General features: G+C 58.6%; 105 protein-coding genes, 2 tRNA genes and 1 riboswitch (1 of these 108 running past the window's edge). Of the genes, 83 read left to right on the forward strand and 24 right to left on the reverse strand.

What is annotated here, in order from left to right:
* The coding region (locus tag OU26_RS00005; protein WP_033498747.1) for an AMP-dependent synthetase/ligase at positions 1–1649 on the reverse strand (1649 nt) is incomplete at its 3' end.
* A gap of 236 nt (positions 1650–1885) precedes the next feature.
* Between OU26_RS00005 and OU26_RS00010 the strand changes: the two genes are divergently transcribed.
* The 6 genes from OU26_RS00010 (at position 1886) to OU26_RS00035 (ending at position 8716) form a co-directional block, all read left to right on the forward strand.
* Positions 1886–3031 carry an NAD(P) transhydrogenase subunit alpha gene (locus tag OU26_RS00010; protein WP_026645867.1) on the forward strand — a complete coding sequence of 382 codons (1146 nt, stop codon included), beginning with the start codon at positions 1886–1888 and terminating at the stop codon, positions 3029–3031.
* 2 nt (positions 3032–3033) lie between these two features.
* Complete coding sequence (locus tag OU26_RS00015) at positions 3034–3339, forward strand: NAD(P) transhydrogenase subunit alpha part 2 (RefSeq protein WP_026645868.1); 306 nt, start codon at positions 3034–3036, stop codon at positions 3337–3339.
* Positions 3340–4785, forward strand: coding sequence for an NAD(P)(+) transhydrogenase (Re/Si-specific) subunit beta (locus OU26_RS00020; RefSeq protein WP_033498750.1), 1446 nt, complete (start codon positions 3340–3342; stop codon positions 4783–4785).
* Between the two features lie 206 nt (positions 4786–4991).
* The gene (locus OU26_RS00025) at positions 4992–6359 is read left to right on the forward strand and encodes a hypothetical protein (protein WP_033498751.1); all 1368 of its coding nucleotides are present in this window, start codon (positions 4992–4994) and stop codon (positions 6357–6359) included.
* Between the two features lie 177 nt (positions 6360–6536).
* Positions 6537–7859 (forward strand): MATE family efflux transporter, encoded by a 1323-nt coding sequence (locus OU26_RS00030; protein WP_237743770.1) that lies wholly within the window; start codon positions 6537–6539, stop codon positions 7857–7859.
* Entirely contained in the window at positions 7856–8716 is an 861-nt protein-coding gene (locus OU26_RS00035; protein WP_033498753.1) for a MerR family transcriptional regulator, read from the forward strand. The genes OU26_RS00030 and OU26_RS00035 overlap by 4 nt, the downstream gene beginning before the upstream one ends.
* A 23-nt stretch (positions 8717–8739) precedes the next feature.
* On the opposite strand, the gene OU26_RS00040 is transcribed toward OU26_RS00035, so the two are convergent.
* Entirely contained in the window at positions 8740–9138 is a 399-nt protein-coding gene (locus tag OU26_RS00040; RefSeq protein ID WP_026645873.1) for an aldo/keto reductase, read from the reverse strand.
* 365 nt (positions 9139–9503) lie between these two features.
* Between OU26_RS00040 and OU26_RS00045 the strand changes: the two genes are divergently transcribed.
* The 10 genes from OU26_RS00045 (at position 9504) to OU26_RS00080 (ending at position 15073) form a co-directional block, all read left to right on the forward strand.
* Positions 9504–9911, forward strand: a complete 408-nt coding sequence (locus tag OU26_RS00045) for a cupin domain-containing protein (RefSeq protein WP_026645874.1) — start codon at positions 9504–9506, stop codon at positions 9909–9911.
* Between the two features lie 16 nt (positions 9912–9927).
* Positions 9928–10227 (forward strand): helix-turn-helix domain-containing protein, encoded by a 300-nt coding sequence (locus OU26_RS00050; protein WP_236836204.1) that lies wholly within the window; start codon positions 9928–9930, stop codon positions 10225–10227.
* Positions 10224–10838 (forward strand): MFS transporter, encoded by a 615-nt coding sequence (locus tag OU26_RS10665; protein ID WP_288267834.1) that lies wholly within the window; start codon positions 10224–10226, stop codon positions 10836–10838. The genes OU26_RS00050 and OU26_RS10665 overlap by 4 nt, the downstream gene beginning before the upstream one ends.
* Positions 10766–11599, forward strand: coding sequence for an MFS transporter (locus tag OU26_RS10670; protein WP_337588534.1), 834 nt, complete (start codon positions 10766–10768; stop codon positions 11597–11599). The genes OU26_RS10665 and OU26_RS10670 overlap by 73 nt, the downstream gene beginning before the upstream one ends.
* 59 nt (positions 11600–11658) lie before the next feature.
* Positions 11659–11736, forward strand: a riboswitch (Fluoride riboswitch).
* A 94-nt stretch (positions 11737–11830) separates the two neighbouring features.
* A complete protein-coding gene (locus OU26_RS00060) occupies positions 11831–12286 on the forward strand; it encodes a FluC/FEX family fluoride channel (RefSeq protein ID WP_033498793.1) in 456 nt (151 codons plus the stop codon).
* Complete coding sequence (locus tag OU26_RS00065; protein ID WP_026645876.1) at positions 12286–12660, forward strand: fluoride efflux transporter FluC; 375 nt, start codon at positions 12286–12288, stop codon at positions 12658–12660. Before OU26_RS00060 ends, OU26_RS00065 begins: the two co-directional genes overlap by 1 nt.
* Before the next feature lie 180 nt (positions 12661–12840).
* Positions 12841–13458 carry an MptD family putative ECF transporter S component gene (locus OU26_RS00070; RefSeq protein WP_026645877.1) on the forward strand — a complete coding sequence of 206 codons (618 nt, stop codon included), beginning with the start codon at positions 12841–12843 and terminating at the stop codon, positions 13456–13458.
* Positions 13459–13490: 32 nt separating this feature from the next.
* Positions 13491–14144 (forward strand): energy-coupling factor transporter transmembrane component T, encoded by a 654-nt coding sequence (locus OU26_RS00075; protein WP_237743771.1) that lies wholly within the window; start codon positions 13491–13493, stop codon positions 14142–14144.
* Between the two features lie 93 nt (positions 14145–14237).
* Positions 14238–14420 carry a hypothetical protein gene (locus OU26_RS10265; RefSeq protein WP_162164118.1) on the forward strand — a complete coding sequence of 61 codons (183 nt, stop codon included), beginning with the start codon at positions 14238–14240 and terminating at the stop codon, positions 14418–14420.
* Positions 14405–15073, forward strand: a complete 669-nt coding sequence (locus tag OU26_RS00080) for a hypothetical protein (RefSeq protein WP_026645879.1) — start codon at positions 14405–14407, stop codon at positions 15071–15073. The genes OU26_RS10265 and OU26_RS00080 overlap by 16 nt, the downstream gene beginning before the upstream one ends.
* Before the next feature lie 27 nt (positions 15074–15100).
* Here OU26_RS00080 and OU26_RS00085 read toward each other — a convergent pair whose 3' ends face one another.
* On the reverse strand, positions 15101–17653 hold the full coding sequence (locus OU26_RS00085; RefSeq protein ID WP_420312259.1) for an excinuclease ABC subunit UvrA: 2553 nt from the start codon (positions 17651–17653) through the stop codon (positions 15101–15103).
* Positions 17654–17676: 23 nt separating this feature from the next.
* Here OU26_RS00085 and OU26_RS00090 point away from each other — a divergent pair, with 23 nt between their 5' ends.
* Entirely contained in the window at positions 17677–18090 is a 414-nt protein-coding gene (locus OU26_RS00090) for a GNAT family N-acetyltransferase (RefSeq protein WP_003809404.1), read from the forward strand.
* A gap of 103 nt (positions 18091–18193) precedes the next feature.
* On the opposite strand, the gene OU26_RS00095 is transcribed toward OU26_RS00090, so the two are convergent.
* Positions 18194–19195: an alpha/beta hydrolase gene (locus OU26_RS00095; RefSeq protein ID WP_026645881.1), complete on the reverse strand. Its 1002-nt coding sequence runs from the start codon at positions 19193–19195 to the stop codon at positions 18194–18196.
* A gap of 260 nt (positions 19196–19455) precedes the next feature.
* Here OU26_RS00095 and OU26_RS00100 point away from each other — a divergent pair, with 260 nt between their 5' ends.
* From OU26_RS00100 to OU26_RS00110, 3 genes are all read left to right on the forward strand, one after another.
* Positions 19456–20061: a 50S ribosomal protein L25/general stress protein Ctc gene (locus OU26_RS00100; protein ID WP_026645882.1), complete on the forward strand. Its 606-nt coding sequence runs from the start codon at positions 19456–19458 to the stop codon at positions 20059–20061.
* A gap of 233 nt (positions 20062–20294) precedes the next feature.
* Positions 20295–21422, forward strand: coding sequence for a branched-chain amino acid aminotransferase (locus tag OU26_RS00105; RefSeq protein ID WP_026645883.1), 1128 nt, complete (start codon positions 20295–20297; stop codon positions 21420–21422).
* A 218-nt stretch (positions 21423–21640) separates the two neighbouring features.
* Entirely contained in the window at positions 21641–22390 is a 750-nt protein-coding gene (locus OU26_RS00110) for a trimeric intracellular cation channel family protein (RefSeq protein WP_026645884.1), read from the forward strand.
* A 70-nt stretch (positions 22391–22460) separates the two neighbouring features.
* Here OU26_RS00110 and rpsT read toward each other — a convergent pair whose 3' ends face one another.
* A complete protein-coding gene (rpsT, locus tag OU26_RS00115) occupies positions 22461–22721 on the reverse strand; it encodes a 30S ribosomal protein S20 (RefSeq protein ID WP_026645885.1) in 261 nt (86 codons plus the stop codon).
* Between the two features lie 156 nt (positions 22722–22877).
* On the opposite strand from rpsT, the gene lepA reads away from it, so the two are divergent.
* The 9 genes from lepA to OU26_RS00160 all read left to right on the forward strand — a co-directional run bounded on the left by lepA (position 22878) and on the right by OU26_RS00160 (position 37301).
* Positions 22878–24758, forward strand: coding sequence for a translation elongation factor 4 (lepA, locus tag OU26_RS00120; protein ID WP_026645886.1), 1881 nt, complete (start codon positions 22878–22880; stop codon positions 24756–24758).
* 142 nt (positions 24759–24900) lie between these two features.
* The gene (gene hemW, locus OU26_RS00125) at positions 24901–26064 is read left to right on the forward strand and encodes a radical SAM family heme chaperone HemW (RefSeq protein WP_026645887.1); all 1164 of its coding nucleotides are present in this window, start codon (positions 24901–24903) and stop codon (positions 26062–26064) included.
* 262 nt (positions 26065–26326) lie between these two features.
* The gene (gene gltB / locus OU26_RS00130; protein WP_026645888.1) at positions 26327–30898 is read left to right on the forward strand and encodes a glutamate synthase large subunit; all 4572 of its coding nucleotides are present in this window, start codon (positions 26327–26329) and stop codon (positions 30896–30898) included.
* 1 nt (position 30899) lies between these two features.
* Positions 30900–32447, forward strand: a complete 1548-nt coding sequence (locus OU26_RS00135) for a glutamate synthase subunit beta (protein ID WP_026645889.1) — start codon at positions 30900–30902, stop codon at positions 32445–32447.
* A 128-nt stretch (positions 32448–32575) separates the two neighbouring features.
* Positions 32576–33037 carry a DUF4395 domain-containing protein gene (locus tag OU26_RS00140; RefSeq protein ID WP_026645890.1) on the forward strand — a complete coding sequence of 154 codons (462 nt, stop codon included), beginning with the start codon at positions 32576–32578 and terminating at the stop codon, positions 33035–33037.
* Between the two features lie 249 nt (positions 33038–33286).
* A complete protein-coding gene (glgA, locus tag OU26_RS00145; protein ID WP_026645891.1) occupies positions 33287–34540 on the forward strand; it encodes a glycogen synthase in 1254 nt (417 codons plus the stop codon).
* 120 nt (positions 34541–34660) lie between these two features.
* Complete coding sequence (locus OU26_RS00150) at positions 34661–35512, forward strand: ABC transporter ATP-binding protein (protein ID WP_026645892.1); 852 nt, start codon at positions 34661–34663, stop codon at positions 35510–35512.
* A 75-nt stretch (positions 35513–35587) separates the two neighbouring features.
* Positions 35588–36643: a tRNA (adenine-N1)-methyltransferase gene (locus tag OU26_RS00155; RefSeq protein WP_026645893.1), complete on the forward strand. Its 1056-nt coding sequence runs from the start codon at positions 35588–35590 to the stop codon at positions 36641–36643.
* 97 nt (positions 36644–36740) lie between these two features.
* Complete coding sequence (locus OU26_RS00160; RefSeq protein ID WP_026645894.1) at positions 36741–37301, forward strand: SixA phosphatase family protein; 561 nt, start codon at positions 36741–36743, stop codon at positions 37299–37301.
* Positions 37302–37425: 124 nt separating this feature from the next.
* On the opposite strand, the gene OU26_RS00165 is transcribed toward OU26_RS00160, so the two are convergent.
* Positions 37426–37743, reverse strand: a complete 318-nt coding sequence (locus OU26_RS00165) for an acylphosphatase (protein ID WP_051592892.1) — start codon at positions 37741–37743, stop codon at positions 37426–37428.
* Between the two features lie 232 nt (positions 37744–37975).
* On the opposite strand from OU26_RS00165, the gene metE reads away from it, so the two are divergent.
* Both metE and metF read left to right on the forward strand, forming a co-directional pair.
* The gene (gene metE / locus OU26_RS00170; protein WP_026645896.1) at positions 37976–40282 is read left to right on the forward strand and encodes a 5-methyltetrahydropteroyltriglutamate--homocysteine S-methyltransferase; all 2307 of its coding nucleotides are present in this window, start codon (positions 37976–37978) and stop codon (positions 40280–40282) included.
* A gap of 42 nt (positions 40283–40324) precedes the next feature.
* Positions 40325–41164: a methylenetetrahydrofolate reductase [NAD(P)H] gene (gene metF, locus OU26_RS00175; protein WP_026645897.1), complete on the forward strand. Its 840-nt coding sequence runs from the start codon at positions 40325–40327 to the stop codon at positions 41162–41164.
* 65 nt (positions 41165–41229) lie between these two features.
* Here metF and OU26_RS00180 read toward each other — a convergent pair whose 3' ends face one another.
* From OU26_RS00180 to OU26_RS00195, 4 genes are all read right to left on the reverse strand, one after another.
* The gene (locus tag OU26_RS00180; protein WP_026645898.1) at positions 41230–41607 is read right to left on the reverse strand and encodes a DUF6985 domain-containing protein; all 378 of its coding nucleotides are present in this window, start codon (positions 41605–41607) and stop codon (positions 41230–41232) included.
* Complete coding sequence (locus OU26_RS00185) at positions 41600–42301, reverse strand: HNH endonuclease (RefSeq protein WP_051592879.1); 702 nt, start codon at positions 42299–42301, stop codon at positions 41600–41602. Before OU26_RS00185 ends, OU26_RS00180 begins: the two co-directional genes overlap by 8 nt.
* 88 nt (positions 42302–42389) lie before the next feature.
* Complete coding sequence (locus tag OU26_RS00190; RefSeq protein ID WP_026645899.1) at positions 42390–45842, reverse strand: ATP-binding protein; 3453 nt, start codon at positions 45840–45842, stop codon at positions 42390–42392.
* Positions 45843–45847: 5 nt separating this feature from the next.
* Positions 45848–48430 (reverse strand): dynamin family protein, encoded by a 2583-nt coding sequence (locus OU26_RS00195; protein WP_026645900.1) that lies wholly within the window; start codon positions 48428–48430, stop codon positions 45848–45850.
* Between the two features lie 264 nt (positions 48431–48694).
* Here OU26_RS00195 and OU26_RS00200 point away from each other — a divergent pair, with 264 nt between their 5' ends.
* A complete protein-coding gene (locus OU26_RS00200) occupies positions 48695–51793 on the forward strand; it encodes a bifunctional [glutamine synthetase] adenylyltransferase/[glutamine synthetase]-adenylyl-L-tyrosine phosphorylase (RefSeq protein ID WP_026645901.1) in 3099 nt (1032 codons plus the stop codon).
* Between the two features lie 53 nt (positions 51794–51846).
* On the opposite strand, the gene OU26_RS00205 is transcribed toward OU26_RS00200, so the two are convergent.
* A complete protein-coding gene (locus OU26_RS00205; protein WP_026645902.1) occupies positions 51847–52119 on the reverse strand; it encodes a hypothetical protein in 273 nt (90 codons plus the stop codon).
* A gap of 306 nt (positions 52120–52425) precedes the next feature.
* Here OU26_RS00205 and pyrB point away from each other — a divergent pair, with 306 nt between their 5' ends.
* The 7 genes from pyrB to pyrE all read left to right on the forward strand — a co-directional run bounded on the left by pyrB (position 52426) and on the right by pyrE (position 58806).
* Positions 52426–53388 carry an aspartate carbamoyltransferase gene (pyrB, locus tag OU26_RS00210; protein ID WP_026645903.1) on the forward strand — a complete coding sequence of 321 codons (963 nt, stop codon included), beginning with the start codon at positions 52426–52428 and terminating at the stop codon, positions 53386–53388.
* Complete coding sequence (locus OU26_RS00215) at positions 53388–53807, forward strand: aspartate carbamoyltransferase regulatory subunit (protein WP_026645904.1); 420 nt, start codon at positions 53388–53390, stop codon at positions 53805–53807. Before pyrB ends, OU26_RS00215 begins: the two co-directional genes overlap by 1 nt.
* Positions 53808–53810: 3 nt before the next feature.
* Positions 53811–55229 (forward strand): dihydroorotase, encoded by a 1419-nt coding sequence (locus tag OU26_RS00220; protein ID WP_026645905.1) that lies wholly within the window; start codon positions 53811–53813, stop codon positions 55227–55229.
* The gene (gene pyrF / locus OU26_RS00225) at positions 55229–56191 is read left to right on the forward strand and encodes an orotidine-5'-phosphate decarboxylase (RefSeq protein WP_026645906.1); all 963 of its coding nucleotides are present in this window, start codon (positions 55229–55231) and stop codon (positions 56189–56191) included. The genes OU26_RS00220 and pyrF overlap by 1 nt, the downstream gene beginning before the upstream one ends.
* A gap of 60 nt (positions 56192–56251) precedes the next feature.
* Positions 56252–57070, forward strand: coding sequence for a dihydroorotate dehydrogenase electron transfer subunit (locus OU26_RS00230; RefSeq protein ID WP_026645907.1), 819 nt, complete (start codon positions 56252–56254; stop codon positions 57068–57070).
* Complete coding sequence (locus tag OU26_RS00235) at positions 57058–58026, forward strand: dihydroorotate dehydrogenase (RefSeq protein WP_152571274.1); 969 nt, start codon at positions 57058–57060, stop codon at positions 58024–58026. The genes OU26_RS00230 and OU26_RS00235 overlap by 13 nt, the downstream gene beginning before the upstream one ends.
* 84 nt (positions 58027–58110) lie before the next feature.
* Positions 58111–58806, forward strand: a complete 696-nt coding sequence (gene pyrE, locus OU26_RS00240; protein WP_026645909.1) for an orotate phosphoribosyltransferase — start codon at positions 58111–58113, stop codon at positions 58804–58806.
* 140 nt (positions 58807–58946) lie between these two features.
* Here pyrE and OU26_RS00245 read toward each other — a convergent pair whose 3' ends face one another.
* From OU26_RS00245 to OU26_RS00260, 4 genes are all read right to left on the reverse strand, one after another.
* Positions 58947–59870, reverse strand: coding sequence for a LysR family transcriptional regulator (locus tag OU26_RS00245; RefSeq protein WP_026645910.1), 924 nt, complete (start codon positions 59868–59870; stop codon positions 58947–58949).
* Between the two features lie 124 nt (positions 59871–59994).
* Positions 59995–60624, reverse strand: coding sequence for an HAD family hydrolase (locus tag OU26_RS00250; RefSeq protein ID WP_026645911.1), 630 nt, complete (start codon positions 60622–60624; stop codon positions 59995–59997).
* A gap of 108 nt (positions 60625–60732) precedes the next feature.
* Complete coding sequence (locus OU26_RS00255; protein WP_026645912.1) at positions 60733–61710, reverse strand: AEC family transporter; 978 nt, start codon at positions 61708–61710, stop codon at positions 60733–60735.
* Positions 61711–61858: 148 nt separating this feature from the next.
* Positions 61859–63634: a bifunctional ADP-dependent NAD(P)H-hydrate dehydratase/NAD(P)H-hydrate epimerase gene (locus tag OU26_RS00260; protein WP_026645913.1), complete on the reverse strand. Its 1776-nt coding sequence runs from the start codon at positions 63632–63634 to the stop codon at positions 61859–61861.
* Between the two features lie 111 nt (positions 63635–63745).
* Between OU26_RS00260 and OU26_RS00265 the strand changes: the two genes are divergently transcribed.
* The 3 genes from OU26_RS00265 to OU26_RS00275 all read left to right on the forward strand — a co-directional run bounded on the left by OU26_RS00265 (position 63746) and on the right by OU26_RS00275 (position 64726).
* Complete coding sequence (locus OU26_RS00265; protein ID WP_026645914.1) at positions 63746–64447, forward strand: ABC transporter ATP-binding protein; 702 nt, start codon at positions 63746–63748, stop codon at positions 64445–64447.
* Positions 64448–64542: 95 nt separating this feature from the next.
* Positions 64543–64615: transfer RNA gene (locus OU26_RS00270), tRNA-Asn, on the forward strand.
* A 38-nt stretch (positions 64616–64653) separates the two neighbouring features.
* Positions 64654–64726, forward strand: a tRNA-Asn gene (locus tag OU26_RS00275).
* A gap of 85 nt (positions 64727–64811) precedes the next feature.
* Here the strand turns inward: OU26_RS00275 and OU26_RS00280 are convergent.
* Entirely contained in the window at positions 64812–65189 is a 378-nt protein-coding gene (locus OU26_RS00280) for a hypothetical protein (RefSeq protein ID WP_026645915.1), read from the reverse strand.
* Between the two features lie 174 nt (positions 65190–65363).
* Here OU26_RS00280 and OU26_RS00285 point away from each other — a divergent pair, with 174 nt between their 5' ends.
* Positions 65364–65984 carry a M23 family metallopeptidase gene (locus OU26_RS00285; RefSeq protein WP_026645916.1) on the forward strand — a complete coding sequence of 207 codons (621 nt, stop codon included), beginning with the start codon at positions 65364–65366 and terminating at the stop codon, positions 65982–65984.
* Between the two features lie 110 nt (positions 65985–66094).
* Complete coding sequence (locus OU26_RS00290) at positions 66095–67924, forward strand: AMP-dependent synthetase/ligase (protein WP_033498762.1); 1830 nt, start codon at positions 66095–66097, stop codon at positions 67922–67924.
* Positions 67925–68003: 79 nt separating this feature from the next.
* Here OU26_RS00290 and OU26_RS00295 read toward each other — a convergent pair whose 3' ends face one another.
* Together OU26_RS00295 and OU26_RS00300 are read right to left on the reverse strand one after the other, a co-directional pair.
* Positions 68004–69512 carry a type 1 periplasmic-binding domain-containing protein gene (locus tag OU26_RS00295; protein WP_026645918.1) on the reverse strand — a complete coding sequence of 503 codons (1509 nt, stop codon included), beginning with the start codon at positions 69510–69512 and terminating at the stop codon, positions 68004–68006.
* Positions 69513–69638: 126 nt separating this feature from the next.
* Positions 69639–70859 carry an NADP-dependent isocitrate dehydrogenase gene (locus tag OU26_RS00300; RefSeq protein ID WP_026645919.1) on the reverse strand — a complete coding sequence of 407 codons (1221 nt, stop codon included), beginning with the start codon at positions 70857–70859 and terminating at the stop codon, positions 69639–69641.
* Between the two features lie 135 nt (positions 70860–70994).
* Between OU26_RS00300 and OU26_RS00305 the strand changes: the two genes are divergently transcribed.
* The 36 genes from OU26_RS00305 (at position 70995) to OU26_RS00480 (ending at position 105985) form a co-directional block, all read left to right on the forward strand.
* On the forward strand, positions 70995–72113 hold the full coding sequence (locus OU26_RS00305; RefSeq protein ID WP_026645920.1) for a GuaB3 family IMP dehydrogenase-related protein: 1119 nt from the start codon (positions 70995–70997) through the stop codon (positions 72111–72113).
* Positions 72114–72264: 151 nt separating this feature from the next.
* Positions 72265–72903: a hypothetical protein gene (locus OU26_RS00310; RefSeq protein ID WP_026645921.1), complete on the forward strand. Its 639-nt coding sequence runs from the start codon at positions 72265–72267 to the stop codon at positions 72901–72903.
* 109 nt (positions 72904–73012) lie between these two features.
* Positions 73013–75061: an AMP-dependent synthetase/ligase gene (locus OU26_RS00315; protein WP_026645922.1), complete on the forward strand. Its 2049-nt coding sequence runs from the start codon at positions 73013–73015 to the stop codon at positions 75059–75061.
* A 2-nt stretch (positions 75062–75063) separates the two neighbouring features.
* Complete coding sequence (locus OU26_RS00320) at positions 75064–75549, forward strand: peptide deformylase (protein WP_026645923.1); 486 nt, start codon at positions 75064–75066, stop codon at positions 75547–75549.
* A 254-nt stretch (positions 75550–75803) separates the two neighbouring features.
* Positions 75804–76622: a 30S ribosomal protein S2 gene (gene rpsB / locus OU26_RS00325; protein ID WP_026645924.1), complete on the forward strand. Its 819-nt coding sequence runs from the start codon at positions 75804–75806 to the stop codon at positions 76620–76622.
* A 75-nt stretch (positions 76623–76697) separates the two neighbouring features.
* The gene (tsf, locus tag OU26_RS00330; RefSeq protein ID WP_026645925.1) at positions 76698–77573 is read left to right on the forward strand and encodes a translation elongation factor Ts; all 876 of its coding nucleotides are present in this window, start codon (positions 76698–76700) and stop codon (positions 77571–77573) included.
* A gap of 178 nt (positions 77574–77751) precedes the next feature.
* The gene (pyrH, locus tag OU26_RS00335; protein WP_026645926.1) at positions 77752–78501 is read left to right on the forward strand and encodes a UMP kinase; all 750 of its coding nucleotides are present in this window, start codon (positions 77752–77754) and stop codon (positions 78499–78501) included.
* 51 nt (positions 78502–78552) lie between these two features.
* Positions 78553–79107, forward strand: a complete 555-nt coding sequence (frr, locus tag OU26_RS00340; RefSeq protein WP_026645927.1) for a ribosome recycling factor — start codon at positions 78553–78555, stop codon at positions 79105–79107.
* Between the two features lie 51 nt (positions 79108–79158).
* A complete protein-coding gene (locus tag OU26_RS00345) occupies positions 79159–80145 on the forward strand; it encodes a phosphatidate cytidylyltransferase (RefSeq protein ID WP_026645928.1) in 987 nt (328 codons plus the stop codon).
* Between the two features lie 27 nt (positions 80146–80172).
* On the forward strand, positions 80173–81333 hold the full coding sequence (gene rlmN, locus OU26_RS00350) for a dual-specificity RNA methyltransferase RlmN (RefSeq protein WP_026645929.1): 1161 nt from the start codon (positions 80173–80175) through the stop codon (positions 81331–81333).
* Positions 81334–81437: 104 nt separating this feature from the next.
* The gene (gene hisF, locus OU26_RS00355; protein ID WP_026645930.1) at positions 81438–82208 is read left to right on the forward strand and encodes an imidazole glycerol phosphate synthase subunit HisF; all 771 of its coding nucleotides are present in this window, start codon (positions 81438–81440) and stop codon (positions 82206–82208) included.
* A gap of 84 nt (positions 82209–82292) precedes the next feature.
* Positions 82293–82703, forward strand: coding sequence for a phosphoribosyl-AMP cyclohydrolase (gene hisI / locus OU26_RS00360; protein ID WP_026645931.1), 411 nt, complete (start codon positions 82293–82295; stop codon positions 82701–82703).
* Entirely contained in the window at positions 82700–84256 is a 1557-nt protein-coding gene (trpE, locus tag OU26_RS00365) for an anthranilate synthase component I (protein WP_026645932.1), read from the forward strand. The genes hisI and trpE overlap by 4 nt, the downstream gene beginning before the upstream one ends.
* Positions 84257–84297: 41 nt before the next feature.
* Positions 84298–86391 (forward strand): bifunctional indole-3-glycerol phosphate synthase/tryptophan synthase subunit beta, encoded by a 2094-nt coding sequence (locus tag OU26_RS00370; RefSeq protein WP_026645933.1) that lies wholly within the window; start codon positions 84298–84300, stop codon positions 86389–86391.
* A 17-nt stretch (positions 86392–86408) separates the two neighbouring features.
* Complete coding sequence (gene trpA / locus OU26_RS00375) at positions 86409–87284, forward strand: tryptophan synthase subunit alpha (protein WP_026645934.1); 876 nt, start codon at positions 86409–86411, stop codon at positions 87282–87284.
* A gap of 68 nt (positions 87285–87352) precedes the next feature.
* A complete protein-coding gene (lgt, locus tag OU26_RS00380; protein ID WP_026645935.1) occupies positions 87353–88360 on the forward strand; it encodes a prolipoprotein diacylglyceryl transferase in 1008 nt (335 codons plus the stop codon).
* A gap of 34 nt (positions 88361–88394) precedes the next feature.
* Entirely contained in the window at positions 88395–89060 is a 666-nt protein-coding gene (gene rpe, locus OU26_RS00385; protein ID WP_026645936.1) for a ribulose-phosphate 3-epimerase, read from the forward strand.
* 28 nt (positions 89061–89088) lie between these two features.
* Positions 89089–89352, forward strand: a complete 264-nt coding sequence (locus OU26_RS00390; RefSeq protein WP_003809305.1) for a phosphoribosyl-ATP diphosphatase — start codon at positions 89089–89091, stop codon at positions 89350–89352.
* A 52-nt stretch (positions 89353–89404) separates the two neighbouring features.
* Positions 89405–90256 (forward strand): ATP phosphoribosyltransferase, encoded by an 852-nt coding sequence (gene hisG, locus OU26_RS00395; RefSeq protein ID WP_026645937.1) that lies wholly within the window; start codon positions 89405–89407, stop codon positions 90254–90256.
* A gap of 13 nt (positions 90257–90269) precedes the next feature.
* Entirely contained in the window at positions 90270–90881 is a 612-nt protein-coding gene (locus tag OU26_RS00400) for a CDP-alcohol phosphatidyltransferase family protein (protein ID WP_026645938.1), read from the forward strand.
* 5 nt (positions 90882–90886) lie between these two features.
* Positions 90887–91858, forward strand: coding sequence for a DUF881 domain-containing protein (locus OU26_RS00405; protein WP_026645939.1), 972 nt, complete (start codon positions 90887–90889; stop codon positions 91856–91858).
* Complete coding sequence (locus tag OU26_RS00410; protein WP_003809295.1) at positions 91858–92190, forward strand: small basic family protein; 333 nt, start codon at positions 91858–91860, stop codon at positions 92188–92190. Before OU26_RS00405 ends, OU26_RS00410 begins: the two co-directional genes overlap by 1 nt.
* 6 nt (positions 92191–92196) lie before the next feature.
* A complete protein-coding gene (locus OU26_RS00415; RefSeq protein WP_026645940.1) occupies positions 92197–93027 on the forward strand; it encodes a DUF881 domain-containing protein in 831 nt (276 codons plus the stop codon).
* Between the two features lie 162 nt (positions 93028–93189).
* Positions 93190–95223, forward strand: a complete 2034-nt coding sequence (gene thrS / locus OU26_RS00420) for a threonine--tRNA ligase (RefSeq protein ID WP_026645941.1) — start codon at positions 93190–93192, stop codon at positions 95221–95223.
* Positions 95224–95342: 119 nt separating this feature from the next.
* Entirely contained in the window at positions 95343–96005 is a 663-nt protein-coding gene (pgsA, locus tag OU26_RS00425; protein WP_026645942.1) for a phosphatidylinositol phosphate synthase, read from the forward strand.
* 131 nt (positions 96006–96136) lie between these two features.
* Positions 96137–96892 carry a YebC/PmpR family DNA-binding transcriptional regulator gene (locus OU26_RS00430; protein WP_026645943.1) on the forward strand — a complete coding sequence of 252 codons (756 nt, stop codon included), beginning with the start codon at positions 96137–96139 and terminating at the stop codon, positions 96890–96892.
* A 6-nt stretch (positions 96893–96898) separates the two neighbouring features.
* Positions 96899–97480 (forward strand): crossover junction endodeoxyribonuclease RuvC, encoded by a 582-nt coding sequence (gene ruvC / locus OU26_RS00435; protein WP_026645944.1) that lies wholly within the window; start codon positions 96899–96901, stop codon positions 97478–97480.
* Between the two features lie 47 nt (positions 97481–97527).
* Positions 97528–98145: a Holliday junction branch migration protein RuvA gene (gene ruvA, locus OU26_RS00440; RefSeq protein ID WP_026645945.1), complete on the forward strand. Its 618-nt coding sequence runs from the start codon at positions 97528–97530 to the stop codon at positions 98143–98145.
* 11 nt (positions 98146–98156) lie between these two features.
* Positions 98157–99230 carry a Holliday junction branch migration DNA helicase RuvB gene (gene ruvB / locus OU26_RS00445; RefSeq protein WP_026645946.1) on the forward strand — a complete coding sequence of 358 codons (1074 nt, stop codon included), beginning with the start codon at positions 98157–98159 and terminating at the stop codon, positions 99228–99230.
* A gap of 63 nt (positions 99231–99293) precedes the next feature.
* Entirely contained in the window at positions 99294–99704 is a 411-nt protein-coding gene (gene yajC / locus OU26_RS00450; RefSeq protein ID WP_374042511.1) for a preprotein translocase subunit YajC, read from the forward strand.
* A 115-nt stretch (positions 99705–99819) separates the two neighbouring features.
* Positions 99820–100401 carry an adenine phosphoribosyltransferase gene (locus tag OU26_RS00455; RefSeq protein WP_026645948.1) on the forward strand — a complete coding sequence of 194 codons (582 nt, stop codon included), beginning with the start codon at positions 99820–99822 and terminating at the stop codon, positions 100399–100401.
* Between the two features lie 48 nt (positions 100402–100449).
* Positions 100450–101643 carry an ADP-forming succinate--CoA ligase subunit beta gene (gene sucC / locus OU26_RS00460; protein WP_026645949.1) on the forward strand — a complete coding sequence of 398 codons (1194 nt, stop codon included), beginning with the start codon at positions 100450–100452 and terminating at the stop codon, positions 101641–101643.
* A 2-nt stretch (positions 101644–101645) separates the two neighbouring features.
* Positions 101646–102569 carry a succinate--CoA ligase subunit alpha gene (sucD, locus tag OU26_RS00465; protein WP_026645950.1) on the forward strand — a complete coding sequence of 308 codons (924 nt, stop codon included), beginning with the start codon at positions 101646–101648 and terminating at the stop codon, positions 102567–102569.
* The gene (locus OU26_RS00470; protein WP_026645951.1) at positions 102566–103954 is read left to right on the forward strand and encodes a cell division protein PerM; all 1389 of its coding nucleotides are present in this window, start codon (positions 102566–102568) and stop codon (positions 103952–103954) included. Before sucD ends, OU26_RS00470 begins: the two co-directional genes overlap by 4 nt.
* Positions 103902–105530 (forward strand): bifunctional phosphoribosylaminoimidazolecarboxamide formyltransferase/IMP cyclohydrolase, encoded by a 1629-nt coding sequence (purH, locus tag OU26_RS00475; RefSeq protein WP_026645952.1) that lies wholly within the window; start codon positions 103902–103904, stop codon positions 105528–105530. Before OU26_RS00470 ends, purH begins: the two co-directional genes overlap by 53 nt.
* A gap of 170 nt (positions 105531–105700) precedes the next feature.
* A complete protein-coding gene (locus tag OU26_RS00480; RefSeq protein WP_026645953.1) occupies positions 105701–105985 on the forward strand; it encodes a hypothetical protein in 285 nt (94 codons plus the stop codon).
* Here OU26_RS00480 and OU26_RS00485 read toward each other — a convergent pair.
* Positions 105899–106837: an MIP/aquaporin family protein gene (locus OU26_RS00485; RefSeq protein ID WP_026645954.1), complete on the reverse strand. Its 939-nt coding sequence runs from the start codon at positions 106835–106837 to the stop codon at positions 105899–105901. The two genes, OU26_RS00480 and OU26_RS00485, sit on opposite strands and share 87 nt — an antisense overlap.
* A 110-nt stretch (positions 106838–106947) precedes the next feature.
* On the opposite strand from OU26_RS00485, the gene OU26_RS00490 reads away from it, so the two are divergent.
* Complete coding sequence (locus OU26_RS00490) at positions 106948–107721, forward strand: pseudouridine synthase (protein ID WP_026645955.1); 774 nt, start codon at positions 106948–106950, stop codon at positions 107719–107721.
* Positions 107718–109847 carry a bifunctional cytidylate kinase/GTPase Der gene (der, locus tag OU26_RS00495; protein ID WP_026645956.1) on the forward strand — a complete coding sequence of 710 codons (2130 nt, stop codon included), beginning with the start codon at positions 107718–107720 and terminating at the stop codon, positions 109845–109847. The genes OU26_RS00490 and der overlap by 4 nt, the downstream gene beginning before the upstream one ends.
* Positions 109848–109913: 66 nt before the next feature.
* Here der and OU26_RS00500 read toward each other — a convergent pair whose 3' ends face one another.
* Positions 109914–110327 carry a hypothetical protein gene (locus OU26_RS00500; protein WP_026645957.1) on the reverse strand — a complete coding sequence of 138 codons (414 nt, stop codon included), beginning with the start codon at positions 110325–110327 and terminating at the stop codon, positions 109914–109916.
* Positions 110328–110554: 227 nt separating this feature from the next.
* Here OU26_RS00500 and OU26_RS00505 point away from each other — a divergent pair, with 227 nt between their 5' ends.
* Positions 110555–111463, forward strand: coding sequence for an AEC family transporter (locus OU26_RS00505; protein ID WP_026645958.1), 909 nt, complete (start codon positions 110555–110557; stop codon positions 111461–111463).
* A gap of 33 nt (positions 111464–111496) precedes the next feature.
* On the opposite strand, the gene OU26_RS00510 is transcribed toward OU26_RS00505, so the two are convergent.
* From OU26_RS00510 to OU26_RS00525, 4 genes are all read right to left on the reverse strand, one after another.
* On the reverse strand, positions 111497–112039 hold the full coding sequence (locus OU26_RS00510; protein WP_026645959.1) for an LOG family protein: 543 nt from the start codon (positions 112037–112039) through the stop codon (positions 111497–111499).
* 120 nt (positions 112040–112159) lie between these two features.
* Complete coding sequence (locus OU26_RS00515; protein ID WP_026645960.1) at positions 112160–112954, reverse strand: SDR family oxidoreductase; 795 nt, start codon at positions 112952–112954, stop codon at positions 112160–112162.
* A 54-nt stretch (positions 112955–113008) separates the two neighbouring features.
* A complete protein-coding gene (locus OU26_RS00520) occupies positions 113009–114526 on the reverse strand; it encodes an acyl-CoA reductase (protein WP_026645961.1) in 1518 nt (505 codons plus the stop codon).
* Positions 114523–115343: the 3' portion of a LuxE/PaaK family acyltransferase gene (locus OU26_RS00525; RefSeq protein WP_026645962.1), read on the reverse strand. The gene runs 322 nt beyond the window's last position; the window shows 821 of its 1143 coding nt (coding positions 323–1143); its start codon lies beyond the right edge, outside the window; its stop codon occupies positions 114523–114525. The genes OU26_RS00520 and OU26_RS00525 overlap by 4 nt, the downstream gene beginning before the upstream one ends.

Below are 115343 nucleotides of genomic sequence, written 5' to 3' on the forward strand. Positions count from 1 at the left end.
GAGACGTTCTTGCCGCCGGCTGTGATGATGAGATCCTTCTTGCGGCCGATGATGTACAGGAATCCGTCGTCGTCGATCCGTCCCAGATCCCCGGTCCTGTACCAGCCATCCTCCGTGAACGAATCCTCAGTGGCCTCATCGTTCTTATGGTACTTCGGGAACACCGACGCGCCCTTGACCTGAATCTCACTGTCCTCGGCGATACGAAGCGTGAAACCGGGGAACGCGATGCCGACCGAACCCTGATGATACGGCACGCCCAACACGTTGAACGCGCACGGCGCGGTCGTCTCGGTCAGGCCGTAGCCCTCGTAGACGGGGACGCCCGCGCCGCGGAAGAACGCCAGAAGCTCCGGATCGAGCGGGGCGCCTCCCGCGACAATCCACTTGGCACGTCCGCCAAGCACCTCACGCAATGCGGCATAGACCATCGGTTCGAAGGCCGCGCGGCGAGCCTTGGTGATCACACTGGCCTTGCCCTTGACGCTGACCTCCTTCATATAGTTCTGCGCGGCGACCACCGCCGCTGCAAACGCGACGCCCTTGGCGCCATGTCCGGCCTTCTGCGAAGCCGCGTTGTACACCTTCTCCAGCACACGCGGAACCACGATCATCACCGAGGGCTTCGCGATCTGCAGATCGGAAATGAGAGTCTTGATGCCCTGGGCGATATAGATGTGCAGGTTGCTTGCCACGCAGATGTAGTTGATGGCGCGGGCGAAGGAATGCGCCTGCGGCAGAAACAGCAGAACCGTGTTCTTCTTGTCATTCAGCAGTTCGGGCATATAGTCGGGCAGATTGAACGCGGTCGCGCAATAGTGCTCGTGCGTCATCTCCACACCCTTCGGCGCGGCAGTCGATCCGGAAGTGTACACGATGGAGCACAGGTCGGTCTTCTTCACAGTGGCGATGCGGGCGTCGAGCTGCTCGTCGCTCACGCCCGAACCGTACGCCTTGATCTCCTCAAGTCCTCCGGTCTCGAAGCAGACGATATGCTCCAAGGTCGGGCATTCGGTTTCGGCGCCGTCCGACTTCTCCTTCATGTCCGTGGTCTCCACGACCAGCAGCCGCGCGTCGGAGTTGTTGACGATGTTGCGGATCTGCTCGGCGGAATCGGTGTCGTAGATGGTGGCGAGCACTCCGCCGCAGGCCATGACGGCCGCGTCGAACACGTCCCAGGCATAGGAAGTGCGGCACATGAACGCCACGCCGTCGCCCTTCTTCAGTCCGTAGTGCAGCAGACCCTTCGCGACGGAACGGATGTCGGCGAGCGTCTCGTTGGCGGTTTTCGTGACCCAATCGCCGTCCTGCTTGTAGGTGTACAGCGGCTCATCGCCCATGCGTTCGGCGCGATCGGCGTAGATGTCGTAGATGGTGGTGCCCTCATCGAGTGGGGGGTTGCCTTCGGTCTTCGTAGTCAGCAGACCGGTTTCCGGGTCGAGGAACGTGGTGGACGGATAACCTGGCCCCCATTCGGTGGTGTGCGGTAGCTCGATATGGCCGTCGGGGGAGAGGATGTTGTCCGGATCGTTGTAATCCGGAGTGTTTCCGGAATCGTCGCTGACTGGATGCACGAAATCGTTTCCCAGGCGCAGTGCCTTCTTCGCGAGATTGGTGGCCTGTTTGTTCAACGAGGTGATGATGGACACGTGACTCTCCTACACATATAAACAGTATCTAAGGAAGGAATGATAGCCCGTTGCGTCCGACACGTCACCTTACGGTAGCGTAAGGTGACGCGCCTTATATAACGGTTTTCGATGTGTGGTGGAAAGTTCCTAGATTCGAAAGATGAACGATTGCGCGTATGGCAGCGTCACGTACGTTACACTTGAGCGCTGTATCTGTTCATTTAGATTTCTTTAATGAGGAAGAAAGGGCACCTATGGCTGAAAAAGCTGAAGCCACCGTGGTCTTCGGAGTTCTCAATGAGACTTCCGAGCACGAGTCCCGTGTTGCTCTGACACCGGATATCGTAACGAGGTTGCGTAAATCGGGCGTTGCATGCCTGATTGAATCCGGTGCGGGCGCCGCTTCGCATTACGTCGATGAGGATTACATGAAGGCGGGCGCGCAGGTCGTCTCCGCCGATGATGTGATCGCCCGCGCCGACGTGCTTGGATTCGTCGATTGTCCGGACAAGGATTTGCTCGCCCGCGTCAAGCGGGGCACGTGGATCATCGGCATGCTGGGATCATTCACCGATGCCGATTACGTCGCCGCGATCGAGAAGGCCGGTCTGATCGGTGTGGCCATGGAGAAGCTGCCACGCCAGCTGAGCTCCGCTCAATCCATGGACGAGATGACGTCGCAGAATTCCGTGATGGGCTACAAGGCCGCCATCGTGGCAGCCAACGCCTACGGATCCTTCCTGCCGATGATGACCACCGCGGCCGGCACCATCCGACCGGCCAAGGTGCTCATCCTGGGCGCGGGCATCGCCGGCCTGCAGGCCATCGGCACGGCCAAGCGTCTCGGAGCGGTCGTCACCGCGTACGACGTTCGCCCGGCCTCCAAGGGTGAAGTCGAGTCTCTGGGCGCCAAATTCCTGGATCTTGGTCTGGACTTCTCCAAGGGGCAGGGCGAGGGCGGCTATGCCCGCGCGCTGAGCGCCGAGGAACAGGCCCAGCAGCAGGCTGCGGTCGATCAGAAGGCCGCCGGCTTCGACATCGTCATCACTACCGCCAAGGTGCCGGGACGCAAGCCTCCGGTCCTTCTGACCAAGGCCGGAGTCGCCGGTCTGCACCGTGGCGCAGTGATCGTCGACTGCGCCGCCAGCGATCTCGGAGGCAATGTCGAGGGCTCCACCGTCGGAACTCAGGTCACCGACAACGGCGTGACCCTCATCGGCGCCCCGTATCTGGCCAGTGGCGTGTCCACCACCGCGTCCAATCTGTTGAGCCGCAACGTGGCCGACGTGCTGGCGCATTTCGTCCGCGACGGCAAGCTCGCCGTCGATCTGAACGAGGAGCTTGACAACGCCATGGTCGTGGCAGGCCGTGGCGAGGAAGCCAAGAAGGAGGAGAAGTAGGCATGGATATCGTCGTTGCGATCACACTGTTCATCCTCGCGCTGCTCATCGGCGTGGAGGTCATCGGCAAGGTGCCAGCCACCCTGCACACCCCATTGATGTCCGGCGCGAATTCCATCCACGGCATCGTCATCGCCGGCGTCGTCATCGTCGCCGCCCATGCGACCAGCCCGCTCGCCTGGGTGTTCATCTTCCTGGCCGCAGTGCTGGGCACGATGAACGTCGTCGGCGGCTATGTCGTCACCGACCGCATGCTGGAGATGTTCAAGTCCGATAAGGGCAAGAAGAAGGAAGAGGAGGCCAAGTAAATGGGTACCCTGGCCGAAATGCTGAGCACGCCGCTCGGCGTCATCGAATGGTTCGTCTACCTGCTGGCCGCAGTGATGTTCGTCATCGGCCTGCACCTGATGAATTCGCCGAAGACCGCCCGCAAGGGCAACATGGTCTCCGCCATCGGCATGATCTTCGCCGTGGCCATGGCCTTCATCGTGCTGTTCGCCGGTGAGATCTCCAACGGTTTCAAACACTCCGTCGCCGTCGTGGTGCTGATCGTCAGCATCGTCATCGGCGCTGTAGCGGGCGTGGTCTCCGCCAAGAAGGTCAAGATGACCGACATGCCGCAGCTCGTCTCCGTGTTCAACACCGTAGGCGGTGGCGCGGCTGCGCTTGTTGCTCTGAACGACATTCTGACATCCGCCGAAACTCCGTCCATTGTGGTGCTCATCACTGCTGGACTGGGCATTATGATCGGCTCCGTCACCTTCTCCGGTTCGCTTATCGCGGCCGGCAAGCTGCAGGGTATCAAGTGGGTCAAGAGGCTGAGCTTGCCTGGCAAGGGCTTCTGGAACATCCTGTTCGTCGTACTCACTGTCGCATCCTTCGTGATGCTGTGCGTGCAGCCGAACCAGCGTCTGCTGTGGTCGGTCCTGACCACCGTGTTCGCCCTGTGCTACGGTCTTGTGTTCGTCATCCCGATTGGCGGAGCGGATATGCCGGTTGTCATTTCCGTGTTGAACGCCTGCACCGGAACCGCCGTGGCCATGTCAGGCCTGGCCATCAACAATATCGCCCTGATCGTTGCCGGCGCGCTCGTCGGTGCCGCTGGCGTGACCCTGTCCATCGCCATGTCCAAGGCTATGAACCGTCCGCTGCTGTCCGTCTTGGCTGGTGGCTTCGGCGGCTCCAATTCTGCGGCGGGCGCCGGAGAGGGGCCGGAGGGCACCATGAAGGAGACCTCCGCCGACGATCTGGCCGTCCAGCTTGTATACGCCGAAAAGGTTATCTTCGTGCCGGGCTTCGGTCTTGCCCAGGCTCAGGCGCAGCGTGAGCTCGCTGACCTTGGCACCCTGCTCAAGGACCATGGTGTCGAAGTCTCCTACGCCATCCATCCGGTGGCAGGCCGTATGCCTGGCCATATGAACGTGCTACTCGCCGAGGCCAACGTCCCGTATGAGGAGCTCGTCGACCTGGATGACATCAATCCGCAGTTCCCGCAGTCCAACGTGGCTCTGGTGGTCGGCGCCAACGACGTGACCAATCCGGCTGCCCGCAAGCCGGGCACCCCGGTTTCCGGCATGCCGATTCTCGACGTCGACAAGGCGCAGAACGTGGTGGTCATGAAGCGTGGCCGTGGCACCGGTTATGCCGGCATCCAGAACGAGCTGTACTTCGAAGACAACACGCAGATGCTGTTTGGTGACGCCAAGGCGAGTCTGCAGGCCGTCATCGCAGCGGTCAAGGAACTCATCAACTGACGGACCGGCTCGTCGCCTACGCGAAGATCAGGCCCTTCCTCTTTTTGGAGGAAGGGTCTTTTGTTATTGCGCAAGTTGTCCACAGACAGGTATGGGGGTGTGGATAGGTGGAAATTGTCCACTTATCCACTTTTTTCAAAGGATTGTGACGGAGAGGTGGACGGATATGCGACAGTAGGTGCATCTCTACGACGAAGGAGTTGCATATGACAGTTGCCGTGGCCACGCCATTCAATATGGACGAACAGGCTTTCCTGCAAACGATGGATCGGCTGATCGAGCGCTTCGACCGGTACAGCTCGGGGCGTTGCTTCGCGGACCTTGATCGGATACGTCTCGAACACGATATGGAAGGTCCGCTTTCCCTGTTCGATGACGTGGTGCACGAGCTTGCGGATGACTTGTTCGGCGGCACGTCATGGCCGGTGAACCTCGACATGGATATGATCATATTGGATCGGTTCCAAATAGGCTATGATGCCGAATTCCTGACCGGATGCCGCAATGTGGTTCGTAAATACGGCATGAGCGCATGGCTGTATGAAATGATTAATGATGCTTCCGTCGCGGTGGCGACGCATCGGCCGAGCAACAGGATGCCGTTCCAGCTTGGTCTGTTCGATACACGTGAGGTGTTCCGAAGGAAAAAGACCAAGGGGAAGAAGAGCGGAGGCGGAAGAAGGAAACGGCTCGAATGCATGATGGAATACCTGCGACAGACCTACCGTCTGGCCGCATACACTCTGTTGCGATGGGGAGGGGGCGAGCCTAGGGCCGCTGATGCGGCGCTGATGGTTCTCGCTTATGGGGGATTGGGTATGTGTATGCTCCGCGATGATCCGAAAGTGGTCGAATTGGGATGTGATCCCGATTTCCGATACAGGCATGTATGCGCCCAGTTGCAGGATATGCGGATCAAGGCGGATCTGGAATATGCCTGTTCCGTGGATCTAAGCGTCACCAGCTCATTGGAATATCCGGCTTGCCTCGATGCCAGATATCTGTATGACGCCGAACACATTGTGGAGGCATATCGGAATCTGTGGGATGAGAACACTAAGCCCGTCGCCCAACTACTGGCCGAGATCGAGGACAATGGCGTATATGAAGTGGAGTATATATGGAAAGACCCGCTCTATCTGCATGACCTTGCCATCTCCCTTATGGGGCCGTCGGCTTCGGGTCTTCTCCAGGAAGGCTTCAGACTGCGTGATCGAACCATGTTCGAGAATGGTGTCAAAGAACTTGACGGCCAGGCACGCAATGTGAGGAAGGCTGGTCTGCTGCTTACCCTTGCCGGATATATCTTTTTCGCCGAACCGGAGGATCGCATGGATGCGATGCTCGCTTCGCACAAGGATCGCAAACGCATGTTGGACAACTATGAAAAGCTTGGCGAAATGGCCGCGACCATCGCCTTGTACCGTCTTCCTCGGGATCGCGAATCGCTTCGGGCAGTGCGGGCCCTGCTCATGCATGAGACGGGCGTGTACGCGGACAAGATGGGAGAGCTCATGGATCTCGCCGACGAGCCGGACGGGGAAGACGAAGCCACCGCTCCGGTCATGGGGTGAAAGACGAAGCCACCGCTCCGGTCATGGGGTGAAAGACGGTTTTCCGCATATTGGACATGACAATGCTTTGGGATTGACTCTACAACCATTGTAAGGTTTAGCCTTCCTGCTGGAAGACATAGGCCGAAACGGGAGGATAAGAGACAACCCATGGGAAAGAACCTGACAACGGGAAGCGTGTTCAGAACGATCGTCACCTTCGCGTTGCCGTATCTGCTGTCGTATTTCCTGCAGACGCTGTACGGCATGGCCGATCTGTTCGTCGCCGGACAGTTCATCGGCATCGACGGCATCACCGCGGTGGCGAACGGCAGCCAGGTGCTGTACATGCTCACCGTGGTCATCGTGGGTCTTGCCATGGGCGCGACCGTCACCATCGGCCGTGCGGTCGGCGCGAACAGGCTCGACCGTGCGGCCAAGGCCATCGGCAACGTCATCACGCTGTTCGCAGGAATCGCGTTGGCGCTGACGGTCGTTCTGCTGTTGAACGTGCACAACATCATCTCGCTGATCGGCGTGCCAGTCGAAGCCGTCGAGGGAACCGCGCAGTATCTGACCATCTGCTATATCGGCATCCCGTTCATCGTCGCGTACAACATTATCAGCTCGGTGTTCCGTGGGATGGGCGATTCGAAAAGCCCCATGTATTTCATTGCGGTTGCATGCTTCTGCAACATCGTGTTCGACTACCTGTTTATGGGCTGGCTGCGTCTTGGTCCCTCGGGCGCGGCATTGGGCACCACACTGGCGCAGGCCATCAGTGTGACCGTGACATTGGTGGCGATTCGCCGCCGGCGTACGGGCATCAGACTGAAGTTCGGCGATCTTCGCCCCGATAGGGCCATGCTCCGCGGCATTCTCGGCATCGGAGTGCCGACGGCGGTTCAGGACGGCTGCATCCAGATCGCCTTCATCATCATCACGGTCATCGCCAACTACCGTGGCCTGAACGATGCGGCAGCTGTCGGCGTCGTCGAAAAGGTGATCAGCGCGTTGTTCCTGGTACCGTCGTCCATGCTGGCCACGGTATCCGCCGTCTCGGCGCAGAACATCGGTGCCGGCAGGATGGAGCGAGCGACGAAGACACTGCGATACGCCACCGCGATCACCGTCGTCTACGGCATCGTCATATCGATTGTGGTGGAACTGACGGCGGGCTCCATCGTCGGCCTGTTCACCACCGATGCGACGGTAATCCTGCTGGGAACACAGTACATCCGCAGCTACATCGTCGACAGCATCTTCGCGGGCATCCACTTCTGCTTCAGCGGCTTCTTCGCCGCATGCGGGCGCTCCTATATCGGATTCATCCACAATATCGTGGCCATCACCCTGGTCCGTGTGCCCGGGGCGTATCTGGCATCCAAGCTGTTCCCGAACACCTTGTTCCCCATGGGCGTCGCCGCACCCGCCGGATCGCTGCTTTCCGTGCTGATCTGTCTTGGCTTCTACGCGTGGCTCAAGCGTCACGGCGTAATTTCGGAGAAGGCGCGTGCATGACGGCGAGTGAGCGAAGTGGAGGGCGCGGCGCTTTGCCGGGTGACGGCAGACTGTTCCGTATAGGCAAGGTTGCAGATATGTTCAATGTGTCGCTGGGCACGCTTCGGCATTATGAGCGTTGCGGCTTGCTGGAACCCGAATATATCGACCCGCGCACCGGGTACCGGTATTACGGTGCCAAGCAGTTCGAGGTGCTGAACACCATTCGGTACCTGCGTGTGCTGGATATGCCGTTGACGCAGATAGCCGAGTTCCTGCACAATCGCGACGTGCATGTCATCGAGGACAAGCTTGTTGCACAGAAAGCCCTGATCGAGCGCAAACAGCATGGGCTGGAAATGGTCTCGCGGAAGATCGACCATCGCTTGGAGCGGCTGCGGGACGCTGAGCAGTCCGAATTCGACGTGATACGTGTTGTGCGGCAACCCGCCTGCAGGATCGTCTGGATCAGGGATTCACCGAAGGTCGACTCGTATCTCGGCCTGGAATATTCGATCCGCAAGCTGGAGCAGCATCAGAAGGATTCGCTGGTCTTCCTCGGCAAGGTCGGCGTCGGTATTGACAAGGAATCGTTGGAACAGGGCGGATATGCCGATTACGGGTTGGTGTTCCTATTGCTTGACGACGAGGACGAATATGAGGGCGACACCGTGGCATTGCCGGAGACCGATTGCGTGCGCATCCGGTTCCGGGGGAGTCATGGCGATGCCCCCGACCGGTACCGCGAGCTGATGCGGTACACCGCAGAGCAGGGTCTCGACATCACCGGGTTCTCACGTGAGATCGCGTTGATCGATGAAGGGTTGACATCGGATCCCGCCCAGTTCGTGACCGAGATCTGCATCCCGGTGCGCTAGCCACTTTTCGGCGACGTGTGGCGCTACTTGGCTTTCTCCTTCAGGGTCGGCGCAAGGGTGCCGGCCAGCGCGCGCTCGCCCGGCCTGGCCAATGGGCCGACCAGTTCATGTGCCGTGTACGGCTCCTCAAGATAGGCGATGTCGGATTCGCTGAGTTTTACTCCAAGTGCTTCGATGACGTCATCCACGCGCTCCGTCTTCGAGCAGCCGACGATCGGTGCCGTGACGTTCTTGGCCCAATGCCAGGCGAGGGCGATCCGCGCCATCGGCGCGCCGAGCCGTTCCGCGAGCCCGTGCACGCGTTCGATGATCGGCATATCCTGCGCACGTGCCTGATCGTACTTGTTGCGCATGGTGCCGTCGGTGGTGCCGCGTTTGGAATCGGAATCCCAGGACGGATGGGTCAGATGGCCGGACGCCATGGGGAGTATGGGGTGAGCGCCATGTTGTACTGACGGCTGTTCGGTGGCGTCGGCATCGATGGTCCACTGATGGAATTACGGGGAGGTCTTGCCGAAACTCATACCGCCAAGGCAGACCTTGGAAACTTGGATGCCGGACCATCCCGGTGGGGCGTAGCTCATGTCAGTCATACTGAAGCTCTTCTGCCGTTGATGTTCGGAAGGTCAGCATATCCCGTTTCGATTGGCAGAGCCAACACTTCGCATGAATGGTTTGATATGCAATCGGCGCATGGAACGATATGCCATACTCACATTGGACATTCTTTTTCGCCGGGCGTTGAATAGGGGACGGTACAGAGCATAAATGAAAGGACGGGTCGACAATGGAAAATCCGAGCGCATTCCCGATGGGAGAACCGAACGACGGCTTCGCGCAGTACTTCGTGGGACAGAGCTACCTTGCTCCGGTGCTCGAGACTCCGCAGATTGCCATCCATAACGTGACCTTCGAGCCGGGTTGCCGCAACAACTGGCACATCCATCACAACGCGGCGCAGGTACTCATCGCGGTCGGCGGTCGCGGCTACTACCAGATCGAGGGACAGGAGCCAAAGGAGCTCAAGGCCGGGCAGGCCGTCTGCATCCCCGCGGATACGAAGCACTGGCATGGCGCCGCCCCCGGCGAATCATTCTCGCATCTAGCCTTCATGGTCCCTGCGGGCGATCCGGCATCCATGAGCAACGAATGGCTCGAGCCGGTGGATGCCGAAGCCTACGGCAAACTTGCCTGAGGTCTGTTGTTCTTATATGGAGGGCCATCCTGCAAAAGTGGGATGGCCCTTCACCCAGCGTCTTGAACTACTGAGGTCCACAGGGTATGTCACACAGCATGCCGATTCGAAAGATCGTCGTCGTCGACTGGTCGGCTTGACCGATGAAGGACATGCGTTCCTCGCCCACGTAACCGCTAGCCAAACAACTTGGCTGGCGCATGCCATCGAATATGCATTGGATGACGGCGAGCGCGGGGACCTCGCCGCTGCGACCACATTGATCGAACGCATCGCCGCCACGGAATCGCTGCCGACGGGAGGCGACACGCGATGAAGACGGCTGATAAGACAAGAGAAACTCCCGCGTTTCCCAAGACCTTCATCATGGCGATGATATTTGGGGTCGGTCTCAACCCTGTCAACAGCACGCTTATCTCGACGGCGCTCGCACCGATTTCACATGATTTGCGGATTGATGCCGGAAGGGCGACCCTGCTGATATCTGCGCTGTACCTGACATGTGCCATCGCGCAGCCGACGGCGGGCAAGCTTTCTGAGATCATTGGTCCTCGCTCGGTGTTCATGGCCGGTGCGGCATTGGTCATGATTGGAGGACTACTGGGTGGTTTCGCTCCGAATCTCGGCGTGCTGCTGACGTCGCGTGTGCTTATTGGTGCGGGCACATCCTGTGGCTATCCTGCTGCCATGCTGCTGGTTCGCAGACGGGCCGATCGCATGGGATTGGCGGAACCGCCTTCGTTGGTCCTTTCCATTCTCGCTATGGTGGGACTGGTGCTCATCGCTGTCGGTCCACCGTTGGGCGGCCTGTTGGTCACCTTTTGGGATGGCGCTCCACCCTCTTCGTCAACGTGTTGGTCGGCATCATCACGATTGTGCTGGGATTGGCAAGCATCGAGCCCGATGCGAAGCATGAACATCGCATGACCGTATCCTTCTTCATCGCGCATCTCGATGTCATGGGTCTGTTGCTATTCTCCATCACAATCAGCGCGCTGCTGATTGTTCTTATGAGTTTGCCTACTTTCGACAAGGTGTCCGGTTGCGTCACTGTCATCGCTTTGTTGGCTTTTGTCGCGTGGGAGTTGCATGCGGCGACGCCTTTTGTCGATGTGCGTTCACTCGCGGCGGATAGTGCGATGACGTTGAATTTTCTGCGTGCGATGCTCACCATGCTTGGCGCTTATGTGGTCATGTACGCCTTGCCTCAGTGGCTGGAGGATGCCTGCCATATGAACGCCGGTGTTTCCGGCATGTTCATCATTCCGATGGGGGTGGTGGCGACAGTGGCTTCGCTATCCATCGCGAAGAAGCCGATAGTGCGCTTGCCGTTGATGGTGTGCTGTTCGGCAATGGTGGCGGTGGGCATGTTGTTGGCTTGCACGTCATCCGCTGGCATGGTCGTATTGCCGTTGACCGCCTCCGCTGTCGCGGGACTGGTGTTGGGACTCAGCATGTCGACCAGTCAGACCGTGCTATATCGCCGAGCGGCATCCGAGCATATTGGCACGTCGTCTGGTCTGCTGCGCACGTCCATCTATATCGGGTCTATCGGTGCGTCCTCATTGAGTGGCGTGTTCTTTGGTGAGACGGTCACTGATGGAGGGCTCCACGGCATTGGCATCACAGTTGCGGTTTTGGGGGTCGCCGCGCTATTGGCGACGATTATGGATCGTACGTTGCGGTAGTCCGGGGAAGTTGTCCGCATCGTGAATGATGGTACGGACGGCCTCGCGTGCCGGATATACTGGACTGCGGTGATGGGACTCGCCTGAAGCCGTTACGGGCTTCGAACCGCAAACCCGCTGATAGTTCCTACGACATAGGGTGTGCTGTACCTTATGGCATTCAGCGGTTGTGGCATCGCCATTCTTCCATGTCTGTCATATTGGTTCGGCACCTCGCTGGAAAGAAGATACATGGCACGACAACATATCATTCGAGTCGATCTCATATGCGTGGTGTTCCTTGGAGGATGCATCGGAACCGCATTACGCTACGCTTGTTCGGTCATTCCCGACTGCGGCGCATTCCATATCGGCACATTCGCGGCGAATATGGCCGCCTGCTTCGTATACGCGGCGCTTTCGGCATGGCTGGGAGGAACCCGCAGAATCGTGGGGCGCGCGAAGGAATATGTGAACCGTGGATGTGGCATGGGCATGTGTGGAGGATTGTCCACCATGTCCACTCTCGCCCTCGAGGAATTCACTATGCTGCATGACGGCAAAGCCATGGATTGTGCGGCATATTGTTGCACGACCTTCATCGTGGGCTGTCTGCTGGCATACGTTGGCGCGCATGTCGGGCTGCGGTTTGCCGGTGCCGAGCATAACGATGGTGATCGCCATGCCATGGGCAAGGAGGCGGACTGATGAATAATGCGGTCATCGCCGTATCGGTGTGCCTGTGTGGTGGTCTCGGCGCCGCCGCAAGGTATGTTTGTGATTCCGTTATCAAAGCTTCTTGGCATAAGGCATTTCCTTTGTCGACCTTTGTGATCAACAGTATTGCCGGATTCCTGGCAGGCGTGATTGCAGGTCTGTACTCACGCCGGTTTCTGTCGGATCCCGCGCATGTGATGTTGGCGACCGGCTTCCTTGGTGGATTCTCCACATTCTCCACCATGATGAACGAATCCGTGACGTTGCTGCGCGGCGGGCGGATCGCCGTGTTCGTGGGATATGTGCTGACGTCGGTGGTGGTTCCTGTGATGGCCGCCGCGTTGGGATATTGCCTCGTCGTCTGAGGCTGGAGCGAGGACGTTGACTCGGGGCGTCGTTTCATTGTCTCTGGGTATGGATGGTTTATGGATTACCGCGACGCGGATTGGATAGTTTCCATGAAAACGAGGAAAAAACTATTGTCTTTTCCGTGTTTCCTCGATACATTGGTGGCTGGCCGCCCATGACAATCGAAAGAACTGATCATGACGCAGCAGGGCATGTCGACCAAGTCGAGGCATCTGACCATTCCCGATCTCATCACGATAGGTGTGTTCACTGCCTTGTATTTCGTGTTGGTCGCCATGGCCACGCTGTTCAGTTCAGTGGCTTTGATGGGATTCGGCATGATTCTTCTGCCTGCGGTCGCCGCATTGATCTGTGGTTGCGTATATATGCTCCTGGTTGCCAAGGTTGGAAAATTCGGCGCGATTAGCGTGATGGGCATCGTCGTCGGATTGTTCTTGTTCGTATCCGGACATTTCATCCTTTCCCTTGCTGCGAGCATCGTGTTTCCGGTCATCGCTGATGCCATCGCTCGCGCCGGGGACTATCGGAGCAAGACAGGTATCCTGGCGAGTTATGTCGTGTTCTGCTATGGGCTGACCGGTCCGATTCTGCCGTTGTGGTTCATGAAGGATGCCTATGTGGCCAGTCTGCAGGCCCGTGGCAAGGACTCGTCCTATATCGATGGTGTGTTCGCACATGTCAATACCGGCACGTTTTTCATTGCCATGATAGCGGTACTGGTATGTGCGTTGCTCGGAGGCTGGCTTGGGCAGCGTATGCTGAAGAAGCATTTTGCGAAGACCGGCATCATCTGATGGCCCTGGACCCAAGAACCAAACTGTACCTAGTGGCATTGGCCAACCTGCTGCTGTTCTTCCATGTCGACGTGGTTGTGGAGTCGCTTACGGTGTTGCTGCTTCTTCTGCCACTGCTCGGCGCGGGACGATGGGCGGCTGCGGTACGCTCCGGTTGCATCTATGTATTGCTACTAGTGGGGACTTGGGCATCGACGCTTGACGATGGCAGCAGCTGGTTGCATATGCTTGGTTTGCTTTGTGTCGGCATCCGGATGATGATGCCTTGTCTGATTGCCGGCATATACGCATTCACCACGACTACGGCCAGTCAATTCGTGTGTGTCCTGCGGCGCATGCGCATTCCGGAGACGATTGTGATTCCATGTGTGGTGTGCATCCGGTTCTTCCCGACAATCCATGACGATTACCATCAGATTCGTGACGCGATGGCATTACGTGGCATCGCCCAGGGGACATTCGCCCTGCTCCGTCATCCGGCTCAGTCTTTGGAATACATCCTGATGCCGTTGTTGATGAACGCTACGGGGGTCACCCAGGATTTGTCCGTAGCCGCACTGACCAAAGGAATCGGCATTCGCGGGCCTCATACATGTCATACCGAAATCCGCATGCATGGCATTGATTGGGCATGGATGGTCATCTGCACGGTTCCTCTGGCATTGGGCATTGGAGGAGCATGGTGAGTATCGGAAGTGATATCAATCGGACAGTCGCATGGACGCAACGGTGCTCATTCGCATATCATGCTGATGAAGCTGCTGAGGTCGATGCGCTGAATGACATCAGCTGTGCCATACCGCAAGGCGAAATCGTCATCTTATGCGGACAAAGCGGTGTTGGTCGTAACCCATGATTATGAGCTTGCAGCGCAATGGTGCGACCGCATCATAGCGCTGGAAGACGAACTGCATAACGAACAGGGAGAAGAAGAGGATCGTCTGGCATGGACTTCAATGTGAACGATTGGCTGGGAGACTGGATTAGCTTCGAACATTTGATCAACAATCATGACCCGAACCTTGACCGGGCTTGGAAGGATTCGACGAATGCCATGCGATCCAAGCCGCTGTTCGCGATCATGATGCTCGGCGATGCGCGACGCTTCTGGGCAAAAGCCTGCAAAACCTCGGGCAATGAGTGGCGATTCCGCATTGGTGGATGGCATATCGAGCAGCCGTCCGCAGTTGGCGACGATGATGCTGTCGCAGGCTTTAACCTGACTTGGCTGGACGAAAAACGCACCCCCATCACAACACATGAATATCGGCTCGATCATGTGCACGACAAGGGGCTGGAAGGCAAACCCTGCTATGTGTTCCACGCTAGCGATGCCGGTGCCTCCGATCCCTTCGCCGTACTCATCGCGATGGAGCCCATGCCTGAACGCTCCGCGCTCAGACACGGGGAACTGCTCAGTCATCTGCATTTTCAATATGCCTCTGATGAAGGCGAACTCATCAAAGGTACTGGCAAACAAGCCACGCTCCGCCATCGCATGTGGTATCCCACCATGTGCGCCGCTGAAGGGACGTTACTTGATCAATGCAACATCGTACGTGCGCTGCATCATCTTCAAGCATGGCGGGAACTGCCTGTCCCATCATCAGACTGACTGCAGATGTCCGAAGATGGGGCAATATCAGCATTGCGACGATTGTAGGTATCGTCCAGTGACGCTTTCCGGACATGCGGCGATCCGAGAAGGCGCTCCCTCGCATACTACGCGTCCGCCTGCATCACCGCCGCCCGGTCCCATATCCACCACATAGTCCGCATTGGCAATCACGTCCAAATCATGTTCGATGACGACCACCGTCGCGCCATTCGCTACAAGTTCATCAAACACGTGCAGCAGCACGCGAACATCAAGCGGATGCAAGCCGATTGTCGGCTCATCGAACACGAATACCGCATCATGCTGTTTCCGCCCCATCTCGCTGGCCAATTTCAAACGCTGGGCCTCACCGCCCGACAGCGCGGGAGTTGGCTCGCCCAACGCAAGATAGCCCAAACCCAATTCATGCAACGTGGCAAGCTTCGTCTGGATCGGTTTGACATCTCGTAAGACAGGCATGGCATCGTCGACGGTCATTGTCATTAACTGCGGCATCGAATACGCCACTCCGTCGGTGCAGGGGAGCTTCAGCTCGGCGATTGCATCGGAATACCGCGAGCCATGGCATGCCGGGCATTCGATATCGACGTCAGGCAGGAACTGCACGTCGAGCGAAATCGATCCCGTGCCGTCGCACGTCGCGCAACGCAGCTTGCCAGTGTTATAGGAGAATGCCCCCGCTTTCAGACCGATGGTCCGCGCAGCATCTGTTTTTGCGAACGCACGTCGAAGATCGTCATGGACGCCGCAATATGTAGCGACGGTGGAACGTATGTTCGCGCCGATAGGCGTGGCATCGATAAGATGCGCCTTGGACACACCGTCCGCCTCGAGGAGCCGCACCTGCGTCGGCTGCGGCGACCTGTCGATCCGCGACTGCAAAGCGGGCATCAACATCTCCAGTACCATCGTCGTCTTGCCGGAACCGGATACCCCTGTTACGGCGGTCAGCCGTCCACGGGGAATATCTACCGATAACGGGCCGACGGTATGCAGACGGTCGGTTTCCATATGAATTCGTCCTGCGGAGAAGATTTCATGGGCGTCAATGTTGTCACGCACACGGTCATGAACGTTGCCACCCTGGGCAAGGAACGGCGCGATGCGCGATTCGCGGGTATCAATCACCTGCGGCACCGTTCCCTGCGCAATCACCTGACCGCCCTTTGCGCCGGCACCTGGCCCCATCTCGATGAGATAATCGGTTTCGGCCAGCACCCGAGTGTCATGATCGACCACTGCCACGGAATTGCCATCAGCCACCAGGTCACGCATGACACCGAGCAGTCCGTCGACATTCGCGGGATGCAACCCAATCGACGGCTCATCCAGCACATATAACACGCCTGTGGTGCGATTGCGCACGGCGCGGGCAAGCTGCACGCGTTGGCGCTCGCCGGTGGACAGCGTGGCTCCGGCGCGGTCCAAGGACAGATACCCGAGACCGAGTTCCAATAAACGCCGTGACGTATTGAGGAACGATTCACAGATGGCGCTCGCCATGGTGCGCATATGTGGTTCCAGCGATTCCGGCACGGACCCTACCCAGGAAACGAGTGCGTCTAGAGACATCGCGGTTGCCTGAGCCAGATTGATGTCTCTGATACGTGGCTGGCGGGCGCGTTCGGAAAGTCTGGTCCCTCCGCAATCGCTGCAGGGACGCTCTTTGAGGAACCTCGCAACACGTTTAAGCCCTTTTTCGTCCTTGGCTTTGGTGAGTGCGTTCTCCACGGTGTATACGGCGTTGTAGTACGTGAAGTCGAGTTCGGCGAAATCGTCGCCTTTTTTCGGCTTGTATAGGATGTGCTTCTTGATGGCTGGGCCGGCGAACACGATATCTCGTTCTTGTTCGGTGAGTTGGTTGAACGGTACGTTGGTACGTACTCCCATGGCTCCGCATACTTGCTTCATCAAATCCCACATCAACGATCCCCACGGCAGCACGGCTCCCTCGTCAATGCTTTTCGACTCATCCGGTACCAAGGCGGAACGGTCGACTTCCCTCATGATTCCGGTGCCTGAGCATGTCGGACACGCGCCCGCGGCGTTGAATGCGAGATCCTCCGCTGATGGCGGATGCATGAGTCCGCCGCAGAACGTGCAATGCATCGGAAGCTCGGCGGCAACGTTCATCGTGGGTTGGTTGCGTGCTCCGCAGTGTTCGCACACGTGCGATCCGATCCGGGAGAACAGGAGGCGCAGACTGTTGAGCAGTTCGCTCATTGTGCCGAACGTGGAACGGACTCCAGGCACTGATGGACGCTGATGCAGTGCCAATGCCGCCGGAATATGACGCACCTCGTCGACGGTTGCGCGGCTTGCCTGGGTCGTACGTCTTCTTGTATAGGTCGATAGCGCTTCCAGATAGCGTCGTGATCCCTCCGCGTACAGCACGCCAAGCGCGAGGGAGCTTTTTCCTGAGCCTGAGATTCCGGCTATGCCGACCATGCTGTTGAGCGGGATGTCGATGTCGACGTCTTTCAGATTATGTACGTGGGCTCCGCGCACTTCGATACATGAGGGGAGTGGCCGAGACACTTGTGTTTCGTATGCAAAGACAGAAGGAGACGGTTTCATACCGGCAATTCTATGCTTGCCATATGGTTATCACATATACGGATGAAAAGAAATTCACCAAGGAACAGACCCAGCGACTGTTTCTTTCAGTCGGTTGGGTGTCCGGTCAATATCCTGAACGGTTGCATAAGGCGTTGATGGGGTCGTCCACCGTATTCAGCGCATGGGATGGCGAACGTCTGGTGGGTCTGGTGCGAGTGCTTGATGACACGGAGATGGTGGCATACATGCACTATGTGCTGGTCGATCCTGAATACCAAGGGCGCGGCATTGCCGGACATCTTGTCGGCATGGTCAAGCAGCGGTACCACGATTACCTGTATATCGAGGTTATGCCTGAGGAAAGCAAGAATGCCACGTTCTATGAGAAGCATGGATTCCATATTATGGAGGATGGCGTCGCCATGCAGATATGCAATCCGGGAGAACGGCACTGACGGAACGGGCATCGGGCATGTCTTGAGAACTTCGGGCGGTGGGGGGCGCCATCTTTCGCCGGAGGCGTTTCCATTACCGCTTATATTTTTTGGGGTTCGGCTGTCAGATCTTGAATGAACGGCGGATGAATCCGTATACGGTGTCCCAGTAGCGTTTCGGATCCACGGCGGAGCTTTCCATATGATCGGCGTGAGGAACCAGCAGACGTTCGCGGTCGATGCTGGAGCAGGCGTTGTAGTTCATGTCGAGGAAACATGGGCTGACCATGCGGTCCTTTCCTCCATGGATGAACAGCATCGGAATGACCGTATGCCGCAATGACGGTATGCAGGACGCTTCGGTGAAATCATAGCCGGCACGGCGCTTGCAGATCAGACCCGCCGCGTCCACACATGCCGAGGCGAGAAGCTTTGGCATGTGGAACATGCCTCGCGCGCTGTCTATGAATTCCATGCGGGCGGAAGTGTATCCGCTTTCGGCGATTGCCGCGATGACATTGCGTGGCAGTTCCGGCGTGCCGGTCGTCATCATCACCGTCGTGGCTCCCATGGATCCTCCGAATAGGAGAATGCGTGCTTGATCGTCGCTATCCACAATCAGCCGTATCCAATCAAGCAGATCATTGCGCTCCAACCATCCCATGCCTACATATCGTCCTTCGCTCAGATCCTGGGCCCGTTGGGATGGTGCGAGGACGGTGAAGCCCATGCGGGCATAGCGGTGTGCCCATTTGGCTTGTTCTTCAGGGGCTCCGGTATAGCCATGCACGCAGATGGCATATAAATGCGGCGTCGGGTCGATGCAATCCGGATCGAAGAGCCAGCCATGCAGCTTAAGCCCATCGCGGCTGGTGATGGATACCGGCTGTTTCGTTTCGGAAAACCATTGCCCGGCCTCTTTGGCCTCGCCTTGGTTCATCTTTCCCTCGCGATCCGGAGCGATCAGCGCCTGATGGAAAATGGAATGCTTCCACTGCGTGTCGATGGCAAAGCGGAACAGCATATGTGCTGACGCCGCGAGCAATCCCGTCGCTGCGACGGTCATGACGCCAGTCGCGAGCTGAATGTTGCGGATGAGCGCGGAATGGTCATGCGTCGTTGCCATTTTCTGATTCCTTACCACTGGTTGGTGCTTGTCTGACTACGATTGTACGTGGGTTTGCGCATAGTCCGCGTTTTATGCACCTTGCTCCTCTGATTGCAGGGAAATGTCAGCGCACCATGTATACTAGATAACTGTTGTCTTGGCGAGGGAGGTTCCGCCTCCGTTATCGACTTGGCGTATGATATGAAACTCCTTGGGTTTTCTATGCGGCTCGTCGGTGCGCCGAAACATAAGAACGATGTATCAAGGAGATATTGATTATGGCTACCACCATCACTCTTGAAGGTGCTGCTCGTACCGAGTTCGGCAAGGGCGCTGCCCGCCGCATGCGCGTCGCGAGCCTCATCCCGGCCACCGTTTACGCGGGTGGCGAGGATCCGACCTTCGTGCAGCTGCCGATGAAGGAGACCACTCTGGCTCTGCGTCACACCAACGCCCTGTTCACCATCAAGTATGGTGACGAGACCAAGATGGCCGTTGTCAAGGACGTCCAGCGCAACCCGGTGAAGCGCATCGTCGAGCATATCGATTTCTACGAGGTCAAGGCCGGCGAGAAGATCGACGTCGAGGTGCCGGTGTTCGTTGAGGGTACTCCGAAGGGCGCTTCCGTCGCGTTCGTCGACATCCAGGAGCTCAAGGTTCGCGCCGATGTGACCAACCTGCCGGAGAAGATTGTGGTCAACGTTGATGGCCTGACCGATGGTTCCAAGGTCTTCGCCAAGGACGTTGTGCTGCCGGAAGGCGTCGTACTCGATGTCGAGGATCCGGAAGAATCCGTTGTCACCGTCGAGGTGCCGGAAGATGCCGCACTGGTTGAGGCCGCTCCGGCCGAGGCCGCCGCTGCTCCGGCCGCTGACGCTGAGTGAGCCGTATCGTTGTCTATACTGGCTGCTCCACAAGCATGAGGTAGCCGGTGAGGAAGGGGTCCGTATGGGCCCCTTCCTGCTTTATGAGGATCGTTATCTCATATCGCGAACGCCGGTTATCGAAAGCGTTTATGGTGTGAGAGAGTACATACCAGAACCCGGCGCCACAAGCGCCGGAGACCAATAACCGCTGGCCGCCTTTGGGTGGCTGATGCAACTAGAAGAAGTAAAGAATGACTGAACAGAATCATCACGATCCAGCGGAGCTTGACAAGCTCGCCGAGAAGTTCACCGTGCTCCCGAACGACAATCCGGCATCCGACGCCAAGCGCGCCGAACTCATCGACAAGCCGGCCTTCGGTCAGGTCTTCTCCGACAATATGGCCCACATGACCTGGACCAAGGGTGAAGGCTGGTCCGACCGTCGCATCGAGCCGTACGCGCCGCTGAAGATGGATCCGGGCGCATCTGTTCTGCATTACGCCCAGGAATGCTTCGAGGGTCTGAAAGCCTACCGTCACGCCGACGGCTCTACCTGGCTGTTCCGCCCGGACGCGAACGCCGAGCGTTTCCAGAACTCCGCCAAGCGCCTGTACCTGCCGGAACTGCCGATCGACGACTTCATCGGCTCCGTCGCGGCACTGGTCAAGCGTGATGTGAACTGGGTTCCGTCCCGTCGCGAATACACGCTGTACATGCGTCCGTTCATGTTCGCCTCCGAACCGTTCCTGGGCGTGCGTGCGCCGCAGGAAGTGGACTATTGCGTGATCGCCTCCCCGTCCGGCCCGTACTTCCCGGGCGGCGTGAAGCCGGTCAACATCTGGGTCGAGGACAAGTGGTTCCGCACTGGCCCTGGCGGCACTGGCTTCGCCAAGTGCGGCGGCAACTACGCAGCCTCTCTGCTCGGTGAATACACCGGCATCGACCATGGCTGCCAGCAGGTCTGCTTCGTCGACGCCGCCACCAAGACCTACCTGGAGGAGCTTGGCGGCATGAACATGATGGTCGTGCACAAGGACGGCCACGTTGAGACCCCGTCCCTGACCGGCAACATCCTGCCGGGAGTGACCCGTCGCTCCCTGATCCAGCTCATTCAGGACAACGGCCACGATGTGGTCGAGACCATGATCGCCCTGGATCAGCTGCTCGAAGACATCAAGTCCGGCGAGGTCACTGAGGTGTTCGCCTGCGGTACCGCCGCCATCATCACCCCGATCGGCCGCTTCAAGTCCGAGAAGTTCGATGTGACCGTCGCCGACGGCGGCTCCGGTGAGTTCACCATGGCGCTGCGCAACCAGCTGCTCGGCATTCAGCTTGGCGAGATCGAAGATCCGCACAACTGGATGTGGAAGGTCTGCTGATTTTCAGATCGACTATCCGTGACGACGGATAGAGCATAATACCGCCGAAGGGCGGGATATGAGTTATGCAATATGTTTCGGCCTCTCAGGATGAGTTCGTATGACTGCATGACTCGTATCCCGCCCTTCGATTTTCCTGTTATGGGTGTTGTTCCCCGTTGTGCTATTTTTGACTGATGTTCGGAAAAGAAGCATGAGGGGAAGAGGGGGAGCAGGACATGGAAATCGCGCTGGAAAGCAACGGCTTTTTCATGGGCATCGAATATCTGGCCACATTCTGTTGCGGCATGGTCGGCGGGCTTGCCGCCGTGCGCAAAGGCTACGATGTTTTCGCGATTCTCGTCACCACTTGGCTTACCGCATTGGGCGGCGGCATCATCCGCGATGTGCTGCTCGGTGCGCTTCCTCCCGCAGGCGTCTCCGACAAAGGACTGGTCGTCACAGCTCTGCTTGCCGCCGTGGCCGTGGCGGTCATCCATCCTGAAATCAACAAGCTCAAATGGTCCATGCTGTCTTTGGATGCGTTGGCTTTGGGGCTTTACGCGGTCAACGGCACATCCAAGGCCATGATGTACCACATGTCCGGCACCACGGCTGTGTTCCTTGGTATGTTCACCGCATTGGGAGGCGGTCTCATCCGCGACATGCTCATCAATGAGGTGCCCATGGTGATTCGGGACAGACACTGGTATGCGGTTCCTTCGGCCGTCGGTTGCGTGCTGACGGTGTTGGTATGCAAGGGCGTGAACCTGGGAGTGGTCAGTTTCGCCGCCGAAGTGGTGCTGGATGTGCTGATCGTGGCGTTGATGGTGGGCATGCGGCTGATATCCGTGATCTTCGACATCCAACTGCCGGGCGCTTTGGTCCGGCACAACACTTATCTGCCAAGCGAAGCCAAATATCTCAAACGTCCGGTCATCCATCCCGATAGGGACGATGACGATACCGACCGCGATGGTCGTCAGTGACGGAGTGTGAAAAAGAAGAAGCCCCGCAGGAGAACCTGCGGGGCTTCTTGCCTGTTGTGAGTTAGAAAACTCAGAGGGCGTTGATGGCCACGGCGAGACCGGACTTGCGGTTGGCAGCCTGGTTCTTGTGGATCACGCCAGCGCCGGCGGCCTTGTCGAGCTTCTGGGCTGCGACCTTGTAGGCGGCTTCGGCAGTGGACTTATCGCCAGCGGCGATGGCTTCGCGGGTGGCGCGAACGGCAGTCTTCAGGCTGGACTTCACGGCCACGTTACGCTTGTGCGCCTTCTCGTTGGTGAGAACGCGCTTCTTCTGCGACTTGATGTTTGCCACTATTTCTCCAAACGACGTTTGCTATAAGGACATACAAACGATGATGATAACATGGCACGCGGATAAATCGCCAATGCATATAGGAGTGTCGCGGAGGAACATGCCGACACTACCGGTTAGAATCATGTGCGTCGAATATTTCCAGAGGAGGATGGCGTGGGGCAGCAGCATAATCAGCCCGGGTACACCGATCGGTCGTTGATCCGCAATTTTTGCATCATCGCGCATATCGATCACGGCAAATCAACGGTGGCGGACCGTATCCTGCAGCTGAGCGGCATCGTGCCGGAACGAGAGATGCGTGACCGTTTCCTCGACCGCATGGACATTGAGCAGGAGCGCGGCATCACCATCAAATCGCAGGCGGTGCGCGTGCCGTGGACGGTCGACGGCACCGAATACACGCTCGGCATGATCGACACCCCCGGCCATGTGGACTTCACGTATGAGGTGTCCCGTGCGTTGGCCGCCTGCGAAGGCGCGGTGCTGCTCGTCGACGCAACGCAGGGCATCGAGGCCCAGACCCTGTCGAACCTGTATATGGCCATCGACCATGATCTGGCCATCATTCCGGTGCTGAACAAAATCGATCTGCCGAGCGCCGAACCCGACAAGCACGCCGAGGAGATCGCGGGTCTGATCGGCTGCGACCCATCCGACGTGCTGCGCGTCTCCGGCAAGACCGGAGAGGGCGTTTCCGAACTGCTCGACCGTATCGTCGCGGAAGTCCCCGCACCGAAAGGCGACCCGAATGCTCCGGCACGTGCGTTAATCTTCGATTCCGTCTATGACTCCTATCGTGGCATCGTCACTTACATCCGCATGGTCGATGGCGAGCTGAAATCCCGCGAGAAAATGCACATGATGGGCATCGGCATGACCCATGACCCCATTGAAATCGGCGTCATCAGCCCGGACATGATGCCCACCAAGGCTCTTGGCGCTGGTGAGGTCGGCTATGTGATCACCGGCGCCAAGGACGTCAGCCAGTCCAAGGTGGGTGACACCATCACCTCCGCGGTCAACCCCGCCACCGAGCCGCTCGACGGCTACCGTGACCCCCAGCCGATGGTGTATGCCGGCCTGTTCCCGATTGACAACGCGCAGTATCCGGAATTGCGTGAGGCTCTCGACAAGCTCAAGCTCAACGATGCGGCGCTGATCTACGAGCCGGAGACCTCCGTGGCGTTGGGATTCGGCTTCCGCTGCGGTTTCCTCGGCCTGCTGCACATGGAGATCGTCACCGAACGGTTGGACCGTGAATTTGGACTTGACCTGATATCCACCGCCCCGAACGTGCCGTACGAGGTCACTTCGGAAGACAATTCCGTGCACCGCGTCACCAATCCGAGCGAATTCCCCGAAGGCAAGATCAAGAAGATCGTCGAGCCGATGGTGGCCGCCGACATCATCACGCCGAAGGAGTTCATCGGCCCGGTGATGGATCTGTGCCAGGACCACCGCGGACAGATGGGCACCATGGAATACATCTCCACCGAGCGTGTGGAGATGCACTACCGCATTCCGCTGGCGGAGGTCGTGTTCGACTTCTTCGACCAGCTCAAGAGCCGTACCAAGGGCTACGCCTCGCTCGACTACCACGAGGACGGCGAGCAGGCAGCCGATCTGGTGAAGGTGGATATTCTTATCCAAGGTGAGAAGGTTGATGCGTTCAGTGCCATCGTGCACCGCGACAAGGCATACAGCTACGGCGTGATGATGACGAAGAAGCTGCGCGAGCTCATTCCGCGCCAGCAGTTCGAGATTCCCATCCAGGCCGCCATTGGTTCGCGCATCATCGCGCGAGAGAACATCCGTGCCCTGCGCAAGGATGTTCTCGCCAAGTGCTACGGCGGTGACATCTCCCGCAAGCGCAAGCTGCTTGAAAAGCAGAAGGCCGGTAAGAAGCGCATGAAGATGCTCGGTCATGTGGAAGTGCCGCAGGAGGCGTTCATCGCGGCCCTGTCCACCGGCGAGGCTGGCAACGACCGCGACACCAAGGACAAGATCCGCGCCGCGCAGAAGTCCGAAGGCTGAGCCTGTACATGGCGTTCGAGGTCCATATCCACGTCCCGTTCTGTCTGCGCCGCCGAGCCGTGAAACGGGAAACCCGATGGGTTTCCCGTAGGCGAGGGGAGCGGCTCTTCGCGACGGCAGCGGCGTTCCAGAGGTGCGATTCATGACGTTCGAGGTTTACATCCACGTTCCATTCTGTCTGCGCCGCTGCGGATATTGCGATTTCAACACCTATACGGCTCCGGATATGGGCGAGGGGGTGTCCCGCGGCCATTACGCGAACATGGTGATCCATGAAATGGCAATCGTCCGCGATTGGCAGGCGGAACACGGCATATCGGAACCGTATGCGTCCACCGTCTTCTTCGGTGGCGGCACTCCGACCACGCTCAAAGCGCGCGATTTGGTGGCCATGCTGGATGCGGTGCGCGATACATGGGGCATCGCGGACGATGCGGAGATCACCACCGAGGCGAATCCCGATACGGTGGATGCCGACTATGTGAAGGAGCTTGCCGACGGTGGTTTCAACCGTATTTCCTTCGGCATGCAGTCCGCGGTGCCGCATGTGCTTGAAACGCTTGACCGTACGCACACTCCGGCGAATGTCGCCGCCGGTGTCACCGCGGCCGATGCGGCGGGCATACGTTCCAGCGTCGATCTGATTTACGGCGCGCCGGGGGAAAGCCTCGACGATTGGCGCACCTCCGTTCGCACGGCCATCGATTTGGGCGTCAACCATATCTCCGCATATGCGCTCACCGTGGCACCGAATACGAAAATGGGACGACGAATCGCGGCAGGCGCACTGCGCAAGCCGGATGACGACGACGAAGCGAACAAATACGAGATCGCCGACGCGATGTTCGCCGAGGCTGGCCTCGAATGGTACGAAATCAGCAATTGGGCACGTCCCGGCTACGAATCGCAGCATAATCTCGGCTATTGGAGAAATGTGGATTGGGCTGGTCTTGGACCGGGCGCGCATTCGCACTATAACACCCATGATGGCGTACGCGGGATGCGTTCCTGGGACATCGCGCATCCTAGGCTTTGGGGCGCCGCCATCAACGGAGGCTCGGTGCCGTGGGCCGGGCATGAGACCATCGCAGCCGAAGAGGATGTCGAAGAGACCATCATGCTCGGTCTGCGCCTGCATGAGGGACTGGATATCACCCGTCTCGAGGGTGTTGTGCCGGAAGAAGCCTGGCGCGGACTCGAGGATGACGGACTGATCACACGTGACGGAATGCGGGCGGTGCCCACATTGCGTGGCCGTCTGCTCAACGACACCATCATCGAACGCCTGTTTGCATTCTTGGATTGAGAAGACGCGCCGTGGCGTTCGGATAAGGTGGGGACACGCCGGACGGCTCTTTGTTCGACGCAAACGGAGATTCGCGAAACATATTGGAATCCGGCCGTTTACACGAAGGAAATATTCCGCGATGAAGTAGCCAGCCATTGACTTTTCTGGGCATTCGTTATATGGACACGCGACAGTGGATGACATATGGGCGCGGTATTCTAAACCACGCATTAAAGAACCGCAAGACTTTTCTTGCCCAAAAACATTGAAGGTGGTTTCGGTGACTTTCCACGCCCCGTTAGATCTGACGATCCATGATTCCCAAGGTATGTATGATCCTGGAGCCGAGCATGACGCTTGCGGTGTGGGTATGGTCACCACCCTCAACAAGCGCCCGGAACGCAAGATCGTCGATGACGCCATTGAGGTGCTGGTCAATCTGAACCATCGTGGCGCCGTGGGCGCCGAGGAGAACACGGGCGACGGCGCAGGCATTCTCATGAGTATGCCTGACGAATTCATGCGCGCCACTGCCGGTGTTGAATTGCCCGAGGAAGGTCATTACGCCGCAGGCATCGCTTTCCTGGACCGTGACATCGCCACGTCCGGCCAGCAGGAGCAGGCCATCTCCAAGATTGTTCGCGAGGAAGGTCTCGATGTGCTCGCATGGCGCGTTGTGCCCACCAATCCGGACGGACTCGGACTGCAGGCCCTGGCCAGCATGCCGTCGTTCAAGACGCTGATCGTGGCTGACCCGGAAGGCCGGCTCGGAGGCATCGAACTCGACCGCAAGACCTTCCGCATCCGTAAGCGCGTGGAACACGAGGTAGGCATCTACTTCGCGTCCCTGTCCGCCCGCACCATCACCTACAAGGGCATGCTCACCACTATGCAGCTCAAGCCCTTCTTCCTTGACCTGTCGGATGAACGCATGAAGGCGAAGATCACCATCGTCCATTCCCGTTTCTCCACCAACACGTTCCCGAGCTGGCCGCTGGCCCAGCCTTTCCGTCTGCTGGCACACAACGGCGAGATCAACACCATCCAGGGCAACCGCAACTGGCTGTCCGCGCGTGAAGGCCGCCTGAGCTCCGAACTGCTCGGCGAATTCAAGCCGCTGCTGCCGATCGCCACTCCGGGCTATTCCGATTCCGGAACCTTCGACGAATGCCTCGAACTGCTGCACCTCGCAGGCCGTTCCATGCCGCATGCCATCTCCATGATGCTGCCGCCGGCATGGGAGAACAACGACCAGCTCGATCCGGACGTCAAGGCGTTCTACGAATACAACAACACGCTGATCGAACCATGGGACGGCCCGGCGCATATCATCTTCACTGACGGCACCCAGGTCGGCGCACTGCTCGACCGCAACGGCTTCCGTCCGGGACGCTGGCAGGTCACCGATGACGGCTACGTCGTGCTCGCCTCCGAAACCGGTGTGCTGCCGGAAGTCGCCGAGGAGCATATCGTCACCAAGGGCCGTCTGGAACCGGGCAAGATGTTCCTCGTCGACACCGACGAGGGTCGCATCATCCCCGACGAGGAGATCAAGAAGACTCTTGCCAGCCAGCACCCCTACCGCAAGTGGGTGGAAGGCAACTCCGTGGAATTGAGTCAGCTGCCCAAGCGCGAGCACGTCAACCACTCCGGTCAGTCCGTGCAGCGTCGTCAGCGCGCCTTCGGCTACACCGAGGAGGATTTGAAGCTGTTGCTCGCGCCGATGGCCAACACCGGCAAGGAGCCGTTGGGTTCCATGGGCAACGACACTCCTCTCGCGGCGCTTTCGAAGCACAGCCGCATGCTGTTCGACTACTTCACCCAGAAGTTCGCGCAGGTCACTAACCCGCCGCTCGACTGGGAACGTGAGAAGATCGTGACGAGTCTTGAATCCGCCATCGGTCCGGAGCCGAACCTGCTGGCCGATTCCGAACTGCACGCCAAGAAGATCCTCATCCCGCTGCCGGTGCTCAACTCCGACGAGATGGCACAGCTCAAGCGCCTCGACCGCGCCAAGATTCTCGGTGGCTACTACAAGCCATTCATCGTCAAGGGCCTTTACCAGGTGGCCGGCGGCGGACAGGCACTGAAGGACCGTCTTGACGAGATCTTCCAGGAGATCGACGAGGCGATTGAAAACGGTGCCAACTTCCTGGTGCTGTCCGACCGCGATTCCAACTATGCGTGGGGTCCGATTCCGTCGCTGCTGCTCACTTCCGCAGTGCAGCACCATCTGCTGCGCCGCCACACGCGTACGCAGATCTCCATGGTGGTCGAAGCCGGCGATGTACGAGAAATCCACCATGTGGCACTGCTGATCGCCTATGGCGCTGCCGCGGTGAACCCGTATCTGGCATTCGAATCCGTCGAAGACCTCTCCCGCAAGGGCTACCTCAAGGTCGACGCGGAAACCGCCGTGAAGAACCTGACCAATGCGCTGTCAACAGGCGTGCTCAAGATCATGGCCAAGATGGGCGTCTCCACCATCATGAGCTATCGTGGCGCGCAGCTGTTCGAAGCCGTCGGCCTCAACAAGGACGTCATCGACGAATACTTCACCGGCACCACATCCCGAGTGGGTGGCGTCGGTCTCGACGAGCTCGCCGAGGAAGTCGCCAGCCGACACCGCGTGGCCTATCCGACCCAGTGGACCGCCCGCCCGCATCGCAACCTGCGTACCGGTGGCGACTACAAGTGGCGCCGTACCGGTGAAGATCATCTCAACGATCCCGAGGCCATCTTCCTGCTGCAGCAGTCCACCCAGCGTGGCGACTACAACCTGTTTAAGAAGTATTCGAGCCACATCAACGACACATCCAACCGTCTGATGACGCTGCGTGGTCTGATGAAGTTCAAGCAGACCCGCAAACCGATCGACATCTCCGAAGTCGAACCGGCCAGCGAGATCGTCAAGCGCTTCTCCACCGGTGCCATGAGCTACGGCTCCATCTCGCAGGAGGCGCATGAGACGCTCGCCATCGCCATGAACAAGCTTGGCGCACGTTCCAACTCCGGCGAGGGCGGCGAATCCGAGGACCGCATCAACGATCCGCTGCGCTACAGCAAGATCAAGCAGATCGCCTCCGCCCGTTTCGGCGTGACCAGCGACTACCTGGTTCATGCCACCGATCTGCAGATCAAGCTCGCCCAGGGCGCCAAGCCAGGCGAGGGCGGCCATCTGCCGGGAGCCAAGGTTCCGCCGTGGATCGCCAAGGTGCGCCACGCGACGCCGGGCGTCGAACTGATCTCCCCGCCGCCTCACCACGACATCTACTCGATCGAGGATCTGAAGCAGCTGATCAACGATGCGAAGATGGCCAATCCCAAGGCACGCATCCACGTCAAGCTCGTCTCCGAATTCGGCGTGGGCACCATCGCCGCGGGTGTGGCCAAGTGCCATGCCGACGTGGTACTGATCTCCGGCTACGACGGTGGCACCGGCGCGGCTCCGCTCAACGCCATCAAGCATGCCGGCACCCCGTGGGAGATCGGTCTGTCCGAGACCCAGCAGACGCTGGTGCTCAACGGTCTGCGCTCCCGCATCACCGTGCAGTGCGACGGCGAGCTCAAGACCGGTCGTGACGTCGTGATCGCGGCGCTGCTCGGCGCCGAGGAATTCGGCTTCGCCACCGCGGCGCTGATCGTGGAAGGCTGCGTCATGATGCGCGCCTGCCAGAAGAACACCTGCCCGCAGGGCATCGCCACCCAGGATCCGGAGCTCCGAGCACGCTTCAAGGGCAAGCCGGAACATGTCGTCAACTTCTTCATGTTCATCGCCGAGGAAGTCCGCGAACTGCTCGCGCAGCTCGGCTTCCGCACGCTGGAGGAGGCCGTCGGCCATGTCGAATGCCTCGACCAGGACGAAGCCATCAAGCGTTGGAAGTCCGACGGCATCGACCTGAGCAACGTGCTCATGCAGCCGGGTCCGGTTCCGGGAACCATCCTGCACAAGACGATCGATCAGAACCATGAGCTTGACAGGGCGCTCGACAACAAGCTCATCGAGCTTGCCCAGCCAGCCCTTGACAAGAAGGAGCCCGTGCGTATCGAAATGCCGATCCGCAACGTGTACCGTACGCTCGGCACCATGCTCGGCTACGAGATCACCAAGCGATACGGTGAGGAGGGGCTGCCGGACGACACCATCGACATGACGTTCCATGGCGCGGGCGGCCAGTCCATCGGCGCCTTCATCCCGCGTGGCGAAACCATCCGCGTATACGGCGAAGTCAACGACTACGCAGGCAAGGGCTTGTCTGGCGGTCGCATGGTGGTTCGTCCGGAGGACGGCATCACCTTCGACCCGCATACGAACGTGATCGCCGGCAACGTCACCGGTTTCGGCGCCACTTCCGGCCAGATGTTCGTGGCCGGTCGAGCGGGAGAACGTTTCGCTGTGCGCAACGGCGGCGCCACATTCGTGGTGGAGGGAGTTGGCGACCACGGCTGCGAATACATGACCGGCGGCACTGTCGTGATTCTCGGCTCCACCGGTCGTAACCTTGGCGCGGGCTTCTCCGGCGGCAACGTGTACGTGCTCGACCTCGACATGAAGCAGGTCAACCCGGCGGCCGCCACCAACGGAGCGCTGCTGTTCGAGCCGCTTGACGCCGATGCCGACAAGCTGGTGCACGGTCTCGTCAAGCAGCATGCCGAAGAGACCGGCTCTGCCTTCGCGAAGACCCTGCTTGACGACTGGGAAAACAGCGCCAAGCGGTTCACCCACATCGTTCCGAAGCACTTCCTCGCCATGCAGAAGGCGATGAAGGAAGCCGAGGAGAAGAACATCGATTTCAATACGCCCGGCGTCTGGGAACAGGTGTACGAGCAGGTTATGGAAGGAGCGCGCTGACATGGGAGATCCTCGTGGATTCCTGAAGGTCCGTACCCGTCGCGAACTGGCCGAACGCCCCGTTGAAGAGCGAATCAAGGACTGGTTCGACGTTCACACCGAATCCGGCCTGCAGTCCTGGACCACCGAGCAGGCGGCCCGCTGCATGGACTGCGGCACCCCGTTCTGCATGAGCGGCTGCCCGCTGGGCAACATCATCCCCGAGTTCAACGATTTGGTCCGCCAGGAGAAGTGGGAGGACGCGTACAACCGTCTGTCCGAAACCAACAACTTCCCCGAAGTGACCGGTCGCATCTGCCCGGCATTGTGCGAAGCCGCCTGCGTGCTTGGCATCCACCAGCCGGCCACGATGATCCAGAACGATGAGCGCACCATCATCGATCAGGCATGGAGCCTTGACTACGTCAAGCCTCTGCCGCCGCAGCGTCTGACCGACCAGACCGTTGCCGTGGTCGGTTCCGGCCCATCCGGTCTCGCCTGCGCCCAGCAGCTCACCCGCGCCGGCCATACGGTGGTCGTGTACGAGCGCGATGACGCCATCGGCGGTCTGATGCGCTACGGCATTCCGAACTTCAAGCTTGACAAGCGTCTGATTGACCGCCGTGTGGAGCAGATGGAAGCCGAAGGCACCGTGTTCCGCACCGGCGTGGAGATCGGCAAGGACATCTCTTGGGACGATTTGCGTTCCCGCTACGACGCCGTGGTGGTTGCCATCGGCTCCACCGTGCCTCGTGATATGAAGATTCCTGGCCGTGAGCTCGAAGGCATCCACTTCGCCATGGAGTTCCTGCCCGACGCGACCCGTCGAGTGTATGGCGTCAAGCCGGTCAACGACATCACCGCCGAAGGCAAGCACGTCGTCATCATCGGCGGCGGCGACACCGGTTCCGACTGCCTCGGCACATCCCTGCGCCAAGGCGCGAAGGACGTCACCGTGCTGCAGATCATGCCGCAGGAACCGAAGCAGCGTCCCGACAACCAGCCGTGGCCGACGTTCGCGCGCCTGTACAAGGAGACCTCCTCCATGGAGGAAGGCTTCGAGACGCAGCGCGCCGAATATGTGTACAACACCGATTCGGTGAACTTCGTCGGTTCGGAAGAGGATCAGGCCAAGGTGAAGATCGAGAACTCCACCGCAACCGAGGGATTCGTCGCCGACGAAAACGGCCATGTCACCGGTCTGAAGGTGGTGAACGTCGCCCCGGGCGAGAATGGTCCGTTCACTCGCCAGGCTGGCACAGAGCGTGTGATTCCCGCCGACTTGGTACTCATCTCCGTGGGCTTCCTGCATCCGGACACCACCACGCTGGTCGACCAGCTGCCAGTCGACCTCGACGGCCGTGGCAATGTGGCGCGTAACGACAAGTTCGCCACATCCCAGGATGGTGTTTTCGCCTGCGGCGACGCCGGACGCGGACAAAGCCTTGTGGTGTGGGCCATCTCAGAAGGCCGCTCCTGCGCGGCTGCGGTCGACGAATACCTCACCGGTGCCACTGAGCTGCCGGCGCCGATCGTCGCTTCCAAGCATCCGATGATGCTGCCGCGCTGATCGAAGGCGTAATCGCAATACAGAATGGCAGGTAGCCCAGCTCGTGAATGAATGGCGAGCCGGGCTACCTGTTTTTTGCCGATAATGCGGTAAAGTAATCCCAGCACCATGTAACAAAGGAGTGACCAATGCCAAATCGTGCCGAACGACGTGCCCAAGCCAAACGCAATCGCCGCGGAGTGCCCCAACAATATGATCAGACCCAAGGGCGCGCGCGTTCTGGAATGTTGGATGAATACCAGCTGCAGGAGAAGTCCCGCCGCTTGCAGGATGGCACCGATGGACCGTGGAAGCCGAGCGCCAGCACGATCACGGAAACCGAAAGCGTGCTGAACACCAATCCCGATTACAGGAATCCGAAGATGTTCAAGGCTCCGCATTCCATCCGTCAATGGTTCCGCGTGGCCAGCTGGGTGCTGATTGCTGTCGCAGCCATCGCCTTCCTGGTGATTATGTGGCTTCCGTCGCATCCGATGTGGCTGATTGCCACGGTTTCCATCGTTTTCGCGGTCGGTGTATTGAGCCTGTTCTTCACTGCCGGTGACTCGAAACACAATCCGAACCTTGATCAGAATGGCACAGCCGTCTGAATCATATCCGAATTTTTCGGGAATCGCCCATGTCGTCGAGCGTATGAGATGACATGGGCGATTCTTTTTTGCACGCTCCACGGAACGAAGATACGGGAGACATCATGAAAACGGTTGCCACAACTTGCAGCCGTTTTCAGAAAAAATGAAAAAAGAGATGATTCGGAAATGAAACAATACGGTATTTTCTGAAAAACTGTTTTACAGTAGTACTTGGAATGACTGGCAGACTCGAGGAGGAGAACAGACATGAAAGTTGACATCCTATCCCGCGAATACCCTCCCAAGGTGTACGGAGGCGCTGGAGTACATGTGGAGGAGCTTTCCAAAGTGCTGGCGGAACGGGTCGATGTGACCGTCCGGGCGTTCGACGGCCCACGCACGCCATCCGATGTTCCCGAGATCCCGGGCGCCGATCCGAAGGGGTCCCTCAAGGTCGTCGGCTATCACGTGCCGGAGGAAATGCGGGACGCGAACGGCGCCTTGAAGACGTTCAGCGTCGATTTGCAGATGGCCAACGACGTCGATGCCGATATTATCCACGCACATACGTGGTACGCATGTCTTGCCGGGTATCTTGCCAAGATGCTGCATGACACGCCATTGGTCATCACCGCGCATTCGCTTGAGCCCTTCCGGCCTTGGAAGCGCGAGCAGCTTGGCGGCGGATACAATCTGAGCTCCTGGGCGGAGAAGGACGCCTACGAGCATGCCGATCGGATCATCGCCGTGTCCGCCGGCATGCGCAAGGACATTCTTACGGCCTACCCGGATCTCGATCCGGACAAGGTGGCCGTGGTGCACAATGGTATCACCATGAGCCAGTTCGAGACCCCGGCGGATGACGATCCCGGCTGGCAGGTGTTCGACCGTTACCACATCGACCGCACCAAACCGACGCTGCTGTTCGTCGGTCGCATCACCCGTCAGAAAGGTCTGCCGTATCTGCTCCGGGCATTGCATTTTGTCGATCCGAACGTCCAGGTTGTGTTGTGCGCTGGCGCTCCCGATACGCCGGAAATCATGGAAGAGGTCAAAACCGCTTTCGCCAAACTTGACGAGAAGCGCGGCAATATCATCTGGATCGAAGAGATGCTGCCGAAGCCGGAGCTCAACGCGCTCGAACATGGATGCGACGCGTTCATCTGCCCATCCATCTACGAGCCTCTCGGCATTGTGAATCTGGAAGCCATGGCTTGCGGATTGCCGGTTGTCGCCTCCGCCACCGGCGGTATACCGGAAGTGGTCGTGGATGGTGAGACCGGCTATCTGGTTCCCATCGACCAGCTTCACGACGGGACCGGCACACCCACCAATCCGGACAAATTCGTGCATGACATGGCCGATGCCATCAACCGCATCATGTCCGATCCCGAAAAGGCGAAACTTATGGGACGTGCGGGCTATGAGCGCGCGCGTGACCATTTCAGCTGGGAATCCATTGCGGATAAGACGCTCAAGGTCTATGAGGACGTGCTTGCCGAACGTAACCGGGCGGAGTAGTGCTACTGAAGCAGAAAACCGGTCATAGGGCAAGACCCCGCATGAATGCCTCCTGCCGACGCGTTACGCTGACAGGAGGCATTTCATATCCAAACTGTCATTTGAAACCGTGGAGGAACGATGAGCGAACAGGACGTCGCATTGAAACTGTCTGGTGTGGAATTCCGTCGTCGCAGGCGTGTGATTCTCACCAAAGTCAATCTGGAGGTCAAAAAGGGCGAGAAATGGGTGTTGTTCGGTCCCAACGGTATTGGCAAATCCACCTTGGTGCAGATGATGAGCACCCGTGGCTTCCCCTCTGAAGGAACAGTGGACATCCTTGGCAACCGTCTTGGCAAAGTGAATGTGTTTTCCTATCGCAACCGCATCGGACTGAGCTCCGCAGAACTCGGACGCGCGTTCCCGCCGCAGGAGGATCCGCTTGACGCCATCGTGACGGCTTTGACCGCCACGACAGGTCGCTGGCGCGACACCTACACCGATGAGGACTATGCTAAGGCACGTGCGCTTATGCGCGAGTTTGGCATCGAATATCTGGAAGGCAAGATGATGTTCAAGCTTTCCGAGGGCGAACGCACACGTGTGCTCATCTGCCGTGCGTTGATGGCTGATCCTGACCTGCTGATTCTTGACGAGCCGACCACGGGACTCGATCTGGGCGGACGTGAGATCGCACTGCGCGCATTGAGCCGTGTCGGCGCCGAGCAGTCCGACCGCGCCGTGATTCTGGTGACGCACAGGCTCGAGGAGATTCCGCAAGGTTTCGACCATGTGGCCATCATGGGTCGTATCACCGGCAATGAGGCGGACGCCTACGCGGACAATGTGGCTGGAAACGATCCGGCGCCGGGCACCATCGTGTATACGGGCGATCTGGAGCATGGCTTCACCTCGGAGCGCTTGAGCCAAGTGTTCGGCCTGGAGTTGAACGTGATGCATGCGAATGGACGCTGGAACGCGTACGCGGTGTGACGCCCGGATGATGCCGCCGATAAGGTAGCATGTATGTTCGGATTGTCCGGTGGCGAACAGTAAGGAGTGGTTTCCATGCGTCGAGGCGCGTTGCAGGCCGGCGAAAAGGTGCAGTTCACGGATCGAAGGTCCAACAAAATCACCGACCAATTGGTGCTTGGTGGCGTGACACAGACCTCGCATGGCATCATTCTGCATGATGATGTGATCGGACGGTCGGAAGGCTCGGTCGTGGTGACGGTGAGCGCGAAGCGCGAGGCTCAGGTCAACCAGATTCATCCCGAACGTGACGCGAACAAGCCTTGGAAAGGCACGCGTGCCATCGGCGGTTGGGAATTCGCTGTGATGCGTCCTCGTCTGGCCGATTATGTGCTGTCCATGCCTCGAGGCGCGCAGATCATGTATCCGAAGGACATTGCACAGGTCATCCAGCTCGGGGACATTCGTTCCGGAATGAATGTGCTGGAATCCGGTGCAGGATCGGGCGCGATGAGCATCAATCTGCTGGATGCCGTGGGGGAGAAGGGACGCTTAACCACCATCGAGATGCGTCCGGAATTCGCGCGCGTCGCCGAGGCCAACGCGACGGTGTATTTCGGGGAACGCCCCTCATGGTGGGATTTGAGAGCCGGTGACTTCGATTCGGTCGCGGCCGGACTGCCGGAGCACTCCTTTGACCGCATCATGCTGGACATGCTCGATCCATGGAACCGGCTTGAACAGGCGTACCGCGTGATCGCGCCCGGCGGCGTGCTTGTGGCGTATATCACCACCACGACGCAGCTCAGCCGTATGGCCGAGGCATTACGCGATGCCGGCTGCTGGACCGAACCGGACATCCAGGAGACTTTGGAACGTGATTGGAAGGCGCAGGGGCTGGCGGTACGTCCCGACCACCAGATGATAGGCCATACAGGATTCCTGATGGTCTCGCGTGCGATGGCTCCGGGATTTCCGGCGCTGCGCAAACGCGACCGGGCTACGAAGGACACGGTCACCGACATCGATTCGATGACGGACGAGGAACGCGCCGAACAGCTTGAGGATCTGCAATTGCGGGACATTTCCGACCGCAAGCTACGCAAGGTGCTACGGGATCTCGACGCGCAGGTCGAAGCTATAGGCAAGTAGGATTCCCGCGTTTCCTGCCCTGCTCCGCAGGAATATCTGCGACAATGGGACACGGATATTGAAATGCGGCGATGGATTCTGATCGGAGCGGACCGTCATGGGAACAAGCCTGAAAAAGGTTGCCAAAAAAGCCAAGGAATACAAGTATGTGCTGCTGGTGATGCGCCACGCCAAAACCGAACCGTTCGGAAGCGACGGCAATGATTCGGGGCGTGAACTCACCGACAAGGGGCGCAAGCAGGCCAAGGCCGTGGCGAAGGGGCTGGATGCGATGAAAATGGTACCGGATCGAATCGCATGCTCGAGCGCCACCCGTGCGCGTCAGACCTGCGATAGGCTGCTGAAAGTCTTCGGTGATGACCCGAAGGTCGATTATCGGCAAAACCTGTACGAGGGCGGAGTGCAATCCGTGTTTGACGAGCTCGCCCAAACCAAGGACAAACATCACAGGCTACTTGTTCTTGGACATGAGCCGACCGTGTCGATCGCCTGCCAATGGCTGGCGAGTGCGGAATCCGACCCGACTTTGCTCGACATGCTGAATCTGGGCATGTCTCCTGCATCAATCGCTGTGTTCGGTTCCAACGAGCCGTTCGGCAAATGGCAGCTGCATAGCGGCGAGCTGATAGCCCTGCTTACGGCCAAGGATTTCGAATAAAGGCTTGTCCTGCCTGAAGCCGTCATAGGCGCAATGCGGAACGTCGGATTGTGGTTTCAGCGCTTCACGACATGCGATGCGTTCCTGTCATTTCTGCCATTCCCGTCATGGAACGTGGCGCGGATCATTCGTCGTACTCCACACGGAACGTGCGCTCTCCCCGTAATACGGGAATGTTCGTGACGTCCACGTGCATCACGCGGCTCCATTCCGGTCCTTCGCAAAGTTTTTCGTACATGGCGAACAATGCCTGCTGGGATCCCTGCGCTTCCACCTGTACGCTGCCGTCGCGCAGGTTGCGAACCCAACCCGTTACGTTCAGTTTATGTGCCGCAATGGATGCAAAATAACGAAATCCCACGCCTTGCACTTTTCCGGAGACGGTGGCGCGCATCCGTAGCAGTTTGCCTTGCGAGGCCACCCATTCCTCGAGCTCCTTCATATCCTGTTCGCTGGTATGCCGGTCGGTCTGCATCATCGCATCCTTAGCCATCAAAGCCCCTTTATAAGATGTGTTTTTGCTCACCAAGCCACGCTATCATGAGGTCGGGTGTTTCTGCAGGCACTGCTATAAGGAGCTTTTATAACGACACTCAAATTTTCTTAATGCCTTGTGACAAGCGGTTTTGTGATAGCTTGAGCGGGTTGCATTGTTTTTATCAGATGGAGGATTCATGTCCGCTCTCACTTCCGTCTCCGGTTTCCCGCGCATCGGCCAGAACCGTGAGCTGAAGAAGATTATCGAAGCGTATTGGAAGGGCAACGCAGCCCTCGAAGAAGTTCGCGCCACAGCCAAGGAACTTCGAGCTAAGCACTGGAAGCTGCAGCAGGAAGCCGGAATCGACCTGATTCCGAGCAACGACTTCAGCTATTACGATCAGATGCTCGACACCGCGATTCTGCTGAATGTGATTCCGCAGCGCTACCAGCGTCTCGCCTTCGACAATCCCGAGGAGACCCTGTTCGCGATGGGCCGCGGCTACCAGGGCGACAAGGGCGACGTGACCGCCCTGCCGATGAAGAAGTGGTTCACCACCAACTACCACTATCTGGTTCCCGAAATCGACGCGGCCACCGAGATCAAGCTTGGCAGCACCAAGCCGTTCGACGAGTTCAACGAGGCCAAGGAGCTGGGCATCCTCACCAAGCCGGTGCTCATCGGCCCGTACACCTTCCTCAAGCTCGCCCGCAACCCGCAGGCCGAAGAGCTCAAATACGACCAGGGCCTGATCAATGCCGTCGCCGCCGTGTACGACGAGGTCGTCGCCAAGTTCGCGGATCTGGGCGCCGAGTGGATCCAGATCGACGAGCCGTACCTGGTGCTCGACAAGGAGGAGGGCGACCTCTCCCTGTTCAAGTCCCTGTACTCTAAGATCCTGCCCGCCCGCAAGGGTGCCGTCAAGGTGCTGCTTAACACGTACTTCGGCCATATCGCCGACGCCTACGAGACCGTCAACCTGCTCGGCTTCGACGGCATCGGCCTCGACCTCAACGAGGGTCGCGAGGAGAACCTCGCCGCCGTCAAGCAGTACGGCGTCGCCGAGAACACCACCATCTTCGCCGGCGTGATCAACGGCCGCAACATCTGGCGCAACAACTACGCCGTGAGCCTCGGCTTGGTCGACGCGCTCAAGCAGGTCACCAAGAACGTCGCCGTCTCCACCGCCAGCTCCCTGCTGCACGTGCCGTTCAGCACCGAGGGCGAGACCGGTCTTGCCGACGACGTGCGCAAGCACTTCGCCTTCGCCGTCGAGAAGCTCGGCGAATTGCACGAGGTCGCGGTTCTGGCCGATGCCACCGATGACGAGAAGAAGGCTTCCGCCGAGCTCAAGGCCAACCAGGCGCTGTTCGACGGCACCCGCGTCGCTCCCGATTCGGCCGTGGCCGCCCGACTTGCCGCGCTGACCCCGGACGACTTCGTCCGTCAGCCGGCTCGCGCCGAGCGTCAGAAGGAGCAGCGTGAGGCTCTTGGCCTGCCGCTGCTGACGACCACCACCATCGGCTCCTTCCCCCAGACCAAGGAGATTCGCGCCGAGCGTGCCAAGCTGCGCAAGGGCGAGATCAGCAAGGCCGAATACGACGAGTTCATGAAGGCCCAGATCGACGCCTGCATCAAGCATCAGGAGGAGATTGGCCTCGACGTGCTCGTGCATGGTGAATTCGAGCGTAACGACATGGTCGAGTATTTCGGCCAGAACCTTAATGGCTTCCTGTTCACCAAGAACGCTTGGGTGCAGTCCTACGGCACCCGCTGCGTGAAGCCTCCGATCGTGTGGGGTGACGTGTCCCGCGCCAAGCCGATCACCGTGGAGTGGAGCGCCTACGCGCAGTCCCGTACCGACCATGTGATGAAGGGCATGCTCACCGGCCCGGTGACCATCCTCAACTGGTCCTGGCCGCGTGAGGACATCACCCATGAGCAGCAGACCCAGCAGCTCGCACTCGCCATCCGTGACGAGGTGCTCGACCTGGAAAAGGCCGGCATCAAGGTCATCCAGATCGACGAGGCCGCACTGCGCGAGAAGCTGCCGCTGAGGAAGACCGACTGGCACAAGAAGTACCTCGACTGGGCCATCCCGGCATTCCGTCTGGTGCACTCCGCGGTCAAGCCGACCACGCAGATCCACACCCACATGTGCTACTCGGAGTTCAACGACATCATCAAGGACATCGACGCGATGGACGCCGACGTGATTTCCTTCGAGGCTTCCCGTGGCGATCTGGTGGTGCTCGACGCCATCCACGACGCCAACTTCGAGACCGAGGCCGGCCCGGGCGTCTACGACATCCACTCCCCGCGCATCCCCTCTGAGCAGGAGATTGAGGACCGCATCTACGAGATCCTGAAGAAGATGGACGTGGAGAAGGTCTGGATCAACCCGGATTGCGGCCTGAAGACCCGTGGCAACGCGGAGACCTGGCCGAGCCTGGAACATCTGGTGGCCGCGGCCAAGGCCGTGCGCGCCAAGCTCTCCAAGTAACATCCGCAAAGGCAGAAAAGGCAAGGATTTCCAAGGAATCACATGCATTCGCCAATGTTCTCGCTGGAGGTGTTCCCTCCCAAGCGCACCAGTCCTGTAGGAACCATCTACGACACGTTGGATGGCCTGCAGGGACTGGATCCCGATTTCATCTCCGTCACCTACGGCACCGGCAAATCGTTCGACCGCACGCTGACCGCACGCATCGCGCATACGGTGGGTGAGTACGGCATTCCCTGTGTCGCCCACCTGACCGCGCAGTATCTCGACAAGGATGACGTGGACGAAGCGCTCGACCTGTTCGACCAAGCCGGCGTCTCCGGCGTGCTCGCCCTCCGTGGCGATCGCGTCGAAGGTGCCGAACCGGCGGGAGTGTTCGACCATGCGAGCGACCTGGCCGACTACATCCGGCAGAAAAGACCGAATCTCAAGATCTACGGCGCCTGCTATCCGGAAAAGCATCCGCAGGCGGCGACGCTTGACGAGGATATCGACAACCTCAAGAAGAAGGTCGACGCCGGTGTGACCCACCTGATTTCGCAGCTTTTCTACGATAACGAAGATTTCCTGCGATTCGTGGACAAGGCGCGTGCCGCCGGCATCGATGTGCCGATCGAAGCGGGCATCATGCCGGTGATGAACGCGAAATCGGTGCTGCGCATGTCGAAGATGTGCCAGTCGCGCGTGCCGGAGAAACTCTCCGTCCTGCTTGACAAGTGGGGAGGGGATACCGCTCTGCTGAAGGAAGCTGGTATCACGTACGCGTCCGAACAGATCTGCGATCTGGTGGCACGTGGCGTCGATGGCGTGCATCTGTACACGATGAACCATCCTTGCGTCAGCCGACGCATCTGGTCCAACGTCAAACCATTCTTCGTCTGATTCCGGACGATGCAACAGTGCGGGGGCGGCATGCGCGTATGTGTGTGCCGCCCCCGCATCCTATTTCAGAGCTCATCCTGCGGAATGATCTTCTTCAACCGCTCATTCTCGAACACCGCGGCAAGTCCATGCTCCGGATCGTAGCGGTAGTTGCACATCAACGCCACTTCGTGGACATCCGTATTCCTAAGCACGAAAATGTCGGTCGGAATGACGTATTTGAAGATATTCGTGATGGAATCGCCGATCAGGTCCCCATCGCGATTAAGACAATACCGTGCAATCGCATCTTTGCTTGCCTCGACTTCGTTCCATGAAGCGAGGAACGCATCCCTTGCCTGGCGCTGCGAATCGAGGATATCCTCGTTGGAAGCGCAAACGAAGGAGACAGGCAGCTCGAAGTCCCTGCCCCACAATTCCCGCTTATCATTCTTCTCAGTCATCGAAACCACCATTCCTATTGTTCTTCTTATTGATTTCAAATACGCCGCCTGAATGTCTGAACGCTTCATGAATAATCGTCGGTACGAGTTCACAGGTCTTCATATCGCTGTTCTCATGCCAGGTGAGCTTGTTCTCTTTGCGCCATTTTTCGATGTCGGTATGCGTCCAATCATCTTTTCCGTCACGCCGCTCTTTGTTCCATTGTTCGGCTAATTTGATGTTGGCTTTCTCGAAATTGCCGGCCAAGTGATTGCCGCTCTCATCTTTTCGTGAAAGCCTGTTCTCGCTCATGCCTTCGATTGTGACTTTTGCCTCCGCCACAGGACTGAAATCAACGACACCGTTTCTGTACTCGATACCATCTCTGCCATATTTGGCCAGTGCCTCGTTGACTTCCGGATTGTTCAACATGTACTTTGATTCGCCGCGCTCGCCGACCCAGCTTCCATTTGGCCCGTCAACCGGCGTGTATCTGACTCTTTCCAAGCGTGTCGAATACAGGTCTTTCGAATCGATTCTGTCTGTGAGCCGAGTGATGAGCTTATCGAAGTCGATAAGTTTGCCGGGTTCAGAGGATTTCACCTCGGACTCGGATCCCTTCGGTTCGGAACCCATGAGACGGTCGGGATCGAAACCCAGCTTCGTCTCCTTTGAAGGCTTTGGCACCTCCGAAGTCGTTTTGTCGATGTTCATAAGACTCTTTTCGTTGAATATGCGTACAGGAATTGGGATGAGGACATATGCTTGTCCGCCACGGGACAGGCGTTTGCCATTGGCGCCGCTATCGGATCAACCCTCCGTTCTCATGCCAGTCGCTGAACGCCTTGTCGTTCTGCTCCTGCACATGAAGGATGTCGGTCATGATTCCTTGAATGACCACGGTTCTGACGATGTCATCGATGCGGTGGCTGACGGACGCGCGAAGCGCCGAATCAGCTGCGACGGTCCACTGTCGGACATCAGTACATCGTTTGATTTCGTCTTTCGTGGCTTCGCGGACATTCGGGAACAGTGCGCCCATGATCGGAGCGAGCGACAGCATACGGGGTTCTTCGGGAGGATTCTGGATGGTTCGTAGAATGCGGACCTTCATGGAGGAATCAAGGTCGATCCGGTCGAGTGCCTCCCGCAGATCGCGCAGCAGATCCTTATCGGTGATGCGGTCGCCTTTGGCAAGGACTTCCGCCACATCGAACGCATCATTGGCATTGACGCTCTTTTCCTTCGTTTCGGAATGCGTGTAGACGAGAGGTTCGGCATCGTCCGCTTTGGAGACCTTGCACATCACAGGCTCCACCCAGTCGTTCTGGTAGACCGCGGCGACGCCTTTGGGCAGGCGCGCCAATTCGACGATCTGCGGATCGTTGAGATTCGCTGCACGTCCCACCAGCTCACGGTCCGACAGATCAGGCAAACGATGGATGATTTTCGTGTTCGTGTTACGGATGGCGGCCATGTCGAGCAGCCCAGGCGCCTGATCGGCGATGATGAACCCCTCGCCATAGGTGCGCATCTCCGCGATGGAATTGGACAGCATCTCAACGCTTTTGCCCAGAAGATTACCGCCCTCGGTGCTCTGTTCCATCGAGGTTCTCTTCAGCAGATTATGCGCCTCCTCCAGCACCGTCAGATGACGCAGCGGTTGATTCATGCCATCCGCGGCGGCCATGCGATGCTCCTGAAGCTTGAGCACGATAAGACCCATGAACAGGGACTTGGTCTCTGTGGAACCCACGCGTGACAGGTCGATGATGGTGTTTCCGTCGAACAACGTCGCGTCATCCACTCCGTCGGAAGTGAGCATCATGCCGTTGAGCCCGTTGGTGAGCGAATTCAGACGTGTGAGTAGCGAACCCTTGTACGCGCCCTTGTTCTCCGCGTCGTATTCGCTGGAATCGAGGATCTCGCGCACATTGCGCGCCACATCCGCGAAAGAGGGGTAAAGTCCCTCCCCGAAAGAATTCTCCGACGTGGTGAGATTCCATCCACAATCCTCATAGGAACGCGAGATGGCGTCCTTCAGCACGGCAGGCATAGCGGCGTACATAGGCCAGCACACGTTGAAGATCTCCACAAGCCGGTCAAGATGCTCAAGTACGTGGATGCCTTGGGGAAAGCTGAACGGATCGATGCGCAGCAATGGTGTGAAGGCCGGATTCGTGCCAAAGACATGCACGTCGTCGAGCCCGCCGAACACGTCCTTGTACTCGCCTTTGGCGGGTTCGATCACAAGAAATCCCACTCCCTGATCGTAGGCCTCGTCAAGAATACGGCAGACGGTGTTCGTCTTGCCCGCGCCGGTGCTTCCAGTGACGAAGACATGCGAGGCGAGGGAATCCTTTTCAAGCAGAACCTTGGCGGGCTCCTCACGGTGCATGTGGAATATCCTTCCGAGACGAAGCCCCTTGTCAGGCTGCGTTCCATCGAAAGTGGAGACGTTCCTTCCGAATGCCGCGCATTCGATGACCGGCAGACCCGGCACCGACTTCTTCGGAAAATTCAGCGAGTAGGCGAGCTCCTTGCCGGACAGGGCCGTGGTGGCGGTGACCGTGGCCGGATAGACCGAAAAGCTCGGATGCTCGTCAAGCAGAGCCGGATTCAACGCGAAGATCGGATGTCTTAGATCGCGCAGATATGCGCAAACCGCCGTCGCGTCCGCGCTGTCCTCGCCGAGATCCCCACGCCAGAGATTGACGGCTGCTTTGGACATGAAGGACTCCTTGCCTTGAGTGAGCGCGAGATAGGTGTGGGCCACATTGTTGGCGATGTTATGATCTTCCGAAAGCACATAGGCACAGAAATCCCACATGCCCAGCGCCGACGCCAGATCGAGCCGCTTCATCTGCGATTCGAGAATTTCAAGAGCATGCTGGATCGAGAAGTTCCTGAAAGTCTGCGTGATGCCTTCGTCGGCTCCGAGCGTTGCGGTGACGGTGCTTGACCGGGCGAAGGAACCACCGAAATTCGCGCCGAGATTCACGGCCTTGGAGACTCCAGACGTGACGGACGAACCTTTGGATACGGCTTTGCCAATGCCGCTGGTTACCGCTTTGCCGAGCGATTTGGTAACGGCCTGCCCGACGGTGTCGGTGGTGCCCTTCGCTGTGGAGGTTGTGTGAGATGATCCATGAGAATGATTTAAAGATGCGCCAACACGAGCGATTTTGAGATCAAAACCTCCGGGAACGTCTACTTGTGATGATTCATTGGTTCCATTGGAATCGGTGTCGGTGATGCTTTCGCTCGAGCTGGTGGAATCGGATGTTCCCTGGCTTTCCGATTGGGATGTCGATTCGTTTGACGAATCCGTTTCGTTGTAGTTGTTTCCGATCGTCTGGCTGGTGCCGTTCTGCGTGCCGGCGCTCACACCCGCGTTGACGCCGATGGTGGCGGAGGAGCCTATGGAATCGTTCCTATGGTAGGTGTAGTTCGTCATCCATGAGGCGTAGGGGGTCAGCATCGAATGTAGTTCGGCAAGGCGTAGCTTGCGTTCCGCCACATCGTGTATGGGGGTGGCGAGCAGCACGATGGTGTAATCCTCGCCTCTATTGCTTGGCACAATGCCGTCGAGTACTTTTTCGATGGTTTGGACCGTGAATCTGTCGTTCTTCTCGGTCGGGACATTCGACACGGCAGCAACTGAAAACGCATGTCGTTCCTGAAGGCAGGGAATCGTTCCGCGTTGCGCCGCGCCGATTTCGGAACCGGGGAAATTGCCTTTGATCGCGTCTGCGATGCGCTTGGTGAAGTTGTCGACGTTGATGTTGTCTTCCGTATTGTTCACGTCGACAACCGCCAGATACACGTTCGTGGTGGATGAGGTACGGTTGAACACCAAAGCGATGTTGCAATCCTCGTCGGCGAGAACGTCATACACGTTGACGAGCTTTTCGAGACTGTCCTCCTTCGGGTCGACTATCCACTTCGTGACGTTCATGAATCGGATGTTGTGCGCTTCGTCGAATCCGTCGGGATGCTCAACCGTTGGGTCCACTGGGCAGTAAACATCCCTGAGCTGGGACAGATACGCTCCATGGATTTCAACCCCGGCGGTCGCCAATAGGCGGTTCGTGAGCTCAACTGCCTGCGGGTCGGACGGGTCGGGTTTTTCGGACAGGTACGATTCGCGTTTCCGTTCGATCTCGTCAAGTTGGGCGCTGCTAAGGGATGAGACCTTCGCCACCGCGTTACCGGCCTTGTCTGCCACCCGTAATACCGCGTTTTTGATACCCATCTTGTTCAGTCCTTCCAATCGATGACGCGTGTCACATAGGCTTTGCGGTCCTTGAGAATGCCGAGCTTGGTTTCAAGCGCGTCTATCTGTGTGGTCTGTTGGTTGATCTCCTCCACGTAGTCATGCAATACGGGGTTGTAGTCGGTGATGTTGCTCTCGATCTGGTTCAGTAATTCGTTAAGCCAAGCGTTGAAACGGTCGATGTGTTTGCTTCTGATTTCGCCGCGCGCGTCATTGAAGCACTGCTCGATTTCCTTGTTGAACTTATCTTTGACCTTATTGAGAAAAAGCTTGTCTCTTTTGAAGATCACCTGGTTGCCCAATTTGATTTCATTGAATTCGGCTTTGTTGAAGTCAGGTACTCTTACACTATCCAATTGGAGGTCGTGATAGTTGATGATGATTTCTCCGACTTCCCTGCGTTTCTCTTCCGAAAGTGGGGCGTCATCATCCGTGGCGATTCGATAAAGCGATTGACGGCATTGTTCGGCGCAGGATTTGAGATATGCTTGCGATTCTCCGTCAACGGTCTGCGCGATGCGCATTGCGTAAGTCGTGTAGTCTGCCACGATTTCGTCGAATAATTGGTCGGCCGCGTTCCGGTCGGCCTCTTTTTCGGTTTTTGCAACCTCGGATTGTTTGCCTAAAGCGTCCTTGGCGTCGTCGAGAAGACCTTGGGTGGACGTTTTGAGTCCATCCGCGACCTTATTGACACGGTCCGCCAAACCAATGGTTCCGTCATTCTTGAACGTGTCGCCAAGCCTATCGGCAAAATGGGGGAGCACCGATCGGCGAGCTTCGGCTGCGGCGTCCGCGCGATGCGCATAGTCAAGGTCTTCGCGTTTGCTTTCGGTGATCTTCTGCTGCCGCGTGTTCAACACGTCGGCGCTGATGAACCATGTATCGGCGCTGATTTTGCCATTCAAATCGTCATCATATCCGCCTGCGGAAGCGTTCTTTTCATCGCAACAGCATGATTCGAGGCTTTCGATCAGTTTTTGTTTGTCCTGTTCGAGCTGTTCCTCCCGGTCTGCCTTCTGTTCCTCCACCAACTGCTTTTTAACGCTGATTTCCTCCTTGGTGATGTCGATGATCTCCTGCAGCAAGGATTCCGATCTGCTGCACTTGTTGTAGGCGGAATACCGTTCGGCGAACAGGCGAATCTCGTTCTCGATACAGAACAGTCCGCTGTTGGCCAGCAGCAGATCCTTGCATGTTTCCGACTCATGGTTGGTTCTCCGGCTGATCTGACCGGGAAGAATGTCATACCGGTAGAGTGTCTTGTAGAAACGGCTTGAGGGATCCACATATTTGCGTTGCTGATCCTCGAATTTCTCGGCGTAATTGTCGCTCATGAATTCGCCCGAGTTCTTCGCACCCAAACCGAGAATCGATGAGACGAAATAAATGCCTTGTCCGTAAAGGTTCGATGGAATCGACCAGTGCATGATCTGACCTATCTCATCATCATCGAAACCACCTTTGGGAAGGTCGGCGGAATCCGCCTTATTGACCACGATCATTGCGAAACGCTCATCGATTGCGGGAATCTGCTCGATTTCCTGATACAGCTTTTTGTTGTCGGTCGAATCGAGGGAACTGTATTCGGCGACGAAAATGGGCAGGCCGTTCGATAAGCCTTCCATCGCCTCCCTGAGAACACGGGCATGGTCCGCGTTCGATGCGGAATTCGATCCTGGAGTGTCGAAGATGACGAACTCCCTATCGTGCGGCCATGGGTCGGTGTCGCTGAATGGAACTTCGATGCTGATTAGATCGGAGATTCTGCGCCCGTCTTCGCTTTGCCGATAGGAATTAAGAGTTTTCAGCGCGCTGTTCATCTGGGCCGCCATACTTGTTCCGGCCTGTGCCGTTTTCGAAACTAAATCGTCATAGAAAGGGTCTCCGGCAAAATCCCGGTTGACCATAAGACCGTCCAAATCGAAACGAAGCAGATAATGCCTGTCTCCGAAGGAAAACTGGATAATCGCCCTATCCCTGTCTTTGGAACGTTTGATCTGGAATACTCTCGCAGTCACCGGTTCGTCACCGTTCGGAAGGATTTCCATGCCGATAAGCGCGTTGATGAACGTCGACTTTCCCGCACTGTAGTTTCCAAGCACACACAAAGGAATGATGTCGCTGGAAACGTCGGTGAATTTTGCGATTTTATCCGAAACCTTTCTGCGTTCGGATATGGCATCGTCAACAAGCGGCTGGATTTCCTTGAATACTTCGATGATTTCCGGAAGCACGTCGCGGGCATTGGACAGATAGCATTCGCCACGCTGCGCGTCAAACGATGACGCGTATGGCCCTTCGGAGCAAATAGCATTCAACTCCTGCCATTCGTCGTCGGAGCCTTCGAACACCAGTTGGATTCTGCCTCCATCGCCGAATTCCTTGGAGATGGTTTCGACGATCTCCTCGGCTTTGAATGGGAAGAATCCCCTGACGAGCCTCTCGCCGAGTAGTCCGCTGCCGGGATTCGTGCTGGTCGTGATTTCCCTCCAATACCCATGCCAGCTGTAATATCGGACCTTTTCCTGATATGGGTCGCTTTGGATTTTGATTCTCACCTCTGCCATACGGTCCACCTTTGCATCATCGACGAAGAAGGGATTGCTTACCAATGCTAAAACAGGACATTCCCCTTTTACGGTAGGGAAACGGATTTTCCTCTTTCCGACCCCAAGACAACACCATCATGATGGTAGATACATGGCTGAAAGGAAAATTCAGTTGATGACTGAATTTCAGCGATTGATCCCGCTGCCAGTAGATGATACTTCGGGGACCGCGTCGCGCGTGGCTGCTGCTCCTTCCACGAACATGCCGCTACTATGGGAACCATGGGTTCTACGCATAAGTTTGGGGTGCTCGATCTGATTCGGGCTGGATTGCAGGATTTGGACATGGCGCGTGAGCTGCTTGACGAGTTGCATGCCGACGGCATTGACGATGACCAGCTGCATCTGCTGATGGAGACATTGGAAAAGACCTGCGATCCCGACGTCGCGCTGCGCAACCTCGTGGACATCATCAAGGCTCTGCAAAGCCAGGGACGTGATTTCCGACAGATCATCACCGACAACGAAGGACTCGTCCGGTTGGTCACCGTGCTCGGCGTGTCTGACGAAATGGGAAAACTCATGCGATTCCGTCCCGAACTCGTCATGGCTGCGGCCAGCGACTCATGCGAAAGCCACCTGTACAACCATGCCCAGCGGCGCGCGCATGTGCTCGAAGCGGTCGGTGCCGACCCTGTCGACAGCCGCACGCCGAAAGCCTCGAAACCCCTTGCGGAGGCGGCGACCGCCTTGCGACAGACCTACAGGAAACAGCTTGCCGCCATCATGGCGCAGGACACCACCGCGGAAGATCCCATCGAAATCCAGCCGAGAATCAGCCAGGAACTATCCGACCTCGCTGACGCGGCCCTGGAAGGAGCGCTCGCCATCGCCCGCAATGAGGTGGACGGCAGTGAGCACGTGCGCTTCGCCATCATCGGCATGGGCAAACTCGGCGCGAGGGAACTCAACTATGTTTCCGACGTGGATCTGATCTACGTGGTGGAGCCCGCCGACAAGGACACCAACGGCATGACGCTCAACCGCGTCGGCACGAAAATGGCCACGACCCTGCAGCGCGTATGCCAATCCGTGATCATGGGAGTCGCCGAACCGACCCTCTGGCAGATCGATGGGGGACTACGGCCCGAAGGCAAGGACGGCCCACTCGTACGCAAGCTCGAATCGCATAAGGCGTATTACGAGCAATGGGCGGAGAACTGGGAATTCCAAGCCCTGCTCAAGGCGCGCCCCGTCGCCGGAGATCCCGACCTTGGCCAAGCTTATATGGACATGACCCGACCGTTCGTATGGGCCGCATCCAAACGCGACAACTTCGTCTACGATTGCCAGCAGATGCGCAAGCGTGTCGAAGACCTTATTCCGGCGCCCCTGAAGGATCGTGAGATCAAACTCGGCCGAGGAGGCCTGCGCGACGTGGAGTTCACCGTGCAAATGCTCCAACTCGTCCACGGACGCGCCGACGAATCGCTGCGCACCAGCTCCACCTTGGAATCATTGCGGCGTCTCGCCGAAGGTGGATACGTCTCACGCAAGCAAGCCAAGAAGCTTTCCTGGGATTACCGGTTCGAACGTGTCATGGAACACCGTCAGCAGATGTGGGCGCTGAAACGCACCCACCTGTTTCCGGATCTCGGCAAAGCCAGCCTTGGAGGCATGGAACGCAAACGTGACACCAACGATGACGAGCTCAACCATAATCTTGAGCTTCGCCGTCTCGCACGCGCTTTCCACATGCATCCTGAGGAACTCGTGGACAAATATGACGAAACCCGACGTGAGGTGCGTCACCTGCACATGGACATCTACTATCGGCCCATGCTGCCCATCAGTGCAGGACTTGATGACGAACAGGTGGAGCTGTCCGCCAACGCCATGCAGGAACGTTTCGCTTCCATCGGGTTCGATGACCCTGACGCCGCCATGCGTCATGTCACTGCGCTGACCGCTGGCATCTCGCGAGCGGCGAAGATCAACCGGATCCTGCTGCCCGCCGCGCTCCAATGGCTTGGTGAGGGGCAGAACCCCGATATGGGGCTACTCAATTGGCGCAAGCTTGAGGAGCATTTCGGCACGGAAAGCGAATATCTCGGATTCCTGCGCGACTCGCCATCGGCCGCGCAGCGACTCTGTCACGTGCTGTCCAATTCCCGTTTTCTGGGCGACGCGCTCAACAAATCCGTGGAATCCGTCACATGGCTCGGCGGCGATAACGATTTGCAGCCACGCTCCCGTGAAAGCCTCGATGTGCAGACCCACGCGTCGCTCGAACGCAATGCGGACAGCATCAACGACTTCGCCAATTCCATCCGGGCCATGAGAAGGCATGAGATCGAACGCATCGGATTGGGATGGATGAGCGGCGTCATCGATGACAGGGCTTCGCTCACGGGCATGACCGATGTATACGACGCGGCCATCGACGTGTCGCTCATCTGGGCCATCCGCCATCGCACGAAGGACATGGGGCTGACCGAGCCTCCGGCCGCGATCACGGTCATCGCCATGGGACGTTACGGCGGCGGGGAAGTGAACTTCAGCTCCGACGCGGACGTCATCATCATCTACCGTCCCGCGGATGGCGCCGACGACGCCCAGGCCAACCTCTTCGCAAGGAAGGTGCAGGAGGATCTCCGCGCCATCCTGCAGGGGCCGACCACTCTTGAACCCAAAATCGAACTCGACATGGATCTGCGTCCCGAAGGCAAGAACGGTCCGCTCGTGCGCTCCTATGCGTCCTGCGAGGAGTACTACCGTTCCTGGGCCAGCACTTGGGAGCATCAGGCGCTGCTGCGTGCGCGATACGCGGCAGGCGATGCGGCGCTCGCCGAGGATTTCCTTATGAACATCGCCGACCCGTTGCGCTACCCCAAGACGGATTTGACCGATTCTCAAGTCGCGGAGATCCGCAAGCTCAAAGCGCGTATGGAAGCCGAGCGACTGCCGCGTGGAGTGCGCAGGGACCGGCATCTGAAGCTTGGCAAAGGCGGGCTGTCCGATGTCGAATGGACGGTTCAGCTGCTGCAATTGCGGCATGCCGGAGACAACGCGAACCTGCGGGTCAATGGAACGTTGCAAGCGTTGAACGAACTGGAACGCCGCAGGTTGATCAGTGCTGGTGACGCCGTCGTCCTACGCAAGGCGTGGCGCATGTGCACTGCGGCGCGCAACGGCAACTATCTGTGGAGCGGACGCGTCATCCAGGCGGACATCCTTCCCGACGACACCTATTCCTTGGGTGGAATCGCCGTCTATCTCGGCTATGACGCGAATCGTGGACAGCATTTCGAGAACGACCTGCTCGCCGTGATGCGCAAAAGCCGTGATGTGATGGAGCGGCTTTTCTATGACCGTTCATGACGAACGGCACACGCCGGGCAGGCCGGATGCCGGTGCGTCCGACCTTCGACCGTTCAGCGCACGTACATCGACAGCACGATTGCGACCAGCGTCACGAGGACAGCTGCGCTGAGGGCAAGGGCTCTGCTTCCGTGCTTGCGCGTGCCGAACACCGCTATCAGCGCGATGACCGCGAACACGATGGACACGTCCACGAAAATGGAGCAGAAGAACTTCGCCAGCACGGGTCTGCCGAATGCCAGCGGAATGGAGGTCACTGCGGACACGATAGCCGTGATCGCGCTTTTGGAGATGGGCTTCTTCGCCGAATCGTTCGTATTGCTCATATCCGTATATTCCTACCTTGGCCTGACATATCTTATTTATAGAATTATAGATATTGTTGATCGCATGCTTTTTCCGCCCGTATCAAAGACTAATGCCGGACGATGTTCTTCTTTACATATGAACGTCCGACGTGTCTCCGCGAACGAACTTTTGAACAAACGCAAAACGTGAACACGCGGTGAATGATGGGAGTCAGCGTTTCAGGCTATAGTTGGCTAGGTCACTTCGAGTGGCCACCTTCAACCACAAGTTGCATGAAAGGTGAGCCGTTGTCCTCAGTACTCGAACCGGCGATTGAAACGCCGATGGTCGGAAAAAGCGTCATCACGCTCGATGATCTTTCCCTTCGTCAAATCCAGGAACTGCTCCGTAAAGCGCAGTACATCGATTCCCATCGTAAGGAAGTGGCGCACACCTGCGAAGGCAGGGTGCTCGCCACTTTGTTTTATGAGCCGAGCACGCGCACTCGTCTGAGCTTCGAAACCGCCATGCTGCGACTCGGCGGCAAGGTGATCGGTTTCGCGGGCGCACAGCTCGCGTCCGTCACCAAGGGTGAGACCATCGCCGACACGCTGAAGACCGTCTCCAACTACGTGGACGTCGTCGCCATCCGTCATCCGAAGGAAGGAGCGGCGCTCGTTGCCTCCCGTGCCGCATCCGTGCCGGTCATCAACGCCGGCGATGGCGGGCACATGCATCCGACGCAGACCCTGGCCGATCTGGCCACCCTGCAGTCCCGCTTCGGCCGCGTCACCAACCTCACCGTCGGCCTGTGCGGAGACCTTACCTTCGGCCGCACCGTGCACTCCCTGATCGAGACGCTGTGCCGCTTCGGCAACGTCAACTTCGTGCTCATCAGTCCGGACGAGCTCAAGACCCCGCAGTATGTGCTTGACCGCATCGACGCCACCGACTCCTGCTCCTATGCCGAGGTCAAGGATCTCGTCTCCGTCATCGGCGACCTTGACGTGCTGTACATGACCCGCGTGCAGAAGGAGCGCTTCTTCAACGAGGATGATTACCTGCGTCTGCGCGACACCTACATCCTTGATGAGGCGAAGATGGCGTACGCCAAGAAGGACATGGCCGTGCTGCATCCGCTGCCGCGCGTCAACGAGATCGCGGTGGAAGTGGATGACGACCCGCGCGCCGCCTATTTCGAACAGGTCAAGAACGGCATGCTCATGCGCATGGCGCTGGAAAGCTCGGTGGTCGGTGACGAACTGCCGGGATACGAACCGTCGGAAGCCAAGGAGGTACAGGCCTGATGGAAGTCACCAGCATTCAGAACGGCATCATCATCGATCACGTGCCGGCCGGCACCGCGCTCAAGGTGCTCGAATACCTGAAGATCGACCCGTCCAAAACCAAGCTCGCGCTGATCATGAATACCGACAGCCACCTGTACGGCACCAAGGACATCATCAAGATCGAGGACGAAACCGAGTCCATCGACCTTGACGTGCTGGGTCTTGTGGCTCGCACCGCCACCGTCGGCATCGTGCGCGGCGGCAAGATCGTCGAGAAGAAGAAGCCGACGCTGCCCGAGCATGTGGTGAACATCATCAAGTGCGTGAACCCGCGCTGCGTGACCACCACCGAACCTGCCGTGCAGATGTTCCACCTGGTGCATTCCGACCGTCAGGAGTACCGCTGCGACTACTGCGACGAGGAAGCGAAGTTCTGATTCATGTCCCTCATCCTTCACGACATCAAGGTCTGGAACACCGGAGAGGTCATCGACCTGGTCGTTCCCTCCGATACGAACGAATCTGTGGATGCCTCGGCGATGACCATCGCTCCCGGATTCGAAGATCCGCATGTGCATTTCCGCGATCCCGGTCAGACATACAAGGAGTCCATGGTCTCCGGTTGCGCAGCCGCCGCATCCGGAGGATACACGAACGTTCTTATCATGCCGAACACCGTTCCCGCAATGGATGGCATGAAGGTGGAGCCTGGGCATCCGGGCGCATCCGAGGTGCTTAATGCCGGATATGACACTGTCATTGATTACCTGCAGCATTACGAATCCGCTCACGATGTGAAATTGCCGGTTCGCTATGACCTGTGCGTGTGCGCATCGAAGGGGCGCGCCGGCAGGGAGGCCACCGATGTGGCCGACTGGATCGGATATCTGCCGGGGCATGATGACGATCACAAGGACGCCTATCAACTGGCGCATCCGGTGACCGCCGTCAGCGATGACGGCGCGGCCGTGACTTCGGACATCCTCAAACAGGTGTTCGGGAATGTCAAGGAATCGGGCTTGTACCTCATTGAGCACTGCGAGCATCACGACACCGGAGCGGTCAATGAAGGACCGGTGTCACGCGAGCTCGGCGTTCCCGGCATCCCGGAGGATACGGAGCTCAAAATCGTTGAGCGCGACATCGAGATGGCCCGTGAAACCGGTGTGCATGTGCATTTCCAACATGTCAGCACTGCGATCTCCTTCGAAGCGATCCGCAAAGCGAAGGCTGAGGGCCTTCCGATCACCTGCGAGACAGCACCGCACTATATCGCGTTGAATGACGAGGCGCTGCTTAAGTACGGCACTTTGGCCAAGATGAACCCGCCGCTACGCTCCGAGGCTGACAGACAGGCCACCATCGCGGCCATCGCCGACGGCACGGTCGATTTGTTAGCCACTGACCATGCGCCCCACACCATGGAAGAGAAGGAACTCGGCTTCCTCGACGCGCCCAACGGCATCATCGGGCTGGAATGCGCATACGGCGTCTGCCACAAGGTACTTGTGGACGGTGGATTCATTTCCGACGAACGTCTCATCGAACTCATGTCCACCGGTCCGGCCGAACTCATGGGCCACGACAAAACGGATATCACGGCGGTACTCGACGACTACGCCGACGCCGTGCCGGGAGACGACGACACCAAGCGCGTGCTTGATCTGGGCCGCGTGCCCGAAAGCGACCAGGTGGATCTCGTGGTGCTGAACACCGGAGAGGAATGGACCGTCGACCCGGAGAAGTTCCACTCCTCGGCACGTAACACCCCATTCGGCGGATGGCAGGTCACCGGCCGGCCGCTCGCCACCATCATCGGCTCGAAGCTGGCCTTCAGCCGCATCGACAAGGAGGACTGATGGACCGTCTGATCGAAGCCATCGAAGCCAAGCAGAATCCAAGCGTCGTGGGACTAGACCCCACCGAAGCGCTGGTGCCGGAACAGATCGTGGCAAGCTTCGCGGAGGAGATCGGCGAACAGGTTGAGGATCCGACGGAGGCGCCGGCCACCCAGTTGTCCGTCGCCTTCTTCGAGTTCAACCGTGCCATCATCGACGCCGTGGCCGACATCGTACCGGCGGTCAAACCGCAGATCGCCATGTACGAGGCACTCGGCCCCGCAGGCATCGACGCCTACGCCATGACCTGCGAATACGCCAAACAGCAGGGACTGTACGTGCTCGGCGATGTCAAGCGCGGCGACATCGGCTCCACTGCCGCGGCCTACGCCCACCATCTGAGCGGCATCGGAACAGGGGAAGACGCTTTCGATCCGTGGCATGAGGATGCGGTCACCGTGAATCCCTATCTCGGCACCGATGGCATCGCACCGTTCGTCGAGGCCGCCACTTCGGCCGACAAGGACATTTTCGTGCTGGTCCGCACCTCCAACCCGTCCAGCAGCGAGCTTCAGGAGCTTGAACTTGCCTCCGGCGAGCACGTGTATGAGCATGTCGCCGATTTGATCGAAGGCTGGGGTGCCGAAACCGTAGGCAAGAGCGGATATTCGCGTGTCGGCGCAGTGGTCGGCGCCACGCATCCCGAGGAGGGTAAGGCGCTACGCGCGCGTATGCCCCATACGTTCTTCCTGGTGCCGGGTTACGGTGCGCAGGGAGGCACCGCGCAGGGCGTGGCCGGCATGTTCGACAAGGACGGCAGGGGAGCGCTCGTCAACTCGTCGCGCGGCATCATCGGCGCGTGGAGGAAATCCGGGAAATACGACGAATCCATGAGCGCGGACGACGCGCTTGACCTGGTCGCCGAATCGGCGCGAGAGGCGGCGAAGAACATGCGTGACGATCTTCGCGCCGTATTGCCGTAGGCCGTGGGAAACCAATCCCAGTAACGTGTCCCATCAAACGAAGCATAAAGAGAGGAAGCCATGACCGCCGCAGCAACGTTCATGCCGACCGTCACGGAGGCGAGGGAAGCCGGATTCTTTCCCAGCCGTCATACGGTCGAAGTCGTCGATAACCGTAAACTGGCCGATGGCGTATACCGTCTGACGTTCCGTGACGAATACATCGCCGGACATGCCAAGCCGGCGCAGTTCGTAGATGTGTATTCCAACGATCCGACCCGGCTTATGCCTCGCCCGTTCGGCGTGGCCGAAGTAGACGGCGATGAGGTGAGTCTCATGTTCGCCGTCGTAGGCAAAGGCACTGCCGAATTCGCCGGGCTGCATGCGGGAGATACCATCCGCGTGATGGGACCCCTCGGCAACAGTTTCGGCACCAAGCAGGCGGCGAATTATGTGCTGGTGGCCGGAGGCCTCGGCGTGCCGCCACTGGTGCGTGCCGCGCAGTATATCGCGGGTCTGGAACATGCCTCAAGCACCGCGGTATTCGGCTATCGCAATGTGCGTTTCGGCGATGAGTATGTCGGCCGATACGCGGACAAGGTGTACAGCATCGACGAATCCGAGGGCAACGTCATCACGTTGCTCGATCGTATCGAAAACGAATTGATGACGGGTGATAAGAAGCCGATCATCCTTTCATGCGGTCCGCTGCCGATGATGAAGGCCGTTGCCGCATGGGCGGCGAAACGCGGCATCGAGGCTCAGCTGAGCCTCGAACAGCGTATGGGCTGCGGCTACGGCACTTGCGTGCTTTGCACCGTCGACACGGTCGAGGGACGGTTGAAGGTCTGCTCCGACGGACCGGTATTCACCCGCGAACAACTGGGATGGGGGGAGTGAGCATGAACGTGGAGCAACCGCAGCATGCGAACCTGTACGAACAGCATGAATGGAAGCATCCCACCCAGGTGGCGGGCGTTCCATGGAAGAATCCGGTGGCCACGGCCTCCGGCACATTCCAATACGCGGCGGTGCGCTGGTTCTACGACGTGAGCCAGCTGGGCGCGGTCACCACCAAAGGCGTCTCACCGGTGCCGTGGGAAGGCAATCCCGGCGTACGCACCGCGGAAGGTCCATCCAGCAACATCAACGCCGTCGGGCTGCAGAATCCGGGCGTCGACCACTATTTGGAGGACGATCTGCTCAAGCTCAAAGCCATCAACGCGACGGTCATAGCCAACGTCGCAGGCCATTGCGACGACGACTACGCCGAAGTGGTGGCCAAGCTCAACGATTCGCCGGCTGACATGCTGGAAATCAACGTGAGCTGTCCGAACGTGTCCGCCGGCGGCATGAGCGTCGGCACTGATCCGGTGGCATTGTCCAGGCTTATCACCCGGCTGCGCAAAATCACTGACAAGAAGATGATCGTCAAGCTTACGCCGAACGTCACTGACATCACCGTGCCGGCGCGCGCCGCCGTGGAAAGCGGAGCCGACGCGTTGAGCCTGATCAACACGCTGCTCGGAATGCGCATCAACATCCGAACGGGCGAACCGGTCATCACGCATGTCACCGGCGGTGTTTCCGGTCCTGCCGTACTACCAGTCGGCCTTGCCGCGGTATGGCGCGTGCGTGCCGCGCTGCCGACCATACCGATCATCGGCATCGGCGGCATCGATTCCGGTGAGAAGGCCCTTGAATATCTGTATGCCGGAGCCAACGCCATCGAGGTCGGCGCGGCAGCGCTGTTCGAACCGACCGCGCCGCTGCGCGTGGCTCGTGAGCTTGACGATCTGCTCGACGATCGTCCCGAGCTCGCCGACAAACTCGCCAAAGGGGAGACCTGGCGCTGATTCGGCCGCAGGCATGACGAATACCATCATTCATCGCGGCATGTTATAGGCCGCAACCAACCGTCGAAAAGGAGAACCATACAAATGACCGCTTCGCTCGATCATCGTTTCACTGAATTCCTGTTGGAGGCGCAGGCGCTGAAATTCGGCGAATTCACCTTGAAGTCCGGCCGCCAGTCGCCATATTTCATCAATGCCGGCGCATTCAACGACGGGCGTAAGATCGCTCGTCTTGGTTCGTTCTATGCCGAGAAGATCATCGCGGAAATCGAGGCTGGCAATCTGCCGAAGGACATCGATACTGTGTTCGGTCCGGCATACAAGGGCATTCCTCTGGGCGTGTCCACGGCCATCGCATTGACCAATGCCCATGGCATGGAAGTCGGCTATACCTTCGACCGCAAGGAGAAGAAGGATCACGGAGACGGCGGCATGATGGTTGGCGCCCAGCTCAAGGACGGTATGAAGGTGCTGCTCGTCGACGATGTGATGACCGCCGGCACCGCCGTACGAGAGGTCATTCCGAAGCTCAAGGCCGAGGCCGACGTCGAGGTCGTCGGACTGGTGCTGAGCGTGGATCGTATGGAAAAGACCAAGGATTCCGACACATCCGCGGTGAAGGCCGTCGAAGCGGAATTCGGCTTCCCCGTGTTCGCCATCGCCAACGTGAAGGAGATTTTCGAAGCAGGTCAGCATATCCAGACGGCGGATGGCGCTCCGTACGTCACTCCTGAGATCAAGGCGGCCGCGGAAGCGTATCTGGCACGATACGGCGCCTGATAGCGGTCCGGCAAACAGTGGCCCAACAATGTTGCCGTGAGTGACAGCTGCAACAAAAAGTCCCGCACCATCCATGAGTCGGTGCGGGACTTTTTGTTGTCTTTAGGATCTGCGGATGGCAGACCTGCCGTCAACCGAATCTAGTCGATGAGATTGTATCCGTGGCTTGAAACCACCGACTTCAGCTTCTCCAAATATGTTTCCGCGGCCTTCGAAAGCTTGGCGCGTTCGTTGGTGATCCAACCGACCAGCATGGTCTCATCGGTGTCAAGCGGCACGGTGACGATCTTCTCGTTGTTGAGGTCGCCATTGTCGATGCCGGTGCAAACCGTGTAGCCGTTCAATCCGATGATGAAGTTCAGAATGGTGGCACGGTCGGTCACGTTGATCTGCTTGGGGGAATACTCCGGCCAGACGGCCTCCTCCGCGAAGAAGAAGCTGCCCTCCTCGCCCTGCTCATATTGGATGAACGGGAACGGCTTCAGATCATCCATGGTGACCTTCTTCTTCCCGGCAAGCGGATTATTGCGAGAGATGAATACGTGCAGCGGTGCCCGGAACAGCGGATGGAACTCAAGATGCTTCTCCCGCAGCATCTTGCCAATCACATCCTTGTTGAAATCGGACAGATAGATAATGCCTATCTCCGAAAGCATGTTCGCTACCTGGTTGATGATGTCCTTGGTGCGGGTCTCGCGGATGGTGAACTCGTATTCGTCGGATTTGGTGGAGTTGATCATCTCCACGAAAGCCTCCACGGCGAACATGTAGTGCTGGGTAGATACTGAGCACAGCTGCTTGCGCGGCTTCGCGTTCTTGTAACGTTCCTCGAGCAGCGAGGCCTGGTCAAGCACCTGACGCGCATAGGTGAGGAACTCCGCGCCGTCCACAGTCAAGGCGATGCCCTGCGAGGAACGGGTGAAGATCTCGATGCCGAGCTCGTTCTCAAGCTCTTTCACCGAGGAGCTCAGCGCGGGCTGGGAGACGTACAGTTCGTGCGAGGCTTCGTTCATGGAGCCGCATTCGACGATTTTGACAATGTATTTCAGCTGAAGGAGTGTCATAACTACTACTTATACCAGCGTCGCTTTACGAAACGGCGATTTATGGGATTCCTCTTTGCATAATGGACAAGGTTGGACGGAGCCACTCGCCGAACGCGTTCGAATAGAGTGCCCGATAAGCGCCTCAGATACGTACTCCCAAAGATATTAGATCCCTGCGCGCCTGATCGGCATCGGTGAAACGGAACGCATGTATGCCGACCGCACGTGCTCCGGCGACGTTCTTCTCGGTATCGTCGAAAAACACGGAAGAGTCCGCGTTGATGCCGAAACGTCGCAGAGCAAGCTCGTAGAAATCGGAGTTTGGCTTGAATTTCCTCTCCACGCCGGATACGACGGTGCCATCAAGAATATCCTCCAGTTGGGGGAACTTCTCGAATGCGAAATGGATGGTTTCCCGGGACCAATTCGTCAGTCCCCACACGCCATATCCGGCTGCCTTCAAATCGCGCATCAGCTGTTCGGAGCCGGGAAGCAGACGGACCAGCGCGTCATCGTAGCGGGTGATGTAATCCTTGAAAATATCGGCGATCCGCCGGCCATGATCACGTTCCACAACCGGTAGCACCTCGGCCAAGGCTTCGCCATGATCCATGCGGTCCTCATAGTCGAAGAATCCGAATTCGTCATCATCGGAACAGATGCGGTCAACCAAATCCGCCGGATAGCGTCCCGCCAGAGCCGCACGAGATTGCCAGTCGATGACGACGCCGCAAAAATCGAAAATGACATCGGTGATTGACGGTGCTGTAATGGCCATCGGGCCCCTTCCATAGATGTGTCTGCTTTCGCCAGTGTACCGTACCCATGATCATGGGTAAGACGTCCATCTCGCCTTGCGTTCCGACTCGCCGCGGAAACGTCAGAACGTTAGATACGATACTGCCGGCAGCGTGAACAGGCTCGCCACAGTGGTGGCCAGCACCAGTCCCACCGCGTATTCGGGCATATTATGCTCGCGTTCCGAAAACATGACGATGGCGCTCATGGTCGGCAGTCCCGCGATGATCGTCATCATGTCCGCCATGCTGCGGGGGATTGCCCCTAGGCCGAGCATCGGCGGCACGGCGACGAGCAGCGCATGGAACGCGATGGGGAAGAGCACCATTTTGACCACGATGCCCACATACAGCTCATACCGTTTCAGCACGCCGGCCCAGTCGCGCAGCACGAACAGGCCGCCGAGATAAATCATCGACAGCGGCGTGGAGATCGCGCCCAGCGAATGCAAGGGGGCAATCACCGCCTGCGGTACCGGAATGCCGATGAGCACGATCGCGATCGCGAGGATCACGGCCACCAGTGCGGGGCTCAGCATGCCGAGGATCCTCGATCCCAGCGTCTTCGCCGGATGCTCGTCCATATATGTCTGCCGGTTCGCCTTCGGCTTGGTGATCCACACGCCATAGGTCCAGAAGAAGAACTGATCGGTCAGCGACATCAGCGCGAAAGACAATGCGCCCTGCTTGGGGAACAGCGCTAGGATCAGCGGCAAGCCGATGAACCCGGCGTTGCCGAAGATGAACGCGCCCTGGAACATGCGCCCACGCTCGCCCGGCAGCCGAAGCAGCTTCGCCAGCAGCCACATCGATACGATAAGCAGCGCATACAACGCGATCGTAATGCCAATGACCGCGGCGGAGCCGAACAAATCCTCTCGCGTGGTGCCGGACACGGCGTTGGAAAACACCAGCATCGGAATGCCCACGTTCAGGATCAGCCGGCACACCCCTTGCAGGGAATCCTCATTCAATAGCTTCGTCTTGACACATACCACGCCCACGACCAGCATGACGCCCATGCCGATGAGCTGATTCAGAACCACGGAAAACTGTTGCATGCACCCACCTCTCTTGCCAGACATCCAACATAAGAAGCGGGCAGGAAAACAGAAGGTGGCACACAAGGCATGGGCAAAGCCTGCTATGTGTGCCACCATGCGCATCGCCGTCCGTCCGCGCGCGGGGCGGTAAGCGGAGTGGTAATTTCTAGCGGATTAGTTCGTCGAAGGCCTGGGGGATGGCGGCAATGACGTCCGTGGCGACGATAGGATGACCAATCGCATTCGCGGAATGCCTGGTGGCATGGCCATACAGACGAGGACAGCACCAGCCGCGTTGCTCCGACTTGCTGGCGATCGCGCCTGCAAGCCCATGTGTGTATGCGGCGGCCGCCGCCACCTCCGGCACCAAAGCGGGATCGTCGGTGAGCAGACCGTCCTGCTGAGCCATCAACGCCCCCAACATGCCGGCCAGCACGTCTCCCGAACCTGCGGTGGCCATCCACGCGGGCGCTCGTCCAGACAGGATGATTCGATCGCCTCCGTCACCGTCGGGACCGACCACGATGGTAACGGCGCCTTTGAGAAGCACCGTCGCGCCGGTCAGTTCATGCGCACGTAACGCCGAACGCAGTGGATTGGCCTCCACCTGCTGTCTGGAGACGGCTTCGACGCCGTCGCCATCCAAACGATTCAACAACACTGCCAATTCGCCGGCATGCGGCGTGACTACCACCTGTGGTACGACGCGGTTCGGCAACAGATCCAACGCGCCGGCATCCACTACGATGGGAGGCATAGCCAAAGCCCGCGCGTTCATCTCGTCATCGGTCTCATGCAAAGCGTAATGCTCCAGCAAGGCCGCGATCGTGACGCGCTGCGCGTCATCCTCGCCTGTCTCATCGCCTGCGGACGGTACCCCGGAGCCAACCACCCACGACTCGACTCGACCTTTGCCAAGCACGGCCTCCGGCAATGCGGAAAGCACCATATCCTGCGCACGCTGTGGCCCCAGATACCGCACCATGCCGGCGTTCGTCCGAGCCGCAGCCCTCGCCGACAATATGGCAGCACCGGGATATCGTGCCGAACCGGTCACCAATCCAACCACACCACGCGAATACTTGCCATCCGCAAGACGAGGCAGACGAATCGAATCCGAGACGAAATCACCGTCCGTCATCTCGGCGAACGGAACGGCGTCGTCGATATCGAAGCCAAAATCCACCAGTGTGACCCGCCCGCACGCGTACGAGGCGGGAGGCACCATAGCGCATGGTTTCATCGCGCCAAACGTCACCGTCGCATCCGCGGGAATATACGGTCCTGGCAGTGAGCCGTCATCAACCCCCACTCCGGACGGCACATCGATGGCCACCACCAACGGCAGGTCGGCAGACGGCTCATTGTCCGGCAATGCTGGTTTGTCCGGCAGGTCGCCATCCACGCCGATGGACGCGGCCAATGTGCCTGCGATACCCCGCAACGCGCCAGCCGCCCCGATACCGGTCATCGCGTCAAGCACCACATGTGAACTCCGCGCATATTCGACCGCCGCCTGAAGCCGTTCGCCGGCCTCACCTGCGGAAAACCCGGATGTGCATCCCGGAATGTCGGCCGCCGAATCCAACACCAGAACACGCCCACCGGCATGCACGAATGCTCTGAAAGCCTCCTCATGTAAGGAGCGTCCGACCGCAATCGCCGTCACCTGCGCACCCTCGTTCGCCAATTCGGCACCCGCATACAGACCGTCGCCGCCATTATTCCCGGCGCCCGCTAACACGGTGACACGCGCATTCTCAATCGGGAGATCCTCGTCATCGAGCAACGACATCGTCACTTGGGCTGTGGCGGAGGCCGCCATGCGCATCAGCGGCACGCCATCATCCAGCAGAGGACGCTCCATCTGCCGTACGGTATCGGTGGAATAGGAGCTGTACAGCAGTGTTTGCAAACGGTCGGCATCATTGGAGACATCCATGGAAAATCCTTTCCTCTGCATGGAACCACAGACCCTACTTTAGTCGTATAGTCAAAGAAAAAGCCTATTGATCCGGACATGGATGTCAGACAACGGAACGGGGAGTGTGACATGGCATACATCGAAATGAGGGACAGCACCAAGCGCTACCATATGGGATCCACCACCATCACAGCCAACGACAACGTGTCCTTCACCATCGACAGGGGGGAACTCGCCATCATTCTCGGTGCATCCGGCGCCGGAAAATCGACGGTGCTCAACATTCTGGGCGGTATGGACACCAACACTTCGGGGCAGGTGATCATCGACGGCAAGGACATTTCCGGTTATACGCCCAAACAGTTGACCGCGTACCGTCGGACCGACATCGGATTCGTATTCCAGTTCTACAACCTCGTGGCCAACCTCACGGCACGGGAGAACGTGGAGCTCGCCTCCCAGATCGTCTCCGACGCGCAGGACGCCGATAGCGCGCTCGCCGACGTGGGATTGTCCGATCGTGCTGACAATTTTCCCGCGCAGCTGTCCGGCGGCGAACAACAGCGAGTGGCGATTGCTCGCGCGGTGGCGAAGAATCCGAAGATTCTGCTTTGCGACGAGCCTACGGGTGCGCTTGATTACAATACGGGCAAGCAGGTGCTGCGCATTCTGCAGGATATGAGCCGCAAGAAGGGCGCGACGGTGGTGATTGTGACACATAATTCCGCTATCGCCCCGATCGCGGATCGGGTGATACGCATGCATGACGGGCGTGTCTCGTCGGTCGAGACCAACTCGCATCCGATGGACATCGAAGAGCTCGAATGGTAGTGCGACACGCTATGGAGCGCCTGATTTGCATGATTGGATGATTCGTGTAATATATGTGACTTGTGCACGGAAGCTTGTCTTCCGGGTGGGAATATTCCTGCGTAGCTCAGTTGGCAGAGCATCCGACTGTTAATCGGACGGTCACTGGTTCAAGCCCAGTCGCAGGAGCGAGGTTCCGGGCTTTTGTGGTTCGGGACGAACAACATTCCTGCGTAGCTCAGTTGGCAGAGCATCCGACTGTTAATCGGACGGTCGCTGGTTCAAGCCCAGCCGCAGGAGCTTCAGCCCTTGGATTTCAAGGGCTTTTTTGTTATTTGCTGAAATTGTTTCGACTTATTCTCTCCCTTTCTTTCCCTGAATCGAGTCACTCCAAAGTGTCGAGCACATCGTCGACGAGCGTGCGCCCATGCGATGCGTCCGTTTTGAGTCGGGGGAAGCGACGTAGTACGTTGTCTGGGCTCGCGCCCGCCGCGCGTGCCACATTAGACTTCGATTCGCCGTGAGCCACAGCGATTTCGGCGAGCCGATCCACCAAGGAGTCCGATACTTGCCGCAGCTGCTCCGCGACCCATAACTGGGCAAGCTCGGGGGAGAGGGAGTAATCGTCCTGTAGCTCGCTTGATGCTTCCTGCACGGCCGCCCACAACACCATGAACGGCTTGCGATAGTAGGCGATGCGTTCCTGATCCGGTTCGTTTTGCAGCTGTTGCAGCGCCTTGCGTTGCGTGGTGTTGTCGCTCATACATTTCATCGTATGTCACACGAGGAAGTGCCGACGGCAACTTCAGGTGAGACACGCCCGGAGCATGTGGATAAGTGCGGTTCTCCGACCACAAGGCCGTTTTGATTGGACAATCGGTTTGTGACGATGGCATGCTTTCGATTTCCGGCCGTAATACAGACAAAGGGAATCAACATGGATAGCAGAGAATACCGTCGACGTATCCGTCGCAGCAGAATGTCCGATGATGCTAAGGAACGTGATCGTCGTCGGTGTGCGGCTGCGATGATCATATGCGTGTCGGCGAGTGCCGCGTTCGTGGCCTGCTGTCTGCGCGTGCCGTCGGCATACGCGTATGCGGATAGCATAGCGGCTGGTGATGCCGTACAAACGGAATGCCAGTCATCGATGCGATGGCCTTTGGAACAGCCGCGAATCGTCGGCGTGTACGACGCGCCAGCCAAACAATGGTTGTCGGGCCATCGTGGAGTGGATCTACAGGCTCAGGCGCAGGATGCCATTCTCGCACCCGCCGGCGGGACAATCGCCTTCAGTGGCAAGGTCGCTGGCAAATCCGTGGTGACCCTTCGCCATGGTGCGGACGTGGGGAACCTTACATCGACATTCGAACCAGCCGTAACGACGCGAGCGGTCGGAACATCCATCGCCAAAGGGGAACGTTTCGCTCACGTCGAAGGCGATTCGGAGCACTGTTCCGCCCAGTGCCTGCATTGGGGTCTTAAAGGCATCGGACGTGATTATTCGGATCCATCAATCAGGGTGAAGTCAATGAGGATAGGTCTCAAAGAGGTGTGATCGGCTTGTCCTGCGTGTTCCGCTGACTTGAAGTCGCGGCTTCGGAGGGAAAGTGCGGCATTATGGTTATGATGCTATGTATACATCGGATTTCGAGAAGCGGGAAACTTATGATCAAGGAATACATGCGGCCTCTGGAACATGCGATCGACGCGGATAGAAACATCTTCTCAGTGCTCGAGGAGCGTGCGGAACGCACTCCGGACGACAACCTGGTCGAATACAAGAATGATCAAGGAGAATGGAGCGCGTTCACCGCCACGCAATTCAGGGATAAGGTGGTGGCCCTCGCAAAAGGTCTTATCGCCCGCGGCGTGATGCCGGGGGATTCCGTGTCCATCATCGCGCATACCTGCTGGCAGTGGACGGCGCTTGACGTGGCCATCATGTCCATCGGCGCGCTCACCGTGCCGGTGTATGAGACGAACTCGCCGGCCCAGGTGAGGATGATCTTCAACGACGCCAATGTCAAAATGGCGTTCGCCGAGGATGACGCCCAACGTGACAAGATCGAATCCGTTCGTGGACAATGTTCCGATCTTGGCGATGTGTATGTCATCGGGCTTGGCGCGCTCGACACCATCATTGAATATGGCCATGCGGTCTCGGATGCGGAGTTCCTTGAACGCGAACAGGCGGTCAAAGGTTCCGATCTGGCCACCATCGTGTACACATCCGGATCCACGGGCACGCCGAAAGGCGTCGAATTGACGCACGCCAACTTCGTGTTTATCACCTACTCCGGTGTCAATTCCATGCCGGACATCGCCATGAAGCCGAATCGTCGCCTGCTGCTGTTCCTGCCGTTGGCCCACGTGTTCGCAAGGTACATGCAGTTCTTCTGCTTCGCCGGCAATGTCTCGCTTGGCCTTTCCAGCAATTTGAAGACCATTCTCGCCGATTTCAAGGCGTTCAAACCGACATTCATCCTCGCCGTGCCAAGGATTTTCGAAAAGATTTACAACGCGGCATCGCAGAAGGCCGGTTCCGGCTTCAAGGGACGTGTGTTCGCGGGCGCCACCCGGACCGCATATGACTGGTCGCACGCCCAGCAATCAGGCAAGGGGATTCCCTTTGCATTGAACGCGAAGCATGCTCTGTATAACAAGCTTGTGTATTCGTCAATTATGGACGTGTTCGGCGGCCACGTGGAATATGCGGTCTCCGGCGGCGCTCCGCTCGACTCATCCATCGCGCACTTCTTCAACGGCGTCGGTCTTCCGTTACTGGAAGGTTACGGCATGACCGAAACCTGCGCCCCCTCAAGTGTCAACCCGACCGAAGGCTACAGGATAGGCACCATCGGGCTGCCTTTGCAGGGGGTCACCATGGGTGTCGACGAGGACGGAGAGCTGTGCATCAAAAGCCCTGCCGTGTGTGTCGGTTACCACAACAATCCCGACGTCACCAGACAGCAGATCGTTGATGGATGGCTGCATACCGGAGACCTTGGTTCCATCGACGACGATGGTTTCGTCTCCATCGTCGGCCGTAAGAAGGATCTCATCATCACCGCCGGTGGCAAGAACGTCTCCCCGTGCGAGATGGAGGCTTCCATCATGACTTCGCCGGTGGTGAGCCAATGCGTGATGATCGGTGACCGTAGGCCTTTCATCGCTGCCATCATCTCCCTCGATCTGACCGAGACGAACTTGTGGCTGGAATCCAAGGGTGCGGAACGCGTCGCCGACTTGGACGAAGCCTCGAAGAATCCCATTGTGCGCGCCGAGGTCGAGCGGGCGGTCAACAAGGCCAATGAGCTCGCCTCGCGTGCCGAGTCGATCCGCAAGTTCGAAATCGTGCCTGACGAATTCACCGAGGAGAACGGTCTGGTCACGCCAAGCATGAAAGCTCGCCGACAGGCGGTGGTGGATCATTATCAGACGCTGATAGACAAGGTCATCTATGTGCCGAGGAAGCCGGCGCCGCACGCCGAATAAGCCTTGGTATTATCCGAAAGAAGCCCGGAGACATTATGTCTCCGGGCTTCTTTTCCACTTCATCGCAGTCGAGACGGCATCACAGGCCGGCGTCCGCCAAGGATATATAGTTTGGCTCAATCAGGGTCTTCTTGAGATTACCCGCGCTTATCGCCAGAGCATCCTCATGGATGGTCGGCGTCTTCTTTCCTGCAACCGTCGCTGAGACGATGAAGTCGAGCTTGGACGGCTTGCCTGCGACATTCAAACGCACGCAGGTCCGAGCGATGTCCTTGGCTAGGGTCTTGCGATTTTCCATCGCGGTCATCCATTGTTTGCCGTTGACGATATTCGGCATGGAACTGATATACGCCCCATAGCCGGTGATGATCGGCCACTGCATGTTCTCCTCGTCGTCCGATTTCTTATCTCCGTCATTGTCGGTTGAGGCATTCGGCGAATCAGGCACTGCCTTTTTCTCCAGATCCTTTTTTCCGGTGATGCTGTCCATGATGCCGGAGATGGTGATGGATGGATTGACATCCGCCGAGGAGCCCGTGTAGCCGAGTTTGTTCAATTCATCGGCGACGTTCTTCGCCACATAGTCGTTGCATGAGATGATGCCGTCAATACGGGTGGGATGCGCGTCATCCTCGTCCATGCCAAGACGTTCGGCGAGCGTCGATTTAATTTGTTCGTCCTTTGCGGATTCGAATGCCACGGATTGCCAATCGGATTCATCGGTTGACGCGGTGAGCGTTCCGGAAGGGGAGACGGCCTTGCCATCCTTGAAGTACGGTCCGAGAATCTGCCAGATTCCCCTGAACACATGCTGGGCGAAGGACGTGTCCTCCTTGCTTCCGTGCTCATCCGTCTCATCATAGGGGAGCAGCACCTCGATCTGCTTGGGATCATTGGAAGACGCCTTGCCGAGTTCGAGCTTGCTGACGAGTTCCTTCGCCTGCAGTTGCCCGATCTGCTCGGCGGTGACCATTGGAGCGTACACATCCGGAGCATATCCCTGGAGGGTGTTGGAGACCAGAACAACCTTCATGCCTTCGTTCTGCGCGAGACGCAATGCCGATACCAGACGTTGCGCGGATTGCGCGTGATCCTTCGCGTTCTCATCCGCCGCGTCGGCATCCCAAGTGATGTCATGCTTGGCATAGTCGCCGTACTGCCTGTCGGATTCCGAAAGATCCGTGACCGGCGCCACCACCAGAGTGGTTCCGCTTTTCGAGGACAAGTGTTCCGAACCGTTGATGTGGTTCACCACATAGTCCTGCACGCTTTGGCTCTGCTTGGCCAGATTCGAGGAGTTCTTGACGGTGATGTCGCTGCTTTTGACACCTTCCTGCTTCAGGGATGACACGATTTCGGGAACGATCTTCTCCCATTTACTCAATGGCGTCTGCTGGGAGATGGTGATGCCGTCGGCCGGCGTGAAAATCGCCACGCTACCGGCTGGGTTTACCGCGCTGGACTGTGTGGCCTTGTCCTGCGACTGCGTGTTGTCGTTGGATGAGCATGCGCCCATGGCCGTCACCATGCAGGCCGATGCCAGCAGGGCGAGCAGCCGTTTCGTCGTGGTTATGCGATGCAGTGTCATGCCATGTCCTTTGCGAATACAGTGGGCGGATTCCTCATACTGACCATTGATTGTAATATCCAAGCAGCGAAAAACCCGTATACGTGTGTGGGCGCATACGGGCTTTCTCTTTGTGAAAAACGACGATTACTCCGCCAAGGCCTTCGCCAGGTTCTCGTCGAGCGCATCCATGAAGCCCTCGGTGTCGAGCCATGGCTGATCTGGGCCGATGAGCATGGCGAGGTCCTTGGTCATCTGCCCGCCTTCGACGGTCGAGATGATGACCTTTTCCAGCGTTTCTGCGAAGTGCCTGACCTCGGGGGTGTTGTCAAGGTCGGCGCGGTGCTTGAGACCGCCCGTCCAGGCGAAAATCGAGGCGATCGGGTTGGTAGAGGTCTTCTCGCCTTTCTGCCAGCGACGATAGTGACGCGTCACCGTGCCATGCGCCGCCTCGGCCTCGACAGTCTGTCCGTCGGGGGTCATCAGCACGGAGGTCATCAGGCCGAGCGATCCGAAGCCCTGTGCCACGGAATCGGACTGTACGTCGCCGTCGTAGTTCTTGCAGGCCCAGATGTATCCGCCGTGCCATTTCAGGGAGCTTGCCACCATGTCGTCGATTAGTCGGTGCTCATAGGTGAGTCCGGCCGCCTCGAACTTGTCCTTGTATTCGGTTTCGAACACTTCGGCGAAGATGTCCTTGAACTGTCCGTCGTATGCCTTGAGAATCGTGTTCTTGGTGGACAGGTACACCGGGTAGCCGCGCATCAGGCCGTAGTTGAAGCAGGCGCGTGCGAAGCCGCGGATCGAATCGTTGACGTTGTACTGCACCTGGGCGACGCCGCCGTCGGGTCCGTAGTTGTACACGACATGCTGGATGGGCTCTCCGCCGTCTTCCGGGGTGAACGTGACGGTGAGCTGGCCGGCTCCCGGAACCTTGAAGTCCGTGGCTTTGTACTGGTCGCCGAACGCGTGGCGGGCCACGACGATGGGCTTCGTCCAGCCGGGAACCAGACGGGGCACGTTGCTCATGACGATCGGCTCGCGGAAGATGGTGCCGCCGAGGATGTTGCGGATGGTGCCGTTGGGGGACTTCCACATCTTCTTCAGGCCGAATTCCTTGACACGCGCCTCGTCGGGGGTGATGGTGGCGCACTTGACGCCGACATGCTCCCGCTGGATGGCCTTCGCTGCGTCCACGGTCACCTGATCATCGGTGGCATCTCGATTCTCGATGCCCAGATCGTAGTAATCCAGATCCACGTCAAGATACGGCAGAATCAGACGGTTCTTGATGTCCTTCCAGATGACGCGGGTCATTTCGTCGCCGTCGAGTTCGACGACCTTGCCTTCGACCTTGATTTTGGCCATGGTTTGTCCTCCTGTGGGGATTGAGGTGATGACCTCTGTTTTAATACATGTGTGTTAATTCCGTACGGAAATGTCCAAAACCATGGGAGGACACGCTCGGACCCACTGTCATAGCTGAGCATTAGCCTTGAAACCATGTCTCAGGAAATTGAAATCGGTTTGGGCAAGAAAGGCCGTCTGGCCTACTCGCTGGACGACGTCTCCATCGTCCCATCTCGTCGTACCCGTGACCCCCAGGATGTATCCACTTCCTGGCAGGTCGATGCCTATGAATTCGATGTACCGGTCATCGGCGCCCCGATGGATTCGGTGACCAGCCCGGCCACGGCCATCGCCATGGGCAAGATGGGCGCGCTTGGCGTGCTCGACCTTGAAGGGCTGTGGACCCGTTACGCTGACCCTCAGCCGCTGCTCGACGAGATCGCTCAGCTGCCGGCGGACAAGGCCACCAAGCGCATCCAGGAGATCTATGCCGAGCCGATCAAGCCGGAGCTTATCGTCGAGCGTCTGCATGAGATCCGCGATGCCGGCGTCACCGTCGCCGGAGCGCTGTCTCCCCAGCGCACGCAGGATTATTATTCGACGGTGCTCGAGGCGGGCGTCGACCTGTTCGTCATCCGCGGTACCGTCGTGTCCGCGGAGCATGTCTCCAAGGATCATGAACCGCTCAACCTCAAGAAGTTCATCTATGATCTGGATGTCCCGGTCATTGTGGGCGGTGCGGCCAACTACACAGCCGCGCTGCATCTGATGCGCACCGGCGCCGCCGGTGTTCTTGTCGGTTTCGGTGGCGGTGCGGTTTCCGCCAATCGCAACACTATCGGAGTGCATGCGCCGATGGCCACAGCCATCGCAGATGTCGCCGAGGCTCGCCGTGACTACATGGACGAATCGGGTGGCCGTTACGTGCAGGTGATTGCCGATGGAGGCATGGGTGATTCCGGAAGCTTCATCAAGGCCTTCGCGCTCGGTGCTGACGCGGTAATGCTCGGATCCCCGCTGGCTCGCGCCAAGGAGGCGCCCGGCCAGGGCATGCATTGGGGTGCCGAGGCGCGCCATCAGACGCTGCCGCGTGGTTTCCGCACCAACGTGGGAACCGTGGGCACCTTGGAGGAAGTGATGTTTGGCCCAAGCCACAACGCGGACGGCACCACCAATTTCGTCGGTGCTCTCCGCCGGGCCATGGCCACCACCGGTTATGTCGATCTGAAGAGTTTTCAGCGTTGCCCGGTCACCGTCACTCCGAACCGGTGATCGAATGACCAGGGGTCACCCCTGAAGGATGAGTTGTCCATATATCGATAATTCCCTCCGCCAATTTGACGGGGGGAATTTCTCGTGTATAAATGGTCATTACGTCCTTCTCAGCAGAGTTGGATGACATCCTAAAAAGGAGGCCATATTAATGGACGATTTATTCAACGACGATGTCCCACCTCCGGATTCGCAATCCAATCCCGAACAGGAGGCAGACAACGATGAAGTTTCGCACGACGACGTACCGGACAAGATTCCGTCATCAGGATTGGACACGATATTGGACTTCAATGAAGAAGATAACCGGCTGTTGGAACAGCTGAAAAGAGAGAAAAGATCCCTCTCCTCATACGATGGTTTTCTGGAATCGGAATTATCCCACAAACGCATTCCGTACCATATCATCCGCATCGACAACACGCCGTGGGATGTGGGACAGGCGCACTATCTGGCACTTTTGGGGGCGCGACTGTCATGCGATGTCATCGACATCTTCCGTGGCCGCCGAAAGCCGGCGCATGTCGAACGTATTCTGACGGAGGACTGCATGCGCCGGTTGAAGACGGCGTCGGGTCTTTTGATCAATCACATGAAGGAGGATATCAGGCTTCACGCCAGATTCGGTTTGCTGCCCATCAACGTGTTCATGGTCAGCGGATGGCTGGTTTCGCCGACGAAATTCGAATGCACCGCGTTGCTCAACATCGGTGAACTGCGATTGAGCTGCAATACGACCTTCGTGCTCAAGGGGTCCGTATGGAAGTGTACGGTGGCTGATTTCGGCTGACGTCCTTTTCGGGTGGATTATTAAGACAAAACCCTTGGAATTGGCTATTTACAGCTGATTTCAAGGGTTTTCTGTGCGCCTTGGAAGGACGGCAACTACTATAGAAACCATGTTGAGAGAATTTGTGCCGGAACCGGCTTACAGCACCACGGACGAGGATACGGTCTACGCATTGCTGGCGCGCCGTGCGGAGAAGTCCCCGGATGATCTTACTGCGCAATGGCAGGATGACGATACTAGGCAATGGCATGATGTGACGGCGGCCCAAATGCTCGCTCGTGTTCGCGCCGTGGCGAAAGGTCTTATCGGTCTTGATGTCAAACCGGGTAGCATGGTGGTCATTTATTCCCCGACTTGTTATGAATGGGGCGTGGTGGATTTTGCCTGCGCCGCGATCGGCGCGGTAAGCGTTCCGATATATGAGACGGATTCGGCCAAGCAGGCGGCCTCCATCGTCGAGGAGGTCGAGCCGATCATCGCTTTCGCAGGGGACTCCTCTCACACGCAAACCCTTGAGCAGATTCGCGATGATTATGAGGGGCTGCGTTACGTTTTCAACTTCAAGGCCGGCGGACTCGACGCGGTCGTGGACTTCGGAGAAGGCGTCGATGACGACATGCTCGATCGGGCCATCTCCCGGGTCAAGGCGGATGACATGCTCACCATCGTCTACACGTCGGGTTCCACAGGACGTCCGAAAGGCGCGATGCTGTCCCACCGCAATTTCACGCATATCGTGCTCAACGGCTACATCATCCTTGACGAAATGCTTTACCAGCCGAACCGGTTGATGCTGTTTCTGCCACTGGCGCACTGCTTCGCCCGTTACATCCAGTATGTGGCTATTGGCGGTCACGGCGTGGTCGGATATCTTTCCGGCGCCAAGCACCTGCTTGCCGATTTGCGCAGCTTTAAACCGACGTATCTGCTTGGCGTGCCCCGCGTGTTCGAAAAAGTGTACAACGCCGCATCGCAGAAGGCCGGCGCCGGCATCCGCGGCAGGATTTTCGCCAAGGCATTCGAGCATTTCGTCCAGTGGTCCAAGGATGAGCAGAACGGAGACGGACATTCCCTGATCGCCCGCACCGAGCACTCGTTCTTCATGTCCACCGTAGGCAAGTCCATTCGCTCCGCGCTTGGTCCGAATCTGAAATATCTGGCATGCGGAGGGGCTCCGTTGAACGTCGATCTTGCCCACTTCTTCAACGGCATGGACGGCATCACCTTCATACAGGGCTACGGCATGACGGAGACGGCGGCTCCGATGATCGTCAATTGGCAGAACGCCAACCGTGTCGGTTCAGTCGGCAAGCCCGGCCCCGGTATGGGCGTTCGCACCGATGATGATGGGGAGCTGCAGGTTATGGGGCCCAACGTCTTTCTCGGCTACTACAAGAACCCCGAGAAGACCGCCGAGGTCAAAATGCCCGACGGCTGGCTCAGAACAGGGGATCTGGGAGCCATCGACGACGACGGATTCGTGTATATAACCGGCCGCAAGAAGGACATCATCATTACAGCTGGAGGCAAGAATGTCAGTCCGGCGCCGATGGAGGACATCATCGACACTTGTCCGATCGTGTCTCACGCGGTGGTCATCGGCGACGGGAAGCCGTTCATTAGTGCGTTGATCGAACTGGACCCCGACATGGTTCGTTCGTGGCTATCCCAGCAGGGGCTGGACGGCGATATGTCCATGGAACAGATCGCCGGGAACGATGCGGTTCGTGCATTCGTGCAGCAATATATCGAAAAGGCTAACGCGAATGTCTCCCGCGCGGAATCCGTACGTAAATTCGAAATCCTCAGTGAGGAATTCAATCAGCAGGATGGTACTCTGACTGCGAGCCTGAAGGTCGTGCGCCCCAAGGTGCTGCAGCGCTACGAGGACATCATCGAGAACGTCATCTATGCTCCGAAACAGTCCGGCAGGCCTTTGCCGAAGACAGTTCAGATTCTCGATCGCACCACAGAAACGGTCAAGCAGGCATCGGAAAGCGTGCGACAGGCTTCCGAATCGGTTAGTCCGAAGGTTCGGCAGGCATTTGATACCATGCAGGAGAGAATCAAGAAACAGTCCGATGAGTCGGATGACAATGCGAAATCATCCGCTGAGCCTTCCGAGGCCGAGGATTCGGACAATAGCGAGGAGCGTTAATTTTGGCAATCCGTGAGATTCGTGTCGTACCTGATCCGGTGCTACGTACGCCATGCGACCCCATCAGGGAGATCACACCCGCCGTGCGCCATCTGGTGCAGGATTTGTTGGACACCGTCGACGATCCAGGACGTGCCGGTCTGTCCGCCAACCAAATCGGCGTGAGTCTGCGCGCGTTCTCCTACAATATCGACGGCAAAATCGGCTATGTGCTCAATCCAGTGCTTGAAGAGACCAGCGGAGAGCAGTATGGCGATGAAGGCTGCCTGTCCGTTCCGGGATTGTGGTACAAGACCCGTCGTGCGGATTACGCACGGGTGCGCGGCATTGACTTGGATGGCAACACCGTCGTTTTGGAGGGTCATGGCATCATGGGACGCATGTTGCAGCACGAAACCGACCATCTGGATGGCCATGTCTATCTCGACCGTCTGGAAAAGGAAGAGCGTCGCGAGGCGATGCGTTACATGCGCAACCATCGCAAGTAATCAGAGAATCGATAAACGTCACGGGGCCGCGTCCATGAAAGACGTGGCCCCGTGATATTTTTATCTCTTGTGTGCCATCCCGGCGAGGGACGTTGTCGCGAGCGTCTCAAACCACCAATATTGTCAACCGGCGCACAACCAATTCGCGTCATGCTCGTGACGGCCTGTGTCGGTCGGCTGACGTCTTCAAGACGTTGGCTGCACGCAGGAACGCATGGCCAGGCAAGAACCGACAAGAAAGAGGTAGCGATACCATGGCTCAGATCACTATGAGCGACATGCTGAAGGCAGGTCTGCACTTCGGCCACCAGACCCGTCGTTGGAACCCGAAGATGAAGCAGTTCATCCTCACCCAGCGCAACGGCATCCACATCATCAACCTGTTCAAGTCGCTCGACATGATCGACAAGGCCTATGACTTCATCAAGGCCACTGTCGCCCACAACGGCACCGTGCTGTTCGTCGGCACCAAGAAGCAGGCTCAGGAAGCCGTCTCCACCCAGGCCACCCGCGTGAACATGCCGTACGTCTCCGAGCGTTGGCTCGGCGGTATGCTGACCAACTTCCAGACCGTGTCCAAGCGTGTCTCCCGCCTCAAGGAACTTGAGGAGATGGACTTCACCGACGTGCACGGTTCCGGTCTGACCAAGAAGGAGCTGCTGCTCCTCGAGCGTGAGAAGGACAAGCTGGCCAAGCAGCTGGGCGGTATCCGCAACATGAACCGTACCCCGTCCGCCATGTTCGTGGTCGACGTGAACAAGGAGGTCCTGGCCGTCGAGGAAGCCCACAAGCTGGGCATCCCGGTCGTCGCCATCGTCGACACCAACGCCGATCCGGAATCCGTCGAGTATCCGATCGCCGCCAATGATGACGCCATCCGCGGCATCGAGCTGCTGACCAGCCTCATGGCCGACGCAGTGGCGGAAGGCCTGCTGGAGCGCTCCGGCAAGGCCGCCAAGGCTGAAGGCGATTCCGAGCAGCCGATGGCCGCTTGGGAGAAGGAGCTCCTCACTGAGGGCGCTCCGGCCGCCGAAGCTCCGGCTGCGGCCGAAGGCGAAGCCAAGGCTGAGTGAAACCATGCTCTATGATGGGAGGAGTTGTGCCTCCCATCATAGAGGCATCACCAAATTTTCAGAGGAGACAAATCAATGGCAGCAATCACTGCAGCTCTGATCAAGCAGGTGCGCGAGGAAACCGGCGCCGGCATGATGGACGTCAAGAAGGCACTGACCGAAGCCGAAGGCGACGTGGCCCGCGCCAAGGAGATCATCCGCGCTAAGGGCATTCAGGCCGCCGGCAAGCGCGAAGGCCGCAAGGCCCAGGAAGGCACCATCGCCTCCACCGTCGTCGAATCCGCCAACGGCCAGACCGGCTACGCGGTCGAGCTGAATTCCGAGACCGATTTCGTGGCTAAGACCCCGAAGTTCGTGGAGTTCGCCGACAGTGTGCTCGATGATGCCGTCAAGGCCGGCGCATCCTCCGTGGATGACGTTCTGGCGGCCGCCTCCGGCGACTCCACCGTGAAGGAAGCCGTCGAAGAAGCCGCGGCTCTGTTCGGAGAGCATGTCAAGGTCGGCCAGTTCGCCAAGGTCGAAGGCCCGCATGTCGAGGTCTACGCCCACAAGAAGTCCGCTGAGATGCCGCCGAGCATCGTGGCCATGATCGCCACCGATGAGGCCGGCGCCGCCGTGGCCCATGAGGCTGCTCTCCAGATTTCCGCGATGGGTGCCCAGTGGCTGACCCGCGAGGACGTCCCGGCCGATGTGCTGGAGTCCGAGCGCCGCGTGGCCACCGAGAAGACCACCGAGGAGCTCAAGAGCAAGGGCAAGCCGGAAGCCGTGATCGAGAAGATCGCCCCGAAGATCGTGGAAGGCCGTCTCGGCGCTTTCTACAAGGAGACCGTGCTGCTCGAGCAGGCCTATGTCAAGGATCCGTCCAAGACCGTCGGCGACCTGTTCAAGGAAGTCGGTGGCTCCGCGCTGTCCTTCGCTCGCGTGGAGGTCGGCAAGGGCGACGCCGAGTGAATCTGATATGAGATAGGTCCGTATTCCCCATGCGGGCCGTCATATCTTCAAAGGCCACAATCCCATTGGGTTGTGGCCTTTTTCTTTTTCCTCCAAGCCATCGTGTTTCCGGTGTCTGTGTTTGCCGATAGTCTTGAGAGCGGTAATTTCATGGGTTTTCGGGTAAGAAAGGCATTTCATGACTGGCGAAAACACTGGTGACAATCCTCGCAGGGTGTTGCTCAAGCTTTCCGGTGAAGCGTTCGGAGGCGGCAAAGTTGGTATCGACACCACCGTCATCCGTCGCATCGCGGAGGAAATCGTCCCCGCCGTCAAACAGGGAGTACAGGTTGCCATCGTCGTAGGCGGCGGCAACTTCTTCCGTGGCGCCGAATTGCAGCAGGCCGGCATCGACCGTTCCCGCGGCGATTACATGGGCATGCTCGGCACTGTGATGAATTGCCTCGCACTGCAGGATTTCCTTGAGCAGGAGGGCCAGGCCACCCGCGTGCAGACCGCCATCACCATGGGGCAGGTGGCTGAGCCGTACATTCCGCTCAAGGCCATTCGTCATTTGGAAAAGGGCCGCGTCGTGATTTTCGGCGCCGGTGCCGGCATGCCGTACTTCTCCACCGATACGGTATCCATCCAGCGTTCCCTGGAGATCCATTGCGACGAAGTGCTGATGGGCAAGAACGGCGTGGATGGCGTGTATACCGCTGATCCCCGCAAGGACGCAAACGCAAAGCGCTTCGCCACGCTGAGCTACAACCGTGCGCTGGTGGACAATCTTGCCGTCATGGACGCCGCCGCGCTTTCCATGGCGAGGGACAATCGGCAGCGTATCCGCGTCTTCGGTCTGGAAGGCGCCGGAAACGTGACCCGCGCACTGCTCGGTGATGAGATCGGTACCATGGTCTCCACCGCTGAATCCAAGCTTGCCGAGTGAAGACATTCAACGTCGAATATCGATTGAAACAACAATATAAGGAGCAAAACAATGGCAACTATCGTTGATCAGGCCAAGGCCCAGATGGCCAAGTCCGTGGAATCCACCAAGGAGAACTTCTCCGGCATCCGCACCGGCCGTGCGAATCCGGCGCTGCTCAATGGCATCACCGTTGATTACTATGGTGCTCCGACCCCGCTGAGGGCCGTCGCCACCATCGGTGTTCCGGAACCGCGTACTTTGGCCGTCACCCCGTTTGACGCGTCCCAGGCCAATGCCGTGGAGAAGGCGCTGCGCGACTCCGATCTTGGCGCCAGCCCGCGCCGTGACGGCAACGTCATCCGTCTGACCATGCCGGAGCTGACCGAGGAACGCCGCAAGGAATACGTCAAGATTGCCAAGGGCAAGGCGGAGGACGGCAAGGTTGCGGTGCGCAACATCCGTCGTAAGGTCAAGGAATCGCTTGACAAGGCGATCAAGGATGGCGATATGGGCGAGGACGAGGGCGATCGTCTGCTTAAGGAGCTGGACAAGGTCACCAAGCAGACCACTGACGAGCTTGACGCTCTGCTGGAAACCAAGCAGAAGGAGATTATGGAGGTCTGAGTCTCCATACCTCCATATCAATAATCGACGCACGGTATCACAGGGGAGAACATGACGGGGCATCAGGAGCAACACGAAAAGGAAGCCGAGGCCATCGACGCCATCAACAAGAAGACGGGACGAAACATGCCGCAGGCCATTGGCACGGCTGTCGTCCTCATCGCCATCATTCTGGCATGCTTGCTGATCAGCGTCGACCTGTTCGTCTATCTGGTCGTGTTGTTCATGATGCTCGCCCTGTGGGAGCTGCGCGTCGATTTCGCCACCGTGGGATTGCATATTCCCGTGGTGACGCTGTGGGTGTGTTCGGCAGCGACATTGCTGGCCACGTATTACAGCACCCATCATATTGTGGCGATGACGGTCTGCGTATTGGTTTCGCTTTTGCTGGTTGCTATCGCAGCCAGCGCCAAGGTGACGTTCGGCAGCCGTCTCTCTCTTGCTGTGGCGGACAAGCTGTCGCACACCGATGCCGGTGCGCGTCTTGAATCGTCATTCAACCACGAACAGGGCGAGGTCAGCCACAGCCGGCTGAGCCATGTGGCCGTCTCCATGTTCACGGTGCTGTACATCCCATTGCTGGCTTCCTGTCTGATTATGCCGCTGACCTTCAACAACCATCCCGTGGCGCATGCCATCATGCTGGTGTTCATGCCGGCTTTGAGCGATACCGGTGGGCTGTTCGCAGGAGCGTGGCTCGGCAAGCACAAGCTCAGTCCGCGCATCTCCCCGAAGAAGTCTTGGGAAGGTCTCGCCGGCTCCATCCTGTTTGCCATGGTCGGTTCCTTCGTTGCTATGTTCAGCACATATGAGCCATCCGTGTGCGTGTCCCGCTGGTGGGTGCCCGTCATCGCTGGTGTCATGATCGGTGTTGCGGGAACATTCGGCGATCTGTGCGCGTCCATGCTGAAGCGCGACATCGGTATCAAGGACATGGGACACTTGCTCAAAGGCCATGGTGGTGTGATGGATCGTGTCGACTCCATCCTGCTGTGCGCGCCTTTCGTGTGCGTGCTGCTGTGGGTCGCCGGAATGTGAGAAAGAGACGGCTATAACGTGAATTCCGTGAACGAACAACCGGAAACCGGCATCACGCCCGGAGGAACATCGGGCGCATTCAGGGATGTGCTGTCGAAGGATCATGCCCGGCGTGGCAAGCCGCCGCTGCATTTCGCCGACATGTCCGACGATGAGCGTATCGCCAAGGCCGAGGAAATTGGTCTGCCGAAATTCAGAGTCAAGCAATTGGCCAACCATTATTATGGCCATTTTGATATCGACGCGGAGGAATTCTCTGACTTCCCCGCGGCCAGACGCGCCGACGCGGCCGAAACTTTCTTCCCGGAACTCATTCACGAGGTGACCCGCCAGGTCGCCGACGAGGGCGAGACCATCAAAACATTGTGGCGTTTGTTCGACGGATCATTGATTGAATCCGTGTTGATGCGTTATCCGACAAGAACAACATTATGTATTTCCAGCCAGGTCGGCTGCGGCATGGGATGCCCGTTCTGCGCCACCGGACAGTTGGGACTGACCAGAAACATGTCCGCGGGTGAGATTGTGGAGCAGGTGCGGGTGGCGGCCAAAGCCATGCGTGACGGCGATGTGGCCGGCGGCCCGGGCCGGTTGAGCAATATCGTGTTCATGGGTATGGGCGAGCCTATGGGCAACTACAGGTCGGTGCTGAGCGCCGTCCGTCAGATCAGCGCCATGCCTCCTGAAGGATTCGGCATTTCCGCCCGAAATATTACCGTTTCCACGGTTGGTGTGGTGCCGGGCATCAGAAAGCTTGCCGCGGAGGGTATTCCCGTGAGACTCGCGGTGTCGCTGCATGCTCCGAGCGATGAGCTGCGCGATGAATTGGTACCGATGAACAAGCGTTTCAACACCACGCAGGTGCTGGATGCCGCGCATGATTACTATCTGGCCACCAAGCGGCGGGTCAGCATCGAATACGCTTTGATGCGCGGCATCAACGACCAGGCCGAGCATGCCAGGCTGCTGGCCAAACGTCTGAACCATTACGGGGACGACTGGGCGCATGTCAATCCGATTCCGCTCAATCCCATCGAGGGATCGAAATGGACCGCTTCCAAGCCCGAGGACGAACGCAGATTCCTGGAGATTCTCCGCAACGCGGGCATCACCGCCACATTGCGGGACACCCGCGGACAGGACATCGATGGAGCTTGCGGTCAGCTGGCCGCCAAGGAACGCGACTGATCCAATGTTTTTGTCCGCTACTCGGACTCCATACGAGTCGGCGTGACATTTTGCGGTTACTCTTGCAATCGTTGCAAACTTTATGCGCGAAGGAGTAGAGCACCATGTCACTGGCGGTCCGAGTCATTCCATGTCTTGATGTAGATGCGGGACGAGTGGTCAAAGGCGTGCATTTCGAGAATCTTCGCGACGCCGGCGATCCGGTGGAACTTGCTGCGGAATACTACCGGCAGGGCGCTGACGAGCTGACGTTCCTCGATGTGACGGCTTCGAGCTCCCACAGACATACCATGGTGGATGTGGTGAGCCGGACTGCTGAGCAGATTTTCATCCCGCTGACCGTAGGCGGCGGCGTACGCACCCCTGAGGATGTCGATTCGCTGCTTCGCTGCGGCGCGGACAAAGTAGGCGTCAATACCGCAGCCATCAACGATCCCACATTGATCAGCCGCGTTGCCGAACGGTTTGGCAACCAGGTGCTCGTCCTTTCCGTCGATGCGCGGCGAGAGCGCGGGGAGCGCCATACGCAGTCCGGTTTCGAAGTGACCACCATGGGAGGGCGCAAATCCACGGGCATCGACGCCATCTGGTGGGTCAAACGAGCCCAGGAGCTCGGTGCGGGAGAGATTCTTCTCAATTCGATGGACGCCGACGGCACCCAGCAGGGATTCGATTTGGAAATGATCAAGGCCGTGCGCAAGGAGGTCAAGATTCCCATCATCGCTTCGGGAGGCGCCGGGAAGGCGGCGGATTTCCCGCCGGCGATCGCGGCTGGCGCGGACGCGGTGCTCGCTGCATCGATCTTCCACTACGGGAAGGTCACCATCGGCGAGGTCAAGGAATCCATCAAGGCCGCCGGTTACACCGTGCGCTGAAGGGAAGAAGCGTCCACGCGTCTGGAACGCCGGAACAACTGCACGTAAAGCATTTCCACTGAACGAATCGCAAGAAGCATCATCATGACCAACGAAAAAGCATACGACAACTCCATCACCCTCGATCCCCGCATCGCGCAGCGGCTCAAGCGCGACGACAAAGGTCTGGTCGCCGCCGTCATCCAGCAGTTCGACACCAAGGAAGTGCTGATGGTCGGCTATATGAATGACGAAGCCATCAGACGGACCCTCACCACCGGTCGTGTCACGTTCTGGTCGAGATCCAGGCAGGAGTACTGGCGCAAGGGCGATACGTCGGGTCATGCTCAATATGTGAAGTCCTTCGCGCTGGATTGTGACGGAGATGCCATTCTGGTGGAAGTCGACCAAGTGGGGGCGGCGTGCCATACGGGCAAGCGTTCCTGCTTCGAGGAAGGCGGGCAGCTGCCCGTGGTTGTAGGTTATCGAACCAAGGAACAGGAGGGTCAGCGGTGAGCGAATGCAGCGTTCGGACACTGAAGTGGGGTTCCACCTGGCCAAGCCGTGAGCAATTCCATGAATTGGCGGATCAAGGGTATCGTGTCATTCCCATCGTGCGGCGACTGCTTGCCGATTCACTCACTCCGGTGGGTTTTTATGAGCGTTTGGCGGGAGGCCGTTCCGGCACATTCATCCTCGAATCTGCGGAATTCGGCGGGGCTTGGAGCCGGTACAGCTTCATCGGTGTGAATTCCATGGCGCAACTGCGTTCGAACGCGGGCAAGGCCGATTGGCTTGGACGGGTGCCTGTCGGTGTCCCCACGGAAGGGGATGTCGTCGAAGTGGCCCATGCTGCGCTGAAGACATTGAAGGCTCCGCATGTCGAAGGGCTGCCGAATCTGACCAGCGGCCTTGTCGGTACGGTGGGCTGGGACTCGATCCGGCATTGGGAACCGACTTTGCGCGCCAAGGCACCGAACGAGACCGGGCAGCCGGAAACCGTGCTGGCCCTTGCCACGGACATCGCCGTGGTGGATCATGTGTCCGGTTCCGTATGGTTGATTGCCAATGCCGTGAATGTCGACGATCGTCCGACACGCGCCGATGCCGCCTATGACGAGGCTCTGGAACGCTTGGATGACATGCAACGCAAGGCCGCCACGCCAGTCGAGAACGAGGCGAGGGTCAATGTGCTCGACGAATCGGTCGAACAGCCCCAGCTGCGGTTCCGCACCGAAAAAGGGGATTACGAGCGCGCCGTCGAAACAGCCAAGCGCCATATTGTCGACGGCGATGTATTCCAAGTGGTCATCTCGCAGCGGCTTGACATTGATTCACCTGCGGATCCGTTCGACGTGTACCGTGTGCTGCGCACGCTCAATCCAAGCCCATATATGTACTTCATGGCGCTTACCGATGCGCAGGGACGTGATTTCAATGTCATCGGCTCCAGTCCGGAGACCCTGATCAAGGTGGACAACGGCCATGCCATGTCCTTCCCGATCGCCGGCTCCCGGCCGCGCGGCGCCACTCCCGAAGAGGATGAGAGGCTTGCCAAGGAGCTGCTGGCCGATCCGAAGGAACGCAGCGAGCATATCATGTTGGTCGATTTGGCCCGCAACGATTTGAGCCGAGTGTGCAAACCGGAAAGCGTCGAAGTCGTTTCCCTGATGGATATCAAGCGGTTCAGTCATATCATGCACATCTGCTCTACCGTCACGGGACAAGTCGCCGATGGCATGACTCCGTTCGATGTATTCACATCCGCCTTCCCCGCGGGAACGCTGTCCGGAGCGCCGAAGCCGCGTGCCATCGACATCATCGATGAGCTTGAGCCGGCCGATCGTGGCATCTACGGCGGCACCGTTGGCTATTTTGATTTTTCAGGCAATCTCGATATGGCCATCGCCATTCGAACTGCATTCATCCGCGACCATGAAGCGAGCGTGCAGGCCGGAGCTGGAATCGTACTTGATTCCGTGCCGGCCAGTGAGTGGCAGGAGACTCGTAACAAGGCCGAAGCCAGCGTCGAGGCGGTACAGATCGCCGCGCAGCTTCGCCAGTTGTGAGTCATATGTGACCATTCGATTGTGTTGTGAAAGGAATATCAATGTCCGTGCTCGATGAATTGGTGGCGGGAGCCGTCGAAGATCAGAAGTCGAGGGAGAAGGATGTGCCGCTTGACGAGGTCAAGCGCATGGCGTTCGAGGCGCCGTCGCCGATTGACGCGCGTCAATGGCTGAAGAAGCCGGATGGCATCCCGGTTATCGCCGAAATCAAGAGGGCTTCCCCTTCCAAGGGGCATTTGAGCGATATCCCCGACCCGGCCGCTTTGGCTCGTGAATACGAACGGGGAGGGGCGAGTGCGATTTCCGTGCTCACCGAGGGGCGCCGGTTCCTTGGTTCGCTTGATGATTTCGACAAGGTGCGCGCCGCGGTGAGGATTCCCGTGTTGCGTAAGGATTTCATCGTCACTGAATACCAGATTTGGGAGGCGCGCGCGCATGGGGCGGATCTGGTGCTGCTCATCGTCGCCGCACTGGATGACGACAGACTCAAGTCTTTGCTCGATCTTGCGCACAGCCTTAATATGACGGTTCTTGTGGAGACCCACACTCGCGAGGAGATCCAGCGCGCCATCAAGGTGGGAGCCAAGGTCATTGGCATCAACGCCCGTAATCTCAAAGACCTCAAGGTGGATGTGAACAAATACAACGAGTTGGCGGCCGATTTGCCGGACGATGTGATTCGCGTGGCGGAATCGGGCGTGTTCGGCGCGGTCGAGCTTGAGGACTATGCCCGTGCCGGCGCCGATGCGGTGCTGGTGGGAGAGGGCGTCGCCACAGCGGCCGACCATGAACAGGCTGTGAATCGACTAGTGAAGGCAGGAGCAAGAGTGAAAGCATCTGAACAGACTCCGTTGGCAAGTCATGAAGGACCGTATTTCGGGCAATTCGGCGGACGATATGTGCCGGAAGCGTTGATCACGGCGTTGGATGAGCTTGAACGCGTGTACACGGAAGCCAAGGCCGATCCGGAATTCCATAAGGAATTGGCGCGATTGAACCAGCAGTATGTCGGCCGTCCATCACCGTTGACCGAGGCTCCCCGTTTCGCCGAACGTCTCAAGGAGAAGACCGGGCTCGACGCACGTGTGTTCCTCAAACGCGAGGATTTGAACCACACCGGTGCCCACAAGATCAACAACGCGCTCGGTCAGGCCCTTCTGGTCAAGCGCATGGGTAAGACCCGTGTGATCGCCGAGACCGGTGCCGGACAGCACGGCGTGGCCACTGCGACGGTCTGCGCCATGCTGGGGCTCAAGTGCCGCATCTACATGGGGCAGATCGATGCCCGCCGCCAGGCGTTGAATGTGGCGCGTATGCGCATGCTGGGAGCGGAAGTCGTGGAGGTCACCTTGGGCGACCGCATTCTCAAGGACGCCATCAATGAGGCGTTGCGCGACTGGGTCACCAACGTCAAGGACACTCATTACCTGCTTGGCACGGTCGCGGGACCTCATCCGTTCCCATCCATGGTGCGCGACTTCCAGAAGATCATCGGTGAGGAAGCCAAGCAGCAGCTGCAGGATTGGTATGGCATCGACCATCCGGATGCGATTTGCGCATGCGTCGGCGGTGGCTCCAATGCCATCGGCATCATGAACGCCTTCCTTGACGACGATCGTGTGAACCTGTACGGCTACGAGGCTGGCGGCAATGGTCCCGAATCCGGGCGGCATGCCATCCGATTCGCGCCGGGAACCGGCGAACTCGGCATGTTCCAAGGTGCCAAGAGCTATCTGCTGGAGAACTCCGAAGGTCAGACCCTCGACACCTATTCCATCTCTGCCGGATTGGATTACGCCTCGGTAGGCCCCGAGCACGCATGGCTCAAGGACATCGGACGCGTCAACTACTCTTGGGCGACCGATCAGGAGGCCATGAGCGCCTTCAAGGACCTGTGCGAGACCGAGGGCATTATCCCGGCCATTGAAAGCTCCCATGCCGTCGCCGGCGCCTATAAGGCTGCAGCGGATCTCAAAGCCAAGGGGTATAAGCATCCGGTCATGATCATCAACATTTCCGGTCGTGGAGACAAGGACATGAACACCGCCGGCAAGTGGTTCGGATATCTGACCGACGAGCAGGCCAAGGCCTTGGAAGCTAATGGCGCCCAGGGCAACAACGCGGACGGCGAGTGAGAGAAGGAGCAATCATCATGACGAACGCAACAGCATCCACGCCGTCCGGACAGCCGCTCGGCATCAGCCACAAGCCCAGTCCGACGGAGTCCATGTTCGAGAAGTTCAAAGCCGCCGACAAGCCGGCCTTCATCGGATACCTGCCGTACGGATTCCCTGATCCGGAATACTCGCTCAAAGCGTTCCGCACCATGGTCGAACATGGTGTGAACGCGGTCGAGATTGGACTGCCCTATTCCGATCCCGTCATGGATGGCCCCGTCATCCAGGCGGCCTCCCAAATCGCCATCGACAATGGCGAGAAAATCGCCAATGTGTTCAAAGCCGTGGAAACCGTGGCGAATGCCGGGGGAGTGCCGCTGGTCATGAGCTACTGGAACCTCATCTTCCACTACGGTGTCGAACGCTTCGCACGTGACTTCGAGAACGCGGGCGGCGTTGGTCTAATCACTCCGGATCTCATTCCGGACGAGGCCGGCGAATGGATCGAGGCGTCCGACCGCCATGCGCTCGACCGCATCTTCCTGGTGTCCCCGGATTCCACCGAGGATCGTCTGAAGATTGTTGCAGACAATGCGCGTGGCTTCGTCTACGCGGCGGCACGCATGGGCGTCACCGGCGAACGCTCCACCATTGACGCCTCGCCGGAGGAACTGGTGACTCGCACTCGTAAGGCCGGCGCGAAGAACGTGTGCGTCGGCATCGGCGTGTCCACCGCCGAGCAGGGCGCCCGCGTGGGATCGTATGCGGACGGCGTCATCGTCGGTTCGGCTCTGGTGCATACCATGCTCGACGAATCCGGCAAACACGCCGTCGATGAGGCTGCTGGTCTCAAGGCTTTGGCCGCGAAGACCGAGGAGCTCGCCGAGGGCATCCATAACGCCCGTAACTGAAACAGCCGGAAACGGCGCATTGGTAGTCCACGCATCATATCGGATACGTGGACTACCATCGGGGAACCATGACACTTGCTTATATTCCGTCACCGACGATTTCGCAGTTTTCCATCGGTCCGGTGACCATACATTTCTATGCGTTGTGCATTCTGCTTGGCATTGTGCTGGCCGTATGGATGACTACCGTCCGCTGGAAGCGATACGGCGGCACCTTCGACCAGATTCTCGACATCACGTTGGTCGCGGTGCCGAGCGGCATCATTGGCGCGCGCCTCTACCACATCATCACCACGCCGGAACGTTTCTTCGGACCGAATGGCGATTGGGTCGAGATGTTCCGAATCTGGAATGGCGGATTGGGCATCTGGGGCGGTGTGCTGCTTGGGGCTCTCGCTGCATGGGCATGGTGCCGGCACAAGCATTATCCGATGGCGCTGCTCGGCGACGCCGTCGCTCCTGGACTGCTTGTGGCGCAGGCCGTGGGACGCTTGGGGAACTGGTTCAATCAGGAGCTCTACGGTGCGCCGACCACGCTGCCGTGGGGTCTGAAGCTCAATATGGAGGGAAGTGCCATAGGCCACAGCGAACAATGCTATGACGGTGCCACCTGCCCGACGGGCACACTGTTCCATCCCACCTTCCTATACGAGATGATCTGGAATCTCATTGGCGCGGTGCTCATCGTGTTCCTCGGATCCAGGATCATGAAAAGACTCAAGGCGGGCTCGTTGTTCGCCATGTACATCATGTGGTATACGGCTGGACGCGCTTGGATCGAGGCTCTGCGCATTGATTTCGCCCACGAATTCCTGGGCGTGCGCATCAATGTGTGGGTCTCCCTGGCGGTGTTCGTGCTCGGTGTGGCAGCCTTCATCGTCGTCCAGCAGATGGGCAAGCCCACCGAACTGCTCGCGGAGAAGCTGCGCACCGTCACCGAAATCGAAACCCGTCTTGCCGATGGTCTTGGATCCGACTCGACGGCTGAAGCCAAGACCATGAATACTGTGGGTGAAATCGCGGCAAACGATGGCTTTTCCGTCTCACATGCCGATGACCATTCCGACAACAAGTGATATCAAGTCGATTACCTTCCATAGAATGAGAGACATGACTATTCAAATCGCACCTAGCATCCTGTCCGCCGATTTCTGCAATCTGGAACGCGACCTCAAGGCCATCTCCAACGCGGATCTCGTCCATGTGGACGTGATGGATCATCATTTCGTTCCGAATCTGACGCTGGGCGAGCCGATTGTGGCTCGCATCTGCCAGGTCACCGACCTGCCTGTCGATGTGCATCTGATGATTGAGGATCCGGATCGTTGGGCTCCGGAATACGCCAAGCTTGGTGCGGCTTCCGTCAGCTTCCATATGGGGGCCGCCCACGCTCCGGTGCGTCTCGCCCGTCAGCTGCGCGACATGGGATGCAAGGCTTGCTTCGCCGTGCGCCCGGCCGAACCGGTAGAGCCGATCTTTGACATTCTCGACGAATTCGATATGGTGCTGATCATGACCGTCGAGCCTGGCTTCGGAGGCCAGAAGTTCCTGGACAACCAGATGGCCAAGGTTCGTCGCCTGCGTGATGAGATCACCCGTCGCGGCTTGAATACCAAGATCCAGGTCGATGGCGGTGTGAGCCCCAAGACCGCGCATATCGTGGCGGAAGCCGGCGCGGATGTGCTGGTCGCAGGCTCCGCCGTGTACGGCGCCGAGAATCCGGCCGAAGCCATCGATTCCATCCGCGAGAAGGCCGAAGCGGCCTTCAAGGCGTGAACGACCACCACACAAGGAAACTACGATTATGAAGACTTTTGAATCGCTGTTCGCTGAACTGAGCGAGAAGGCCGCCACCAAGCAGGCGGGTTCCCTGACCGTCGACGAGCTGGCCAAGGGCACGCATTTCATCGGCAAGAAAATCGTTGAGGAGGCGGGGGAGACCTGGATCGCCGCAGAATACGAGGGTGCCGACCGCACGGCTGAGGAGATGAGCCAGCTCATCTACCATCTGCAGGTCATGATGATCGACCGCGGCATCACGCTCGAGGATATTTACAAGAACCTGTGAGGAAACCCGAGGCCATGCCACTTGACGGTGTGGCCTTTCCTGAAGGAGAACCATGCTGAGAATCGCTGTGCCCAATAAGGGCATGCTGTCCGAACCCGCTTGGAACATGCTGTCCGAGGCGGGCTACCGTTTGAGGAGCAACCCCCGCCAGCTGGTCGTGGAGGATCCCGACAACGAAGTGGAGCTGTTCTACCTGCGTCCATTGGATATCGCCGTGTATGTCGGCCGTGGCACCATTGACGTAGGCATTACCGGCCATGATCTGCTGGTGAATTCCGGAACCGATGCCAAGGAGCACATGCAGCTGGGATTCGGCGCCTCCACATTCCGTTTCGCGGCTCCGAACGATTCGCCGATCACCAAGCTTGAGGACATCGAAGGCAAGCGCGTTGCCACTACGTTCGACAAGCTCGTGCATGACTATCTGGTCGAACATGGCATCAACGCGGAAACCGTGCATCTGGATGGCGCCGTCGAGTCGTCCGTCCAGCTTGGAGTGGCCGACCTGATCGCCGATGTGGTGTCCACCGGTACGACGCTGCGCAACGCAGGCCTTCGTGTCTTCGCCGAGCCGTTGATGCATTCCGAGGCGGTGCTGATCCGTTCTCCTCGTCTCGCCGAGGATGATGATCGGTTGACGATTCTGAGCCGTCGTCTGCAGGGCGTGCTCACCGCTCAGCGATATGTGCTTATGGATTACGACATCCCGGTCGAGAAGGTGTCCACGGCCGTGAACATCACTCCAGGCTTCGAAAGCCCCACAATCTCGCCGTTGCATGACAAGCAATGGGCGGCCGTGCGCGTGGTGGTGCCGAAGGCGAAGGTGAACCTGCTCATGGATCAGTTGTATGAGGTCGGTGCCCGTGGCATAATCGTCACCGCATTGCAGGCTTCGAGAATGTAGCGTCTCTCGCAGTATGGGCAAACTGATTATCAAGAAGCAGTACAGTCCGGAACCACGGGATATTTATTTCACGGTTCCGAATTTCATCAGCCTGTTGCGGATCATTTCGATTCCCTTCATTTCAGTGCTGGTCTCCCACCACAAGATGGTTCCCGCCTTGGTCGTGCTGGCTTTGTCCGCGGTGTCCGACGGACTGGATGGATTGATCGCCAGATCATTCAACCAGGTGAGCAAAATCGGCCAGATCCTTGATCCCATCGCGGATCGTCTGCTGATTTTCTGCAGCATTCTCGCTTTGGGCGTGGCGAATATCATTCCATGGTGGATGCTGATTGTCGTCGGTCTTCGGGATCTGATCATGGCGATTCTCGTGTTGGTTCTCGCGCAGCATGATTATGGTCCGCTGCCCGTCCATTTCGTAGGCAAGGCCGGGACCGCGATGCTGCTGATAGCCATCGTCGCGCTGATTTTCGCCGACATCTGGTCGAATTCCGCTACCGACTCGCTGCATCTCTGCGGTCTTGCCATTGGCATCTGGGGTGTTGGATTGTACTGGCTCGCGGGGTATATCTACATGCGCCAGGGGCTTCAGCTGCTGAAAAACGACAGGGATCATAAGGATTGACACGCATGAATGCCGATGCTCCGCGTTACGCGTCGTTCCCCGTTTCGATGGAGAACATGCCGACGAAGCATCGCGCCGTTTTCTCGGCGTCTTTCACGGGGCTTGCATCGCATCATGTGCAACAGGCCTCCATGTCTGCGATTCCCCAACGGCGCAGACGCACTGAGGAGGATTCGCTTCGTCTCATAGACGATTTGACCAACCGTCCAATGGACGTGCTGTATTCCGATTCCAGATTGGCGACCAAGAAGCGCTCCACCGTATCGATTTGGGCCACCAGAATCCTGGTGTTCCTCATCTGCATCGCGGTCGGTACGGCAGGGAGCGTCTTCGTGCGTCAGCTCAGCACCGATCCGCGCAAGGAAGTGCGTAAACAGCTGGCAAGCCAATTGACGGATCAGACGAAACAGGCCGGTGACCTTACCAAGGAGGTCAACGACCTGCGGTCCCAAGTCGAGACCGAATCAAAATCCGTGGCGAGCTGGTCGCTGAATCAGACGCTGCAGGATGACGAGATGGTCAACGGCACTCTTCCGGTGCAGGGCGAAGGCATCACCCTGACAGTGGCCAACCCGCTTGCGGCCAGCGGTGACAATGTCGATTCCTCATTGCCAAGGGAGAACGGCAGCCAGATCCGCGTCGTCACCGATTCCGATCTGCAGCTGCTGGTCTCCCTGCTATGGCAGTCGGGTGCGGAGGCGATTGCCATCAACGGCAACAGACTCGGCGTGCAGACCTCGATCCGAACGGCCGGTACGACGATCCTCATCGGTGTGAATTCGGTGCAAAGCCCCTATAAAATCGAGGCGATTGGCAATCCGGTGACCTTGTCGAGGGCGGTGGACAAGACGGCGCAGAAAAAGCTGTATGACGATTTCAAGAAGGCCGGCATTTATCCGCAGGTGAGCAGAAGCAAATCCATTACACTGGAAGCTGCGGTCGCGGGCGATACGACTCATGTGAGGAAGGACGAGTAATGGCAGCGGTCTTGGGACTCATCATCGGTGTGGTGATCGGCGTGTTCGTTCGTCCGGACATTCCCATCGAACTGCAGCCATATCTGCCGATTATGGTGCTGGCCGCATTGGATGCTCTGCTGGGCGCGGCGCGCGCGTATTTCCAGCGCAGCTTCTCCGACAAAGTGTTCGTTATCTCCTTCTTCTCGAATGTCATCACCGCCACGCTGCTGGTGTTCCTTGGCAACCAGCTGGGTGTCGGATCTCAGTTGCAGACCGCCGTGATCGTGGTGCTTGGCATACGAATCTTCACCAACGTGTCCTCCATCCGTCGCTTCATCTTCAAAGGCTGATGAGGTATGTCCGCGCATAACGAAAACAATAAGGACGTGCTGTCCAAGATTCATGAGCAGATTGTCAAGGATCAGAACAACGACAACACACAGACCGGCGCGTTCCCCATGGTCAAATCCAAAACGAAACGGATCGTCCTTGACGCGAAGACGACCCGTGCCAGACTGTATTCCAGCATCCTCGTCACAGTGCTGTGCGCATTGCTGGGCTTCGGTTACGCCATCCAGGTGAATAACACCACATCCACGTACGAGACGATGAGCGAGGACGAACTGACCAAGCTCATCAGCGAGACAAGCACCCAGGTTCAGAAGCTCGAGCAGCGCAAGAACGAGCTTTCCAGCCAGTTGAATGCATTGAAGGACACCGCCGACAAGAACGAGAAAGCCGCGGAAATCGCCCGCCAGAATGCGCAGACGAACGGCATACTTTCCGGACGCCTTGCGGCCACCGGCGAAGGCGTGGTTATCCGCATCTCGCAGGGCGACAAACAGAAGATTGATGCCGCGGTCCTGTTCACCCTGCTTGAGGAATTGCGCAACAGCGGCGCCGAGGTAATCGAGATCAACAATGTGCGCGTGGTCACCAGTACCTACATCAGCGACACTTCAAGCGGACTCGTTTGCGACGGCACCAAGCTGAAGGCGCCATACACCATTCGTGCGATCGGTGATATCGATAATCTGCAAAATGCGGTCAATCTCGCTGGTGGCGTAGGTTCGAGGCTCAAGGTGAAATATGGCGCCACGGTGTCCGTCGATCCTTCGGATAAGGTGACGATCAAGTCGACACGTCAGGCTCCACAATATACATACGCGCATGTAGTCGGCCAGTGAAACCGATGCGGGTCGATTGCCCGACAACGTTCGTCCAGCATCGAGACCCCGCCCGCAGGGGGAACGCGCCGTTGTCTGCACTCGCCTTTATCTTGTTCATCGTTGATATTTAGTCCAGGCCTGCACATTGGTAACGCGGACCCCGATAGCAAAGGACATCTCATGGCTGAACAGACCATCTCCATCACACTCAACGGCGAAGCGAAGGAGGTGGCGGCAGACCAGACCGGCGTCCAGCTCTTCTCGGATGACAAGAACATCATCGCGGTTCGTCTGAACGGCGAACCTCGCGACCTCTACACCGAGCTGCACGACGGCGACGTTGTGGAGCCCATCGCCCTCGATAGCGAGGACGGCGTGGCCATCATGCGCCACTCCGCGACCCACGTCATGGCCCAGGCCGTACAGGAAATCCGTCCTGACGCCAAACTCGGCATCGGACCGGTCATCAAGGACGGCTTCTACTACGATTTCGATGTGGACACCCCGTTCACTCCGGAGGATCTCAAAGAGATCGAAAAGCGCATGCAGCGCATCATCAAGTCCTCCCAGTCCTTCCGCCGCCGCGTGGTGACCGAGGAGGAAGCCCTCGCCGAAGAGGCCGATCAGCCTTACAAGCTCGAGCTTATCAAGGACAAGGAGGCCCACCTCGATCCGGAAGCCTCCACTGAAATCGGCGGCAAGGAACTGAGCTTCTACGACAACGTCGACCGTGACGGCAATGTGGTCTGGAAGGACCTGTGCCGCGGCCCGCATCTGCCGAACACCCGCTACATCAAGGCGTTCAAGATTGAGCGTTCCGCCGCCGCATACTGGCGTGGCAGCGAGGCGAACCCTATGCTGCAGCGCATCTACGGTGCGGCATTCGCCACCAAGGAGGATCTGAAGGCCTACCAGACCCGTCTGGAGGAGGCCGCGAAGCGCGACCACCGCAAGCTTGGCGCCGAAATGGATCTGTTCTCCTTCCCGGATGAGATTGGTCCGGGTCTGGCCGTCTTCCACCCGAAGGGTGCCGCCGTCATCAACGCTATGGAGGATTACTCCCGCGAGATGCACCGCAAGCATCACTACAGCTTCGTGCAGACCCCGCACATCACCAAGGGTGGCCTGTATGAGACTTCCGGCCATCTGCAGTGGTACAAGGACAGCATGTACCCGCCGATGCGTCTGGACGAGGAGAAGGACGAGAACGGCAATGTGATCAAGCAGGGCTTCGACTACTACCTGAAGCCGATGAACTGCCCGATGCACAACCTGATTTTCAAGTCCCGTCAGCGTTCCTACCGCGAGCTTCCGCTGCGACTGTTCGAGTTCGGCACCGTGTACCGTTACGAGAAGTCCGGCGAGGTTCACGGTCTGACCCGCGTGCGTGGCCTGACTCAGGATGATTCCCACATCTACTGCACCCGTGACCAGATGAAGGACGAGCTCAAGAGCCTGCTCAACTTCGTGCTGGGACTGCTCAAGGACTTCGGCCTGGATGACTTCTATCTGGAGCTGTCCACCAAGGATCCGCACAAGTACGTCGGCTCCGACGAGATTTGGGAGGAAGCCACCAACACGCTGGCCGAGGTTGCCAAGGAGTCCGGTCTGGAACTGGTCGACGATCCCTGCGGCGCCGCGTTCTACGGCCCGAAGATCTCCGTGCAGGCACGCGACGCGATTGGCCGCACCTGGCAGGTCTCCACCATCCAGCTCGACTTCAACCTGCCTGAGCGCTTCAAGCTCGAGTACATCGCCGCCGACGGCACCCACCAGCGTCCGGTGATGATTCACCGTGCGCTGTTTGGTTCCATCGAGCGTTTCTTCGCGGTGCTGCTCGAGCATTATGCGGGCGCCTTCCCGGCATGGCTCGCCCCCGTCCAGGTGCTTGGCGTGCCGGTCGCGGACGAATTCGCCCCGCACCTGCAGAAGTTCATCGCCAGCCTGGAGGAGGAGACCGTCCGCTGCGAGATCGACCTGTCCGATGATCGTTTCGGCAAGAAGATCCGCAACGCTTCCAAGTCCAAGGCGCCGTTCATCCTCATCGTCGGCGAGGAGGACACAAACAACAACGCGGTGAGCTTCCGTTTCCGTGACGGCAGCCAGCTTAACGGCGTGCCTGTCGACGAGGCGAAGGCGAATATCCTGACCGTTATCAAGAAGCGTGTTCAGGTCAACAACGTCGACGATTTCAAGGCCGCCCTCGCCGACTGAGCGTGGATTGACGGCAACCGGTTCGCTGTGATGCGACCATGATTTGATGGAACGGCGTGCAAACCTCGATTGCGGGGTTTGCACGCCGTTCCGTGTTTTCATCGAAGGAAGTATGCGTAATGCTCGAACATCTCCGTGCCCCATTCAAAAAACTAATCGAGCCAATCGCGAAGGCGCTGATCGCCATAGGGCTAAGCGCCAACGCGGTAACTGTGATTGGAGCCATCGGAACCATCGTCGTAGCCATAGCGACCGGCATCACCGGCTGGCTTTTCGGGGGAGCGGTGGTACTGACCCTGCTGGTGCTCGCTGATTCCTTGGACGGTTCGATCGCGATGCTCACCACGGGTGGCACCGAATTCGGTGCGTTCCTTGACTCCACGCTCGACCGTATCGCCGATTGGGCGATGCTTGTTGGGGTGATCCTCTTCTTCGTGTTGCACGATGATTGGTGGCACACGGGATCCGATGGAGTTCCAGATTATGTGGGCATGATCGGCGTCGTGGCGGCGGCCGTGGCCGTGATGACGTCGTTCGTTACCTCCTACGCCCGTGCCCGGGCCGAATCCGTCGGTTACGAGGTGAGGAACGGCGTGGCCACGCGTGCGGATCGTCTGGTGATCATTCTGGTGGGCATGGCCGTCACCGGGTTGACCCGACAGGGGGTGTGGCTGACCATAGCCATGGTGCTGCTGGCCGTATTGGGACTGGTCACCATGCTTCAGCGGATATTCGAAGCCCGTCGGCAGATGTCCGTCGGTGAGAAAACATACCGGCGTTGAATGCCGTGATCCGGAAAACGCCGACAATGGTTCCGCGCAGCGAAATGCCGAAGGTCTGAATCCTATACTTTGTCTGCGAACCGCTTTAGAATCGTCTCGTTTGAAATATCCGCAACCTGCCTAGGAGCATTATGTCAGGTCATTCCAAGTGGGCGACCACCAAGCACAAGAAGGCCGCCATCGACGCGAAGCGCGGCAAGCTGTTCGCCAAGCTGATCAAGAACATCGAGATCGCAGCACGTATGGGTGGTGGCGATCCTGACGGTAATCCGTCCCTGTACGACGCCATCTACAAGGCCAAGAAGGCTTCCATGCCGGCCGACAACATCAAGCGTGCCGTCAAGCGTGGTTCCGGCGAGGAAGCGGGCGGCGCCAACTATGAGGACATCGTGTACGAAGGCTACGCCCCGGCAGGCGTCGGTCTGATCATCGAATGCCTTACCGACAACCGCAACCGTGCGGCCGCCGATGTGCGTTCCACTCTGACCAAGGGCAATGGCTCCTTGGCGACCACCGGTTCCGTGAGCTTCAACTTCGAGCGCAAGGGCCAGATCGTCGTCCCGGCTGAAGGCGTTGATTTCGACAATCTGTTCGAGAAGGCCGCCGAGGCTGGCGCCGAGGATGTGACCGATGACGGCGAGGTGTTCACCGTCATCACCGATCCTTCCGACATGATCGACGTGCGCAAGGCTCTGCAGGACGCCGGATTCGATTACGATTCCGCGGATCTGGTCATGATGCCGAAGACCGAGGTGGAGCTGAGCCTCGAGGACGCCCAGAAGGTCTCGAAGCTTATCGACAATCTTGACGATCTGGACGATGTACAGAACATCTATTCCAACTGGACTGCCTCCGACGAGGTCATGGCCCAACTGGATGAGGAGTAATCCATCGTGATTATTCTTGGCGTCGATCCCGGGCTGACGCGCTGCGGGGTCGGCGTGATCGAAGCCGGCGCATACCGCCGGCTTTCTTTTATCCACGTGGATGTGGTGCGATCCGATCCCAAGACGTCGCAGGATCTTCGACTTCTGGCCATCTACAACGGACTGGTGGAGAAAATAGAACGATTCGTGCCGGACGCGGTATCCATCGAGCGTGTTTTCGCTCAGGAGAACCGCAATACGGTGCTGGGCACCGCGCAGGCTGCTGGATTGGCCATGCTGGCCGCGGCGCAGCGCGGTATTCCCGTGGCATTGCATACGCCTACTGAATCAAAGCTTGCGATTACTGGCAACGGCAAAGCCGAGAAAATCCAGATGGAGCGCATGGTGGCGCGCATACTTGGGCTGAATGCGTTGCCGAAACCCGCGGACGCGGCGGATGCGCTTGCGATCGCGATATGCCACGCGCTGCGACCGGCCGGCGCATTGCAGGGCGGCGAACGGGAGCAGCATCTTACGGCGGCGCAACGTCAGTGGGCTCAGGCTTCGCAGAAAGCAGCACGCAGACAGGGCGTCCGTAGAGGCATGTAGGCTGTATCGAACAGATGTTCTAGATTTGTTCGAAGGAGTAATCCGCGATGATTGGCATGCTTCACGGCCGTGTGGATTCGGTCGACGCAGTCTCGGCTCTCATCGAGGTCGGCGGAGTCGGATATGAGGTCAGGATGCCGTCGGCGGATCTGGCTTCCATCCATGCCGGACAGGATGTCAGGGTCTACACTTCGTTGAATGTGTCCCAAGATGCCATCACGCTGTTCGGCTTCGGCACCATGGCTTCGAAGCGGATGTTCCTGCAGCTGCAGAAGGTCAGTGGCATTGGCCCCAAGGTCGCGCTGTCGTTGCTGTCCACATTGCCGCCCGACAGGTTGGCGCGCGCGGTGGCCGACGGCGACGCCACAGCGTTGGCCAAGGCTCCGGGGCTGGGCAAGAAGGGCGCTCAGAAAATCATCCTCGAGCTGAAGGGGTCGATTGACCTCAGCCAGATCGAAGGATCCTCCAATGCTGGGGTCTCTTCCGGGGACGCCGGTACGGAGCAGGTGGTCGAGGGGCTGATGTCGCTGGGCTGGCATCAGCAGGATGCCGCCGAAGCGGTTCGGATGGCATGTGCCGACAATCAGATCGAGACACCATTGGACGCAGAGGACGTGCCCCGCGTGCTGAAACTGGCATTGGCGTCTCTGGACAGGGGCAGGTGAGGAAGACCGATATGGAGAACACTGACGCACTTGAACAGCTGAATACCGGTGCGAACGAGGAATCGCTCCGCATGGTTTCCGCCTCGCCAGTCGGTAACGAACCGGTCAGCGACGAGGAGTTGCGTCCTCACGTCCTTGACGGATTCATCGGCCAGCCCAGGCTCAAGGCGCAGCTGCAATTGTTCCTCGACGCTGCCCGCAAACGCGACGTGCCTCCGGACCACATACTGCTTGCCGGTCCTCCTGGGCTTGGTAAAACCACGTTGGCCATGATCGTGGCCAACGAATTGGGCGTTCCGATCCGCATTACTTCAGGTCCCGCCATCCAGCATGCCGGAGACCTTGCCTCGATTCTGAGCTCGCTGGATGCGGGCGAGGTGCTTTTCATCGATGAGATCCATCGTCTGCCCCGCGCAGCCGAGGAACTGCTGTATATTGCCATGGAGGATTTCCGTGTCGATGTGATGGTCGGCAAGGGGCCTGGAGCATCCTCCATTCCACTGACCTTGCCAAGATTCACTGTTGTCGGCGCCACCACCAGGGAAGGCATGCTGCCATCCCCGTTACGCGCGCGTTTCGGTTTCACCGCGCATCTCGACTTCTACCCTCATGAGGAGCTTGAGAAACTGATCGAGCGCTCCGCCGCGGTGCTGGGCATCCAATTGGAGGACGGCGCCGCACGGCAGCTGGCCATGCGTTCTCGAGGCACACCTCGAATTGCTAACCGTCTGCTGCGGCGTGTCAGGGATTGGGCCATCGTGCATGATCTCGAATCGGTGCGTCCTCATGACGTCAAGGAGGCGCTGGCCCTCTATCAGATTGACACCGAAGGCCTGGACCGTTTGGATATCGCAGTGCTTAAAGCCATCGTCACCAATTTCAACGGCGGTCCGGTTGGCCTGAACAATCTGGCGGCGATGGTGGGCGAGGAATCGGAGACCGTGGAAACGGTATGCGAGCCGTACTTGGTGCGTGAGGGTTTTCTGATCCGTACTCCCAAGGGGCGTGTGGCCACGCGCAAGGCGTGGAAGCATCTTGGCCTCACGCCTGACGATTCACGGTTCGATGTCAATAAGACGGCATAGACTCGTTGTCCGGTCGGATTTTGCGTCCCCCTCGTGATAACCCTTCGATATAAGGAGTGTGCTGTGGATCCCAACTCCCTGTTTTTCATCGTCATCTTGGTCGTGATGATCGGCCTGATGTTCTGGCAGTCCAAGAAGGCCAAGCAGCAGCAGGCCGAGCGCAAGGACTTCCGTTCTAATCTGCAGCCGGGTACGGAGATCATCACCATCGGTGGCATTATCGGCAAGGTCGTTTCCGTGGACACCGAGTATGAGGAGATCGTCATCGACTCTGAAGGCTCCCAGCTGCGTTTCGGCTTCAACGCCATCAGCCGCGAGTATGTCCGTCCGGCCTACGTCCATGATGACGAGGTCGATGAGAATGGCAATCCGCTTCCCAAGGACGACCAGCCGGCGCAGGAGCCAATCGACGACGAAACCGTGCAGGACGTCGAATCTGTGCAGCAGATGCCCGTTGAAGGGGAAAAAGACTGATTGCTGGACATGCCCAACGGCGAAAATCTCATTTTCGGGATTTTCGCCGTTCTTTTTCGCGGAGGAAACCTATAATTCAAAGTGCCGTAAACCAAGGTAGAAGGAAACCACTGTCATGGCATCATCGGATATCACTGTCTCGGGTTTGAGCAAGGTCGGAGCCGAAGACGCAGCATATCTTATATCGAAAATACGCACTATTCCGGGCTTTCCGAAGGAAGGCATTCTGTTCCGCGATTTCATGCCGGCATTGGCTGATGCGCGGGCATTCGGCATTCTGATGGATGCGCTCGAGGCCGCGCTTCCCGTCTCCGCTGATGATTTCGACGTGGTGGCTGGTTTGGAGGCACGAGGATTTCTGTTCGGTCCCGCGCTGGCCGCTCGCCTTGGCAAAGGATTCATCGCGGTTCGCAAAGCGGGTAAATTGCCGCCGGAAACCGTGTCCCAAAGCTACGACCTTGAATACGGACAGGCGTCTGTGGAAATCGAAACCAACGCGATTCATGAGGGAGTGCGGGTACTGATCGTCGATGATCTGATCGCCACCGGCGGAACCGCCAATGCCGCGCGCAGCCTGATCGAGAAATGCGGGGGCACGGTTGCGGGCTTCAGCTTCGTCATGGAGCTTATCGGTATCAACGGCATGGAATCACTGGGCTCCTATCCGTCAAGCTCACTGGTCCGCATGCCGGCCTGACCGATGGCTTCGTCAACAACAAAACACAAACAAAGGGAATAATGATCCATGGATCTCTATGAGTACCAGGCCAGGGAGCTGCTCGAGGAGCAGGGCATTCCGACGCCGAAGGCAATATTCGCCCAGAACTCCCATGAAGTGGCCGAGGCGGCCGACCAGATTGGTTACCCCAATGTGATCAAGGCGCAGGTGAAGATCGGACATCGTGGCCAGGCTGGCGGCGTCAAACTCGCCAAGAACCGCGACGAATCCATCCTCGCGTCCGAGGACATCCTGCCGATGACCATTCACAAGCACAAAGTCAGTGGTGTGCTGGTAGCCGAGGCCAAGAACATTCTCCACGAGTATTATGTCTCCATTTCCGTGGATCGGTCGTCACGAGACTTCGATGTTCTGGCCACCGCCAATGGCGGCACGGAGGTCGAGGAGATTGCCAGGGAGCATCCGGAATCCGTCAAACGTCTTCATATCAGCGCGCTTGAGGATTTCGACCTCGAAGCGGCCACCAAGATGGCCGCAAGCATCGGCTTCTACCATGCAGATGTCGATCAGGCCGCGCAGATTCTGCTGAAGATGTGGCGATGCTTCAAGGAGAACGACGCCACATTGGTGGAGATCAACCCGCTTGCCAAGATCGGCGACCCGGATGATGAATCCTCCAAGTCGCTGTGCGCGCTGGACGCCAAGATCTCCCTCGATGACAATGCGGCATTCCGCCATGACGGTTGGAAGCGTTTCGCGGATCCGGTTCACACCGATCCGTTCGAGCAGAAGGCGCGCGAGCACGGTCTGCATTACGTGCACCTCAACGGCTCCGTCGGCGTGATCGGCAATGGAGCCGGTCTCGTCATGAGCTCCTTGGATGCTGTCTCCGGGGCGGGAGAGGATCAGGGCACGAATGTCAAGCCGGCCAACTTCCTCGACATCGGAGGCGGCGCCTCCGCGGAAGTCATGTCGAACAGCCTTGAGATCGTGCTGTCCGACCCGCAGGTCGAATCCGTGTTCATCAACGTGTATGGAGGCATCACCTCCTGCGAGCAGGTGGCGAAGGGCATCCTTGAAGCTCTTGATGAGCTTGGCAGCAGCAAGCCTATCGTCGTGCGGTTCGACGGCAACGCGGCTGCGGAAGGCCTGCGCATCCTGTCCCAGGCCGACCGTGGCAATCTGCACGTCGCGCAAACCATGGAAGAAGCCGCACAACAGGCTGCGCGTTTCGCGGCCAACGGCAAGGAGGTTCGCTGAACATGGCACTTTTCATTGAAGATGGCGCTCCCGTCATCGTGCAGGGTATGACCGGGCATCAGGGTATGACTCATACCGCGCGTATGCTCAAGGCGGGCACCAATATCGTCGGCGGCGTCAACGCCCGCAAAGCGGGATTGGATGTCACGTTCCCTAAGGCCAAGGATGGCCAAGACGCCACCATCCATGTGTTCGCCGACTGTTCGGAAGCCATCGCCGCTACCGGTGCCAAGGCGAGCGTCGTGTTTGTGCCGCCGCGTTTCGCCAAAGACGCTGTCGTCGAGGCTATCGAAGCAGGCATCGAACTGATCGTGGTCATCACCGAAGGTGTTCCGGTCGCGGACAGCGCGTATTTCGTCGAACTCGCACTGCGCAAGGGAGTGCGCATCATCGGACCGAACTGTCCAGGTCTGCTGACCTTGCCGTCCTCCGCGGAAGCGCACGGATGCAATCTCGGCATCATTCCAGATGGCATCGTATCCCGCGGCCCGCTGGGTCTGGTATCCAAGTCCGGCACGCTGACTTATCAGCTGATGGGGGAATTGTCCGATATCGGATTCACCGCATGCTTGGGCGCAGGTGGCGATCCCATCGTTGGAACGACGCTGCAGGAGGCTCTGGAAGCCTTTGAAAACGACGAAGCGACCAAGGCCGTCGTCATGATCGGTGAAATCGGAGGAAACGCCGAACAGGACGCCGCGAAATGGGCTTCCGAACATATGACCAAGCCGGTCGTGGCGTACATCGCGGGCTTCACCGCGCCGGAAGGCAAGCAGATGGGGCATGCGGGTGCCATCGTCTCCGGAGGCAAAGGCACCGCGCAGGACAAGAAGGAAGCTCTGGAGGCCGTCGGTATCAGAGTCGGACGCACGCCAGGACAGACCGCTGAGATCATGCGAGAGGTGCTCGCTTCCCATTCGCTATGATGACGAACCTGAAGTATTGGCTGAAGGGGCTTGCCGTAGCGGCAACGTCCATGATTATCTATGCCGTTGCCCTCGGTTGCTATATGGCATTGATGCTTCTGGTCATTTCCATGGAAGAGGGCGGGGACAATCTTTCCGCCCTCTCCATTTCCCTGACTGAGGCATTGATTCTGCTCAGCCAGGGAACCGGTTTCAAGTCCGGCGCCATCACACTGACGATCATTCCATTGCTGCTCACGTTGCTGCTTATCGCACTAGTCAGGCAGGTGGCGGGGCGTTTCGGCACGAACTGGCGTGGTTTTGTCTCTGGACTGGTGCTTTGGGAGCTGATGAACGTCTTCTTCGTGAGAAGCGTCGATGTCGGTCTTGTCGATTTGATGGCGATGATTCTCCTCAAAGACGCCATCGTCTTCGCTATTGGTTATGCCATTGCGGCTATTCCGAAGTCTGAAAGAACAAGGGATTGCATGGCATGGCTCACCCGGCATGTCTCATCGCCCGTCCGCAGAACCGTGGTCATCGGGGTCGTATTGGGATTGCTGCTTGTCGCAGTGTATCTGGTCGTTGGACTGATTGCAGTCAGCTTTTGGGCGGTCAGCAACCAGTCGGCCGTGGCAAGGCTCTATGAGCTGTCCGGCATGCAGAACGGGTCGCGTATCCTCACCACCATCAGCATGCTTGCATGGCTTCCCAATCTGATGATTTGGGCTGTGTCCTGGGCCTTCGGCGCGGGCTTCTCCATCGGCGACTTGGCGGAGTTCACATTATGGAGTGGCCAAGGTACCGGCCTTCCCGCGTTGCCGATATTCGGCTTGTTTCCGCAGACGGTCGAGACGAATTGGGTGAGGATCGCTCTGATGTGCATCCCTGTGGCGGCTGCGTTCGTGATGGGCATGGTCGTCATGCTGTTCAATAAGGGTTTCCACATCAGGATAGGTGGTTCCGAACAGGACATCGATGTCAGGCACGTCGTGATGAGCTTCGCATATCCCATCGCGGCCTTCTCAATAGCAAGCGCCGTGGTGTCCGTGACTTCCAGCCTATTGTTCTCCTTGAGCAATGGAGGACTGGGTACGAAGCATCTTGCGCATGTGGGTGTCGACGTGATCGCATCGACACGCAAAGTGGGACAGCCAACCGCCGTCGGTCTGTTTTCCGCATGGCTCCTGACTTTGGTGGCCGTATCCATATTTTTCGCCGTACGCTGGATGATAAGGCGTATTCGCGAACAAGGAAGGGGAGACGTAGTTTCCGCTTCCACGAAAACCAGTCGTGAGGAAACACGTGCGTCACGCACGGTCTCCTCGAAAAACAACAACAAGGAGGATCAGGGTGACAACAACGAATCGACCGATACGAAGGGCTCTGGTGTCAGTCTTCCATAAGGAAGGCATCGAGGTTCTCGCCAAGGCGTTCATCAAAGCGGGCACCGAGGTGGTCTCCACCGGTTCCACCGCGAAACGTCTGGCTGAGTTGGGGGTCAAGGTGACTGAGGTCTCCGAGGTCACCGGTTTCCCGGAATGCCTTGATGGCCGCGTCAAGACGCTCGACCCGCATATCCACGCGGGCATCCTCGCCGACATGACCAATCCCGATCATGCCGCGCAGCTCGAGAAGTTCGGCATCAAGCCGTTCGACCTAGTGGTCGTCAACCTGTATCCGTTCGCGGACACGGTTCGATCCGGAGCCGACGAGGCCGCCACCATCGAGAAGATCGATATCGGCGGTCCGTCCATGGTGCGTGGCGCGGCGAAGAACAGCGCCACCGTCGCCATCATCACCGATCCGAACGATTATGCGCTTGTCGCCTCCCGCATCGAGAGCGGTGAGGGCTTCTCTCTCGAGGAACGTCGCTGGCTTGCCGGGAAGGCGTTCGCCCATACTGCGGCGTATGACGCCACCATCAACGAATGGACCTCGAAGCATTGGACGAAGCCGGCTTCCATCCAGGAGACGGCCACTGAGGGCGAGAGCGAAGTGAACGAAGCCAAGTTCCCGGCCACGTTCACCCGCACTTGGGATCGAGCGCATGTGCTGCGCTACGGCGAGAATCCCCATCAGCAGGCTTCGCTGTACTTGGATCCGCTCGACCAGAACGGTTTCGCCCATGCCGAGCAGCTGGGCGGCAAGCCGATGAGCTACAACAACTACGTCGATGCCGACGCTGCATGGCGTGCGGTGTGGGATTTCGCCCCGCAGATCGCGGTCGCCGTCGTCAAGCACAACAACCCGTGCGGTCTGGCCATCGGAGCGACCGTCGCCGAGGCGCATAAGAAGGCGCATGCCTGCGATCCGATGAGCGCATACGGTGGCGTGATCGCCGCCAACAGCAAGGTCACCATGGAAATGGCCGAAAGTGTCCGTCCGATCTTCACCGAAGTCATCGTCGCACCTGACTATGATGCGGACGCGCTCGAGCTGCTGAAGACCAAGAAGAAGAATCTGCGTATCCTGAAGGTGTCCGAGCCGCCGAAGACCAAGACCCAGTTCCGTCAGATCGACGGCGGCCTGCTGGTGCAGTCCACCGATCTGATCGATGCTCCGGGCGATGATCCGAACGCGTGGAAGCTGGTGTCCGGCGAACCCGCCGATGCCGAAACCGTCAAGGATCTGGTATTCGCATGGCGCGCTATCCGTTGCGTCAAATCCAACGCCATCCTCATCGCACATGACCAGGCGACTGTCGGCATCGGCATGGGCCAGGTCAACCGAGTGGATTCCGCGAACCTGTCCGTCGAACGTGCCAACACGCTGGCTGACGGCGCCAACCGCACCAAGGGCGCGGTGGCGGCGTCCGATGCCTTCTTCCCATTCGCCGATGGCGCCGAGATTCTGATCAACGCCGGTGTCAAGGCCATTGTGCAGCCTGGCGGATCCATTCGTGACGAGGAAGTGTTCGAGGCGGCCCGCAAGGCCGGCGTCACCATGTACGTGACCGGCACGCGCCACTTCTTCCACTGAGTCAGTCATATGTCCATTGCCTAATGTCAGTGGACATATGATGTTGTAAATAATGTGGCGTCCGAAACCATGTGTTGGTTTCGGACGCCACATTTCACTATTATGATTACGTTTGTTTTTTATGTCTGGGCACACGTCCACACGTCGATATACAGCGAAAGGCCTGAGATATGAGTCATCCCTATGTTTCCGAAGACCATGAGGGCAAGCCTTGGTTCGAATGGATCGTCGCGTCGATGGTGGTTGTGGCCGCGGTGCTGGCGATCATCGGATACACGAAGGCCGCCACCGTGGTGATTGCGGTGACGGCCATCGTTACGGGACTGGTTCGACTCGTATTGCGTGAACGAAGTCCTTGGAAGGTGCGCTCAGTCGGCTTCGACGCTTTCATCGGCATCGGCCTGGGCGTCGGACTGTTCATCCTGCTCGCCCTCGTGCCCGTCGGCATCGCCTGATGCGTCGTCGTCCATGGCGTTTTCAATCGCTTCGAAATCCTGCTCGGATTTCGAAGCGATTTTCTTTGCGCCGATGATAGACACGACGATGGCGGCCAGAGCGACGACGGCGGCTGCGAGAATCGGGCAGATCCAGAAGACCCACAGCTGCTGGAGCGGCTCTTGGGAAAGACCCTGGTTCTGGGCGAAGATGGCGATGCCGGTGGCGCGCGCCGGATTCAGCGCGGCTCCGGTGACCGGGTAGGTGATCGCGGCGCCAACACCGTAGGCGAATCCCATGGCGATGGCGTGCTGGGTGTTTGACTTTCCGTCCGTGCCGGTGGTGTTCAGTGCGGTCGCGACGATGATGATGCCGGCGATAAGCTCGACGACAATGGCAAGGGTGATGCTGAAGGATACGCCGTAGCTACCGAGCGTGGCGTAGGAGACGGAGTTCTTGTCGAAACCGTTGATTACCGGCGTCATCCAGATCTTCAACGTCACCTGCTCGGAGGTCGGCAACAGAAAACGGGTTGCAGCGCCTGCGCCGATGCCGCCCAGAACCTGGGCGATGATGTAGAGAATTCCATCGAGCACGCGGGTTTTGCCAACAAGCATGGACGCAATGGAGATCGCAGGGTTGAACTGAGCCCCGGAGGCCGCACCGAACATCATGGTGACGGCGGCATACGCCAATCCGGTCAACGGCGCGATGAACGCCATGTTCACGCCGTAGATCGCGGAACCGAACGTGCAGATCGAGTAGATGGCGAAGCAGACGATGAAGCTTCCGACCAGCTCCGCGCCGACGCGCAGAGCCAGTGGCTTGCTTTGTTCTTCCTCTGTTATGGACGTTGCTTCAACAGCAGTCATAGTCTTTCCTCTGTCATATAATGGATACGTTACGGTTTTTGAAAATCGCCGAACGACTGCCATACTACCAGCAGTCCCTATAAGTATTATCCGGCCACGTTGGGAGAACGATGCCAAACGCATATTCTCGCGCCGCCAAGGCGCACAATCACGATAATGAGGGCATTCGCCTGCAGAAGCTTCTTGCCCAGGCGGGGTTCGGCTCTCGTCGCAAATGCGAGGAGATCATAACCGACGGGCGTGTTGAGATTGATGGCGAGCTGGTCACCGAACTCGGCACCCGCGTCGATCCGAAGCACCAGGAGGTGCGTGTCGACGGTTCCCGCGTCCGTGTGAACCCGAACCATGTCACGCTTGCATTGAACAAGCCGAAGCGTGTACTGAGTGCCATGGAGGATCCGAAGGGACGTTACACCCTACGCGACATCGTGGGCGACAAGTACGAGCGTATCTTCCATATGGGTCGTCTGGACTATGATTCGGAAGGCTTGATTCTCATGACGAACGACGGTGAGTTGAGCCAGCACGTCATGCACCCCAAGTATGAGGTGGAGAAAACCTACATCGCCACGCTGGAAGGCCGTATCAGCGGCCAGGTGTGCCGTCGTCTCGTCACGACCGGCGTGAAGCTCGATGATGGCTGGATCAAGCTCGACCGCTGTGCGATTCTTGACGCCAATCGGGAAAGCACGCTGGTCAAGGTTGTGCTGCATTCCGGCAAAAACCGTATTGTGCGTCGTATCTTCGGCTCGATTGGTTTCCCGGTGAGGCGCTTGGTGCGCACCCAGATCGGTCCGATCAAGCTCGGTGATTTGAAGAGCGGCACGTACCGTGTGCTGTCGCAGACCGAGGTCCGCTCCCTGTCCAAGGCGGTGGGCCTGTGATCCGCGTAGCAATCGATGGCCCCGCCGGCGTCGGCAAGTCCTCCACGTCCAAGGCATTGGCCAAATATTATGGCTTCGCGTATCTCGACACGGGAGCCATGTACCGCGCATGCGCCTGGTGGTGCATGCACAAGGGCATCGATTTGGATGCCGAGACGGTCGATGAGCAGCTCATCACCGAGACGGTGGGGGAGTTCTTCACCGACGGCCATTTCGACATCAGCGTCGATCCGGACGATCCGAAGGTGTATGCCGACGATGAGGACATCAGCGAGGCGATACGTTCTTCCGAGGTCTCCTCGCATGTGTCCAAGGTATCGAACATCATTCCGGTCCGCCACGTCCTGATCGCCGCGCAGCGCGCCTACATTGCACGCGAGGCATCCTCCGACTCCTTCTCTGAAGGTTCCGGCGTAGTCGCGGAAGGCCGTGACATCACCACCGTCGTCGCTCCCGATGCCGAAGTCCGCGTCCTGCTCACTGCCCGTGAGGAAGTGCGCCAGGCTCGCCGCAGTGGACAGTCCACCTCCGGTGTGGGCGCGGAGAACGTCGCGGCCCGTGATAAGGCCGATTCGAAGGTCACGAATTTCACTTCCGCCGCGGAAGGTGTGCTGACCGTCGATAATTCCGACCTCGATTTCGGCGAGACGCTCGACGTGCTGATCCGCATCGTCGACGACGCCATCGAGGAGCAGGAATACCGTCAGTACGTTTCCAACCTCGAAGGATACGACCTTGACGAGGGCGATGAGGCTCTGATCGATGGAACAGCGTTCTCCGGCGGCGAACGTCAGAATGGGCCGAAGCCGGTCGGAGTGCTCGCCGTGGTGGGGCGTCCGAACGTAGGCAAATCCACTCTGGTGAACCGCATCCTCGGCCGCCGTGCCGCCGTCGTGGAGGACACGCCGGGAGTGACCCGTGACCGTGTGAGCTATGACGCGGAATGGTGCGGAACCGATTTCAAGCTGGTCGACACAGGTGGTTGGGAAGCCGATGTGGAAGGCATCGAATCCGCCATCGCATCCCAGGCGCAGATCGCGGTTCAGCTGGCCGACGCCGTGATTCTCGTGGTGGATGGTCTCGTCGGTCTCACTGACACTGACGAACGCATCGTCAGAATGCTACGCGCCGCCGGCAAGCCGGTGACGCTTGCCGTGAACAAGGTCGATGATCGCGAAAGCGAATATCTGACCGCCGAATTCTGGAAGATGGGTCTGGGGGAGCCGTACGGCATCTCCGCCATGCATGGCCGAGGCATCGGCGAATTGCTGGATGCCGCGCTCGATTCGTTGAAGAAGGCCGAAAAGACCTCCGGTTTCCTTACGCCGTCCCATCTGCGCCGAGTGGCGTTGGTCGGTCGTCCAAACGTCGGCAAATCGTCCCTGTTGAACCAGTTGGCCCATGAGGAGCGTAGCGTTGTCAATGATCTGGCCGGCACCACGCGTGATCCGGTCGATGAGGTCGTCACCGTCGACGGTGAGGATTGGCTGTTCATCGATACCGCCGGCATCAAACGCCGCCTGCACAAGCTGTCCGGCGCGGAATATTTCTCATCGTTGCGTACGCAGGCCGCCATTGAGCGTTCCGAACTCGCCTTGGTGCTGTTTGATGCGTCCCAACCAATCTCCGATCAGGATCTGAAGGTCATGAGCCAGGCCGTGGATGCGGGACGATGCATCGTGCTCGTATTCAACAAGTGGGATCTGATGGACGATTTCGACCGTCAGCGCATGGAACGCCTGTGGAAAACCGAGTTCAACCGTGTGACCTGGGCGCAACGTGTGAACCTGTCGGCGAAGACCGGATGGCATACCAACCGGCTGGCCAACGCCATGCGCGGAGCTCTGAAATCATGGGACAAGCGTATTCCGACCGGCAAGCTCAATGCGTTCCTTGGTAAGATTCAGGCGGCGCATCCGCATCCGCTGCGTGGCGGCAAGCAGCCTCGTATCCTGTTCGCCACCCAGGCTTCCACCTGTCCGCCACGTTTCGTGATCTTTGCCACAGGTTTCCTTGAGCATGGCTACCGCCGTTACATCGAGCGTTGCCTGCGCGAGGAATTCGGCTTCGAAGGATCGCCGATCCAGATTTCGGTGAACGTGCGCGAGAAGAAGAAGCGCAAGTAGCGTTAGTAATCGCGATGATGGGGCGCATGCCACGGGTTTTCACCGGGCATGCGCCCCATCGTTTTGTCAGAACAGCGGACGCTCCTCCGAGTCGCGTGCCTCGAGAAAGCCGGTGACCGCTCTACGGGCGAGCGAGCTTAAGGAGATTCCATCCTTTTTGGCCTGTTCGCGTGCCTTACGCCCCAACTCATAGGGCAGCTTGATCTTCCACTCATCGCCGAGCTGTTCGCGTCCGCTACCCTGTTTGGGCATACGCCCAAGGCCTACTGCGTCGGAGCTCCCGTCAGGATGATCACGTTCGAGCGCCCTGCGGGTCAGCTCGGTGAGGGTGATGCCATCATGTTTGGCCCGTTCCCGCGCCCGCAATCCAAGCTCCCGCGGCAGGCGAATCTTCCACTCATCCTCGGGAAGCGTCGAATCGAAGACATGCGCGAATCCGTCGACGTCATCGAATTGAGGTTGGACTTCGCTTTGATCCAAACCGAACCACCTCTCCAAACGTTCGCGGCTTGCATATCTCGCTGATTTTTCAACCGTAACAAGTCCTCGCGACGCGTCGAACGTATTAATCCACCTTACGAAGAACGTGTTGACAAAAGGAAAACGTCAGGACATGACGCTTCATTCCCGGTCACATTGTGTCCGTTCCACATACGATATGCCAAGCATGCTCCTATACTCGGCCATATGTTGTTCCAAGCGGATCGTTGCTACTCGTCATCATCAGCGTCTATCTGCTCAAACGCATCCACATCTTCTCGGACAAATCCTATAAAGTGGTGCAGGGCTTGGTATTCAACCTCACCCTGCCTTGCGCCATCGTGATGAGCTTCGCCACGAACAAGCATCCGATGAACCTGCTGTGGCTGGTGGTGTTCGGATTGTTCGCCTGCATGATCCCGTTGTTCATTGTGTACTTCGGGTCGCATGGCGATGAGCCGCGGTATCGCGCCTACCAGATGCTTAACGCGTCCGGATTGAACATCGGCGCGTTCTGTCTGCCGGTGGTACAGACCTTCATGGGGCCGAGCGCCGGTCTGCCGGTCATCATGCTTGATATCGGCAACGCCATCATAGCCACCGCCGCATCCCTGACTATCACCCGTTCGCTGCTGCATTTGGGAAGCCCGACCAAAAACCTGCCGTTGAGCCTGAAAATCAAGAACATCGCCCATGACTTCTATTCGTCGATTTCGTTCGATTGCTACATGCTCATGCTGGTGTTCATGTTCGCCGGTTGGACCGTGCCGCAATGGATCGTCACGCTTATCACGCCGTTCGCCAATGCCAATGCGTTCGCCGCGATGGCTATGATTGGTCTCATGATGGAGATTCCCGACAACCACAAGGACCGTTCGGAACTCGGCAAGGTCATCGCATGGCGTTTCCTGTTCAGCATCATCATCGCATTGGCCGCTTGGTTCCTGCTGCCGCTTGACGAGCGTGTCCGCGAAATCGTGGTGTTGGCCGCATTCGCTCCGGTGACGATCTTCTCCACGAAATTCACCGATTCGCTGACCGGCAACGCCAAGCTCGCCGGCTTCTCGCTGACCGTCACCGCGGTCATCGGATTGGTGATCATGACGGTTCTGCACGCGGTGCTGCCGGTGGCGTGATTTCCTGTCACATGGATTCGGCGCCGAGGCGATTTATATGCGGGGATTGGCGATGATTCGTTCGATTTCGGCCAGGTTGGACGCGAAATAGATGCCTTGCTGCCGTTCGGCGGTGGAGAATCCCGAATCCACCATCCGTTGCAGGAAAGCCCTCATATCGTTGTAGAAGCCGTTGAGATTATAGAAAACGCACGGCTGGGACAACTGTCCGAGGCAGATTTTCGACACGACCTCGCTGATCTCCTCCAAAGTGCCCGTGCCGCCGGGAAAGGCGATGAACGCATCGCCAAGCTCGATCATGCGCGTGCGACGCTCGGTGATGTCCGTCACTATGACCAATTCGGTCAGTCCCGCGTGCGCGACACCTCGGTCCGCGAACATTTGTGCCTCTATGCCGGTTACTTTGCCGCCGTGGGACAGCACGGCATCGGCGATATTCGCCATCAACCCCTCGTTGGATCCGCCGTACACCAGACGGTTGCCGCTGTCCGCGATCCATGCGCCCAATTCCTCAACGGCTTTCTTGTAGGACGGATCATTGCCTTCATGCGCGCCGAGATACACGGTGATGTTCATGTTTCCTCCTTGCCGGTGGGCATGTCGTGACTGTGAAGGCCCGCGCCGTGCGGCACCGACGTTCAGACCAACGCACCACTATACCCGCATGCTTCCGTGTTCCTGCGGCTCTCCGTCCGGTCAACGCATCACAAGGCCACCGTCGACATGCAGGGTCTGGCCGGTGATGAACGCCGCGTCATCGCCGGCCAGCATGGCCACGGCTCCGGCAATGTCATCGGCGGTGGCGAGTCTGCCCATCGGAGTGGATTTGATGATTTGTTCCCGTACGTCCTCGGTGGTGGCCCGACTTGAATCGGTGCCCACGGTGAGACCGGCGGCGATGGCGTTCACGGTCACGCCCCACGCGCCTGCCTCCTGCGCCAGAGAGCGGGTGAATCCGACAAGCGCGCCTTTCGCCGCGGTGTAGTCGTGGTATGGGACGATGGGGGAGTCCACGAGGTTGCTGGAGATGTTGATGATGCGTCCGCCCGCCTGACGTCTCATCTGTGGCAGCACCGCCTCGCATGTGTTGTACGCGCCTTTGAGACAGCCCTCCAGCTGTGCCGCGTAATTGTTCCACCCGATCGCGTCGAAGGTCCTGCGGTTGCGCGGATCGAACGAGTAGTGCGCGAACGCGTTGTTGACGAGAATGTCCAATCCGCCGAACGTGGTGACTGTGGTGGAGACCATGTCCCGTACCTGTCCGGCGTCGGTGACATCGGCCTTGCAGGTGATCACGCGTCCGGCCGCATCGCAGTCGTCCATGATATGTCGCGCGCATTGTTGCGCGCGCTCGTCATCGCTGACATAGTCGATGACCACGCATGCTCCGGCTCGGACCAGACGTCGCGCGATGGCCGCGCCGATGCCGCGGCTCGCGCCCGTCACCACAGCCACACGTCCATCCAATGGCAGAAGATCAGAGTGCTGCATGGGAATTCCTTTCGATTCGAGGAAGAAGTTTTTTACGGGATGACATGGATGGAATCACTCGACATCCATGTCGAAACCGTCGCAGTACACGTCGGTGTTGCGTTCGATGTCGACCGCATGCACCAGATCAAGCAGATTGAAGCCGCCATCATGATGCCATCCAGATTTCGCACGATTCATCTCGCCAAGGGGACATATGCGATCGATGCCCATGGCGCCGACGCGCTGCGCAACCGCAAACAGCCTGTCCGGCTCCAATGCCACACCACAGGTCTGCAGCCATTGCGTGTAGGGACGCAAAACCGGCAGCGCGTCCTCCACGTGATCCACCGCCACGACGTTGATGGTGCGGTTCAACGGCGTGGAGAGGGAATCGGCCATGCCGACCGACGGATAGTACAGTACCGTCCAATCGGTGTCCGAACGTGATTGGATGACGAACGGGTCGTCCGACGCCATGGAATCATCATCGGATTCGCAGGCGCCGGCCAGCGGGCCTGCACCCAGCATCAGGGCTTTCATCTGCACTGCCGAACGAAGCCGCTGGATGGCCAGTGATTCCTCCTCGGAAGGTGTGGAACGGGGATATTTACGCTGTTGGGATTCCAGTTCGCAGGCGAGCAGTTCCGCGACATGGGCGGGAGGCACGGCGCCGCCGCGTTCCACGAACATGGTTTGCGGCGCCAGACAGCTCTGCTGATCATATGTGGCGACATCGATGGCCATGCGGTGAACGGTATCGGCATACAGGTCCGCGCGGAGAGCCTCATGTCCGATTAAAGCGAAGCCGATTTTCGCGCCGTAGCTGAGGAAAGGCTTTCCGGCACGTACGCGCGGGCGAATCGCCTCGGTGGTGTGCGACGAACCGTACGCGACCACCACATCCGCCTCGCCAATCGCGGCATCCTCCAAATCCACGGTGCCGCCACGCCAAGGCACGATCGCCAAAGCATCTGCCATATCAGGATCGACGCTTGCCAGGGAACGGGCGAACAACACCGGCATCAGCGGCTCGTCGAACGACGATTTGCCGAGAATCGAGCTTTTCGTCAGCAGGGACATCGTCATGCTCCATACCGGAATGCCCGGCACATTGCTGGAGAACACATGGAACGACAGTTCCGGACCATATAGGCGCGTGTATCCGCCCGAACGGTTCGGACGGTATTCGTCAAGCATCTGCGGGCAATCCAACTCGTCATCCACGAAACGCAGCAGCTCACGTCTGCGGAACATGCGCATGTACCGTTTCAATTCGATACGCACCATGGAGGCGTCGTAGCCGGTGATCGCGGGAATGAGATGCTCCGCGAGCCTGCGTTCCGAGTACGATGGGTCTGTCCACAATTCGACCGCCTGCGCGATGGCGTTCACGATCCTATCCGTGGAATACCGTGCCAACGTCTCCTCGCGATGCCGACGCACCGAATCGGCCAATGCGCGCACCGTGGAGGCATCAAGCCGGGGAAAACGCAACATCACCGTATCGCCGTCAGACAGTGAGACGTCACGCGTGCCGAAATCGGAGAACGTGAAATCGCGAGGCGCGTGGAAAACATCGATGACGCTCATGCGTTGGCCGCCATCACCTCGTCGACGGTGATCGAGCAGCCGCGCGCCTCGGCACCCTTCGCACGGCCATTCAGCTCGTAGCCGTGTTCGGTGCGCACGCCCAGATCCTCCGTCAGAATCGCCAGACAGGAATTCCAATTCGCCAGATCGCAATGCGCGATCACACCTTGTTTTCCATCAGCGACCGGCGTGAGCGTGGCCGGATCAAGGAACACCGAACGCACCCATGACGGCGTCTCCTTCAGATAATTCGACGAACCGTCCGTGTAATAGGACAGGATGTTCTGGTCGTAGATCTGGGAACTCAACTCCGTCATGCCGTACATGTTCACACAATGCGTGCGCTGTACTCCGAACACGCGTCCGAACGCCGCATACAGGTCATCGACGGTCATATCGGTGCGGGTGCTTTTGAAACCGCCCGTGTCGAATATGCGCGAATCGGCTGCGAGACGATAGGCCTTGCCCTGCTTGTCCAGATAATCCAGCAGATACAGGTAGGCCGAAGACGCGCCCATCAGCATCACCGTCTCATTGTCGGCTGAAGCCTTGTCGAGGAAACGCTCGACACCGGTGAAATCAAGACCATCCTCATGGAAGAAGAAGCCACTGCCGTCGGCGCCGCACTCCTGAACGGCACGGGTCAGATACCGTGATAGCGACGAATGCTTGTTCATATCCCATGCGGGGGAGAGCACCGCGATGCGGATGCGCTCGCGGTCGGGCATGATGAAATGCCTGAACGGCACGATCATCGATTCGTCCCATACCTCAAGATCGGGATGGAAATTGCGGCCACGTTGACCGGGATGCGTGG

Source organism: Bifidobacterium ruminantium DSM 6489 (genome assembly GCF_000770925.1).
GTDB lineage: Bacteria > Actinomycetota > Actinomycetes > Actinomycetales > Bifidobacteriaceae > Bifidobacterium > Bifidobacterium ruminantium.

Excerpts from the sequence above, each read along its gene's own strand:
- OU26_RS00020 (WP_033498750.1), top strand. The coding sequence starts at position 3,340 with ATGGGTACCCTGGCCGAAATGCTGAGCACGCCGCTCGGCGTCATCGAA.
- OU26_RS00290 (WP_033498762.1), top strand. The coding sequence starts at position 66,095 with ATGATCAAGGAATACATGCGGCCTCTGGAACATGCGATCGACGCGGAT.
- OU26_RS00150 (WP_026645892.1), top strand. The coding sequence starts at position 34,661 with ATGAGCGAACAGGACGTCGCATTGAAACTGTCTGGTGTGGAATTCCGT.
- OU26_RS00205 (WP_026645902.1), bottom strand. The coding sequence starts at position 52,119 with ATGAGCAATACGAACGATTCGGCGAAGAAGCCCATCTCCAAAAGCGCG.
- OU26_RS00105 (WP_026645883.1), top strand. The coding sequence starts at position 20,295 with ATGACTGAACAGAATCATCACGATCCAGCGGAGCTTGACAAGCTCGCC.
- thrS (WP_026645941.1), top strand. The coding sequence starts at position 93,190 with ATGGCTGAACAGACCATCTCCATCACACTCAACGGCGAAGCGAAGGAG.
- pyrB (WP_026645903.1), top strand. The coding sequence starts at position 52,426 with ATGGTCGGAAAAAGCGTCATCACGCTCGATGATCTTTCCCTTCGTCAA.
- OU26_RS00235 (WP_152571274.1), top strand. The coding sequence starts at position 57,058 with ATGGGGGGAGTGAGCATGAACGTGGAGCAACCGCAGCATGCGAACCTG.
- OU26_RS00305 (WP_026645920.1), top strand. The coding sequence starts at position 70,995 with ATGTCTCAGGAAATTGAAATCGGTTTGGGCAAGAAAGGCCGTCTGGCC.
- OU26_RS00190 (WP_026645899.1), bottom strand. The coding sequence starts at position 45,842 with ATGGGTATCAAAAACGCGGTATTACGGGTGGCAGACAAGGCCGGTAAC.
- OU26_RS00035 (WP_033498753.1), top strand. The coding sequence starts at position 7,856 with ATGACGGCGAGTGAGCGAAGTGGAGGGCGCGGCGCTTTGCCGGGTGAC.
- OU26_RS00520 (WP_026645961.1), bottom strand. The coding sequence starts at position 114,526 with ATGAGCGTCATCGATGTTTTCCACGCGCCTCGCGATTTCACGTTCTCC.
- OU26_RS00040 (WP_026645873.1), bottom strand. The coding sequence starts at position 9,138 with ATGGCGTCCGGCCATCTGACCCATCCGTCCTGGGATTCCGATTCCAAA.
- ruvA (WP_026645945.1), top strand. The coding sequence starts at position 97,528 with ATGATTGGCATGCTTCACGGCCGTGTGGATTCGGTCGACGCAGTCTCG.
- OU26_RS00015 (WP_026645868.1), top strand. The coding sequence starts at position 3,034 with ATGGATATCGTCGTTGCGATCACACTGTTCATCCTCGCGCTGCTCATC.
- OU26_RS00410 (WP_003809295.1), top strand. The coding sequence starts at position 91,858 with ATGGCAGCGGTCTTGGGACTCATCATCGGTGTGGTGATCGGCGTGTTC.
- OU26_RS00455 (WP_026645948.1), top strand. The coding sequence starts at position 99,820 with ATGGCATCATCGGATATCACTGTCTCGGGTTTGAGCAAGGTCGGAGCC.
- OU26_RS00215 (WP_026645904.1), top strand. The coding sequence starts at position 53,388 with ATGGAAGTCACCAGCATTCAGAACGGCATCATCATCGATCACGTGCCG.
- OU26_RS00065 (WP_026645876.1), top strand. The coding sequence starts at position 12,286 with ATGAATAATGCGGTCATCGCCGTATCGGTGTGCCTGTGTGGTGGTCTC.
- OU26_RS00180 (WP_026645898.1), bottom strand. The coding sequence starts at position 41,607 with ATGACTGAGAAGAATGATAAGCGGGAATTGTGGGGCAGGGACTTCGAG.
- OU26_RS00140 (WP_026645890.1), top strand. The coding sequence starts at position 32,576 with ATGCCAAATCGTGCCGAACGACGTGCCCAAGCCAAACGCAATCGCCGC.
- OU26_RS00185 (WP_051592879.1), bottom strand. The coding sequence starts at position 42,301 with ATGAACATCGACAAAACGACTTCGGAGGTGCCAAAGCCTTCAAAGGAG.
- OU26_RS00315 (WP_026645922.1), top strand. The coding sequence starts at position 73,013 with ATGTTGAGAGAATTTGTGCCGGAACCGGCTTACAGCACCACGGACGAG.
- OU26_RS00515 (WP_026645960.1), bottom strand. The coding sequence starts at position 112,954 with ATGCAGCACTCTGATCTTCTGCCATTGGATGGACGTGTGGCTGTGGTG.
- lgt (WP_026645935.1), top strand. The coding sequence starts at position 87,353 with ATGACACTTGCTTATATTCCGTCACCGACGATTTCGCAGTTTTCCATC.
- pgsA (WP_026645942.1), top strand. The coding sequence starts at position 95,343 with ATGCTCGAACATCTCCGTGCCCCATTCAAAAAACTAATCGAGCCAATC.
- OU26_RS00280 (WP_026645915.1), bottom strand. The coding sequence starts at position 65,189 with ATGAGCGACAACACCACGCAACGCAAGGCGCTGCAACAGCTGCAAAAC.
- OU26_RS00370 (WP_026645933.1), top strand. The coding sequence starts at position 84,298 with ATGTCCGTGCTCGATGAATTGGTGGCGGGAGCCGTCGAAGATCAGAAG.
- pyrH (WP_026645926.1), top strand. The coding sequence starts at position 77,752 with ATGACTGGCGAAAACACTGGTGACAATCCTCGCAGGGTGTTGCTCAAG.
- pyrF (WP_026645906.1), top strand. The coding sequence starts at position 55,229 with ATGGACCGTCTGATCGAAGCCATCGAAGCCAAGCAGAATCCAAGCGTC.
- metF (WP_026645897.1), top strand. The coding sequence starts at position 40,325 with ATGCATTCGCCAATGTTCTCGCTGGAGGTGTTCCCTCCCAAGCGCACC.
- OU26_RS00155 (WP_026645893.1), top strand. The coding sequence starts at position 35,588 with ATGCGTCGAGGCGCGTTGCAGGCCGGCGAAAAGGTGCAGTTCACGGAT.
- OU26_RS00195 (WP_026645900.1), bottom strand. The coding sequence starts at position 48,430 with ATGGCAGAGGTGAGAATCAAAATCCAAAGCGACCCATATCAGGAAAAG.
- OU26_RS00260 (WP_026645913.1), bottom strand. The coding sequence starts at position 63,634 with ATGGATGTCTCCAATGATGCCGACCGTTTGCAAACACTGCTGTACAGC.
- OU26_RS00200 (WP_026645901.1), top strand. The coding sequence starts at position 48,695 with ATGGGTTCTACGCATAAGTTTGGGGTGCTCGATCTGATTCGGGCTGGA.
- OU26_RS00095 (WP_026645881.1), bottom strand. The coding sequence starts at position 19,195 with ATGGCAACGACGCATGACCATTCCGCGCTCATCCGCAACATTCAGCTC.
- rpsB (WP_026645924.1), top strand. The coding sequence starts at position 75,804 with ATGGCTCAGATCACTATGAGCGACATGCTGAAGGCAGGTCTGCACTTC.
- OU26_RS00085 (WP_420312259.1), bottom strand. The coding sequence starts at position 17,653 with ATGAAACCGTCTCCTTCTGTCTTTGCATACGAAACACAAGTGTCTCGG.
- OU26_RS00245 (WP_026645910.1), bottom strand. The coding sequence starts at position 59,870 with ATGACACTCCTTCAGCTGAAATACATTGTCAAAATCGTCGAATGCGGC.
- OU26_RS00110 (WP_026645884.1), top strand. The coding sequence starts at position 21,641 with ATGGAAATCGCGCTGGAAAGCAACGGCTTTTTCATGGGCATCGAATAT.
- pyrE (WP_026645909.1), top strand. The coding sequence starts at position 58,111 with ATGACCGCTTCGCTCGATCATCGTTTCACTGAATTCCTGTTGGAGGCG.
- sucC (WP_026645949.1), top strand. The coding sequence starts at position 100,450 with ATGGATCTCTATGAGTACCAGGCCAGGGAGCTGCTCGAGGAGCAGGGC.
- OU26_RS00470 (WP_026645951.1), top strand. The coding sequence starts at position 102,566 with ATGATGACGAACCTGAAGTATTGGCTGAAGGGGCTTGCCGTAGCGGCA.
- OU26_RS00230 (WP_026645907.1), top strand. The coding sequence starts at position 56,252 with ATGACCGCCGCAGCAACGTTCATGCCGACCGTCACGGAGGCGAGGGAA.
- OU26_RS10265 (WP_162164118.1), top strand. The coding sequence starts at position 14,238 with ATGACATCAGCTGTGCCATACCGCAAGGCGAAATCGTCATCTTATGCG.
- OU26_RS00220 (WP_026645905.1), top strand. The coding sequence starts at position 53,811 with ATGTCCCTCATCCTTCACGACATCAAGGTCTGGAACACCGGAGAGGTC.
- OU26_RS00060 (WP_033498793.1), top strand. The coding sequence starts at position 11,831 with ATGGCACGACAACATATCATTCGAGTCGATCTCATATGCGTGGTGTTC.
- sucD (WP_026645950.1), top strand. The coding sequence starts at position 101,646 with ATGGCACTTTTCATTGAAGATGGCGCTCCCGTCATCGTGCAGGGTATG.
- OU26_RS00300 (WP_026645919.1), bottom strand. The coding sequence starts at position 70,859 with ATGGCCAAAATCAAGGTCGAAGGCAAGGTCGTCGAACTCGACGGCGAC.
- hisI (WP_026645931.1), top strand. The coding sequence starts at position 82,293 with ATGACCAACGAAAAAGCATACGACAACTCCATCACCCTCGATCCCCGC.
- tsf (WP_026645925.1), top strand. The coding sequence starts at position 76,698 with ATGGCAGCAATCACTGCAGCTCTGATCAAGCAGGTGCGCGAGGAAACC.
- OU26_RS00310 (WP_026645921.1), top strand. The coding sequence starts at position 72,265 with ATGGACGATTTATTCAACGACGATGTCCCACCTCCGGATTCGCAATCC.
- OU26_RS00415 (WP_026645940.1), top strand. The coding sequence starts at position 92,197 with ATGTCCGCGCATAACGAAAACAATAAGGACGTGCTGTCCAAGATTCAT.
- OU26_RS00010 (WP_026645867.1), top strand. The coding sequence starts at position 1,886 with ATGGCTGAAAAAGCTGAAGCCACCGTGGTCTTCGGAGTTCTCAATGAG.
- OU26_RS00100 (WP_026645882.1), top strand. The coding sequence starts at position 19,456 with ATGGCTACCACCATCACTCTTGAAGGTGCTGCTCGTACCGAGTTCGGC.
- OU26_RS00265 (WP_026645914.1), top strand. The coding sequence starts at position 63,746 with ATGGCATACATCGAAATGAGGGACAGCACCAAGCGCTACCATATGGGA.
- OU26_RS00430 (WP_026645943.1), top strand. The coding sequence starts at position 96,137 with ATGTCAGGTCATTCCAAGTGGGCGACCACCAAGCACAAGAAGGCCGCC.
- glgA (WP_026645891.1), top strand. The coding sequence starts at position 33,287 with ATGAAAGTTGACATCCTATCCCGCGAATACCCTCCCAAGGTGTACGGA.
- OU26_RS00025 (WP_033498751.1), top strand. The coding sequence starts at position 4,992 with ATGACAGTTGCCGTGGCCACGCCATTCAATATGGACGAACAGGCTTTC.
- hemW (WP_026645887.1), top strand. The coding sequence starts at position 24,901 with ATGACGTTCGAGGTTTACATCCACGTTCCATTCTGTCTGCGCCGCTGC.
- OU26_RS00090 (WP_003809404.1), top strand. The coding sequence starts at position 17,677 with ATGGTTATCACATATACGGATGAAAAGAAATTCACCAAGGAACAGACC.
- OU26_RS00050 (WP_236836204.1), top strand. The coding sequence starts at position 9,928 with ATGGAGGGCCATCCTGCAAAAGTGGGATGGCCCTTCACCCAGCGTCTT.
- ruvB (WP_026645946.1), top strand. The coding sequence starts at position 98,157 with ATGGAGAACACTGACGCACTTGAACAGCTGAATACCGGTGCGAACGAG.
- OU26_RS00490 (WP_026645955.1), top strand. The coding sequence starts at position 106,948 with ATGCCAAACGCATATTCTCGCGCCGCCAAGGCGCACAATCACGATAAT.
- OU26_RS00405 (WP_026645939.1), top strand. The coding sequence starts at position 90,887 with ATGAATGCCGATGCTCCGCGTTACGCGTCGTTCCCCGTTTCGATGGAG.
- OU26_RS00480 (WP_026645953.1), top strand. The coding sequence starts at position 105,701 with ATGAGTCATCCCTATGTTTCCGAAGACCATGAGGGCAAGCCTTGGTTC.
- rpe (WP_026645936.1), top strand. The coding sequence starts at position 88,395 with ATGACTATTCAAATCGCACCTAGCATCCTGTCCGCCGATTTCTGCAAT.
- OU26_RS00135 (WP_026645889.1), top strand. The coding sequence starts at position 30,900 with ATGGGAGATCCTCGTGGATTCCTGAAGGTCCGTACCCGTCGCGAACTG.
- OU26_RS10665 (WP_288267834.1), top strand. The coding sequence starts at position 10,224 with ATGAAGACGGCTGATAAGACAAGAGAAACTCCCGCGTTTCCCAAGACC.
- OU26_RS00045 (WP_026645874.1), top strand. The coding sequence starts at position 9,504 with ATGGAAAATCCGAGCGCATTCCCGATGGGAGAACCGAACGACGGCTTC.
- OU26_RS00485 (WP_026645954.1), bottom strand. The coding sequence starts at position 106,837 with ATGACTGCTGTTGAAGCAACGTCCATAACAGAGGAAGAACAAAGCAAG.
- hisF (WP_026645930.1), top strand. The coding sequence starts at position 81,438 with ATGTCACTGGCGGTCCGAGTCATTCCATGTCTTGATGTAGATGCGGGA.
- OU26_RS00295 (WP_026645918.1), bottom strand. The coding sequence starts at position 69,512 with ATGACACTGCATCGCATAACCACGACGAAACGGCTGCTCGCCCTGCTG.
- OU26_RS00070 (WP_026645877.1), top strand. The coding sequence starts at position 12,841 with ATGACGCAGCAGGGCATGTCGACCAAGTCGAGGCATCTGACCATTCCC.
- OU26_RS00345 (WP_026645928.1), top strand. The coding sequence starts at position 79,159 with ATGACGGGGCATCAGGAGCAACACGAAAAGGAAGCCGAGGCCATCGAC.
- OU26_RS00400 (WP_026645938.1), top strand. The coding sequence starts at position 90,270 with ATGGGCAAACTGATTATCAAGAAGCAGTACAGTCCGGAACCACGGGAT.
- hisG (WP_026645937.1), top strand. The coding sequence starts at position 89,405 with ATGCTGAGAATCGCTGTGCCCAATAAGGGCATGCTGTCCGAACCCGCT.
- OU26_RS00510 (WP_026645959.1), bottom strand. The coding sequence starts at position 112,039 with ATGAACATCACCGTGTATCTCGGCGCGCATGAAGGCAATGATCCGTCC.
- metE (WP_026645896.1), top strand. The coding sequence starts at position 37,976 with ATGTCCGCTCTCACTTCCGTCTCCGGTTTCCCGCGCATCGGCCAGAAC.
- OU26_RS00390 (WP_003809305.1), top strand. The coding sequence starts at position 89,089 with ATGAAGACTTTTGAATCGCTGTTCGCTGAACTGAGCGAGAAGGCCGCC.
- OU26_RS00255 (WP_026645912.1), bottom strand. The coding sequence starts at position 61,710 with ATGCAACAGTTTTCCGTGGTTCTGAATCAGCTCATCGGCATGGGCGTC.
- OU26_RS00285 (WP_026645916.1), top strand. The coding sequence starts at position 65,364 with ATGGATAGCAGAGAATACCGTCGACGTATCCGTCGCAGCAGAATGTCC.
- OU26_RS00080 (WP_026645879.1), top strand. The coding sequence starts at position 14,405 with ATGGACTTCAATGTGAACGATTGGCTGGGAGACTGGATTAGCTTCGAA.
- trpA (WP_026645934.1), top strand. The coding sequence starts at position 86,409 with ATGACGAACGCAACAGCATCCACGCCGTCCGGACAGCCGCTCGGCATC.
- frr (WP_026645927.1), top strand. The coding sequence starts at position 78,553 with ATGGCAACTATCGTTGATCAGGCCAAGGCCCAGATGGCCAAGTCCGTG.
- OU26_RS00160 (WP_026645894.1), top strand. The coding sequence starts at position 36,741 with ATGGGAACAAGCCTGAAAAAGGTTGCCAAAAAAGCCAAGGAATACAAG.
- OU26_RS00165 (WP_051592892.1), bottom strand. The coding sequence starts at position 37,743 with ATGAAGGAGCTCGAGGAATGGGTGGCCTCGCAAGGCAAACTGCTACGG.